The organism is Cellvibrio sp. pealriver, assembly GCF_001183545.1.
Classification (GTDB): Bacteria; Pseudomonadota; Gammaproteobacteria; order Pseudomonadales; family Cellvibrionaceae; genus Cellvibrio.
The window spans coordinates 1,900,205-2,015,547 of the sequence record NZ_KQ236688.1; the positions used below are offsets into that span (position 1 = coordinate 1,900,205).

101 protein-coding genes, 1 pseudogene and 1 riboswitch (2 of these 103 running past the window's edge) are annotated in these 115,343 nt (G+C 47.8%); of the genes and pseudogenes, 43 read left to right on the forward strand and 59 right to left on the reverse strand.

Features of this window, described 5'->3' with window-relative positions; all coding sequences use genetic code 11:
- The 5 genes from wrbA to VC28_RS08240 all read left to right on the forward strand — a co-directional run.
- Nucleotides 1-545 carry the 3' portion of an NAD(P)H:quinone oxidoreductase gene (gene wrbA, locus VC28_RS08220; protein ID WP_049630220.1) on the forward strand. 52 nt of this gene lie to the left of the window's left edge, so only the last 545 of its 597 coding nucleotides appear in the window; its start codon lies beyond the left edge, outside the window; it ends in the stop codon at nucleotides 543-545.
- 20 nt (nucleotides 546-565) lie between these two features.
- On the forward strand, nucleotides 566-1,012 hold the full coding sequence (locus VC28_RS08225; protein WP_049630221.1) for a DUF2069 domain-containing protein: 447 nt from the start codon (nucleotides 566-568) through the stop codon (nucleotides 1,010-1,012).
- A 114-nt stretch (nucleotides 1,013-1,126) separates the two neighbouring features.
- Nucleotides 1,127-3,067 (forward strand): signal peptide peptidase SppA, encoded by a 1,941-nt coding sequence (gene sppA, locus VC28_RS08230; protein ID WP_049630222.1) that lies wholly within the window; start codon nucleotides 1,127-1,129, stop codon nucleotides 3,065-3,067.
- A gap of 27 nt (nucleotides 3,068-3,094) precedes the next feature.
- Entirely contained in the window at nucleotides 3,095-4,207 is a 1,113-nt protein-coding gene (locus VC28_RS08235; protein WP_049630223.1) for a helix-turn-helix transcriptional regulator, read from the forward strand.
- A 57-nt stretch (nucleotides 4,208-4,264) separates the two neighbouring features.
- On the forward strand, nucleotides 4,265-5,707 hold the full coding sequence (locus VC28_RS08240) for an amidohydrolase family protein (RefSeq protein WP_049630224.1): 1,443 nt from the start codon (nucleotides 4,265-4,267) through the stop codon (nucleotides 5,705-5,707).
- Nucleotides 5,708-5,714: 7 nt separating this feature from the next.
- Here VC28_RS08240 and VC28_RS19280 read toward each other — a convergent pair whose 3' ends face one another.
- The 7 genes from VC28_RS19280 to VC28_RS08275 form a co-directional block, all read right to left on the reverse strand.
- The gene (locus tag VC28_RS19280; protein ID WP_082191455.1) at nucleotides 5,715-7,991 is read right to left on the reverse strand and encodes a PQQ-dependent sugar dehydrogenase; all 2,277 of its coding nucleotides are present in this window, start codon (nucleotides 7,989-7,991) and stop codon (nucleotides 5,715-5,717) included.
- A gap of 134 nt (nucleotides 7,992-8,125) precedes the next feature.
- Nucleotides 8,126-8,686 carry a gluconate 2-dehydrogenase subunit 3 family protein gene (locus tag VC28_RS08250; protein WP_049630225.1) on the reverse strand — a complete coding sequence of 187 codons (561 nt, stop codon included), beginning with the start codon at nucleotides 8,684-8,686 and terminating at the stop codon, nucleotides 8,126-8,128.
- Nucleotides 8,683-10,374 carry a GMC oxidoreductase gene (locus VC28_RS08255; RefSeq protein ID WP_049630226.1) on the reverse strand — a complete coding sequence of 564 codons (1,692 nt, stop codon included), beginning with the start codon at nucleotides 10,372-10,374 and terminating at the stop codon, nucleotides 8,683-8,685. The genes VC28_RS08250 and VC28_RS08255 overlap by 4 nt, the downstream gene beginning before the upstream one ends.
- 39 nt (nucleotides 10,375-10,413) lie before the next feature.
- Nucleotides 10,414-11,307 carry a hydroxypyruvate isomerase family protein gene (locus VC28_RS08260; RefSeq protein ID WP_049630227.1) on the reverse strand — a complete coding sequence of 298 codons (894 nt, stop codon included), beginning with the start codon at nucleotides 11,305-11,307 and terminating at the stop codon, nucleotides 10,414-10,416.
- Nucleotides 11,308-11,604: 297 nt separating this feature from the next.
- A complete protein-coding gene (locus VC28_RS08265; protein WP_156184303.1) occupies nucleotides 11,605-13,410 on the reverse strand; it encodes a glycoside hydrolase family 9 protein in 1,806 nt (601 codons plus the stop codon).
- A gap of 60 nt (nucleotides 13,411-13,470) precedes the next feature.
- Entirely contained in the window at nucleotides 13,471-14,184 is a 714-nt protein-coding gene (gene hda, locus VC28_RS08270; protein ID WP_049630228.1) for a DnaA regulatory inactivator Hda, read from the reverse strand.
- Nucleotides 14,185-14,187: 3 nt separating this feature from the next.
- Nucleotides 14,188-15,621: a DUF2066 domain-containing protein gene (locus tag VC28_RS08275; protein WP_231591679.1), complete on the reverse strand. Its 1,434-nt coding sequence runs from the start codon at nucleotides 15,619-15,621 to the stop codon at nucleotides 14,188-14,190.
- Between the two features lie 253 nt (nucleotides 15,622-15,874).
- Between VC28_RS08275 and purM the strand changes: the two genes are divergently transcribed.
- Genes purM through slyD form a run of 4 tightly spaced genes read left to right on the forward strand, consistent with a single transcriptional unit; the run spans nucleotide 15,875 to nucleotide 18,874 of the window.
- Complete coding sequence (gene purM, locus VC28_RS08280; protein ID WP_049630230.1) at nucleotides 15,875-16,930, forward strand: phosphoribosylformylglycinamidine cyclo-ligase; 1,056 nt, start codon at nucleotides 15,875-15,877, stop codon at nucleotides 16,928-16,930.
- 7 nt (nucleotides 16,931-16,937) lie between these two features.
- Nucleotides 16,938-17,609, forward strand: coding sequence for a phosphoribosylglycinamide formyltransferase (gene purN / locus VC28_RS08285; RefSeq protein WP_049630231.1), 672 nt, complete (start codon nucleotides 16,938-16,940; stop codon nucleotides 17,607-17,609).
- Between the two features lie 13 nt (nucleotides 17,610-17,622).
- Nucleotides 17,623-18,339 carry a DUF3108 domain-containing protein gene (locus VC28_RS08290; RefSeq protein WP_049630232.1) on the forward strand — a complete coding sequence of 239 codons (717 nt, stop codon included), beginning with the start codon at nucleotides 17,623-17,625 and terminating at the stop codon, nucleotides 18,337-18,339.
- A 52-nt stretch (nucleotides 18,340-18,391) separates the two neighbouring features.
- A complete protein-coding gene (gene slyD, locus VC28_RS08295; protein ID WP_049632260.1) occupies nucleotides 18,392-18,874 on the forward strand; it encodes a peptidylprolyl isomerase in 483 nt (160 codons plus the stop codon).
- A gap of 161 nt (nucleotides 18,875-19,035) precedes the next feature.
- Here slyD and VC28_RS08300 read toward each other — a convergent pair whose 3' ends face one another.
- From VC28_RS08300 to VC28_RS08310, 3 genes are read right to left on the reverse strand one after another with little or no spacing between them, the layout of a single operon-like run.
- The gene (locus tag VC28_RS08300) at nucleotides 19,036-20,067 is read right to left on the reverse strand and encodes a DUF4340 domain-containing protein (protein WP_049630233.1); all 1,032 of its coding nucleotides are present in this window, start codon (nucleotides 20,065-20,067) and stop codon (nucleotides 19,036-19,038) included.
- Nucleotides 20,068-20,102: 35 nt separating this feature from the next.
- Nucleotides 20,103-22,955 (reverse strand): Gldg family protein, encoded by a 2,853-nt coding sequence (locus VC28_RS08305; RefSeq protein WP_049630234.1) that lies wholly within the window; start codon nucleotides 22,953-22,955, stop codon nucleotides 20,103-20,105.
- Nucleotides 22,945-23,913, reverse strand: a complete 969-nt coding sequence (locus tag VC28_RS08310) for an ABC transporter ATP-binding protein (protein ID WP_049630235.1) — start codon at nucleotides 23,911-23,913, stop codon at nucleotides 22,945-22,947. The genes VC28_RS08305 and VC28_RS08310 overlap by 11 nt, the downstream gene beginning before the upstream one ends.
- Before the next feature lie 492 nt (nucleotides 23,914-24,405).
- Between VC28_RS08310 and VC28_RS08315 the strand changes: the two genes are divergently transcribed.
- Both VC28_RS08315 and dapE read left to right on the forward strand, forming a co-directional pair.
- Nucleotides 24,406-24,876 (forward strand): Hsp20 family protein, encoded by a 471-nt coding sequence (locus tag VC28_RS08315; RefSeq protein WP_049630236.1) that lies wholly within the window; start codon nucleotides 24,406-24,408, stop codon nucleotides 24,874-24,876.
- 240 nt (nucleotides 24,877-25,116) lie between these two features.
- Nucleotides 25,117-26,268, forward strand: a complete 1,152-nt coding sequence (gene dapE / locus VC28_RS08320) for a succinyl-diaminopimelate desuccinylase (RefSeq protein ID WP_049630237.1) — start codon at nucleotides 25,117-25,119, stop codon at nucleotides 26,266-26,268.
- 209 nt (nucleotides 26,269-26,477) lie between these two features.
- Here dapE and VC28_RS08325 read toward each other — a convergent pair whose 3' ends face one another.
- Nucleotides 26,478-28,049: a leucine-rich repeat domain-containing protein gene (locus VC28_RS08325; RefSeq protein WP_156184304.1), complete on the reverse strand. Its 1,572-nt coding sequence runs from the start codon at nucleotides 28,047-28,049 to the stop codon at nucleotides 26,478-26,480.
- 377 nt (nucleotides 28,050-28,426) lie between these two features.
- Between VC28_RS08325 and VC28_RS08340 the strand changes: the two genes are divergently transcribed.
- Nucleotides 28,427-30,151, forward strand: coding sequence for an FAD-binding oxidoreductase (locus VC28_RS08340; protein ID WP_049630241.1), 1,725 nt, complete (start codon nucleotides 28,427-28,429; stop codon nucleotides 30,149-30,151).
- A 159-nt stretch (nucleotides 30,152-30,310) separates the two neighbouring features.
- On the opposite strand, the gene VC28_RS08345 is transcribed toward VC28_RS08340, so the two are convergent.
- The 3 genes from VC28_RS08345 to VC28_RS08360 all read right to left on the reverse strand — a co-directional run bounded on the left by VC28_RS08345 (nucleotide 30,311) and on the right by VC28_RS08360 (nucleotide 33,110).
- Nucleotides 30,311-30,946, reverse strand: coding sequence for a class I SAM-dependent methyltransferase (locus VC28_RS08345; protein ID WP_049630242.1), 636 nt, complete (start codon nucleotides 30,944-30,946; stop codon nucleotides 30,311-30,313).
- Nucleotides 30,947-31,200: 254 nt separating this feature from the next.
- Nucleotides 31,201-32,408, reverse strand: a protein-coding gene (locus tag VC28_RS19540) for an IS3 family transposase (protein WP_156184249.1) whose coding sequence is annotated in 2 segments (ribosomal slippage) — nucleotides 31,201-32,066 and nucleotides 32,066-32,408 — 1,209 coding nt in all. Because the reading frame shifts where the segments join, the coding sequence is not laid out codon by codon here.
- Nucleotides 32,409-32,534: 126 nt separating this feature from the next.
- Nucleotides 32,535-33,110, reverse strand: a complete 576-nt coding sequence (locus VC28_RS08360) for a hypothetical protein (protein ID WP_049630243.1) — start codon at nucleotides 33,108-33,110, stop codon at nucleotides 32,535-32,537.
- 280 nt (nucleotides 33,111-33,390) lie between these two features.
- On the opposite strand from VC28_RS08360, the gene VC28_RS08370 reads away from it, so the two are divergent.
- Nucleotides 33,391-34,113 (forward strand): lipoprotein intramolecular transacylase Lit, encoded by a 723-nt coding sequence (locus VC28_RS08370; RefSeq protein ID WP_049630245.1) that lies wholly within the window; start codon nucleotides 33,391-33,393, stop codon nucleotides 34,111-34,113.
- Here the strand turns inward: VC28_RS08370 and VC28_RS08375 are convergent.
- From VC28_RS08375 to VC28_RS08405, 7 genes are all read right to left on the reverse strand, one after another.
- Nucleotides 34,085-35,365, reverse strand: a complete 1,281-nt coding sequence (locus VC28_RS08375) for an MFS transporter (RefSeq protein WP_049630246.1) — start codon at nucleotides 35,363-35,365, stop codon at nucleotides 34,085-34,087. The genes VC28_RS08370 and VC28_RS08375 overlap by 29 nt on opposite strands.
- A gap of 65 nt (nucleotides 35,366-35,430) precedes the next feature.
- Nucleotides 35,431-36,468: a Gfo/Idh/MocA family oxidoreductase gene (locus VC28_RS08380; RefSeq protein WP_049630247.1), complete on the reverse strand. Its 1,038-nt coding sequence runs from the start codon at nucleotides 36,466-36,468 to the stop codon at nucleotides 35,431-35,433.
- Nucleotides 36,469-36,487: 19 nt separating this feature from the next.
- Nucleotides 36,488-36,994 carry a DUF4442 domain-containing protein gene (locus VC28_RS08385; protein ID WP_049630248.1) on the reverse strand — a complete coding sequence of 169 codons (507 nt, stop codon included), beginning with the start codon at nucleotides 36,992-36,994 and terminating at the stop codon, nucleotides 36,488-36,490.
- Nucleotides 36,995-36,999: 5 nt separating this feature from the next.
- Nucleotides 37,000-37,794 (reverse strand): ABC transporter ATP-binding protein, encoded by a 795-nt coding sequence (locus tag VC28_RS08390; RefSeq protein ID WP_049630249.1) that lies wholly within the window; start codon nucleotides 37,792-37,794, stop codon nucleotides 37,000-37,002.
- Between the two features lie 2 nt (nucleotides 37,795-37,796).
- Nucleotides 37,797-38,798: a FecCD family ABC transporter permease gene (locus VC28_RS08395; RefSeq protein ID WP_049630250.1), complete on the reverse strand. Its 1,002-nt coding sequence runs from the start codon at nucleotides 38,796-38,798 to the stop codon at nucleotides 37,797-37,799.
- Nucleotides 38,799-38,820: 22 nt separating this feature from the next.
- Nucleotides 38,821-39,576, reverse strand: a complete 756-nt coding sequence (locus VC28_RS08400) for an ABC transporter substrate-binding protein (RefSeq protein ID WP_156184305.1) — start codon at nucleotides 39,574-39,576, stop codon at nucleotides 38,821-38,823.
- 115 nt (nucleotides 39,577-39,691) lie between these two features.
- Nucleotides 39,692-40,603 (reverse strand): ROK family protein, encoded by a 912-nt coding sequence (locus VC28_RS08405; RefSeq protein WP_049630252.1) that lies wholly within the window; start codon nucleotides 40,601-40,603, stop codon nucleotides 39,692-39,694.
- A gap of 167 nt (nucleotides 40,604-40,770) precedes the next feature.
- Between VC28_RS08405 and VC28_RS08410 the strand changes: the two genes are divergently transcribed.
- The 3 genes from VC28_RS08410 to VC28_RS08420 all read left to right on the forward strand — a co-directional run bounded on the left by VC28_RS08410 (nucleotide 40,771) and on the right by VC28_RS08420 (nucleotide 42,509).
- A complete protein-coding gene (locus VC28_RS08410; protein WP_049630253.1) occupies nucleotides 40,771-41,154 on the forward strand; it encodes a PilZ domain-containing protein in 384 nt (127 codons plus the stop codon).
- 65 nt (nucleotides 41,155-41,219) lie between these two features.
- Nucleotides 41,220-41,600 (forward strand): PilZ domain-containing protein, encoded by a 381-nt coding sequence (locus tag VC28_RS08415; protein WP_049630254.1) that lies wholly within the window; start codon nucleotides 41,220-41,222, stop codon nucleotides 41,598-41,600.
- A gap of 66 nt (nucleotides 41,601-41,666) precedes the next feature.
- Nucleotides 41,667-42,509, forward strand: coding sequence for a substrate-binding periplasmic protein (locus tag VC28_RS08420; protein WP_049630255.1), 843 nt, complete (start codon nucleotides 41,667-41,669; stop codon nucleotides 42,507-42,509).
- A gap of 40 nt (nucleotides 42,510-42,549) precedes the next feature.
- Here VC28_RS08420 and radA read toward each other — a convergent pair whose 3' ends face one another.
- The 12 genes from radA to nhaD all read right to left on the reverse strand — a co-directional run bounded on the left by radA (nucleotide 42,550) and on the right by nhaD (nucleotide 58,148).
- The gene (radA, locus tag VC28_RS08425; protein ID WP_049630256.1) at nucleotides 42,550-43,920 is read right to left on the reverse strand and encodes a DNA repair protein RadA; all 1,371 of its coding nucleotides are present in this window, start codon (nucleotides 43,918-43,920) and stop codon (nucleotides 42,550-42,552) included.
- Nucleotides 43,920-44,840: a PDC sensor domain-containing protein gene (locus tag VC28_RS08430; RefSeq protein WP_049630257.1), complete on the reverse strand. Its 921-nt coding sequence runs from the start codon at nucleotides 44,838-44,840 to the stop codon at nucleotides 43,920-43,922. Before VC28_RS08430 ends, radA begins: the two co-directional genes overlap by 1 nt.
- 148 nt (nucleotides 44,841-44,988) lie before the next feature.
- Nucleotides 44,989-47,340 carry a hypothetical protein gene (locus VC28_RS08435; RefSeq protein ID WP_049630258.1) on the reverse strand — a complete coding sequence of 784 codons (2,352 nt, stop codon included), beginning with the start codon at nucleotides 47,338-47,340 and terminating at the stop codon, nucleotides 44,989-44,991.
- Between the two features lie 196 nt (nucleotides 47,341-47,536).
- Nucleotides 47,537-49,426 (reverse strand): DNA topoisomerase IV subunit B, encoded by a 1,890-nt coding sequence (parE, locus tag VC28_RS08440; protein ID WP_049630259.1) that lies wholly within the window; start codon nucleotides 49,424-49,426, stop codon nucleotides 47,537-47,539.
- A 65-nt stretch (nucleotides 49,427-49,491) separates the two neighbouring features.
- Nucleotides 49,492-50,073: a YqiA/YcfP family alpha/beta fold hydrolase gene (locus VC28_RS08445; protein WP_049630260.1), complete on the reverse strand. Its 582-nt coding sequence runs from the start codon at nucleotides 50,071-50,073 to the stop codon at nucleotides 49,492-49,494.
- Between the two features lie 6 nt (nucleotides 50,074-50,079).
- The gene (cpdA, locus tag VC28_RS08450; RefSeq protein WP_049630261.1) at nucleotides 50,080-50,862 is read right to left on the reverse strand and encodes a 3',5'-cyclic-AMP phosphodiesterase; all 783 of its coding nucleotides are present in this window, start codon (nucleotides 50,860-50,862) and stop codon (nucleotides 50,080-50,082) included.
- Between the two features lie 206 nt (nucleotides 50,863-51,068).
- Nucleotides 51,069-51,584: a DUF1249 domain-containing protein gene (locus VC28_RS08455; RefSeq protein WP_049630262.1), complete on the reverse strand. Its 516-nt coding sequence runs from the start codon at nucleotides 51,582-51,584 to the stop codon at nucleotides 51,069-51,071.
- A 164-nt stretch (nucleotides 51,585-51,748) separates the two neighbouring features.
- Complete coding sequence (locus tag VC28_RS08460; RefSeq protein ID WP_049630263.1) at nucleotides 51,749-52,372, reverse strand: NUDIX domain-containing protein; 624 nt, start codon at nucleotides 52,370-52,372, stop codon at nucleotides 51,749-51,751.
- 52 nt (nucleotides 52,373-52,424) lie between these two features.
- Complete coding sequence (gene thiC / locus VC28_RS08465; RefSeq protein ID WP_049630264.1) at nucleotides 52,425-54,335, reverse strand: phosphomethylpyrimidine synthase ThiC; 1,911 nt, start codon at nucleotides 54,333-54,335, stop codon at nucleotides 52,425-52,427.
- A 15-nt stretch (nucleotides 54,336-54,350) separates the two neighbouring features.
- Complete coding sequence (gene thiD, locus VC28_RS08470) at nucleotides 54,351-55,190, reverse strand: bifunctional hydroxymethylpyrimidine kinase/phosphomethylpyrimidine kinase (protein ID WP_049630265.1); 840 nt, start codon at nucleotides 55,188-55,190, stop codon at nucleotides 54,351-54,353.
- A gap of 71 nt (nucleotides 55,191-55,261) precedes the next feature.
- A riboswitch (TPP riboswitch) is annotated at nucleotides 55,262-55,358 on the reverse strand.
- Nucleotides 55,359-55,483: 125 nt separating this feature from the next.
- Nucleotides 55,484-56,725, reverse strand: a complete 1,242-nt coding sequence (locus VC28_RS08480) for a cation:proton antiporter (RefSeq protein ID WP_049630267.1) — start codon at nucleotides 56,723-56,725, stop codon at nucleotides 55,484-55,486.
- Between the two features lie 163 nt (nucleotides 56,726-56,888).
- On the reverse strand, nucleotides 56,889-58,148 hold the full coding sequence (nhaD, locus tag VC28_RS08485) for a sodium:proton antiporter NhaD (protein WP_049630268.1): 1,260 nt from the start codon (nucleotides 58,146-58,148) through the stop codon (nucleotides 56,889-56,891).
- A gap of 573 nt (nucleotides 58,149-58,721) precedes the next feature.
- On the opposite strand from nhaD, the gene VC28_RS08490 reads away from it, so the two are divergent.
- The gene (locus VC28_RS08490) at nucleotides 58,722-60,086 is read left to right on the forward strand and encodes a TolC family outer membrane protein (protein ID WP_053094175.1); all 1,365 of its coding nucleotides are present in this window, start codon (nucleotides 58,722-58,724) and stop codon (nucleotides 60,084-60,086) included.
- A 101-nt stretch (nucleotides 60,087-60,187) separates the two neighbouring features.
- On the opposite strand, the gene waaA is transcribed toward VC28_RS08490, so the two are convergent.
- Nucleotides 60,188-61,483, reverse strand: coding sequence for a lipid IV(A) 3-deoxy-D-manno-octulosonic acid transferase (waaA, locus tag VC28_RS08495; RefSeq protein WP_049630269.1), 1,296 nt, complete (start codon nucleotides 61,481-61,483; stop codon nucleotides 60,188-60,190).
- Nucleotides 61,483-62,214: a tetratricopeptide repeat protein gene (locus VC28_RS08500; protein WP_049630270.1), complete on the reverse strand. Its 732-nt coding sequence runs from the start codon at nucleotides 62,212-62,214 to the stop codon at nucleotides 61,483-61,485. Before VC28_RS08500 ends, waaA begins: the two co-directional genes overlap by 1 nt.
- Nucleotides 62,215-62,415: 201 nt before the next feature.
- On the opposite strand from VC28_RS08500, the gene VC28_RS08505 reads away from it, so the two are divergent.
- The 8 genes and pseudogenes from VC28_RS08505 (at nucleotide 62,416) to VC28_RS08535 (ending at nucleotide 70,637) form a co-directional block, all read left to right on the forward strand.
- Nucleotides 62,416-64,230: a protein-disulfide reductase DsbD family protein gene (locus tag VC28_RS08505; protein ID WP_049630271.1), complete on the forward strand. Its 1,815-nt coding sequence runs from the start codon at nucleotides 62,416-62,418 to the stop codon at nucleotides 64,228-64,230.
- Nucleotides 64,231-64,553: 323 nt separating this feature from the next.
- Nucleotides 64,554-64,991: a type II 3-dehydroquinate dehydratase gene (gene aroQ / locus VC28_RS08510; protein WP_049630272.1), complete on the forward strand. Its 438-nt coding sequence runs from the start codon at nucleotides 64,554-64,556 to the stop codon at nucleotides 64,989-64,991.
- A gap of 65 nt (nucleotides 64,992-65,056) precedes the next feature.
- Complete coding sequence (gene accB, locus VC28_RS08515) at nucleotides 65,057-65,524, forward strand: acetyl-CoA carboxylase biotin carboxyl carrier protein (RefSeq protein ID WP_049630273.1); 468 nt, start codon at nucleotides 65,057-65,059, stop codon at nucleotides 65,522-65,524.
- A gap of 59 nt (nucleotides 65,525-65,583) precedes the next feature.
- The gene (gene accC / locus VC28_RS08520; protein ID WP_049630274.1) at nucleotides 65,584-66,924 is read left to right on the forward strand and encodes an acetyl-CoA carboxylase biotin carboxylase subunit; all 1,341 of its coding nucleotides are present in this window, start codon (nucleotides 65,584-65,586) and stop codon (nucleotides 66,922-66,924) included.
- A 96-nt stretch (nucleotides 66,925-67,020) separates the two neighbouring features.
- A complete protein-coding gene (prmA, locus tag VC28_RS08525; protein ID WP_049632262.1) occupies nucleotides 67,021-67,902 on the forward strand; it encodes a 50S ribosomal protein L11 methyltransferase in 882 nt (293 codons plus the stop codon).
- Nucleotides 67,903-68,101: 199 nt separating this feature from the next.
- Nucleotides 68,102-68,200: pseudogene (locus VC28_RS20095) on the forward strand (MJ0042-type zinc finger domain-containing protein); the annotation flags it as partial.
- A 195-nt stretch (nucleotides 68,201-68,395) separates the two neighbouring features.
- Nucleotides 68,396-69,577, forward strand: a complete 1,182-nt coding sequence (locus VC28_RS08530) for a DUF3426 domain-containing protein (protein ID WP_231591882.1) — start codon at nucleotides 68,396-68,398, stop codon at nucleotides 69,575-69,577.
- A gap of 136 nt (nucleotides 69,578-69,713) precedes the next feature.
- Nucleotides 69,714-70,637, forward strand: coding sequence for a type 2 periplasmic-binding domain-containing protein (locus VC28_RS08535; RefSeq protein WP_053094176.1), 924 nt, complete (start codon nucleotides 69,714-69,716; stop codon nucleotides 70,635-70,637).
- On the opposite strand, the gene VC28_RS19720 is transcribed toward VC28_RS08535, so the two are convergent.
- The gene (locus VC28_RS19720; protein WP_156184306.1) at nucleotides 70,627-70,800 is read right to left on the reverse strand and encodes a hypothetical protein; all 174 of its coding nucleotides are present in this window, start codon (nucleotides 70,798-70,800) and stop codon (nucleotides 70,627-70,629) included. The genes VC28_RS08535 and VC28_RS19720 overlap by 11 nt on opposite strands.
- Nucleotides 70,801-70,850: 50 nt before the next feature.
- Between VC28_RS19720 and dusB the strand changes: the two genes are divergently transcribed.
- From dusB to VC28_RS08560, 5 genes are all read left to right on the forward strand, one after another.
- Entirely contained in the window at nucleotides 70,851-71,840 is a 990-nt protein-coding gene (gene dusB / locus VC28_RS08540; protein ID WP_082191459.1) for a tRNA dihydrouridine synthase DusB, read from the forward strand.
- Entirely contained in the window at nucleotides 71,837-72,130 is a 294-nt protein-coding gene (fis, locus tag VC28_RS08545) for a DNA-binding transcriptional regulator Fis (RefSeq protein ID WP_049630277.1), read from the forward strand. Before dusB ends, fis begins: the two co-directional genes overlap by 4 nt.
- Before the next feature lie 158 nt (nucleotides 72,131-72,288).
- A complete protein-coding gene (purH, locus tag VC28_RS08550; protein WP_049630278.1) occupies nucleotides 72,289-73,866 on the forward strand; it encodes a bifunctional phosphoribosylaminoimidazolecarboxamide formyltransferase/IMP cyclohydrolase in 1,578 nt (525 codons plus the stop codon).
- Nucleotides 73,867-73,943: 77 nt separating this feature from the next.
- Nucleotides 73,944-75,230: a phosphoribosylamine--glycine ligase gene (purD, locus tag VC28_RS08555; protein WP_049630279.1), complete on the forward strand. Its 1,287-nt coding sequence runs from the start codon at nucleotides 73,944-73,946 to the stop codon at nucleotides 75,228-75,230.
- 132 nt (nucleotides 75,231-75,362) lie between these two features.
- Nucleotides 75,363-76,307 carry a histone deacetylase family protein gene (locus tag VC28_RS08560; RefSeq protein ID WP_049630280.1) on the forward strand — a complete coding sequence of 315 codons (945 nt, stop codon included), beginning with the start codon at nucleotides 75,363-75,365 and terminating at the stop codon, nucleotides 76,305-76,307.
- A 14-nt stretch (nucleotides 76,308-76,321) separates the two neighbouring features.
- On the opposite strand, the gene VC28_RS08565 is transcribed toward VC28_RS08560, so the two are convergent.
- From VC28_RS08565 to VC28_RS08575, 3 genes are all read right to left on the reverse strand, one after another.
- Nucleotides 76,322-78,814 carry a bifunctional acetate--CoA ligase family protein/GNAT family N-acetyltransferase gene (locus VC28_RS08565; RefSeq protein ID WP_049630281.1) on the reverse strand — a complete coding sequence of 831 codons (2,493 nt, stop codon included), beginning with the start codon at nucleotides 78,812-78,814 and terminating at the stop codon, nucleotides 76,322-76,324.
- A 17-nt stretch (nucleotides 78,815-78,831) separates the two neighbouring features.
- Nucleotides 78,832-80,022, reverse strand: coding sequence for a PilT/PilU family type 4a pilus ATPase (locus VC28_RS08570; RefSeq protein ID WP_049630282.1), 1,191 nt, complete (start codon nucleotides 80,020-80,022; stop codon nucleotides 78,832-78,834).
- Between the two features lie 113 nt (nucleotides 80,023-80,135).
- On the reverse strand, nucleotides 80,136-80,483 hold the full coding sequence (locus VC28_RS08575; protein WP_049630283.1) for a RidA family protein: 348 nt from the start codon (nucleotides 80,481-80,483) through the stop codon (nucleotides 80,136-80,138).
- A 115-nt stretch (nucleotides 80,484-80,598) separates the two neighbouring features.
- Between VC28_RS08575 and VC28_RS08580 the strand changes: the two genes are divergently transcribed.
- The 3 genes from VC28_RS08580 to VC28_RS08590 all read left to right on the forward strand — a co-directional run bounded on the left by VC28_RS08580 (nucleotide 80,599) and on the right by VC28_RS08590 (nucleotide 83,756).
- Entirely contained in the window at nucleotides 80,599-81,618 is a 1,020-nt protein-coding gene (locus tag VC28_RS08580) for a nucleoid-associated protein (RefSeq protein WP_049632264.1), read from the forward strand.
- A gap of 142 nt (nucleotides 81,619-81,760) precedes the next feature.
- The gene (locus VC28_RS08585; protein ID WP_049630284.1) at nucleotides 81,761-82,351 is read left to right on the forward strand and encodes a TetR/AcrR family transcriptional regulator; all 591 of its coding nucleotides are present in this window, start codon (nucleotides 81,761-81,763) and stop codon (nucleotides 82,349-82,351) included.
- Nucleotides 82,352-82,562: 211 nt separating this feature from the next.
- Nucleotides 82,563-83,756 (forward strand): lipid A deacylase LpxR family protein, encoded by a 1,194-nt coding sequence (locus tag VC28_RS08590; protein ID WP_231591680.1) that lies wholly within the window; start codon nucleotides 82,563-82,565, stop codon nucleotides 83,754-83,756.
- Nucleotides 83,757-83,768: 12 nt separating this feature from the next.
- Here the strand turns inward: VC28_RS08590 and VC28_RS08595 are convergent, their stop codons facing one another.
- The 17 genes from VC28_RS08595 to VC28_RS08675 form a co-directional block, all read right to left on the reverse strand.
- Complete coding sequence (locus tag VC28_RS08595; RefSeq protein WP_231591681.1) at nucleotides 83,769-85,067, reverse strand: hypothetical protein; 1,299 nt, start codon at nucleotides 85,065-85,067, stop codon at nucleotides 83,769-83,771.
- 268 nt (nucleotides 85,068-85,335) lie between these two features.
- Nucleotides 85,336-86,085: a tol-pal system protein YbgF gene (ybgF, locus tag VC28_RS08600; RefSeq protein ID WP_049630285.1), complete on the reverse strand. Its 750-nt coding sequence runs from the start codon at nucleotides 86,083-86,085 to the stop codon at nucleotides 85,336-85,338.
- 14 nt (nucleotides 86,086-86,099) lie between these two features.
- Entirely contained in the window at nucleotides 86,100-86,564 is a 465-nt protein-coding gene (gene pal, locus VC28_RS08605) for a peptidoglycan-associated lipoprotein Pal (protein WP_082191460.1), read from the reverse strand.
- 42 nt (nucleotides 86,565-86,606) lie between these two features.
- A complete protein-coding gene (tolB, locus tag VC28_RS08610) occupies nucleotides 86,607-87,887 on the reverse strand; it encodes a Tol-Pal system beta propeller repeat protein TolB (protein ID WP_049630286.1) in 1,281 nt (426 codons plus the stop codon).
- Entirely contained in the window at nucleotides 87,884-88,726 is an 843-nt protein-coding gene (gene tolA / locus VC28_RS08615) for a cell envelope integrity protein TolA (RefSeq protein ID WP_049630287.1), read from the reverse strand. Before tolA ends, tolB begins: the two co-directional genes overlap by 4 nt.
- A gap of 5 nt (nucleotides 88,727-88,731) precedes the next feature.
- Complete coding sequence (gene tolR / locus VC28_RS08620; protein WP_049630288.1) at nucleotides 88,732-89,160, reverse strand: protein TolR; 429 nt, start codon at nucleotides 89,158-89,160, stop codon at nucleotides 88,732-88,734.
- 37 nt (nucleotides 89,161-89,197) lie between these two features.
- Entirely contained in the window at nucleotides 89,198-89,884 is a 687-nt protein-coding gene (tolQ, locus tag VC28_RS08625; protein WP_049630289.1) for a protein TolQ, read from the reverse strand.
- 21 nt (nucleotides 89,885-89,905) lie between these two features.
- Nucleotides 89,906-90,313 carry a tol-pal system-associated acyl-CoA thioesterase gene (ybgC, locus tag VC28_RS08630; protein ID WP_049630290.1) on the reverse strand — a complete coding sequence of 136 codons (408 nt, stop codon included), beginning with the start codon at nucleotides 90,311-90,313 and terminating at the stop codon, nucleotides 89,906-89,908.
- Nucleotides 90,314-90,320: 7 nt separating this feature from the next.
- Nucleotides 90,321-91,346, reverse strand: coding sequence for a Holliday junction branch migration DNA helicase RuvB (ruvB, locus tag VC28_RS08635; RefSeq protein ID WP_049630291.1), 1,026 nt, complete (start codon nucleotides 91,344-91,346; stop codon nucleotides 90,321-90,323).
- Between the two features lie 19 nt (nucleotides 91,347-91,365).
- Nucleotides 91,366-91,980 carry a Holliday junction branch migration protein RuvA gene (gene ruvA / locus VC28_RS08640; RefSeq protein WP_049630292.1) on the reverse strand — a complete coding sequence of 205 codons (615 nt, stop codon included), beginning with the start codon at nucleotides 91,978-91,980 and terminating at the stop codon, nucleotides 91,366-91,368.
- Between the two features lie 32 nt (nucleotides 91,981-92,012).
- Entirely contained in the window at nucleotides 92,013-92,534 is a 522-nt protein-coding gene (gene ruvC / locus VC28_RS08645; protein ID WP_049630293.1) for a crossover junction endodeoxyribonuclease RuvC, read from the reverse strand.
- Nucleotides 92,535-92,626: 92 nt separating this feature from the next.
- Nucleotides 92,627-93,370 carry a YebC/PmpR family DNA-binding transcriptional regulator gene (locus tag VC28_RS08650; protein WP_049630294.1) on the reverse strand — a complete coding sequence of 248 codons (744 nt, stop codon included), beginning with the start codon at nucleotides 93,368-93,370 and terminating at the stop codon, nucleotides 92,627-92,629.
- A 95-nt stretch (nucleotides 93,371-93,465) separates the two neighbouring features.
- On the reverse strand, nucleotides 93,466-95,274 hold the full coding sequence (gene aspS / locus VC28_RS08655) for an aspartate--tRNA ligase (protein ID WP_049630295.1): 1,809 nt from the start codon (nucleotides 95,272-95,274) through the stop codon (nucleotides 93,466-93,468).
- A 47-nt stretch (nucleotides 95,275-95,321) separates the two neighbouring features.
- Nucleotides 95,322-95,582 carry an FmdB family zinc ribbon protein gene (locus tag VC28_RS08660; protein WP_049630296.1) on the reverse strand — a complete coding sequence of 87 codons (261 nt, stop codon included), beginning with the start codon at nucleotides 95,580-95,582 and terminating at the stop codon, nucleotides 95,322-95,324.
- A 141-nt stretch (nucleotides 95,583-95,723) separates the two neighbouring features.
- Nucleotides 95,724-96,416: a monofunctional biosynthetic peptidoglycan transglycosylase gene (gene mtgA, locus VC28_RS08665; protein WP_049630297.1), complete on the reverse strand. Its 693-nt coding sequence runs from the start codon at nucleotides 96,414-96,416 to the stop codon at nucleotides 95,724-95,726.
- Nucleotides 96,417-96,437: 21 nt separating this feature from the next.
- A complete protein-coding gene (locus VC28_RS08670) occupies nucleotides 96,438-96,935 on the reverse strand; it encodes a DUF4124 domain-containing protein (protein WP_049630298.1) in 498 nt (165 codons plus the stop codon).
- An 88-nt stretch (nucleotides 96,936-97,023) separates the two neighbouring features.
- Nucleotides 97,024-97,332 carry a Rieske (2Fe-2S) protein gene (locus VC28_RS08675; RefSeq protein WP_049630299.1) on the reverse strand — a complete coding sequence of 103 codons (309 nt, stop codon included), beginning with the start codon at nucleotides 97,330-97,332 and terminating at the stop codon, nucleotides 97,024-97,026.
- Between the two features lie 277 nt (nucleotides 97,333-97,609).
- Here VC28_RS08675 and VC28_RS08680 point away from each other — a divergent pair, with 277 nt between their 5' ends.
- Together VC28_RS08680 and VC28_RS08685 are read left to right on the forward strand one after the other, a co-directional pair.
- A complete protein-coding gene (locus VC28_RS08680) occupies nucleotides 97,610-98,944 on the forward strand; it encodes a flavohemoglobin expression-modulating QEGLA motif protein (RefSeq protein WP_049630300.1) in 1,335 nt (444 codons plus the stop codon).
- Nucleotides 98,945-98,996: 52 nt separating this feature from the next.
- A complete protein-coding gene (locus tag VC28_RS08685) occupies nucleotides 98,997-99,446 on the forward strand; it encodes a hypothetical protein (RefSeq protein WP_197085499.1) in 450 nt (149 codons plus the stop codon).
- A 2-nt stretch (nucleotides 99,447-99,448) separates the two neighbouring features.
- Here VC28_RS08685 and VC28_RS08690 read toward each other — a convergent pair whose 3' ends face one another.
- Nucleotides 99,449-99,829 (reverse strand): hypothetical protein, encoded by a 381-nt coding sequence (locus tag VC28_RS08690; protein WP_156184307.1) that lies wholly within the window; start codon nucleotides 99,827-99,829, stop codon nucleotides 99,449-99,451.
- Nucleotides 99,830-100,259: 430 nt separating this feature from the next.
- On the opposite strand from VC28_RS08690, the gene VC28_RS08695 reads away from it, so the two are divergent.
- Together VC28_RS08695 and VC28_RS08700 are read left to right on the forward strand one after the other, a co-directional pair.
- A complete protein-coding gene (locus VC28_RS08695) occupies nucleotides 100,260-102,194 on the forward strand; it encodes a di-heme-cytochrome C peroxidase (RefSeq protein WP_049630302.1) in 1,935 nt (644 codons plus the stop codon).
- Between the two features lie 339 nt (nucleotides 102,195-102,533).
- A complete protein-coding gene (locus VC28_RS08700; RefSeq protein WP_049630303.1) occupies nucleotides 102,534-104,810 on the forward strand; it encodes an FG-GAP repeat protein in 2,277 nt (758 codons plus the stop codon).
- A gap of 80 nt (nucleotides 104,811-104,890) precedes the next feature.
- On the opposite strand, the gene tilS is transcribed toward VC28_RS08700, so the two are convergent.
- Nucleotides 104,891-106,174: a tRNA lysidine(34) synthetase TilS gene (gene tilS / locus VC28_RS08705; RefSeq protein WP_049632269.1), complete on the reverse strand. Its 1,284-nt coding sequence runs from the start codon at nucleotides 106,172-106,174 to the stop codon at nucleotides 104,891-104,893.
- A 213-nt stretch (nucleotides 106,175-106,387) separates the two neighbouring features.
- Here tilS and VC28_RS08710 point away from each other — a divergent pair, with 213 nt between their 5' ends.
- Both VC28_RS08710 and greB read left to right on the forward strand, forming a co-directional pair.
- Nucleotides 106,388-108,274, forward strand: coding sequence for a S9 family peptidase (locus VC28_RS08710; protein WP_049630304.1), 1,887 nt, complete (start codon nucleotides 106,388-106,390; stop codon nucleotides 108,272-108,274).
- Nucleotides 108,274-108,786, forward strand: a complete 513-nt coding sequence (gene greB, locus VC28_RS08715; protein ID WP_049630305.1) for a transcription elongation factor GreB — start codon at nucleotides 108,274-108,276, stop codon at nucleotides 108,784-108,786. Before VC28_RS08710 ends, greB begins: the two co-directional genes overlap by 1 nt.
- A gap of 76 nt (nucleotides 108,787-108,862) precedes the next feature.
- On the opposite strand, the gene VC28_RS08720 is transcribed toward greB, so the two are convergent.
- A complete protein-coding gene (locus VC28_RS08720; protein WP_049630306.1) occupies nucleotides 108,863-109,237 on the reverse strand; it encodes a DUF4870 domain-containing protein in 375 nt (124 codons plus the stop codon).
- A gap of 173 nt (nucleotides 109,238-109,410) precedes the next feature.
- Between VC28_RS08720 and metG the strand changes: the two genes are divergently transcribed.
- From metG to rsxC, 4 genes are all read left to right on the forward strand, one after another.
- Nucleotides 109,411-111,438, forward strand: coding sequence for a methionine--tRNA ligase (gene metG / locus VC28_RS08725; RefSeq protein ID WP_049630307.1), 2,028 nt, complete (start codon nucleotides 109,411-109,413; stop codon nucleotides 111,436-111,438).
- A 190-nt stretch (nucleotides 111,439-111,628) separates the two neighbouring features.
- Nucleotides 111,629-112,219: an electron transport complex subunit RsxA gene (rsxA, locus tag VC28_RS08730; protein ID WP_049630308.1), complete on the forward strand. Its 591-nt coding sequence runs from the start codon at nucleotides 111,629-111,631 to the stop codon at nucleotides 112,217-112,219.
- Nucleotides 112,220-112,259: 40 nt separating this feature from the next.
- Nucleotides 112,260-112,946 (forward strand): electron transport complex subunit RsxB, encoded by a 687-nt coding sequence (gene rsxB / locus VC28_RS08735; RefSeq protein ID WP_049630309.1) that lies wholly within the window; start codon nucleotides 112,260-112,262, stop codon nucleotides 112,944-112,946.
- 44 nt (nucleotides 112,947-112,990) lie between these two features.
- Nucleotides 112,991-115,343: the 5' portion of an electron transport complex subunit RsxC gene (gene rsxC / locus VC28_RS08740; RefSeq protein ID WP_049630310.1), read on the forward strand. It continues 41 nt past the right edge of the window; the window shows 2,353 of its 2,394 coding nt (coding positions 1-2,353); its start codon is at nucleotides 112,991-112,993; the stop codon falls past the right edge of the window.

Here is a 115,343-nt window from a genome sequence, read left to right on the forward strand (position 1 = left end):
AAATGGCAAAACAGATTGCCCGCGGTGTTGAGCAAGTCACGGGTATTGAAGCGCGCTTGCGCACAGTTCCGGCGGTGTCCCCGGTTACCGAAGCGACTGAGCCTGCAATCCCCACCAGCGGTGCACTTTATTGCACTGAAGATGATGTAAAACATTGCGCTGGCTTGATTCTTGGCAGCCCTACGCGCTTTGGCAATATGGCTGCACCGATGAAATATTTTCTCGATGGCACCAGTGGCATTTGGTTAAACGGCAATTTAATCAACAAACCAGCGGCAGTATTCACATCTACTTCAACATTGCACGGCGGACAAGAATCCACACTGCTTTCCATGATGCTGCCGTTACTGCATCAGGGTATGGTGATCGCCGGAATTCCCTACAGCGAGCCCGCTGTCAGCAGTACTCGCACAGGAGGCACGCCCTATGGAGCCTCGCATTTAGCCAGCGGCGATACCCCAAGCAAATTGAGCAACGATGAAATTGCGCTTTGCCAGGCATTGGGTAAACGTGTCGCAACCCTTGCCCTGCAACTGCATTCTTAATTGATTCACAAGGTTTTTTTATGACTCACACACCTGAACATGATGATCAACAACTCAACGAAAAATCCAAGAAGGTGATTGTCATTACCGATGAAGACGCAGTACTGCTTCAAAAAAAATTACGCACGGGAAAAGCAATTACACTAGTTAGCTTTGGTGGATTGTTAGTGATTTTTACACTGCTCAATCTTACCAGCGAAAAAAGCAATTTTGTTTTCTGGCTGTTCCAGATGTTTCCGTTGCTGATTTTCATCCCGCTGCTGCGCAAACCTACCCATCGCACGTATAGCTGGCTGTGTTTTGTGTCGCTTATGTATTTTGTCGGGATTATTCCATTGTTGATGGGCAGTTGGAGCATTTCCTATTGGCTGATCACATTATTAGTTTGCAGTTTGTTTATTGGCGCAATGATGACAAGCCGTTGGCTGCAATACTGGAATTACTATTTATCCACCAAACAAGCGTAATTTTTTAGTGCGCTTTTAGTGTGACTGTTTAATAGATTTTTTAATCAGCTTTTTTATCCGTACTTTATTCAGCCGTAATTTTTACTCAGCTGTAATTTTCAAAAGGAAAATAGTGTGTCTGTGAATCACTACGAACCGCCAATCGCTTCCGCACCTACAACACCTGCTGGCACGCCACCGCCAGTGCGCCCCACCCAGGTTACCAACAATAAAAAGCCGGGAGCATTCCGGCGTTTTTTGAGTGGTATGGGTGCAGGGATTACCTGGCTGCGTAACACGCTGTTGAATACCTTGTTTATTATTGTGCTGATCATTTTTATTGTCGCCATCAGCTCAAGTGCACCGCCGCCCTTGCCTGACAGTTTTGCATTGCGTGTAGCACCAACAGGTTTGCTGGTTGACCAACGCAGCTACATCGACCCTGCCAGTATTTTGTTATCTGATGACGATCCAGAAGAAGCCGAAACCCGCGTAAGCGATCTTGTCGAAGCAATCAACAAAGCATCGACTGATAAGCGCGTGACTATGATCGTGCTAGAGCCCGGCCGCTTGCTCGGTGGCGGCATCAGCAAGATGAACGAAATTGGCCAAGCCTTGGAAAATTTCAAACAGGCCGGAAAAAAAATCATTGCAGTTAGCGATCATTATTCACAAGACCAATATTATCTGGCCAGCTTCGCGGACGAAATTTATCTGCACAATATGGGGATGGTTGAAATTACCGGCTACAGCCGTTACATGAATTACTACAAAACCGCGCTAGATAAATTGGGAGTTACGATTCACGCGTTTCGTTCGGGTAAATATAAAGATTATCTGGAACCTTACTTGCGCGACGATATGTCTGCTGAATCGCGCGAGCACAATGCACAATGGATTAATGAACTCTGGTCTGGTTACACTCAAAAGATTGAGAGCCTGCGCCGCTTGCCGCCCGGCAGTATTAACGATTATGTCAATAATGCTGATGCGCATCTGGCACTCACTGCCGGTGATAGCGCCAAACTCGCATTGGAAAAAGCATTGGTGGATAAAGTGGCATCGCGTCAGGAAATGGAACAAGCCCTGATAGACGCTGCAGGCAAAAGCAGCGAAGGCAATTGGTATAACGGCGTAGGCATCAAAAGCTATCTGGCCAACATTCGCAAAATGCCTTCACTGGAACCGAATAAAATTGCCGTTGTTGTTGCATCCGGCGCAATTGTGGATGGCTATCAACCCGATGGCAGCATCGGCAGTGAAAGCATGTTGGAACTGCTGCGCCAGGTGAGAGATGACAAAGCCGTAAAGGCATTGGTTATTCGTATTGATTCTGGCGGCGGTAGTGCATTTGCGTCTGAAATTATCCGCTCGGAAATTATTGCATTGCGTGAAAAAAATATTCCCATTTACATTTCCATGGGAACCGTAGCCGCATCTGGTGGTTACTGGATCGCGACAGCAGGCGATAAAATTTGGGCGCAACCGACCACCATCACCGGGTCAATCGGTGTATTCGGTGCATTCCCGACACTGGAAAAATCGCTGGAAAAAATCGGCGTTTATACCGATGGTGTTGGCACAACCGAATTGGCGGGCACGTTAAGGCTGGATCGCCCACTGACGGAAAAAGCCAGCAAAGTGGTGCAACTGGGTGTCGATAATGTCTACCAGCGTTTTATTACACTTGTCGCTGATGCACGCAATCAGGAAGTTGATGCGATAGATGCAATTGCACAAGGCCATGTCTGGACGGGCAACAAAGCCAAAGAAATTGGATTGGTAGATGAACTCGGTACGCTCAATGATGTCATCGCCGCCATTGCGAAAGAGGCGAACCTCAGCAGCTACTCAGTAGAATTTGCACAGCGGCCGCTTTCACCCAAAGAAGAATTTTTGCGCTCGCTGACAGAAAGCCAAGCCGGCAGCCTGATGCCACAATCTTTTCTGGAAAGTTTTTCATCGCTGCAATTATTGAACACACTGACTCCAGCGTTAAAGCCACTCAGTGACCTGCAAAAAATGAATGACCCGCAAGGTATTTATGTGCAGTGTTTGGATTGCGTAGCGCCTTGATTTTGTTTTCAAGAGATTATCGATTCAATGGATTTGGTTACGTTAGTCAGTTTATTAAATGCCAGTGTACTGTCAGTCGCGATACTGGGGTGCTTGATGTTTATCATCACACCCGCGTATCGCGGTGTGTGCATACTGCTGGGACTGGTAATTCTGGCAACACTCACGAACATACTTGAAGATTTACACATCTCACGTGAGCTGCACTTAATTTCACCCGTTTTCATGCTGGGTTATGGTCCGGCTTTTTATCTTGCGACCAAGCGCTTGATTATCGGGCCTGTAGATTACCGCTCAGCCCTGCATTTCTTACCGATGTTATTGGCACTTCCCTTCACCGATCATCCGCAAACGATTATCGCGCTGGGCACACTCTGGCGTATGGTTTATGCGCTTTTCACATTGCAACTGATTATTGGATTTAACCGGCAGCTGTCCATGCAGCGCTCGGACGCGAACGAAGTATCATTGACCTGGCTCGGCTGGTTAGTTGGGGTATCAACGCTCTTTAGTGCACTGGATCTGCTCAGGCTTAATTTCCAACCTGAGTTAGGCGCACACCTGAATATGATCGGCTATGCAACGAGCCTGTTTATTTTTTTAATGGTTTTATTCTCGTTGATACTTATCCTGAATCACCGCCGTGTAGGATTGGAGACTATCGCCAGTTCCATTGCCCTTCCCTCAACAATCATTACCTCCGCTTCATCCGGGGATGATGCAAAAGAAAGCGCAGAATCAGCTGCAGATTACCAGCCGCTTTTTGCCATTCTTGATAATGAAGTCCGTACACAAAATTGGTATACCCATCCCCGCTTAACCTTGAACCAGCTTTCCGATTTATCGGGTTTATCTACGCGGGATATTTCCAGAAGTATTAATTTAGTCGCGCAGATGTCATTCAATGATTACATCAATCAACATCGTGTTGAACACATTAAACGCAGCTTAGCCGGGCGTGCCAATGATTCTAAAATCAACCTTACCGATCTTGCCCTTGCTGCCGGGTTCAGCTCAAAAGCCACGTTTAATCAGGCGTTCAAAAAAGCCACAGGCATGACACCCAGCGAATATCGCAGTGTGCAACAAACCCAACACGTCCAGAATCAGGATTCTGACCGTTTAATATCAAGACACTAGACGAGTTCAACTGACATTTCTGAAAAAGTGCTTCCACTTAACAACGAGGAAGCACTCATGAAAATATCCATTCTTTTTATCACGCTTTGTCTTTCAGCAATCGCTAGTTACCCCTTACCTGCATATGCAACTAGCGCAGAAAAAAATGCCAATGCGTCGCTGTACATCGACAATATTCATATTGTCGATGTCACTACCGGAAAAGTTTTAAAGAACCGCCAACTGAAAATCCGCAAAGGCAAGATCATTGCTATTAACGCAGCTCAAACGCCCATTACTGACGAAAGCCATGAATATCAGGATGGTAAAGGGCACTACGCCATGCCCGGGTTAATTGATATGCATGCCCATGCTTATGACACTGCCGCATTTGTTATTGCCCTCTCCCACGGAGCCACCCATTTACGGCTTATGAATGGCGTGCAGGAACATTTACTCTGGCGCAACGAATTGGAAAATGGCAGCAGGATTGGCAGCACTATTACCGTCAGCAGCCCGATTATTTCCGGCTTTACAGATGCGCACATGCATTACTCCGCGCAAACACCCGCAGATGCCATAACTGCCGTCACAACAGCCAAACAACTAGGTTACGATCTTATAAAAGCCTACGGCAATTTAACGGCAGAGGTGCTGAGGGCATTATTGCGTGAAGCAAAAAAACAGAGCATTCCAGTTGCCAAACATGGCCCTCACCCTGTAGCACATATGGACTGGAATGAACTGAAGGGATTGCAATCACTGGAGCACGCTGAAGATATTTACCAAGGGCCGCTAAATTACCAGGCCGATCTAAAAGCATTGGATGAAACAATCACTACACTAAAAGCACTCAATACACCGGTTACTCCAACGCTGAATATTTACTGGCAACTCACCCAAATCAGCGATCAAAAACAGGCTTTTATTGATACTTTGCCAGAAGGTTATATTTCCCCTTTGATTGAGTTACAGGAAAAACACAATCAACTAAAACGCTGGATCAATAGCCCGTTAGAGATGGCCTTGCACAATAAAAAAACACTGGCGTTTTTGCAGGAAATTACCCTGCAATTATACAGAGCAAATATCACGCTTCTGGTCGGTTCGGATTCTGGTGTGTTGTTATCGCCACACGGACTTGCCACGCACAAAGAAATGGAATTAATGCATCAGGCAGGCCTACCTATTCTTGCAGTGTTGCGCGCCGCAACAATTAACCCTGCCAAAGCACTGGGAAAAGAATCACAACTGGGAAAAATCGCCGTGGGCTATAACGCCGATTTGATTTTGTCAGAACACAACCCACTGGACTCATTGGCAACACTTAAAAACCCGGCGTGGGTTGTCAAACAAGGCCGGATTTTTTCCAATGCCGAATTAAAAACGTTACGGCAACACGCCATTGACGAACGCAGCCTGTGGCAAGAAATGCGCATACTATTAAATGCAGGCACGGCTGCAAGTGTAGGCACAGGTATGAGTGCAGGTGTAAGCACAGGTATATGTGCCGATAAATAATTGTCCGTTACTGGCAGCCCTCCATGCTGGTAATCCAGGCTTCAATGATTGCCGCACCCTCTTCGTCAACCAAATGCGACCCCAGCGGAGGCATTTGGTTTTGATCACGTACTTTCATGCGCGCCAGTAGCACAGAGCGGGCGGGCTCACCCGGTGCGATAAGTTGTGCATTACTAATCCCCATATCTCCTGCAGCGGGTGGCACATTACAAGTTTGTGTTGCGGATAATGCAACCATAAAACGTAAATCAATATTCACCGGCGTTGGGCCTGATGGGCGGTGGCAATTGCTGCAGTTGCTGTGTAAATAACTTCGTGCACGCTGTGCAATGCTTGCTGTGGTGACTGTTGGTGAGATTAAGGTTTGTGCTTTTTGTTGCGAACTGATGGCATTGGAAAATAATTGGATATGCGAAAGCGTATCCAATTGATTGGCATTAGTACCGGTTGCTGAATACACCATTGAATTGTTCAACTGCAAGGTTTCCAGCCCTAATACAAAATTGGCGGCTTGGGTATGGCAGGTCAGGCATTGGCCTGCACTGGGGTATTGCCAAATAATACCTTCAATATTTTTTTCTTTGGAATCGCTCAGTAAAACCGCATCCGTTTGGTCATCGCGCCATTCATAACTAAATCCTTGCCATCCTAATTCTCCCTGCGCAAATAAGCGGGTTTCAATTAATTTATCGCCCAATTTGAAATGCTTCATTAGCACACTGCCAACCGGAAATAAAAAATCACCATCATTGTTCAGATTAATGCGGGTATTGTTGGGCAAAAATAAATAGCGTTCTTTTTCAGCAGAGTCTGACCAAAAAGGCACTTGCACTGTGTAAGGAATCATTCCCACTGCAGGCAATCGGGGATTGATGGTGTTAACGCAACCGGTTTGCGATAAATTTCTGGCCATACTACCCGGTTGCATAACACCACCGGTCATCTGCATTTTTACGATTTGGGTTCCTGCACCTGATTGGCCAAGCGCATACAATTCTCCTGCATTATCCTGCGCGAACGACACCACACCAGCAGGTGCATTGTCATGCTCATTCACACTCAGACTGCCATCATTATTGCGTGTGATAGATTGGGTAATGTTGCGGCAATAATCCGTGAAGAAATAGTTGCCGTAGGCGGCAGGATACTGTGTGCCGCGATACACATAACCACCAATGACCGAACAAACACCGGTATTGTGGCTGATCGATAACACGGGTTTGATTTTATTTGCCGTTGAACAATTAGGCCGGCCGGCATAACAACCATCGCCCTCCATATCACCCCAGCCATAATTTCCTGCCCGTGTCACAAGATTGATTTCTTCCCAGTCTCCCTGACCTACATCGCCCACCCACAATTCATTTGTTAATGTATCAAAACCAAAACGCCAGGGATTACGCAAACCATAAGCCCAAATTTCCGGAGCACTACCCTCGGCAAAAGGGTTATCCGGAGGAATAGCATAGTTGCGCCCACCATTGGAATTATTCACATCAATGCGCAATATTTTGCCGAGCAAATTATTCAGGCTCTGGCCATGTTGTTGTGGATCACCACCACTGCCTCCATCGCCGGAAGCAATATACAAATAACCATCATGACCAAACGCAATGTGGCCACCATTATGGTTGGCGTAAGGTTGGTTAAAACGCAGCAAAATAATTTCTGATCCGCGCTCGATCATGCCATTTTGCAATACAGTAAAACGTGAAATGCGCGTCTCTTGATTATTGTTGTTATTGCGGCCGATGTAATTGAAATACACATAAGGGTTACTGGCGAATTGCGGATGAAATGCAATTCCCAGCAAACCGGTTTCACCGCCGGAAAAATCCACACGATCTTCAATATTCAACACTTCTGTTAACGCATTCGCCGCTGGATTATTGGCAAAACGCACCACCCTTCCCGACTGACGTGTCGCATACCAATAATTGTCATCACCGGGAATTTGAATAATATTGGTAGCGCTCTGGATATTCGGTAACAAAGGAAATACGGCTTGCCATTGAAGATCGCCCGCCGCACCGGTATTGACTGGCGCAGGAGCGATGCAGGTGGTATTCGATGGGCGCTGCGATAAACCCGATACAACACTCGCTGCAGATGAATTGGTGACCGATGAATTTATTGCGGAAGCTACAGCAGATGAAGCAGCCAAACTGACAGAGGGATTTGCCGATGATGGCGATGCTTTACCGCTTGAACTGCCACCACCGCCACAGGAAATCAGCAATAGTAAATTGGAAATAACCAATAACGCTTTTACGCAATTTTCCATGGCAATCACCTCGTGAAGTAATACCCATAAAAGCCTATAAGCTTACATACTTTCTTTCTGTGGTAGACATCTCATAAAAAAGGCGACCAATTGGCCGCCTCTTTCGTTTCATAATTATCACGCTAGCACCGTGATTAGCGTGTTGCCCAAGCGCGATCACCGGGCTTGTACGCCAGTTCACCATCGAAACGCCCTGGTATGGGTACGTAACGCAAAACTTGGGTACCACCCACTTCTGATGTGAAGAAACCAAACAAGGTTAATTGTTTGATCATCGTAAAATAATGGACGCCGCCCGATGCAACACTTGCGCGCGCTTCGCGATCAAGTGTATTGATAAATGCCTCGCGCTCTGACTGTTCAAGTGCAGCAAAGTTACGCTTGTAGGTGGCACTGCAGGTTTCTTCAAATGTGACCAAGCCTTTATGAAAAACGGCCTGCTCATCCAGCGTGTAACAATCGCTGACATACACACTCATAAACTCGCCAACTTTTGCATCTTTCGCGCCGGGTGTTTCAGTGCGCGGCAAAATGGTTTCGGCAATTTCGTCGAGCAACGCGATATTGTTTGGCGAAAAAACCAGTGATGATTTCGGCTGTGATGCACAACCACTTAACATGGATACTGCAGCTCCACCAATCATGGCGGTACCAGTGCTGGCGGCAATCAGTTTTAATAATTCGCGGCGATTCATTTCAGATTCCCCTTTTTCAATTCTTTTACCGCATGATCTACCGCGCGTGCAGTGAGCGCCATATAGGTCAGCGATGGGTTTACACAGGATGCCGATGTCATACAGGCACCGTCGGTGACAAATACGTTAGGCGCATCCCACACCTGATTGTATTGATTGAGCACCGATGTTTTTGGATCGCGCCCCATACGCGCTGTACCCATTTCATGAATGCCCATACCTGGTGAATAACCCCAATCACCACCGCGCACATTTTTAACACCGGCGGCTTCAAGCATATCCACCGCGTCTTGCATCATATCTTTGCGCATCGCCAATTCGTTTTCACGAATTTCAACGTCCATCGCCAATACCGGCAAGCCCCACTTGTCTTTGGTATTGCGGTCAAGATAAATACGGTTATCGTGGTGCGGCAACATTTCGCCAAACGCGGTCATACCAATCGTCCATGCACCTGGCTCGGCAAGGGCATTTTTAAAATCGGCACCCACCCCCATTTCAGCAACATCGCGATTCCAATCCTGACGGCTCGCTGCACCTTGATAACCAAAGCCACGCACATAATTGCGTTTTTCATCATCAAGATTGCGAAAACGTGGAATATAAAAACCGGCGGGGCGACGGCCGAAATAATATTTATCTTCGTAACCTTCAACCACACCACCCGCACCAACACGGAAGTGGTGATCCATAACGTTATGGCCCAACTCGCCACTGCTGCTACCCAAACCGCCATCCCATATATCGGTAGCTGAATTCATTAAAATCCAGGTCGAGTTAAAACTGGATGCATTCAGGAAAACAACATTTGCGGTAAATTCATAAGTTTGGTTTGTTTCTGCATCAATCACTTCAACACCGCGCGCGCGTTTTTTATCTTTGTCGTACAGAACCTGACTGACAATAGAGAATGGGCGCAAAGTGAGATTACCGGTTTTCATCGCCGCCGGCAGCGTAGACGATTGCGTACTGAAATACGCACCGAATGGGCAACCCAACCAACATTTATTCCGATACTGACAATTCACCCTGCCCTGCTCCGGTTTTGGTTGGGTGATATTCGCAGTGCGGCTGTTGATCATTAATCGCTTGCCGCTGTAGGCTTTTTTAATACGCGCTGCAACATCTTTTTCTACGATATTAAGTTCGATGGGCGGTAAGAATTTTCCATCCGGCAGATGATCCAACCCTTCGAGCGACCCGGAAATACCGGCAAAACTTTCAACGTAATCGTACCAAGGTGCAAGATCCTGATAACGGATTGGCCAATCAACCGCGATGCCTTCTTTTAAGTTCGCTTCAAAATCGCGTTGACTAAAACGGTAACTTTGGCGACCCCACAACAGCGAGCGACCACCAACGTGATAGCCGCGATACCAGTCAAAACGTTTTTTCTCAATGTAGGGACTTTCTTGCTCGTTCGCCCACATGCCATTGGTTTCTTCGTTCAATACAAAATCCCGCTGCAACACCGGGTGATTGCGTTTCATTTCCTGGGTCGGACGACCGCGATGCGGATAATCCCACGTCTCTTTGTGGGCGTTCACATAATCTTTAATGTGCTCGATATTGCGCCCGCGTTCGAGCAGCAAAACCTTCAAACCTTTTTCGGTGAGTTCTTTGGCAGCCCAACCGCCGCTAATGCCGGAGCCAACCACAATGGCATCAAAGTGTTGTGTAGCAGACATAAATGTACCTCTGGGATAAACGTACTTTTTTGTTAGAAATTAAATATCGCAAATGCGGATCGCCGCTTTCAGCGATTCAATTTTTTCGTTGTCCGTTGCGCGCTTGGGCATAAACTCTTGCGCGACATATCCTTTGAAGCCAGTTGCATGAATGGCGCGAACAATCGCGGGGTAATACAGTTCTTGTGAGTCATCAATTTCATTGCGACCAGGAACACCTGCTGTATGGTAATGGCCGAAATATTGATGATTATTTTGAATGGTGCGAATAATGTCGCCTTCGCTGATTTGCATGTGGTAAATGTCGTACAGCAATTTAAAGTTGGGCGAATCCAACCGCTTGCAAAGTTCAATGCCCCATGCAGAGTTATCGGCAAAATAATCCGGGTGATCGACTTTGCTGTTGAATAGTTCCATCTGCAACACCACGCCGCGTTTTTCGGCCTGGGCCAGAATTTTTTTCAAACCTTTTGTCGCGTGTTTTAATCCATCTTCCGGATCGCGACCGCGCGCGTTACCGCTAAAACAAATCAGGTTTTTATAACCCGCATCGCTGACCAGATCGATATGTTTGCGATAACTTTCAATCAACGGCTGGTGAAATTTTGCATCGCCCCAACCGTCTTCCAGATTGAGCTCAGCACCGTTGCACATGGAGGAATCTACACCATGTTGTTTGAGGATATGCCACTCGCCCGGCCCCACCAAATCAATTGCAGAAAAGCCCAACCGTTTTACGACCAAACACAACTCTTCCAATGACAAAAAATTAAATGTCCAACGTGCTACCGAGTGCTGGATGTTGCCTTTTAAGGCAGTGTCAGGTGCAACAGATGAGGTGAGCTCTGCCCCAAGTGCAGACAAGCTGGAAAGCCCCAATGCACTTGCGACTGCGCCACGCATAAGCGCACGGCGGTTAAGGGAATCATTCATGGCGGCTAACTCTATTTTTAGATTGTTTTTAGTAGTGGTTTTTTAGATAGCAAGGCACTGGCCATGCACGGCGCTCTCCAAGCCGATAATGAAGATTAGCCCGCACTTGTCTGGCGAGCCAGATGGTCAACGGATCTTTACGCTTTATGACAATAACCTGCAAAAGGCCGTAAAAGCGCTGTAAAAAACGGAAACAATTGTTTGATATTCACGCTTGATAACAGCGCTTTTTTATAAGTGAAAAGCCAGCATAGGCTGGCTTTTGAAACAGCGACTGAACCAACGATTGAAAATTGCTTAAGGTTTTGGCGTTAACGCTTGAATAGCGGCCGAGACATAAACCAAAGGCGCATTCCAGTTAATGGCAATTTCATTACTCGCGTAGCTGCACCAGTGATCTAAATAAGAAGTCGCCGCGTGTTTGGATGGATAGAGAACGGAGCCGCAATCGCTTTGGTCTTGTTGGCCGGGTTGTGGGCCACCCGCCAGAAAACCGGGAATCGGTTCCGCAATGCCATCGGCTTCGGATGGGCGATGATGCGGATGCAAAGTGGACTTATGGCCAAAGCCGGTGACGAAAGATATATCCATCGCGTTGCGACCAAGCACGTAATCCAGCATCGCCTGCGCCGAATCCAAATACTCGCGTTTGCCATTTAACCGATAGGCTTGCACGAGTACCATCGCTTGCCCCAGAGCAACTGAATTACTGCCCCATTTAAAATCATTTTGCTGAAGGGTGACACCGTAAGCCGAGCCTGCCCACACCGACTGCAAATCGGTTGCTAGCGCATTAATGCGCGCCGCAATTAATTGCTGATCAGCAACTGCCGATAAATTCGCACGGTGGTGTGCTAATGAAATCCAACCCAAGCTGCGTACATCACCCCAGGAAGGCACAGTGCTGGAAATGTCTGCGGGTTTCATCGCGGTGTAATACGTCTCTTTCTTGCTGGTGATATACAACTCGGCGGCAGCCCAGAAAAATTCATCGACAAGTTCACGGTCGCCATATTCTCCAGTCTTGATATCGTCTGGTTGTTTATAGATTACGGACGGATTAGCAACCGCCCACGCCCAGGCAGATTCCGCCGCAGCCAACATTTTTGCTGACATGCCCGGCAATTGTTTTTCATAGGGTGCCAACACACGGCTGGCAGCAGCCATTACCGCTGCAAAATCCAGTGCCGCTGCCGTGGTTTTTTGCACAACAAAGCGCTCACTGGTTGCCTCATGCGGCATCACCACACCATCAAAACGTTTATTGGTGAGCTTGTGATAAACACCGCCGTCATGAGGATCTTGCATGCTCAACATCCACTCCAGATTCCACAGGGTTTCGTTGAGCACATCGGGAATGGCATCACCACTCTCGGGAATATTTAACTGTTGCTGATTAAATATTTCCGGAAAGTGTTCATACGCCGCCAGCAAGGAATAAGTCGCAATGCCGGAGTTAACAATGTATTTGTTGTAATCGCCTGCGTCATACCAACCTTTGGGACTGGATATAACCGTTCCCGCTGGGCGCGCACTGCTTGCTGCCGATGGATGAACCAGCACGTGAGTATCCGGATGCCCCAGCGGACGCGCATAGACACCGGCATGTTCGGGCAATAATGCGGCGCTATTGCGGTTAAAATAAAACGCTTTGATGCTTGCGGCATTTAATGCGCGATAAACATCGTCTGCAATCCGGAACGAAAACGAATCCGCCAGACCATCCACACGCACAACGTATTCGCCCGGTGTTTTCACATTGGAAAAATCCGCGCGTTTTACGCGCTCATCAGATGCATCCCAATAAGTTGCCGCACTCAATGTGCCCGTATAGATTTCTGCATCTGTTGCAACATTGATGATGCGAAATTGGGTAGCGCTCACATCGGGAATCACTGCCCATTTGGCCGACTCCGGCAGAAAACCCAATTGATTAAGCTTGATAGCGGCTACTGAGCTTACTGCAGAAGATGCGGCACTATTTGTTGTTGCAGCAGGATCTTTCGGCGTAGCACAGCCAAACAAAAAACCTGATGCACAAACGAGCGCAAGTGCAGAAGTCAGGCGATGGGAAATAAAACCAAGCATTATGAAAACAGGCATTGAAGCTCTCCAGTGTAGTTGTTATTAATCTGGAGAGTCTGGAGATGAAGTAGCGCGAGATCAAATCGCTAATACTTTCTTTACAAAAGGAATAGTAAGTTTACGTTGTTCAGCGAGCGAGGCATGATCAAGCCTTGCCAATTGCCAAAACAGTTCATTGGTATCGCGCGGCAAGCGCTGGATAATGTACTGCGCTACCTCATCGCCCAATTCAAGACCGCGGGCACGGGCACGCATTTGCAGTGCTTGCTGTTTATCATCGTCGCCCAAGCTGTGCACCTGATAGGTCAGCCCCCATTGCAAACGCGAGCGCAAATCTTCTAACCCCAATGCCAATTCACGCGGGCTATGCTCAGCGGCGACCAATAATCGCTTACCCTGTTCACGCAGCTGGTTGTATAAATTGAAAATCGCGCGCTCCCAATCAGGGCGACCCGCGATAGAGGGCAAGCAATCCAGACACACCAAATCCAACGTATCCAGCCCACTGAACAGTTCATCCGGCGCGTAACCCACCATGTCCCTTAACGGCAAATACTGAACCGATAAACCTTGGGATTGCGCTTCATGACAAGCGGCCTGCAGCAGATGGGTAAGCCCGCATCCGGGTGCACCCCACAAATAGACAAACGCTTCGCCAGAGCCAGTAAGTTGATCACGCAAGCCCTGCACTACCATGGCATTGTGGGTGTGGGCTGGCGCATAAAAATTCTCGAAAGTGGCGTCATCATTCAAATTGACGCCAAGCGATAATTGCTGGGGCAAACTCACCATAGATTACTTCTGCCAAACATAAATCAGAGGGTTTTCAACTGTACCGCCATATAAAGGTGTCGGATTCGCTTCAGTCACTGCAGCTGTATCAGGTGTCGAACTGACCCCGGATTGGGCATCATCTGTACCGGGAAGCTGCTCGTTTGCCAGTGCTTGCTCCAACTCGGCCATCGCTGTGGCATCAATCCCGGCAACATCGGGATTTGTCGTAGCGGGCGCACTTGCTGCACTTGCCAGTGGATCAACAATAGTTTCTGTTTGCAAAGGTGCCAACCGACGCCCCAGCGCCAGAGTGCTCATTAATAGTTTTACATCGCCCTCTGTCGTCAAACGCACCAATAAACCTTCAGCATTGACTTGCAGGACTTCCATGCGCTGCACCATCGCCAACTCATCCAGATACGCCTGCACCTGCTTGAATGCTGCGAAGCTGGTGATATTGCCAATACGCAACATAATCACTTGCGGCCCTTGGTCCGTTGGCATGATGGCGTACTGGTTAGCAAAATAATCGGCTGCGCGATCAATCGCCAAACTGAACAGGCTTTTCACATCGGGCGTTTCATCGGCAAATGTTTGGTTACTGCTGGCGTGCAGCAATTGCCAATCACCCAGCCAAGAGCCAGCAATCGGCTCAGGCAGCACACCATCACCAGGCAAACTGGATGAAACGGAGCTGGCAACAGACGAAGCAGGAGTACTTGATGCAACCAACTCGCCCACTTCCGGCACATCAGCCTGTGGTTGCTGTATTACTGCAGGCGGGATGGGCCCCATGCTATATGGGGTATAACGCCCAACCAAAATAGCATCGGCTTTGTAGCGCAGGGATGCCGCTTTGATTTTCTCAATGTCCAAAGCCCATAAGTCATCCGCACTCAGTGACAGGCTATCCTCAAGGTCCATTTTAGGAAAGCCGAGCGGAAGACCACGGTACTGTGCTTGTGCTTGCATGGCCTGTAAATCCGCTACATCGGGCACCAAACGCAAACCGGTAGGATCTTTGGCAACCAGCCATACCAATACTTTCGGACGAGTTGCAGGCCACAGAGGCAATTGCGATTGACGCAACAACTGCTCGATCGCCTTGGGCTCGTAATTTAATTGAAGGCCAATGGCAGGCACTGTTTTGCCATCTTGTGTGATTTTTTCTGCAACACTGTGGTAACTAAAACCGAATAGATAATTCTGTGCCCCCGGTAGAGCCGCCTTGATCGCCGGATGGTCCAACGCGCTACGCTGGCCGGAAACCCTGACGATAACCTCACCAAATGTCGCACGGGCAGCGGCATTACGCTCACTTTCAGACTGGGATTTAACCAGCGTATTGGCGCGGTAAATATCGACTTTTTGGCCAGCCAGTGCAGCGCCGGCATAAATACCGGACAAACCAAGAAGCAAGCCAGACAACAACAGGCGAACAGGTAGGAAATGCAACAAGGATTACCTCTGAATGCAGCGAATAATGCAGTGGGCTGGCATTGTAACAGGCTTGGATAAAGGCGCATCAAGGTAAAATAAGGAAGCATTCAACAAATTTTTATGAATCCCTCAGCTCTGCCTGCCGCAAACTGAACCCGAAAGAACTTGCAGCGCACGCACGCTTTGGCCTGCAAGCCGACATATAAGCTGATAGAATGGCGGCCTTTTTTTAAACCACTCCACTTGTCAGAGCCGTGAGCCCTTTCTTATGAGCCAAAACCAAACTCCTACCCCATCCCTTAGCTACAAAGACGCTGGTGTTGATATCGAAGCTGGCGACGCGTTGGTTGAACGTATTAAAAGCGTTGCCAAACGTACCCGTCGCCCCGAGGTAATGGCTGGCTTGGGTGGCTTTGCAGCCCTGTGTGAAATCCCGGAAGGCTACCGTCAACCCGTATTGGTATCGGGCACTGATGGCGTGGGCACCAAATTGCGCCTGGCGATGAATTTGCAAAAGCACGACACCATTGGCATCGATCTGGTTGCCATGTGCGTTAACGATCTGGTGGTAACAGGTGCCGAGCCATTGTTCTTCCTCGATTACTACGCCACTGGCAAACTCAATGTGGATGTTGCCGCAGCAGTGGTTGCCGGTATTGGCGATGGCTGTGAGCTGGCAGGATGCTCATTGGTTGGCGGTGAAACAGCCGAAATGCCTGGCATGTATGAAGGCGAAGACTACGACCTGGCTGGCTTCTGCACCGGTGTAGTTGAAAAGTCTGAAATCATCGACGGCAGTAAAGTACAACAAGGCGACGCCTTGATCGCCCTCACCTCCAGCGGCCCACACTCCAACGGCTATTCATTGATCCGCAAAATCATTGAGGTAACCAACGCTGACCTTACCCAGGATTGCGGTGGCAGGCCTCTTGCAGATGCATTGATGGAGCCGACCCGTATTTATGTCAAATCTGTACTCAAATTGATCAAGGAATCCAAGGTCAACGCCATGGCACACATCACCGGTGGCGGCCTGACGGAAAATATTCCTCGCGTATTACCTGATGGTTGTAAAGCGGTTATCGACACCAAAAGCTGGGTATTTCCGCCGGTTTTCCAATGGCTGCAAAAAGGCGGCAATGTGGATATGCGCGAAATGTACCGCACCTTTAACTGCGGCGTAGGCATGGTTATCGCCATTCCTTCTGGCGAAAAAGATAACGCGCTGAGCATCCTACGTGCAGCCGGAGAAAATGCGTTTGTGATTGGCCATATTGCCAAAGCCAATGGCGATGAGCACCAAGTGGAACTGCAAGGTCTCTGATTGAACAATGAGCACTGATGATGTAAAAAAAATGCAGGTTGTTGTCCTTATCTCTGGTAGCGGCAGCAATTTGCAAGCCCTGATAGACGGCGCAGCAAGCGGGGAACTCCCCATTTCAATCGCTGCAGTCATCAGCAATCGCCCCGATGTATTTGGCCTGACCCGAGCCTCCCAAGCTGGCATCCCCACCCTGGTGCTTGATCACAAAAGCTTCGCCAGCCGCGAAGCTTTTGATGCAGAACTCATGCGGCAGATTGATGCCTACAACCCCGGGCTTGTCGTGCTCGCGGGTTTTATGCGAATTCTCACGCCTGAGTTTACCCAGCATTATCTTGGCCGGATGCTCAATATACATCCATCGCTATTGCCCAAGTTTCAAGGCCTCAATACCCACCAGCGTGCACTGGATGCAGGCGAGAAACATCACGGTGTTACTGTCCACTTTGTTACCGCAGAGCTGGATGGAGGCCCTGCTGCAATTCAAGCCGCAGTTCCCGTACTGCCTACCGATGATGCGAGTTTGCTGGCAAAACGCGTACAACGTCAGGAACATGTTATTTATCCACTGGCGGTGAAGTGGTTTGCAGAGGGTAAATTAAGAATGGTGGATAGCAAAGCTGAGTTAAATGGTGAACTTTTGCCAGCATCCGGCTATCGAATTGAGGCAAACGAGCCCTAAAAAAGGAATCCTCATGTCCAGCCTCCGAGCTATCGTATTATTTTGTGTTGGCGTATCAATATCATCCTTCGCAAGTGCAACCACTGCACCGAAAACCTTTGACAACCAGTACAAAGCAAAACTCTACGGTTTCAACATTACCGTAACCAATCGCCTGACCCAAACAGCAGATAACCAATACCATCTGCTATTCAAAGCAGAATCGATGATTGGCAGTATTACCGAACAAAGCAAAATGCAATGGAATCCGGCACAGCACACTGTCAGCCCGCTTCATTACAGTTATGCACGGCGCGGAGTAGGGAAAGACCGCACAGCGGAGCTGTCATTTGATTGGAACAAAAAGAGTGTAACCAATAACGTACAGAAAATTAGCTGGCAGATGGATATTGCGCAAAAAGTACAAGATAAATTGAGCTACCAAATCCAGATGCAACAAGACTTGCTCAATGGCAGCAAAAGTTTCAGTTATCAGATTGCCGATGGCGGACGACTTAAAGAATATAAATTTATTGTTGAAGGCGAAGAAATTCTGGATACACCACTCGGCAAGGTAAACACCATCAAAGTAAAACGCAGCCGCGAAAATGATGAGCGCGTAACTTATGCATGGCTTGCCAAAGATTGGAATTATTTATTGGTGCGCCTGCAGCAAGAAGAAAAAGGGGATGTGTATACCATCTACATCCACAAAGCGACTTTGGATGGCAAAGTCATCGAAAAATTTTAACCGTTCATTTCAGTATCACCCTACCCAATTTACCAAACCAAAAGGCTTCATTATGAACATCTCCGAAAACTGCGTTGCCAGCTTCCATTACACACTGACTGACGGCACTGGCAAAGTGCTGGATTCTTCCGAAGGTCATGAGCCTTTATCGTATTTGCACGGTGCAGGAAATATTATTCCGGGCCTGGAAAGTGCTTTGGAAGGTAAAAAAGTGGGCGACAAACTGAATGTTTCTGTTAATGCAGCAGAAGCTTATGGTGTGCGCGATGACAATCTTGTGCAGGAATTGCCATCCAACATGTTCAGCGGCATCGACAATATTGAAGTAGGCATGGAATTCCACGCTGAAACTGAACACGGTTTGCAAGTTGTGACTGTGACCAAAGTCGAAGGCGACCAAGTCACTATCGATGGCAATCACCCACTGGCAGGCGTTGACCTGACGTTTGATGTGGAAATCACCGAAGTCCGCTCAGCAACTGAAGAAGAGTTGAATCATGGTCACGCACATGGTGCAGGCGGCCATCATCACTAATTTCTGAAAGAAAAAATTTCTTTGGGGCACGACTGCCCTACAAATGAAATTTAATAAAGCGAGCCTCATTCGGGGCTCGCTTTTTTTGTGTTAAAAACCATTTTTTATAAGTAATTCGCAACAAAACCCCATCAAAAGATGGTGGCAACTCTCGCAGTCAGTTATTTTTTCAATACGCTATCAAGCGATGTGATATCTGCAATCGGATCGGAAGTATTGGTCACCACAGAAGCAGGAGCTTCAGGTTTATTATCCACCAACGCTGCTTTGTTAATACTCACAATCCGCTCGTACTCATATTGACTGATTTTAAAATAGCGATTGTTGTCGCTACGCGTCACAAAGAAAGCGCCATCTGCTTTTACAAATTCGAACGTGAATTCTCCCGCAGATGATGCCACCGCAATAGTCGCGCGCTCTCCACCTTCCGGAGCCTGTGCTTCAACTGATTGTATTTGCAAGCTGGCAACAGCGTTGGTCAACTCATTCAGTTTTTCTGCTGCGATTTTCTCTGGAGTAGAACCTGCAGGAACAACAAAACTCCATTGATCACCCTTTTTTTGCAGATGGTAATCTGCCGCTTTAATCATGGTTGGATCTTTAACCGCGAGTAAACTTTTTTGTAGCCACTCTGTTGCATTAGTCGCAAACTCAAATGTAGTTAACTCAACGGCGTAAACGTTATCGTCCCCCTCTTTACGCAGATATACTTTTTTAAAGCCCGGGCTGCCGCCCAATAAAATATCCGCTTTTTTTGTATCCCCTGTGAAGAGTTCAATACGGCGCTGGAATTTTTTGTCAGTCACTTCAAATCGCTCATGACTCGCAGACGTCGTTGTCACGGGCCAGGTAAGTTTAGTGCCTTCCAGTTTTTGCAGAATGTCATCCAACTTTTGTTGGTCAACGGGCAACTGATGTAATTCCGGCAATTGCCAGCCAGATGCTGCTTTTTGTAGCGCAGCACTGCTATTCGCATCGCGGATAACAATACGATCAACTTCACTGATCGCCGTGCCCAGCAATGGCTGAGCATCGACATTGAGTTGTGTATTTTTGTTGTAAGCAAATATTCCCACAATAAGCAGCAATTGGACGAACAGGATTAATGTCAGTCGCTGCTGCCATACTTTTACAGGAGACGAAACAGTCACCGCTGTTGCTTTGTTCACATCAATAGTCACTGATTGGTTCATTTCATAAGCCTCTTGGAAAGACGTATTTACGATGGCTAGCTCGCCAACCATTGTTGGTATTGCTGCTCACGGGCGCGCTTGATGCGGTGTTGTACAAAACCAACAATCAAGAGCGCGAGCAATGCCAGACCGTAATTTAAATACTCCCAGAAAGTTTGTGTGCCGTGCTCCATCGCGGGCAATGTACGGTTGAAATTGCTGCGCGCACGAATACTCATTAACCCCTCATCCTCCAATGCCCAGTCCAATGTGTTCGCAAATAATTGCAAACCATTTAAATACTGGCCGCCATTTGCCATGCTCGCCATTGAAATGACTGGGTCACTGAGAAAATCATTTGAGCTGAATAAAATGATGCGTGCAGAATCGGAAGAATGTTGGATCACGCTACCGACCGTATTGGTAGATGCCTCATTTTTTTCTGCGGAATTTCCATCTGCATTTTCAGCAGTGCTCTCTTGCTTGAGCAGAGGCGATTCCTTACCAGCAAAAAAGGAATCAAAACGCCCTTGGGTAATGACACCCAACAAATGGGATTTTTGCTCGCCTGTTGCAATGTAAGGAGTTACACCATCATTGGTAATCTGCGGCACTATATTCATGTCGCCACTCAACCAGGATTTATCGGAACTGCGCAGCAACTCGGTAACCTTCCGGTCTTTTTGTTTTTCTGCATTCAATACAACAGGTGATGCCCACGCCATAGTGACTTGCGGCAAACTGTTGGTGATGGCATTTTCGGATTGCAAACCTGCCCCGCGTACGTCGATAAAATAAGGGTAATCCAGCATACGCATTTCCTGCACACTAAAACCACCCAGATTACGTGTTACCGGCACAGGGAATGGTACGTTCTGTTTATCCATCACCAATTTTTCATCGATCTCAATACCGTGATGTGCCAACCATGCTTTCATACCGCTCTCTTGTTTTTGCAAAGCTAAACTGCGCTGGCTGAGCGATGCTGCATAAGGCGATGTTGCAGCAATAACGGTTCCGCCTTGCATCAAGAATTGATCAACTGCAAACAATTGTTTTTCATTTAAATTGTTAGGCGCAGCAAGGAACAGCACATCGGCCTCACCATTAACCGAACCATCGGTAAGATCTTCACGCACTACATTCAGCTCGGCACCCAAAAACTCTTCCAGCTGATTAAATTGTGCACCTGAGGTGACCATTGCAACGGTTTTGGTAAATCCGCTTGCAAAACGTTTAACTGCAGATGAAAAATTTCGCTCAAAGCTCGATGCACTCATATCATCCAGCGGGATCTGTACCGCTTGATCGCCCTGCGCGAGCGTCATATAAAAATAGAAACGCTCGTTGCTGAACAAATTGGTTGCCATTGGTTTAAAGCCATAATCCTGCGCAATTTGCTCAGCGACTTTACCACCATCGGCAGTGGGATCGATCACATTGACTTTTAAACGGTTTGCCGATTTCTCTTGCTGTATTTTTGCTTCGTTTTCTACCGCACGCTTAAATGCCTGTAATTGTTGCGGCAGTGCATCATCGGCAGAAACATAAACGTTAAACACCAGATCACCCTTCACTGTGTCAAATAAATTGCCACCAGATTGATAGCTGTGCAGTACTTTTTTAATCGCACGTGTCAGGTCATGCTCCGGGTTGCGCAACTTCACATCCAGATCTGATTCATTACTTGCTTTCACTTCAATCAGATCACGGAAACCCAGCACTTGATATTCGTTGCCATACTGTACCAACACGTTGAAATACGAATTCACCACCGATGCCTGATAGCGGTCTGATACCTGGAAAGGTACAGGCTGGATCGCATATTTCTGGTTGGCTTCCTGCTCCAGTTCGGGATTCATCACCGGGTCAATAAACTCCACACGCACCTTGCCCTGACTTTCAATTTCATATTCTTTGATCAAATCGCGGATTTGCGGCACTAAAGGTGCAAGCAGTGGATGAGTTTTATTGCTGAAATAACCGCGGATCAACAATGGCTCTTGCAACTGTTTTAAATAATGTTGCGTTGCTGAAGAAATTGAATATTGATTGCCCTGGGTAGCATCGACACGTAGTTGATTAATTTGCCCTAACCAAAAATTGGCTCCCAAGGCATTAATCAACAACAAGCCGGTCAATGTGCGCCACCCTTGGTGATATTGTTTATTTCCAGTTGCAGCCCAACGCTCGCGTTCCAAAGAAAAGGTATTCAGCGCAAGAAAAACCAGAATGAGGCTGATGTAATAATAAAGATCACGAAGATCAATTACGCCGCGAGTGATTGATTCAAAGCGGGAGCCAGTCCCCATTAAACGCAACCACTCGCTGGCGGTAGTACCGAAAAAATCGGTAATGATTTTGCTACCCAATAAATAAAAAACTCCACAGAGCGCAACAGCACAAATCAAACTGACAATTTGGTTGTCGCTACGCGATGAAACAAAAAGCCCCATACTCAAATAAGCTGCGCCCAACAATAAAGTGGCAAGATACCCTGCAACCACAGGCCCCCAATCCAGATCACCAATGATGGCCACGGTGATAGGTAATGGGAGGGTAATCACCAGCGCAATCACTAAAAGTGCAACGCAACCTAAAAATTTTCCCACCACAAAATGCCACAGAGGAACAGGTTGTGTGAGTACATATTCCAAAGTACCGCTGCGGCGTTCTTCACTCCACATCCGCATGGTGAGCGTACTGGCAAGAAAAATCAGCAACAGTGGCATCCACTCAAACAACGGACGGACATCGGCAATATTGCGCGCAAAAAATGCCTCGCCCCAAAAGAATGTAAAAAGCGTTACGCCTGCAAATACCGCCAAAAATAAATAGGCAATTGGCGATGAAAAAAATAACGAAATTTCTTTATTGGCGATTCGCAACACCGTTTGCTTAGGCTGCATGGTTAATTACCTCCTTTTTTTGCTCTTGTGGGAGATGAAGATTCACATCGCGGAACAAGCTTTCAAGGTCGCGTGTTTCACTGTGCAACTGATACAAGGCCGCACCAGCGTTTATTAACGCGCGCGCAATAGCCGCACAAATATCTTTTATGGAGGCAGCATCGCCGATAGTGATACGCGCGCGCGTTTCATCATCACTGCTGGTTAATACTTCAATTGTTTTTACACCGGTGACGATGTCCAGTGTCTTTTTCAGTTCATCTGCTTTCATGCTGGATGCCAGCAGCAGAGAGCGACTAACTCTTAAGTCTGCCAACTTTTCATCCAACACCAGTTTGCCCGCGCGCATCATCAATACGCGATCGCACAACGCATCCACTTCTTGCATGATGTGGGTTGACAGAATAACCGTCGCCTCTTTGGCGATGCTGCGGATGAGTTCGCGCATTTGCAGGGTTTGCTGGGGATCGAGACCGTTTGTTGGTTCATCAAGAATTAGCAACGCAGGTTTACCTAATAGCGCTTGGGCAACACCAACGCGCTGTTTGTAACCGCGCGACAAGGTGGCGATAGGCGCAAGCAGTTTTGCAGCAATATCTGTCGCCTTAATAACGCGTTTTATTTCCTGTTGCTTTTCAATATCGCGCAAGCCTTTCAGCTCGGCTGCGTAATCCAGATATTCAGCTACCGACATCTCCGGATACACCGGCAAACTTTCCGGCAAATAGCCTATTTTTCTTTGCAGGCTTTTTACATGATCGGAAAGTCGCTTTCCCTCGAAATAAATATGGCCGTCGCTTGGTTCAAGATAACCACTGAGCATTTTCATGACTGTCGTTTTACCTGCACCGTTATGACCAAGCAAGCCTACTATCTCTCCTTTGGCGATAGAAAAATCCACAGCTTCTGCCGCGATAAAATCGCCGTAGGCTCGCTTGAGTTTTGACACTGTCAGCATAAAAGCCTCCGCATAAATGGACGAAAAAGATAAATCAAATGGATGCAATATAAATGGGCACAACAACACGCCTCACGTTGCCCATGGCAAATGAAGAAACGGAAGCGTATTGATAAGAAAAAGAATCAGTTTGGCGGTGGCCGCCAATTTACGAGGCAAACAACAAGGCAAGTAATAAGACAGATGTAGAGTCGCTGAGTGATCGCGTTATACATTGTTTTTTTCCTCAGTAACGGGGTTATTCCCAGAAAACAATCGTAAAGACGAAGACGCGCGTTAGATAAGGCTTGTACCTGAAAGTTCAAGACAGGCCTTCATAAAAAAATATAAAAATTTTTTATAAAGACTCATTTTTGAAATAAATTTTAATTATTGACAACACCCTTGAATTCGCCGATCAATACCCCGATTTTATTTCCGTGATCGGTGTCATCCCTGAGCCATCACCCATTAATTGTTTTTATTTTTTATCGCTTCTACGGAGGATATTTTATGAATGCAATTGATCTTTCCCCTCTCTATCGCAGCACCATCGGTTTCGACCGTCTGGGTGCACTGTTAGATACTGCTCTGCGCGCTGACCAAAGTGCGGCCGGGTATCCTCCTTACAACATTGAGCTCACAGGCGAGAACCGCTATGGCATTACCCTCGCGGTAGCAGGCTTTGAGCAACATGAGCTGGATATCCAAACCGAGCGCGGTGTATTGACTGTGCGCGGCAAAAAAGCCGAGGTCAATAAAGAAGAGCACAAGTATCTCTATCAGGGCATAGCCACCCGCAGCTTCGAGCGCAAGTTCAGCTTGGCCGATCATGTCGAGGTGACCGGTGCCCAGCTTAATAATGGTCTGCTGACCATCAGCTTGGTGAAGGAGGTTCCCGAGGCAATGAAACCCAAAACCATTGCCATCAATAGCAGCGGGAATTTGATCCAACACAATGCTGATACCAGCAAAGCCGCTTAAGTTATACAGCGGGGGCAATCTGTTGCTCCCGCTGTTTTACAGTAAAACAAACCTTTCTCACTGGCGAAAAAGCACGCGCCGAATCAATCACACCGCCCACATGCCTGCCCCTGAACTATTTCTATAGGCAGTTACCGATGCTTTGCTAGCGGAGGATAATTTTTATTGCAGCCCGACCTCTGGCGAGGAGAGAAATCGCGTAAAATTCTCGGCGACTCTTTTTGATAGCTGGATGACACCATGACTTCTGCGTTAACCCCTACCCTGCAATTTGCCACTGATTTAATCCGCTGCCGCTCTGTCACTCCTGAAGATGACGGCTGTCAGGAAATGATGATCAAACGCCTTGAGGCAATCGGTTTTAAAACCTCGCGTTTACGTTTTGGCGAAGTAGATAACTTCTGGGCGATTCGCTCCGGTATAGAGGGCGATGTAGGCCCGATCCTCGCGTTTGCAGGTCACACCGACGTAGTGCCTACTGGCCCGGAGGCTAACTGGAATAACCCGCCGTTTGAACCGCGTATTATTGATGGCATGTTGCACGGGCGCGGCGCGGCCGATATGAAAGGCTCACTCGCGAGCATGGTTGTCGCCTGCGAAAATTTTATTGCCAAGCATCCGAACCACAAAGGCCGTATCGCGTTTTTGATCACCAGTGATGAAGAAGGTCCTTCCGTTAATGGCACGGTAAAAGTGGTGGAATGGCTGGAAGCGAATAACACCAAAATGGCCTGGTGTATTGTGGGTGAACCATCCAGCACCAAGGTGGTGGGCGATGTCATTAAAAATGGCCGCCGTGGTTCGCTTGGCGCGATTTTGAAAGTAAAAGGCATTCAAGGTCACGTGGCTTATCCACACCTGGCCGATAACCCTATCCACAAGCTGGCTCCTGCACTGGCAGAGCTCGCCGCAGAACATTGGGATAACGGTAATGAATTTTTCCCGGCAACCAGCTTTCAAGTGTCCAACATCAATGGCGGCACTGGCGCAACCAATGTGATTCCCGGCGAAGTGGAAGTGGTTTTTAATTTCCGTTTTTCTACCGAACTTACCGAACAAATCCTGCGTGAGCGCACCGAAGCGATTTTGAATAAACACAATCTCACCTACGATCTGCAATGGATTTTAAGCGGCCAACCCTTTTTAACCCCACGCGGAGATTTGGTTAATGCGGTTGTGGATGCGATTAAATCCGAAACCGGCATTGATACTGAATTATCGACCTCGGGCGGCACCTCCGACGGACGCTTTATTGCCCCTACCGGTGCGCAAGTTGTTGAGCTTGGCCCTATCAATGCGACCATCCACAAAGTTAATGAATGTATCAGCGCCGATGATTTAAACAAGCTGACAGCGATTTATGAACGCACGTTAGAAAATTTGTTAACGTAAAACCAAGCGTACCTTTAAGTAAAAAGCCCTGCGAGCGCGGAAATGCTATTCAATTAAGTGTTATCGACAACCAAGAGCGTCATTCCCGCTTGCGGGAATCCATAGGTTTAAAGGTCAAAAACTGGACTCCCGCAAGCGGGAGTGACGATAGCTACATTAAGTGAACAACATTGTTGTATTTGCAGGGCTTTTTGTTTGCATCGAAAATATCAAAACGACAAATATTCATACCCTTGTTTGTCATACAGGTCGAACAAGTAGCTTCGTGTCGCGGCATCAAGCGGGTTTCTACTGAAATCCAACTCAGCTTCTTTATTTAATTTTTCAACACCGCTTACACTCGTTAATTGGTTATCGGTCAACAACACCCATTTAATTTTCGTGTTTTTGGATAGATCGATACTGCCTATTTGGTTATAGGTCCCCCAAAGCACTTCCAGATCCGGCAGCTTGCTGGTATCCAATGCGGTGATGCGATTATCCAGCACATTTACATCTACCAGTTTGGTATTCGCAGACAGCGACAGATTACTCAACTGGTTTTTATATACCAATAACTTGCGCAATTCCGGCAACATGCTGATATCCACAGCGGTTAATTTATTTTCCATTATTTCCAGTTGCGCCAGTGCAGTATTTTTCGATACATCAATATTGCTTAACCCAAGCCCCGCAAGATTCAGAAATGCCAATTTGGGCAGCATGGAAACATCAACGGCAGTCAGTGATGTCCAACCAACATTCAGCGATGTCAGCTCGGTGTTAACAACCCAATCCAATGCGGTGATTGGATTGCGCGATACATCCAAAGTATGTAATTGCAACAGCGGGCTGATCACCAAGCCAGTGATGTTATTGTTCTCCACATTCACTGATTGCAAACGGGTATTGGCCGTTAAATCGATTTGCGCTAGCTGATTATCATGCACATCGAGCCTCACTAAATTCACCAGAGGCGATACATTTAATTGTGTAAGCCGGTTCTCGCTCACATTTAATGTGGTGAGTTTGGTGTTTTGACTGACATCCACCGCATCCAGGTAATTATCCGAAAGATTCAGCTCCGTTAACTGTTGGAAAAAAGCGAAACTCCACGAACCCGATAAGCGTGTTGAGGTGAGCGATAATTTTTGCAGATTGGGAAATAACGTCAGTTCCTCATACGAGGAGACAGGATCAAACAAATTACCACATACCAATTCGGTAATACTTTGCGCCGTGATCACCGAGTTACTTTTATCTTCCATTTCTGTGATGCAACGAATCAAGCCGCGATCTTGTAATTGCAGTTGATCGGCCAACGAGCCAACGCGCACAAAACTGACATTCAACGTGCAGGATTCGGCAATGGGCCCGACAATGACTTGATTGCCTTCAATGCGATGATCGCAACCATAAGCTCCCGCGACACGGTACCCCGCCTCCGGCGTTGCCATCAGCGCAGTTGTCGCATTCGCATCCACATCAATAAATCCGTTGGGAACTATGCTCCCACCTTTATTCGATAAGGCATTAACAAACAGCTCGTCTGCACGGGAAGATACCGCGCTGGATACTGATGATGCGCTTTGGTTACTGCCCACAAGCGAGGAGCTTGCCAGTGATGAGTTGCTCTGGCTCTGCACTGAGCTTGCGGGAAGCTCGCTGGCCGCACTGCCGGATGACACGCTGGACACCGCACTGCTGCTGTTCGTGTTGCTCTTGTTACCACTGCTGCCGCCACAAGCGACCATTGCGCTTGCTAATAGCACTACTGCGAAAGATTGAATCGAGATTTTCATTTCACCACCCGTTTTACAACGCCTACTGAGCCATCCGAGGTTATTAACACAGCGCACCAGTTTACCACCCATATCATCGCTGACTCATTCAGATTAACCCTGCCCCTAATACCTGTCTGTAGATTTTTGTGAACAACAAAAACGTGTGGCGCACGCAAAAGCCAGCGCCAAAATCACGGCGAAAATAATCTAAATATCACTTTTTCAAGCATAACAATTTGAAAATAAACACTATTTTAAAGTTGTCATGGTTCTTGCTGAAACCTGCCTGACTGTGCAAAAACGTCGATTTTTTGAACATCTCTGACTGTACAGCTACAAGCCCCACTTTGCCCATCAAGCAACATTTGTCATTCAGCATATGAAGGAAGATGAACATGACTAGCTCTTTTTTTAGTGAAGTATTGCGTATCCCCGGCGCGAAAGTCTTGAGCCGCGAAGAAGCGGCTTTTCAATATGGTGCCGATACCGGCGCGAGCGAGCGCCTGCCAGCCGGTGCGATTATCGTCAAAGAAGTCGATGCCATTCCGGAAATATTGGCACTCGCGAACGAATTTAAAATTCCCCTCTGGCCCATTAGTGGTGGGCGCAATTTTGGTTACGGCACTTCGCTTCCGGTAGACACACGCAGCTTTATTGTGGATTTGTCGCAGCTGCGCCGCGTGTATATCGATGTGCAATCTTCTACCGCGTTAATTGAGCCGGGTGTGACGCAAGCTGATTTGCATGCAGCGATTAAAAAAAGCGGAGCCGACTTATTAGTGCCAACTACCGGTGTTGGCCCTAACGGCAATATTCTGGGCAATGCGCTGGACGGTGGTTACGGTTTAACACCGATTACCGATCACTTTGATGCCATCAGTGAGCTGGAAGGTTACTGGGGCAACGGCACTGAATTCCGTCACACTTATCAGGATCTAAATTGCCCTGAAATGGCGAAGCGTTGGAATGCAGGCACCGGTTATTCATGGGCAGGTTTATTGCGTCAAGGCAACTTTGGCATAGTGACGCGCGCGCGCGTTCAATTGGCGCGCACACCGGAAGCCACACGTATTCTGGTGTTTGAATGGAAATCGCAAGAGGCTTTTATTGCCAGCCAAACAGAATTGAATAAATTGACAGAAGATATTCCCGGCATCGGCGGCATTATTATGATGAACGATTGCCGAATTCTTTCGACACAAGTCGATACTCCTTTGGCATCGCCACTCAAAGGTGAGGCGCGCGCCCACTATTTGCAGCAACTTGCCAAAGAGCGAAAAATTTCTGCATGGACCGGGCTGGGAACACTTTATGGTTCGCGTGCCGCCGTTGCCGGATCGGTAAAAGATATCCGTCGCCGTTTAAAGAATTGCCGCGTGTGGAGTTTTTCTCCAGCACAAATCAAACAACTGCAAAAAGTACAGGCCTATCTGCCTAAATGGGGTTTTGCCGCACTGCGCCGCCATTTTGGTGCGCTGGTCAATACCTTGGGTACGGTTGAGGGCTACCCCATAGTCGCGTTTTTAAAAATCGCTTACGCACTTGACCCTACCGCAAAAAAACTGGATGTACATTCGCACCCGGCAAAAGATGGTGCCGGTATTTTGTGGTACGCACCGCTTGTTCCGTTTACTGCGGATGAAGTAGAACGCTATCGCACAGTGATGAGCAAATGTTTGACTGACAATGGATTTGATCCGCTGCTGGCAGTGACATCGCGCTCATCGCGCACCTTGTCAGGCACTATTCCGCTGTTGTTTGACCGCAAAAATGCTGAGGATGTCGCGCGCGCAAAACAGTGTTATCGCGCATTGGTAAAAACCGGTTTGGAAAACGGTTGGCCACCCTACCGTTTGGGAATTGATTACATGGACATGATTGCTTGCCCCGCCGACTCGCCCAGCGCGCAAGTGCAACAATTATTGAAAAATGCGTTGGATGAAAATGCGGTGATTGCATCTGGCCGTTACGAGCATGTAAAACCCATCGCACCTTTTATTCCAGAAGCGATACCCGAAACCATTCCAGAGGCCGCGACACTCGCAAGTCAGGAAACGAATCTGGATTACACAAAAATGTTTGGTGCCCGTTTGATCCAAACCGAAACCAGCGAGGCTTAACCTGTAGTAACAACGGACAATTTGAACACGACTCGCCCGTAATTGATTGGCCGCAGAATAACGAACCGGAAGGAATCCATTATGAACAGAATAATCGCTATCGCATCAGGGACGATGCACTACTTATTCATTAACCGATTACCAATAATTCACTATGAATTAATCAGCGAGCTTATCCAAATTCACTATTAATAAACTACCGGTAAAACGTTTGGGCTCCAGGCAATACCAGGTCAGCATTTCGCTATCCCAACGTTCACATTTATCCACCAAATCCAAAAAAGGTTGGCGGCCGGGGTCGGCCAACACCAGTTTTTTAACACCGGCATTCGCAGCTCGCTTTAACAGTGAAAACCATTCACTCGTCAGCTCAGGCCAAAAACAAATATCGCCGCCCACAATGACATCGAATTTGCTTAAGTCGGCCTTTTTCATAGAGTCCATCGCGCCCTGGCGAGTTTTGACCGCTACATTATTTAAATCGGCCTGCAACTGCAAAAAACCAAATACCTGATCATCAATATCCAACCCTGTTACCTTGTGCCCTTGGGTCGCAAGGTAGATTGACGTAGGCCCCCAGCCGCAACCGACATCGAGCACACGACTTTTTTTCTTGAGTGGATTGTGAGTGAAATAATCCATCAATAGATAACTGGAATCCCAATGGCGATCGCCGTGGGCACTGGGCGCAGTGTCTTTTTTTACACGTTTGATCGCGGGACTTTTTTCTTTGTACAACCAGATACCATAAGCAGGAAAGGTATTTTTTGCAGGAGGGATAAATAACTCGGGCACAGTAAATCCTCGCTCGTTCCAGTTGATAGTAAAATCACGTGAAGTTGAAACACAGTTATCGACTGATTCTATGACAGAAATAAGACACTAATGTGACAAGGCATCACATACATAAGAAGCGGATAGAAAAACAAGAAACAGATAAAAACACAACACCACAATTATTGCACCGATAAAATGCACAAGCGGCTGTTGAATGTAGCAGAAAATGGACGTGGTTTTGATGTCCAGTCCTGAAATAAGTTGACACTGATTTATCCAAACGCCCGATGCACCTCATCGGGCGTTTTGTATTCTAGGGATAGATGCGGACGACGTTCGTTGTAGATCCGAATCGACTCGGCCACCATCACTTTTGCTTCTGCAAGATCCCTGGGTTTCCTTATCAAAAACTCACTTTTCAAAATACCATTCACACGCTCTGCCAGCGCATTTTGATAGCAGTCGTAACCATCCGTCATCGAACAATGAACACCGTATTGATAATGCAATTTCTGGTATTGCGCTGAACAATACTGAATACCCCGATCTGAATGGTGGATGAGCTCATCACCACTGCGTCGCTGCTGTAGTGCTTGTTTATACGCACCGATTACTGACTCAGCCTTCAGATTGTCATGGACGCAATGCCCCACAATCTTGCGCGAATAGGCATCGGTCACCAAACTCAAATAGGCCTCGCCCTGATGCACGGGTAAATAGGTAATGTCAGCCACCCAAACATGTTCTGGTCGTTGCGGAATCACTTGATGTTCACCAGGCTTCAGAAGATTGGGATGTTTGCGAAAGCGATGATGGCTGTGCGTTGTTTTGTGATAAGCCCGCTTGGTGGGAACCAGCAGGCGATGTTCGCGCAGCAAAGCAAACAGTCGATCTCGCCCCACAACCAATGCGGATTGTTGTAACAAGCGCTGTAGTTTGCGCGTTCCGATGCAGGGTTGTAATGCACGTTCACGCTGCACCGCATCAAGGAGTATCTGCGTGTGCACTTCTCGTTGTCGCACCCGCTTACATTGTTGATACCAGGCTTGCCGACTGATGCCGAGTAGCTGGCAACCACGGACAACGGATAAACCCGCTAACGTTTTCGTTTGGATGATGTTCCGTGCGGCTTTTTTACCACGCTGACTCCATAGTCGCGCTTGAGTACATCAACCACCGCTTCGAAAAAATCCGCTTTTTGTTGGGTTAGAGCGAGCTGCTGTTCCAGTTCTTTGATGCGCTGTTCTGGCGTTTGAGGGCGAGGATTATCGGACATGAGGAGGCCTTTTGCTGGTAAACCTAATGACCAATCCAGTTGACCATGCTTGCGCAGCCAACACAAGACTGTAGATCTGCCTTGTATACCGTAGCGAGACTGGGCTTGTTTATAAGTCATCTCTCCTTTTTCGATTTGATCGACAAGAGCCAATTTAAAGGCGAGAGAGTAATCACGCTGGGTGCGTTTAATAACGGGATTCATAACACTTTCCTCAGTAGAGAGTAGAAAAGTGTCAACTTTATTCAGGACGAGTCATGATAATAAAAAAAGCCGCAAATTGCTTTGCGGCTTTTTTTATTTTTTTGCATCCTTACTGACAATGAAACATCACGAAACACGACGACGAGCAAAGAAAATCGACAACAAACCAATCACCAACAATATTCCGATATTAGACTCAGGTAGCATGATGTTTGGCGTTCCTGATCCGAACAAAAACATATTCGATAAACCGCCACCCTTGCCGCCAACACGCTCATATGTAAAGGAACCGGATGTTTGGCCGGGCGTGATCACCCAGGCAAATGCATCGGGGTTACCACCACCATGACCGACATGCATGGTAATAACGGCTCGGCTATAGACATTCCAAAATGAGCTATCAATTGCCCAAGTACCGGTAACATCTGTGCCCCAGGAATCTGTAGCTACCGAGAATAAATCATCGCTGCCTTCCGCAGTTAACTCACCTTCTTTTATCCAAGCGTAATTCGTTCCAAACAGTGCATTAAGATCATCTGAATCATTCAGATTAATCTCAACATCTGTTTTACACTCAAGCGCATCCCCCAAGGTAGCAACGCGCTGATCATCCGGTTCACACGTAATAAGCCCTGCATGGGCAGCAGAAGCACACACCGACATCAAAAGACCAACAAAGCTGATTTTCCATAGTGTAGACATAGCAGTTCTCCACATCGAATGTGACACATGTCCCCAGTTATGATGCAAAGCCAATACCGTCGTCAAAATCATCACACAATACAATTGGTTAGATAACGACCAGCACATGTAACAGCGTTTTGCTCATCGAAAATGTCAAAATTTTCGACTTTTTGACGCCATAAAAACGTCAGAATATTGCCGCAGAAGACGCCAGCATGACTCACCAGCAGGTGCGCGCACACCATAAGCATGGTAATTTGCAGGCCAATTTTTCCTTGTATTTGTGCTGTCATCGACTATGAAATCTGTATTTTGCTTTGTCTTCTGGCCCATTTTTTTTACCGCGCAGCTCATTGGATTGGCGCTGGTAAGCTGGCATCTTCTTGCCCAGCTGCATTTTGCGTATCCGCTTGGCTACCAATTGTTAAAGCTGGATAAACACATCGCTGAATTTGCTCCGCTCAATCGCCACAAAGACGATTTTGAACTGACATCACCGCAAGAGCATTGGCGTTTGTTCAGCGAAATTAGTGATGCTGTACAAGACAGCGGGCGCGGTTTGCAAAATATCAGTTACACATTGAAAGATGGCCGCACCACGAGCTTGATGCACGAAGCCGAAATTATTCATCTGCAGGATGTCGCTAACCTGATTGATGTCTTTTATGCGGTGGGAATTACCAGCTTGTGTGTGTGGTTGGTGTTGATCGCACTGGCGCGCTGGCAAGCATACTCACTGCCTTCGCCTAAAAAAATCCTGCTGGGATTTTTAGCGGGCATAAGTGCAGTGGCGATTGTTGTGATCGCTATTGGCCCTACTGCCGTTTTTTATTGGTTGCATGTGCAGGTTTTTCCCGATGGTCACCAGTGGTTTTTTTATTATCAGGATTCACTGATGACCACACTGATGAAAGCACCGGATATTTTTGCGTTTATTGCGCTATTGTTATTGGCGCTGATGATTGCGCTTTGGTGTGCGGCGCTTTATGGCATTAGGGTTTTGTTGAAGCGCGCAAAGTAAAAAATGCCCAGGCCAACAACGCACTGATCACCACCGCAAAAAACGGCAACTGCCACAAGAGCGCATTGCGCAACGATGCGCCTTCTGGCGTATCGGGAAAGCTGGCAAGCAATACAGAAAAGCCCAAACTAAATAAGCCATAACCTAAATTAAATACCAAACCTTTCACCGATAATACCGTCGCACGGCGCGATGAATCTGCCGCGTTGTGCAAGGTTCGGCTCAGGGTAAAACCCAAATAGCCCATCAACATCATCAAAAACAAAGTGGGGATTAATCCATAAACCGGCCACATGGGCACTAACAAAACTAACCCCAATAATGTTGCCGCACTGATAATCACTAAGTTTGTCATCAGACTAAAACGCGTATTCAAATAATTCGCCATGGTCGGTACAAACCAACCCAACACACCCACAGCCGCACCGAGCAAACCAAACGTCCACTCGGGCAATTCAATCAAGCGATAATAACTACTGGTAATAGTGGCAAAATTTCGCACGATGGAATCCAGCGCAACGCCCACCAATATCACCACCAATGCAACGGGATGTGTTATCACCCAGCGCACGGTATCCAACGTAAGCCGAAACGCTTGCGTTAACGTCGAACCACTCGCGCTGTGCACTGGCTCCACCATCCGCAAGGTAATCAATAAACAAGCCACAGCTTGCAGCAACACTAACAGCACCGGCAAACGCTGCGCGATATTTTCTGATACATGCAGGCTTTCAGGTAAAAGGACATTAACGCTATCCGGATCGTACAGCAGGCCACCAATAATCATCGCCACCACAAAACCCAGCGAACGCCAACGCATTGCACTGGCTAACAATTTATCCCAGGCACTTGCGCGATTCTCAGGCGGCAGCGAATCGTAAGCCAAGGCTTCATCGGCACCACTTGCGCAGGCCTCCGATAACCCGGAGCAGATCCGGTTAATCACGCAGAGCACAAACAATAATGTTCCACCATCGCGCGGTGCCATCAATAAACACAGCATCTCCACAATCATGAGTACCGATGCCGCAATCAACAACGTTCGCCGCCCAATCGTATCGGCCAATGCTCCAGAAGGCACTTCAAACAAAAAAATTGTCAGCGCCCAAATTAAATTGAGCAACACAAACTGATCGAGCGTTAACCCCAAATCGATAAATAAAACTGCAAGTACCGGATAATAAGCACGCGCAGTAAAAAATACCGAGAAAATGACAAATCGGTTGGCATTAAGCGAGAGGTTTTGTTGCATCGGGTACCTTTTTAATTGAGCACCTAGTCTTGCGCTTTTATCAGTGTTGTATTTTCTGATGCAACTTACAATCGAATGAGTGTTTGTTGCTTAGCGCTTTCTTCTGCGGCCAACAACACTTCCACACCAAGCAAGGATTGCTGCGGCAAAAATGCCAAGGGCGCGGTTCCGCTAATTGCATCCACAATATTGTGATAATAGTGTTCGTAATAGCCGCGCTGGCCGGGAATTATTGTGCGCTGCGCTTCGCTGTTATTGTGGACATGCAGGATGCCATAATTATCATCGCCCGGTTGCGCCCAGCCTTCCATGCCGGGAATGATGCCGCGCATCATTTGGCTTTCCTGTACATCTTGCCCGAATTTCAGGTAGGAGCCTTTATCACCGTGGATAGAAACCGTTGCACTTTTTTCACTGACGTAGGTGCTGGAACGTAAAATGACACGCAGGTCATCGTAGTAAAAAATTGTGTTGAAATAATCCGTTGAGCCTTCTGCACGGCGCAGACTGCGCATATCGGCATACACCGCGTTGGGTTTGCCGAACAAGCACAGCATGGAATCTACCATATGGATTCCCAAATCAAACCAGGTGCCAGAGCCAGGTAAATTATCTTCCTTCCATTTTTTATGGGTGATGTTAGTGCGGTAGCGATCGTAATGCCACTCCACTTCTACAATGCGCCCAAGACTACCTGATTCGATAATAGTTTTTGCATCCAGATGATCGCTTTCCAAACGTTTGTTTTGGAACACCGACAAAATACGATGCTGTTGCTGAGCTAATGCGATTAGCTCATTACCTTCCGCTAAACTCAACGTAAACGGCTTTTCTACCACAACATGTTTACCCGCAAGCAATGCTGCTTTTGTCATCGGGTAATGATGTTCGTTGGGCGTATTGACCACTACCAAATGAATATCGGGGTCAGCAATTAATTCGCCAAAGGATTTAACGATGTTTGCGTTTGGATAATCGGCCAGCGCAGTGGGTTCATTGCGCTGTAGAATGCTGTGCAACTTCAAACGAGGTTCAGCAGTAATCAGCGGAGCGTGGAAAACCTTGCCAGACATACCATAAGAACAGAGTGCAACATTTAACATGATTTTGGTTTTTCTCTCACTAATTGCTATTGATGTCGTTCAGATCCGGCTCCACTTCATCCAGATCATCTTTATTGCGTGCACGCGGTTTTAATTTGATATAGACGCGGCGCTTCACCCGCGCAACGATGTTATCGTGATCATCTTTTATATCCACGACAAACTCCGGCACATATTTTTCACCGTTGGCCGTTTTTGTTCGTATGTCATTAAGGATTTCATCGGTCAATAAAAAATGCGCATGGACATTGGTCTTTCCGGGGGAGAGATAATCTATTTCTGCGTGTTTATCCCACACAAAATAATCGCGCCCGAGGTTGTGCATAATCATCAGCATATACCAAGGGTCTGTCATGGACATCAAACTGCCGCCGTACTGTACGCCAACATAATTGCGGTTATACCAGCGCAACTTTAAGGTTACTCGCGCTTCTTTATAATCAGCCGCAAGATACGTTGCTTTAATGCCCGCAAATAATAATGGCGGCCACATGTTGGCCAGAAATTTAAATACACCTGCTTTCATATTCGTTACCCCACTCTGTTGCGTGGAATGATGATGACGCCATCATCGCGGCAATCGACATAGGCACTGATGCCATAGACTTGCTGTAAATTTTCATTGGTCAGCACCTGTATCGGCTGGCCATCGGCAATAATTTTTCCATGATGGATTAACACCAGGCGCGAACAAAACCGTGCGGCCAAACTTAAATCATGCAGCGCCGCCAACACCAATCCGCCTTGCTGCGCGTGCTCTGCCAACAACTCCATCATATGCAACTGATGGTAGGGGTCGAGCGCGGCAATAGGTTCATCGGCCAAAATCATTTCCGGTTCACCGGCAAATACACGCGCAAGTAATGCACGCTGTAATTCACCACCGGAAAGTGTAGTCACAATACGGTGACGCAGTTGGGTTAAATCAGTGATTTGCAAAGCGCGCTCGATTGCTTGCGCATCGCGCGGTGATTTTCCGCTCATAGGTTTGTGCCAAGACGCACGCCCGAGCCCGACAAGATGCTCCACTTGCAGTGGCCATGCTGGCGTTTCCTGTTGCGGCAAATACGCAAGCAGTTGCGCGCGCACGCGATTGGGTAATTGTTGTATGGCGACGTCAGTGTAAGTCTTGTTGCTCATACTGACACGTCCGGCATCAGCATCACTTAATCCCGCCAGCACACGCAACAGCGAACTTTTACCGGCACCGTTGGGACCAATCAGCCCGACGAATTCGCCGGGCGATAATTGCATGTTTACGTGATCGATAATGGCTGTGTTATCGCGGATAACCGATACACCTTGGGCATTGAGTGTTGTGGTCATTATCAGGCCCACCGTGAACGGGTTTTTAAAATCAATAATAAAAAGAATGGCGCTCCAACTAATGATGTCACAACGCCAAGTTTTAATTCGCGCGCACTGTCAAACTGGCGCACCAGAATATCGGCAAGCACTAATAACAACGCACCGCCAAGTGCGCTGGCAAACATCAAACGCCCGGGGCGATAACCCACAAATGGGCGCAACAAATGCGGAATCACCAGACCGATAAATCCAATCGCGCCACTCACCGCAACACAAGCGCCTACACCAATGGAAATAGCGACTAATAAAATCCAGCGCTCGCGTTGATTGTTAAAGCCTAACGAGCGCGCACTGTCTTCACCCAAACTCAGCGCATCCAGAAAGCGGCTGCGGCTTAACATCATTATCCAGCTAATAACTGCTAACGGCAGCGCGATGCTGACATGATCAAAATGGCGGTTGGCGAGCGAGCCTAACATCCAAAATACAATTTCCTGCATCGCATACAAACTGGGTGCAAAATTTAATGCAACGGCAATTAATGAAACCATAATGGCACTCATGGCAGTGCCCGCCAAAATCAAAGCCAACATACTGCTGTGCAAACCGGCGAGCACGTACACCATAAACAAGGTGAATAATGCACCCAGAATGGCAGCACTGGGCAACCAGTACCAAGCCGATGCAGCGATACCAAAATACAAGGTGCAAATTGCCCCAAAAGCTGCGCCGCTACTCACACCCAACACGCCCGGATCAGCCAGCGGGTTGCGCAACAAGCCTTGCATAGCAGCACCGCTCATACCGAGCGTTGCACCAATAACGATGGCAAGAATCAAACGCGGCAAACGTATTTGCCCTACCACGTTGGCAGCAAGGCTTTGCTCGCCGTTAAAAAAATCCTGCAAGCCCTGGATGACATCAATATCAGCAAGGCCGGTGTTGAGCGCAATTACCGATGCGAGGGCAATTGCCAGCACCAGTAAGCAGGTTAGTGTTGTAAATGAGATTCGGGACTGCAAGGGCTAATACCTGTTAAGTAAATTATTTCGCGAGAGAATTTTTGAGCTGGGTTGCAACATCGCCAATCACAGTAGCCGCACAACCCGATAGACCTGCAGGCAAGGTGACGATTTTAAAATCGGCATTCCGCAATGCGGGGTGCGCAAGATATTCCCGCGCAAGTGAATAGGCATCATCACTGCCCTCTTCCACAATTAAAATGTGCGGTTTGGCACTGAGCAATAACTCCAAGTCGAGCTGATTAAAACCAAACATACCGCGCTCAGCCGCCAAATTGCGCAAACCGGCCAACTGCATAAATTCATGCTCCAAGGTGCCATCGCCAATAACAACACCATTGGCGGAATACCAAAAAGCAGTCAGTGGTGTTTTGCCGGTGTTTGCCCGTTGTAGTTCAGCAATTTGTGTATTGATTTTTTTTACCATCTGCTCCGCTTTTTCACGCTCGCCCACCATATCAGCCAATTGCAAAATCTGGTCGTTAATATCTTTCAATGTGCGCGGTAATGGTAATCGCTCGACGCGTTTCCCGAGTTTTTGTAGCAGTTCAATGGGGCTGCGCTGATCAAACTCACCCGCAAAAATAACATCGGGTTTGAGCGGGACAATTTCTTCCGCCAAGCCATGATTAAGCGGGACACCTTTTACCTGCCCCGCAATAGGCGACCACATAGGATTGGCAGTGAGGTAACTGATCGATACCAAACGTTGACGGTCAACCAACTCCCACAACAACTGGTCAATGCAAATATTCAATGAAGCAATGCGCTGGGGCACAGGCTCGGCCTGCACGCGGGCTGCACTCCATAAAAACAAACAGGATGCGCTCCATAAAAATAAAAAAGCCAACGCCTTTGCGATGGCTTTTTTATTCCACGATTGGCAACACAGGTTACACAAGTGGATTCAACCAGGCGGCACCGCGCACACCGCTAGAGTCGCCGTGAACCGCTTGCACAATCGGCGTATCGCATTCGCGGCCAAAGACATAGTGCGGCAGCAACTTGGGCACTTCGGTGTACAGCGCTTGAATGTTCGATGCACCGCCACCCAACACAATTACATCCGGATCAATTGCGTTGATAATCGCCGCAAGGCCGCGTGCGACCTGATCGTAATAATTGGCCAGCACTTCCCGGGCGACAACATCGCCCTGCTCCGCGCGCTCTACAATCTCGTGACCCTTGAGTTTTTCATCGGTTGCCAATTGATACGAAAGGCACAAACCGGTGCCGGATAAAAACGTCTCCTGACACCCGGCCTTACCGCAATAACAGGGGCGCGCATTCAGCTCCGCCTCCGATGTCCAGGGCAATGGGTTATGCCCCCACTCGCCTGCAACACCATTGGGGCCAACCACCGGTTTGCCTTGATAGGCGATTCCTGCACCGCAGCCGGTGCCGAGAATGCCAGCAAACACCAGATCGTATCCGCGCCCTGCACCGTCGGTAGCCTCGGACACTGCAAGGCAATTTGCATCGTTAGTGACTTTGACATCGCGCATTAAAAATGCCGAAAGGTCTTTCTGGAAAGGCTTACCGTTGAGCCAGATGGAATTGGCATTTTTCACCCAGCCGGTTTTGCGTGAGATCGTACCTGGAATACCAATCCCGACCGGCAACATGGTCTCGCCTGCAGCAGCCTCTGCCTGGGCGACCAAATGGGCGATATCGCGCAGGGTCGCATCATAGTCATCGCGCACCGTGGGGATACGGGTACGGAACAGCTCCTGACTGGAGCCGTTGAGTAGTATCACCTCTGTTTTAGTCCCGCCCAAATCAATACCAATACGAAAATCTGCCATAAGAATCAGCCTGTTATCACGTTGGACGGGATTATAGGTGGCGCTTGTCAGGCGAGGCAAATAGCGACAGGCGCTTTATCCAATAATGGCGAAATGGCTGCCAGCGGCTACACTCTTTGCATAACTCACTACGATTATTGCCACAGAGACAACACAAAGAACAGATTATGAGCGAGACCGAGAAAAGAACCGTCAACGAACGCCGCAAATTTAGCCGCATCCTGTTTGATGCCCATGTTGAGCTGGCACAGGGTGAATTTCATTGGCGGGCAACCCTGCTGGATATTTCCCTGAAAGGCCTGCTGATACAACAAACCCTACCCAGCGCCGTGATCAAAGCCGATCCGATCCTGGTAAAAATTCTGCTATCAGATAACACCTCTATCGCCATGTCTGTGGTGGTCGCCCACCAACATCACAACCAGACTGGACTGATGTGCACGTCTATTGATATCGACAGCGTGAGCCATTTACGCCGCCTGATTGAATTAAATTTGGGAGATGCAATGGAAGCAGAAAGGGAGCTGTCTGAACTTATTAGTGCCTATTAATGAGTGGCCAATAAATTACCCACAACAGGCAACCCTTAAATTCCATTGCGGAGCCCATAAAAACAATGAATGACTTTGATTCTGACCAGACTAATAACGAATACAACGAAGAAGACAAACGCAGGCATCCGCGCTTTCCTTTGCGCGCCTATGCCGATTTACGCTACTCCACCAAAAAATGGGAAGCGCATGTGCTCGATCTTTCCGAGTCTGGTGCCCGCCTGGCAATTTTAGGTGAGCATTTGCTGCAAAAAGGTGATCCGCTGCGAGTACATATACAACTCGAAGAATTAAATTTAGTCACCTCGCCTAAAAAATTACTCAATCTGCATGGCCGCTTGATTCATGTGCGCGAACATTTATTAGGTTTTGAATTCCAACCGGACACTCCCGTCGATAAAACACTGCTCCATGAATTATTAAGCCTGATCGAAAATGGCCATTAGCACTGATCAATAGGTTGTGATTGGCCAGCGATTTACGCACAGCCAGCAATCTGGATGCATTTGACGATGTGGATATGCCCTGAAGCTATGCGCTACGCAGCACTCTGCTTTTTTCTTTCTCTCGCGAGCATTTCTGCTTGTTCGTGGGCGGGCGACCTGCATATCGTTTTACCCCAAAAAAACTCGCTGGAGCCTGAAGTCACCGGACGTTTTTATGTACAAGCCTTGCAACTGGCTTTGCATAAAACAGCCGCTCCAGATGAGCGAATTCAGATCACACATTACGAGAAAGAAGTCGCACGTGAACGCGCGCGGCTGCTTGTCCAAAAAGGCACATTAGATGTTGTCTGGAGTAGCAGCTCACCAAAACGTGAAGCAGAATTTGCTACCGTTAAATTTAACTTGCTGCGCGGCATCAATGAATATCGCCTGCTAGTGATCCGCGCTGATGAACAGATTCGCTTTGATAGCATCAAAACGCTGTCTGATTTGCAGCAATTTAAAATCGGTACGGGCACTCATTGGAGCGATACGGAGATTTATCGTTTTAACGGTTTGCCGCTCGTAAAATCCTACTCTTATGAACCTATGTTCCGCATGTTAAAACTCAAACGGTTTGATTACATGGCGCGCAGCCTTCAGGAAGTGCAGGATGACACGGAGCGATATGAAAAACTGGGGCTTGCGATAGAAAAAAATTTGGCGATTCATTACTCGCAGCCCATTTATTTTTTTCTTAATAAAAATAATGCTGAACTTGCAGAGCGAATCAAACAAGGATTGGAAATAGCGCAACAGGATGGCAGCCTTGATGCGTTATTTTTTGATATTCCCAATTTCCGGCAGGCGTGGGAGATGATGCAGGCACTCGACCGCAACGTGATTGAATTGCAAATACCGAATAATTAAAAACCGCGATCAATACTTGCCATTAAAAGCGCCCATATGATTAGAGCGCATTTAACGCCTCTTGCAGATTTTTAACCGCAACAACATCAATGCCCACATTTTTATCCCGCGGGGCGTTGGCAAAAGGCACAATTGCGCGCTTGAACCCATGCTTGGCCGCCTCACGTAAGCGTTCATGCCCACTGGGTACCGGACGTATCTCACCCGACAAGCCCACCTCGCCAAACACAATTAAATCCTGCGGCAAAACACGGTCGCGAAAGCTGGATACAATGGCCAGTAACACCGCCAAATCCGCGCTGGTTTCCATCACCTTTACACCACCGACGACGTTCACAAATACATCCTGGTCGCCCACCATAATCCCGCCATGGCGATGCAATACTGCAAGCAACATTGCCAAACGGTTTTGATCCATTCCCACCGCAACACGGCGCGGATTGCCAAGATGACTGTCGTCGACCAATGCCTGGATTTCGATGAGCAATGGTCGTGTTCCTTCCCACATCACCATCACAACCGATCCGGACGAGGCATCCTCGGCGCGCTGCAAAAAAATGGCAGACGGGTTGCTGACTTCGCGCATGCCCTGCTCGGTCATGGCAAACACGCCCAACTCATTCACGGCACCAAAACGGTTTTTGTGGCCACGCAAAGTGCGATAGCGTGAATCGTTATCGCCTTCCAGCAAAATCGAACAATCAATCATGTGCTCCAACACTTTGGGGCCGGCAAGTGAACCATCTTTGGTGACATGGCCCACCAGAATTAATACCGTGCCGGTTTGTTTGGCAAAACGGGTGAGGTACGCGGCGCTTTCACGCACTTGCGAAACAGAACCGGGCGCAGAGGTAATGTCTTCCATGTGCATGACTTGAATAGAGTCAATCACCATCACTTTTGGTGCAATTTGTTGCGCTGTTGCGCAGATCGCCTCAACACTGGTTTCACTCAACATTTGCAGTTGGTCTGTGGGTAAGCCCAAGCGCTGTGCACGCATCGCTACTTGCTGCAGCGATTCTTCACCGGTGATATAAAACGCGCGCATACTACGCGCCAAATTGCACAATGTTTGTAGCAGTAAAGTGGATTTACCAGCACCCGGATTACCACCAATTAAAACAACAGAACCCGGAACGAATCCACCGCCAAGCACACGATCAAACTCACCTGCCCCACTACTAAAACGCGGAACATCATTTAATGAAATTTCAGCGAGTGTCTGGATTTTATTGCCGCTTGCACCACCGGCGTAACCTTCAAATTTGGCTGCGCGGTTCGAAGGCGTTGGGCCTAAACGCACTTCACTCAAACTGTTCCAGGCACCACACTCGGTGCACTGGCCCTGCCATTTTTTAAAATCAGCACCGCACTCGTTGCAGACAAATGCACTTTTATTTTTTGTGCTCATTAACGTTTTTCACTCGTCAATTTCAAATAAGCGCCCAAGCCAACCAGAAGTGCAACCGCGGCGAACAACATAAACACCGCTGAGTTCAAATGGGTTGCATCGCCCAATAAAGATTTAAACATCAATAATAACGACTCAATGGATACTGCAATCACAATCGCCGACATAAACCGTGCAATAGTGCGACGTGTTGAACCTGTGTGATGAATGTCTTTGTGCAACAGCACTTCTTCTTCCAGAATCGTTTTGCCCAGATCAAAAATCGCCAAACCCAAGGTCACCAGAATGACCGACTGGAATGCCTGTGTTGCAGTGTTAGTATGTTCGTGGATCATTTCATACAACGACTGGCCTGCTGAAAATAACAACAGCATGGATACCGCCACCAACATAATGCCAATCAAACCATAAACAACCTGGAACAACGGATGCACAACCCTGCGCAAACTATCGCCGTTCAAAAAGGTGATCAATTTTTCCAAATTAAAATTAATCACCAGATAACGCGTGGCATTTGCAGGATCAATAAAGCGCTGTACAGCAGAAATCGCTAACTGATGCGTCGCACTGGAAAGATAAGGCTGGGTAACCGTCACAGCAGCAACATTGTCTCGCGCGCGCGAATAATAAACGCGGTTGCTGCGGTCAGAACCAAAACCCGGCTCACGACGTTTGGGATCTGGTACTGTGGGTGATGCGGCCGACTCTGTCGTTTGTATTCCATTTTCATCAAGACAATACAACAGCTCCACAAACGGATACGATTTGTGCAAACGTTTCACAACTTCATTCAATTGGTCGTGACCCGTATCCAATTTATTAGGCGATAACGAGGTCACAATGGATTCCAACAAACGCTCGATTTGCGCTTGGTACTCATCGTATTTTTTGAGCAGATATAAATAGTTACGTGGGGTCATATTACAAACTCATCAACGCAGCAGAGCTGCAAAACGGGCGGCAGTTTACCTTAATTTATTAGCAGTTATTGCGCCATTACCGCGGAAATTACCCTGCAGAAAAAATAAAACCCCGGCAAGCCGGGGTTTTATTTTTGCCAGAAGATTATCAATTAGCAGGCAGTTCAATATTGCCCGGTGCACCACCACCAACGGATACATTTCCATTATTAAGCACAAAAGTCACAACCTGTGTCTGCAATTCTGCCGTCACTTGAGGTGCTCCACCTTCAGGACGTAACAGCGATGCATGTCCACCGGCAGTATGTTTGACATAACCACGACCTAGTTGCGTTGTGCCCAATCCAAGTTGGGTAGCGCCCAGTAGCGATGCCATTGCCGATGTACCCGTCAAAGGCGCTACCGCTGCACCGTTAGGGATCACGATATCGTTATTGATTTGCTGTACCAAAGCAGGAACACCCAGCGCTGCCAGTGTTTGCATGTAGTTCACAGGATCACCGGCATCCATCGCACTTTGGGCTGCATAAAGGAAGCGCTCATAATTGCTAGTACCCACATTAACGCCACTGGCTCCCAAGCCACCATTGATAACCGGCGCGAAAGTTGCCGAGTTCACCAAAATTTGTGCAACCTGGGTACCCGCCGCACTGGTCACAATACCGCGCACAGGATTAAGGTTGGAGGGCAGGCCGACTTGTGCGTCGTTAGCAATCGCCATCTGGTTAACCGTGGTGAACACGCTCCCCAAAATACCGCCCAGAGATACACCCACCACATACACACGGTTCACATCCAACCCTGTACTGACTGATTTGCGGATCTCGGTATTGATGCCACCAAGGCTGGCGTTAAGGTTCAACAGATCCATTACCGCCTGACGGTTGTTATCGCGTGTATTGGTCAGATAGCCAAGATTAATGAATTGGGCACCTGAGCCATCGGTAGAACCCGGTGTTTCAAAGTTCATCGGCGCAGGCGCTCCACCAGAACCCGCTACATTAAAGTGACGCTCATGCGGAGCATTGGCACCATAGAGCGCCGCAAAAGGAATGGATTTGCTTTTCTCGACGTTGAGCACATTCACAAACGCACTATTGGCAGGAACACCATGCACCGGCAGATCGATCGCGACCGTTGCCACGCAGCGAGCAGCGAGCGTATGCCCAAGCGCTACGACAGAGGTGCGGTCACTGGTTATACCGTGCACATAAATAACCGTTGGATAACCCGTCGCGGCATAAATCTGACCGCAATTGGCCGCACCCGCATAGCCAGGCACCCAATTATCCTGCGGCAGGGTGACTTGCAAAGGCACGGATTCATCACTGGTTTTTGCTGCAAACGGATAGCGATAAGTCACGTTGTAGCTGCCATCTACATCCCTTGGAACCGTTACCCCCAAAGCACCTGCCAAAGTGAGGTCTGGCTTCCAACTGCGTTTGAGGTATTCACCAAAGCCCAAACCGGTCGCTGCTGTTTGGTAATAAGGCAACTTGATATAACCGGTGTAGAGTTTCCCCACATTCGCCGCAAGTGCGCTGCTGAAGTTATTGAAATCGATCCCCGTCAGACCAGAGATACCCACATCACGCGCTTTCGGTGTCGGCAGTAGATTGAGCGAATCCAATTGCATCGCGTTAGCAACGGCTGTACTGGGCGCAGCACCAGCGGCAATTTGCATACCTGCAATCACCGCACGCGGTGAAGCCATCGCCACCAAACCGGTTGTCGGATCGGTTGTTGTAAAGGTGTAGGTCAATATCAATTTTTCTTTCGCTGCTGCGGCAGACAACTGGCCGCCACTAACCGCAGAGAGAAAACCGCTTGCCAGAGTTTCCCAACCAATAATTGCATTGCGCACAGGAACCAGTCCGCCCAGAGTCTCGTAACTTGGGTCGCGCAAGGCGTTATAAGTCCAGGAGCGGGTTAGCGCAGCGCCGCCGGAATCTTTCAGATCATTGGTGAGAATGACCAAATACTTGGTTTTGGGCTTGAGCGGTTTGGTCGGGCGAATACGGATAACGTTATTCGTGCCGCCATCTTGCGATGCCACCACGGCATCAAAACTCGCCAAGCCAGTAACACCCACAATATTGGCGGGATTCAGCGCATCTTTACCGCCAGTATTCAATTCCACCAGGAAAACAGTTTTGGAAGCCATCACCGAATCAGGGTTAACACTCGCACTCAGCAAAATGTCGAAAAATGCCGATGTGGAAAATCCATCCAACTGGTTCATTGTGGCGCGGACAGGGTCGCTTGGAGCCCCTAAATCTGCCGTACCGTCCGATTCAGCGGCTTTGGCAAAAATCAGGTCAGTATTAAATGGGATATCCGAGGTTACAGGGTCAAATCGCGGATGGGTTCCGGGTTTAAAAACACTGGCCGCTGGCGGCTCGGGTGCTTTTTCAGTCCCGCTACCACCGCCACAGCCATGCAGTGTTAACAGAGACCCAATAAGAGCAGATAGCAGGAGCTGATTCATCTTATTTTTCATGGCGACTTCCTGAGCAGATGTTATGGAATTATGAAGAAAGTGTAGCCAAGTTTTGCCAAGGAGCGAATTTGTTAACAAGGATCTGTAACAGATCACAGTCGCCATCAAAAGAATGCGCACACCCATAACGAAAAAGGCAAACCGCGGTGGGTTTGCCTTTTGTAGGGGTGTAACTGAAATACGAACCGTCAAAAAATCAGGCAATAATTTCCGCCAGATTGCCTTTTTCTTCCAGCCAGTTTTTGCGGTCACTGGCACGCTTTTTAGCCAGCATCATATCCATCACCTGCATAGTGCCGTCTTCTTCGTCCATGGTGAGCTGCACCAAGCGGCGGGTATCGCGCGCCATAGTCGTCTCGCGCAATTGCAAGGGGTTCATTTCACCCAACCCTTTGAAGCGCTGAACATTAGGCTTACCTTTTTTGTTTTCCGCGGCGATGCGATTCAGCACGCCGTTTTTCTCACCTTCATCCAGTGCGTAATAGACCTCTTTGCCGATATCGATACGATACAACGGTGGCATAGCAACATACACAAAGCCATGGCGCACCAATACCGGAAAGTGTTTTACAAAAAGCGCGCAGAGCAAAGTGGCAATATGCAAGCCATCCGAGTCTGCATCGGCGAGGATACAAATTTTGTGATAGCGCAATTCACTCAGATCTTCACTGCCCGGATCCATCCCAATCGCTACAGAAATATCGTGCACTTCCTGGCTTGCCAGAATTTCTTCTGACACCACTTCCCATGTATTCAGGATTTTTCCACGCAGCGGCATAATCGCCTGGAATTCACGGTCACGCGCTTGCTTGGCTGAACCACCCGCTGAATCCCCTTCCACTAAAAATAATTCACTGCGTGCGGGATCACCGCTGGAACAGTCAGCTAACTTCCCCGGCAACGCAGGACCTTGAGTCACACGTTTACGCTCAATTTTTTTACTGGCGCGCACACGCTTTTGCGCGTTGCTGATACAAAATTCAGCAAGCTTATCGCCGTCTTCTGTGTGCTGGTTTAGCCAGAGTGCAAATGCATCTTTGGTAATCCCCGAGACAAACGCAGCCGCTTCGCGCGACGTTAAACGCTCTTTTGTTTGCCCCGAAAATTGCGGGTCAGCATGTTTATAGGAAAGCACGAAACAACACGCATTCCACAAATCTTCCGGCGCGAGTTTTATTCCACGCGGCAACAAATTGCGGAACTCACAATAATCGCGCAGTGCATCCAGCAAGCCAGTACGCAAACCATTGACATGAGTACCACCCTGCGCAGTGGGGATCAGGTTTACGTAACTTTCCTGAATTAATTCGCCGCCTTCTGGCAACCATTGCACTGCCCAGCTCACCGCTTCTGTTTGGCCACTGAAATCGCCGACGAAAGGTTGCTCGGGCAAGGTGAGCCATTCTTTGGTCGCACCAGCAAGATAATCTTTTAAACCATCTTCGTAATACCAAACATCTTTTTCACCCGATTGCTCATCCATAAATGTGACCGTGAGACCCGGGCACAGTACGGCTTTTGCGCGCAATACATGGCGTAAACGGCTCACGGAAAATTTATTCGAGTCAAAATAAATGGGATTCGGCAAAAAGTGAACGCTGGTTCCCGTTTGGCGTTTTGGACAGGTATCAATAATTTCCAAATCAGTTGCTTTATCGCCGTTGGAAAAACCCATGCGATACACGTTGCCATCACGCTTAACAGTCACAACTAATTTTTCTGACAATGCGTTAACAACAGACACGCCTACGCCGTGCAAACCACCAGAGAATTGGTAATTTTTGTTGGAAAACTTTCCGCCCGCATGAAGCGTACACAAAATAACTTCTACACCCGGCTTGCCCTGCTCAGGGTGGATGTCTACCGGCATACCGCGACCATCATCAATCACCGTAATCGATTGGTCTTTGTGCAGAATAACCTCAATGGATTTCGCATGACCTGCAAGCGCTTCATCTACTGAGTTGTCGATGATTTCCTGTGCGAGGTGATTGGGACGTGTAGTTTCGGTATACATGCCCGGACGTTTTTTTACGGGGTCTAACCCCGTGAGTACTTCAATATCTTCTGCGGAATAATTAGCCATTTTTTAATTGATATCTGTGAATGGATGTCTGTAAATGTAAGAACTGTAAATTCAAAAGCGGTGAATTAAACATATGTTTGCTGAAAAAATGTAATGCAATCGTCAAGATAACGCTCAAACCCCTGGAATGCGTGATCGCCACCTTCTTCTATCGTTTGCTTGCAGCCGGCATATTTTTGCACTGCCTGACGATAATCCAGAGTTTCATCGCCCGTCTGTAATAACAGCCAATAATTGGCTGGGCGCGTGATGGGTATGTCGGCTGCAATAATTTCAGTGATATGCCCAGCATGTAAACGGTAGCTATCATCCGTGCGATAACTTTTCAGGTCAACCTCTAAATAGGCGGGCATAAAATCTTGCGGCCGCACGGCTGGGTTAATCAGCACGGCTTTCAAGTTATATTTTTCTGCTAACCAGGTTGCCCAAAACCCACCCAACGAACTGCCCATTACATAAACAGGTTGCGGCAAAAGGCTTTTCACCAGTTGCTCTAATTGATATTGGGTTTGCGCTGGGTAAGGCGGCAGCTGGGGACAATAAAACGCAATGTCAGGATGAACGGATGACAGCCACCGCGCTGTCTGCTGTGCTTTAAAAGAGAGAGGAGAGCTAAGAAACCCGTGGATGTACAGCAGTGTGGCCATGAACGATCAATAGCCCGCGGATTTATAGTCAATCACGTATTGTTTGTCGGTAACGCGCACTACACCTGTCGCATAAGTACCATCATCGTTTAACTCAAACCAACGATAGCCCGGCATTTGGGTATCCACCGTAAAATCATCACACAAAGGTTTGAACTGAACGCATGTAGAGGGTGTTGCATAAAGTGCAAGATGGTTGCGTCGCGCACTGAATTCCTGATGGACGTGCCCCCAAATCACCATTTTGACTTGCGGGTAAGTTTCAACCAAATTGAATAATGCATCGGCATTGCGAACGACGTATTGGTCAATCCAGACACTACCGACCGGTACTGGTTGGTGATGCAACGCAACAATTACGTGTTTGTCCGATTGGTTTTGCAGGACATGCTCTAGAAAATCCAATTCGCTTGCGCCAAGCTGGCCGTAAACCTGCCCCGGCACACTTGAATCCAGCAACACTAACAACCAATTCCCCAAATCGACCAAGCGCCCCTGAATGCCCAGCGTATCCTGATTGGAAGACATGATATCGGCTGAATCGTGATTACCCGCAAGCCAACTCAATGGCTGAGGAAAAAAACGGCGGATAGTGTGAGCGAAGCGGCGGTAGCAATCGACATGGCCTTCGCTGGCCACATCACCTGTGCATACTAAATGATCAAAGCCAGACTCTACCTTTTGGATAAGCTGAAGCACATCCTCTAGGCTCTGGTCGGTATTTAACCCCAGAAGGGTTTCGCTATGTTGCGAACCCAAATGGCAATCGGTTATCTGAATCAGACGCACTGTCGGCTCTCGTCCCTCGATAGTCGGGTTCTGTGGTTGATTTATAGAGTGATTTCACTCTTACGACGTTGACTTGGATGTCAAACTGGATAAGTTTCAATCGCAACGATATACGCTAATCATGCTTTATGCCACCCTGTGACTGTGGAAAAATGCGCAATAGTCGTAAATTTTGTGAAGAAATCGGGCCTTAACCCGGAGGAGTTTTATTCAAAACAAATGTGGGGATCCATGCTGTGGCCATGTTCAAGGCACACTTTTAACCATTCACCAAGAAAACGATTGAGTTGATATTTTTCATCGCTGTGATACATCGCTTGATTGGGGTATTCATAGCGCGGACGCAAACGCTTGTGCCCCTCCCACGCCAACACCTCGGCAAGTTTTGCATCGTGATACATCCGCAGGGTCAACCTCGGCATAGCTAACCAGCCTGAGCTAAATCCAACCGCTTCACGACTGAGTTCCAAGGTAGTTGTGTAAGGCGAACGTTCAATAATGCGCAATACATGCAGCCAATGCTGCTCACCGCGCGCCACGATAAAACGGAACTCATGTGACGACTGCTGCTGAACCCCAGCCGAATGACTCAACGCCAATAATTTGGTCAAGCGTAAATAGTTGGCCTCGCACTCCGCCATCTGTAGCGGTAAATCCACCTTGTAACGCTCTTTGTAAGTAACGTATTCAGGTTGAGCTTTGGCGGTGCGCAATGTGAACATAAAAGCCTTGGGTTTTCCCAAAAAGGATTATAAAAATTCCCTACAAAAACCGTGCGGTAACGGATAGATAGAGAAAAGAAACACAAGTCTGTGCGTTAAAGCAAGATCGCACCCGTAATGGAAGTGTTAGCCAGAGTTCTAGTTAAGTCAATGGCTGAAAAAAATTATTCGCAAGCCGCTTGATTTTGTAATCGAGACCGATTTAATTGCAGCCACTGCAAACAAATTAATGCCGCAGCATTATTAAATGCTCCGTCCAGCAAGACCGCAAAAACATCTTCGGCAGAAAATACATGCACGCGAATATCTTCGCCTTCTTCCGGCAACCCGTACACACCACCTGCGTGCTGTAGATCGCAAAGGCCGCAATAAAGATGTAACTTTTCATTGCACCCACCGGGGCTTGATAAATAATTACAAATATATTCCAACGCATAAGGTTCAACGTTCGCCTCTTCCATAAGCTCGCGCCGTGCAACTTCTTCCGGCGACTCACCTGGCTCAAGCATGCCGGCAACGACTTCGTAACACCATGGGCCACTTGGCTCATCCAAAGCGCCAACACGAAATTGTTCCACCATACCAATCAGGTCGCGCACAGGATCGTAAAGCACAACCGCTACCGCTTCACCTCGTACAAATAATTCACGCCCGATTTCCTGCCCCCAACCGCCATCAAACAATTTATGCCTGAGAAATACTTTTTCAACCCGAAAGAAACGTTTGTACATTTCTTCCCGACGAATTATCTCAACATCAGCTCGTGTGAATTGGGGTTTTTCGATCATGATAATGCCTGTTAAAAGTCTCCCCTTTTGCAGGGGAGACGGGATAGAAAAATTATACTTTGTGATACAACTCTGCGCCCTGCTCCATAAACTCTTTGGATTTTTGCTGCATTTCTGCTTCAACATCAATCATGCGAATCAGCTGATCCTCATTAATGCCTTCTACATTAACACCTTGTTGCGCAGCATAATCGCGTACTTCCTGGGTAATTTTCATCGAGCAAAATTTTGGGCCGCACATAGAACAGAAATGAGCAACCTTGGCAGAATCTTTCGGTAAGGTTTCATCGTGATAAGCACGCGCGGTATCCGGGTCCAAGCCCAAATTAAATTGATCTTCCCAGCGAAACTCAAAACGCGCTTTGGATAATGCATTATCGCGCAACTGTGCGCCGGGGTGGCCTTTTGCCAAATCTGCTGCGTGCGCTGCAATTTTGTAAGTGATGATTCCCTCTTTCACATCGTCTTTGTTTGGCAGCCCCAAATGTTCTTTTGGAGTGACATAACACAGCATGGCACATCCATACCAACCAATCATGGCGGCACCAATACCAGAAGTGATATGGTCATAACCAGGCGCAATATCCGTAGTCAATGGCCCGAGCGTATAGAAAGGTGCTTCATCACACACTTCCAATTGTTTTTCCATATTTTCTTTGATCATGTGCATGGGCACATGACCTGGACCTTCAATCATGCACTGTACGTCATGTTTCCAGGCAATTTTGGTCAATTCACCCAGAGTTTCCAATTCGCCAAATTGCGCCTCGTCGTTTGCATCGGCAATTGAACCGGGGCGCAAACCATCACCCAATGAAAAGCTCACATCGTAAGCCTTCATGATTTCGCAAATTTCTTCAAAGTGATTGTAGAGGAAATTTTCTTTGTGATGCGCAAGGCACCACTTCGCCATAATAGAACCACCGCGCGATACAATACCGGTTACTCGCTTGGCAGTGAGCGGAACATAACGCAGCAATACACCGGCGTGAATCGTAAAATAATCTACGCCTTGTTCTGCTTGCTCGATCAATGTATCGCGAAAAATTTCCCATGTGAGATTTTCCGCAACGCCATTTACTTTTTCCAATGCTTGATAAATCGGCACAGTACCAATCGGCACATGAGAATTGCGGATAATCCACTCGCGCGTTTCATGGATATTTTTACCCGTAGACAAATCCATGACGGTATCTGCACCCCAGCGCGCACCCCAGGTGAGTTTTTCCACCTCCTCTTCGATCGACGAACCCAAAGCTGAATTGCCGATATTGCCATTAATTTTCACTAAAAAGTTGCGCCCGATAATCATCGGCTCCACTTCCGGGTGATTGATGTTCGCCGGAATGATCGCGCGTCCGCGTGCCACTTCACTGCGCACAAATTCGGGGGTGATTTCATCCGGGATACTTGCACCAAAGCTCATACCCGGGTGTTGCTCCTTGAGCACACCTAATTCACGCGCTTGAGCAAGCGCCATATTTTCACGAATGGCGATGTATTCCATTTCAGGAGTGATAATGCCTTTCTTGGCGTAATGCATTTGCGATACATTCATACCCGGTTTTGCGCGGCGCGGCTGGCGAGTCAAATTGAAACGCAGATGATCCAGGCTGTTGTCACTCAAACGCTGCTTGGTAAATTCGGAATGACTGTCTTGCAAAATTTCAGTATCGTTGCGCTCTTCAATCCACGCGGTACGCACATCACCCAACCCCGTGCGCAAATCGATAGTGACATCAGGATCTGTATAAGGGCCCGACGTATCATATACACGTACAGGTGGATTTTTTTCGCCACCAAAATCGGTGGGCGTATCAGCAAGGGTAATCTCACGCATGGGCACACGAATATCCGGACGTGAACCTTGCACATAAATTTTTCTTGAGCCGGTAAATGGCTGCACCGATGCTTTATCAACTTCCGCAGTTTGGCTAAGAATTTTTTCGACGCTGGTATTCATAGTAAAGCCCCTTGCCTAATAAAAAGAATAAAAATGATGCACAGGGCCAGAACCCTGCCCTATGTGTAATTTTTCTGAATGCAGTAATGCATTGTGTAAATAATGTTTTGCTTCTTTTACTGCATCATGAAGCGATAATGTTTTTGCTAATCCTGCAGCAATTGCCGATGCCAAAGTACAGCCCGTACCGTGGGTATTTTTTGTAGTTAGGCGCGGCATTGAAAATGCGCTCACACCCGCAGCCGTTATCAATAAATCGGTCGCCTGCTCACTGTTGGTATGCCCGCCTTTCATCAATACTGCGCGTGCGCCCAAGGCGATAATTTTTTCGCCTTGTAATTGCATTTGTTCAAGACTGGTCGCAACCGGTTCATTTAGTAATACCGCCGCTTCATGCAAATTTGGCGTGACAACACTCGCCAATGGAATCAGTTTTTCAATCAACGTATTGATCGCATCTTCTGCCAATAAACGGTCACCGCTGGTGGCGACCATCACGGGATCCAGAACAAATGGAATATGGGGGTAAGCACTCAGTGACTCCGCCACTGCAGCAATAATATCAGCCGTAGCCAGCATGCCACTTTTGATCGCGCCAACCGATAAATCACTGAGCACTGATTGGATTTGTTGCTGGACAAATACCGGAGGCACAGGAAATACACCCTGCACCCCCAAGGTATTTTGGGCAGTAAGGGAGGCAATCACACTTGCGCCAAATACCCCTAGCGCCGAAAACGTTTTTAAATCGGCTTGAATGCCTGCACCACCGCCACTGTCACTACCAGCGATGGTCAGTGCGATAGGGGTCTGTTTACCAGAGGTCTGGCCGGAAGTTTGAACAGGAGAACTCATTGGATTTCCGTTATTCATTAATCGGTAATGGCACGGAAAGGAGAGAAAAAACCACGCATGAAGACATGCTAAAACAGGAGGCTCTCGTTCCCTACGCCGGTACTAACCGGATCAGGTCGGCGGGTATATCTCAGCCAGTACATCGCACCAGCACCCCGACAAGAAAGTGGGCAGTCTATTCAAGTTGGAAGATCGAGTAAAGAAACCTTTTGGATTAAGGCCAACCTTATACAAGACATAAAAAAACGCCCACTGGCTCACCGGTGGGCGTTTTTGATTGATCCGTTTTGCGCTTATTCAGATTTTTCTGGCGACTTCAACAGACCCAACTTCCCTGCCAATAGAGCTGTTGTAGGTGCCTGAATCAGAATAGTCCCCAAGATAAAAATGAACGTAATTGCACCGACAACATCAATGCCGGGTACTTTCATACCCGCCAGAATCCCCACCAAAGCAGCGGGAATAACACCGGTTTCACGCGTCCAACTCATAAAAACCAACTCCTTCCAGGTCCACTTGGCACGGCGATCCGGGCCTGCGCACAAGAATACAGTGACGGGGCGGGCGATAAAGATAAAGATAAATAGCAGTGCAAGGCCAACGCCCAGGTATTCTTTCAGTAAATGGAAGTCCACTTGTGAGCCAAGCAGGATAAAAATAAACATACGCATCAACAATGCGGTATTACCCACATAATCTTCCAGATATTCGTGCTCATGGTGATCCAATGGCAAATTGAAAGATTCTTTATTGCCAATCATCACCCCACACGTAAACACCGCCATAAAACCAGAAGCGCCGATTTCATCTGCAAGCAGGAACACGGTAATCACCGCCAGAATAATCACAAAAGGCGTCACTTCACGGAAAATCCCAAAACTGTTGTGTGCCATCAGGAAAGCTGCGCTATAGCCAATAATCGCACCTAACACCAAACCCATACCCGCTTCATAAGCCAACTCACCGAGCGAGTGCGTCAAGCTGAAGCCCTCACCTGTGCCCATAACATAAGAAACGACTGCGAAAGTCGCTATCGCGCCCATCGCATCATTCAGCGCAGATTCGCTCATCACGGTTTGGGAAACACGGTCTTTAATAGGAACTTGTTTGAAGATCGGCACCAAGGTCGCCGGGTCGGTTGATGCGGTAAGCGCAGCCAACACCAATGCAATCGCGATGGGAATTCCCATCCACACACTGGCCACTGTCATGATGGCACCGGTGATCAACACCCCGACAGATGCAATGACCAATAACGTAATCCAAATTTCTTTCAATACCGCGAAGCGCAAAGTCGCCCCGCCTTCAAACAGCAAATAACAGGCACCAATGGTCAGGATAAGCTGGTTCATGGTGGAATCAGCCGGGACATGCAAAACGCCACCGATGGTGGGACCAAGGCCAATCCCGATAAGAAGAAACAGAACGATATCGGGTACTTTGATTTTTTTAGCAATCACTCCACCTAACAAACCGGTGAAAATAATAATTCCGACATACATAAGGTCGAGCTTGGCTATCTCTAATGCAGACATGACGACTCCAGGTTAATCGTTAAAAAACGTAAATAAAGAATGCGCGCATGCTGACAGCAAACCAATCCGACATTTATAAATTGTGTGTAAATTCCCGTCTTCATAAACACAAAAACCGGGTAAAAACCCGGTTTTTGTAAAGCCCAAACAGCGTAATAACCCGCTAGCTGGGGAAAACCAGATTGGCCAGTGTTAAGGCCACTGCATAACCACAGGTATAGGCAATCAATACCAGAGGGGTATAGCGCAAGAAGGCACCGAAAGTGAGGCCTTTCACTTTACTCATGGCAATAATCCCCGCTGCAGAACCAATTGCCAACAGCGAGCCGCCCACACCGACACCGTAAGTCAAAGCCAGCCATTCTGCCGTTGGCAAAACAGGTTCGGACTTCAGCAATGCTGCCGTCAGCGGTACGTTATCGATCAATGCAGAGAAAAGCCCCATCAAATAGTTTGCGTATTGCGGCGCAATTTGCGCATAGAAATTGGTCAACAAATCCAATGTACCGATTTCTTTCAACATGCCCACCAGCAACAAAATACCGAGGAAGAACAACAAGGTTTCGTATTCGATCTGACGGACATACTCAAGAATTTTGGTTTCTTCCGGATCCAGATTCATGAAGTGGCCGATAAAGAACATGATCGATAAACCCACCAAAAAGGTCAGCACTGGAGGGACGTGGAAGAAAAAGTTGAACAGCATGGTGCACACGATCGTACTAAAGAAAGTACCTACAATTGCCCAATCCATACCTGTGAAAGTGCGAGGATCTTTTTCTGTCGTTACCTGACCAGACACGCCGGGGAACATCAATGCAGCCAAGACCATTACACCCACGATAGCCGGAACCCACAGCAGTAGAAGTTGTGGCATAGTCACATGACCTGACAAGAAGATCATCAGCGTGGTTACATCGCCGGTGATCAGCGCCACACCGCCGGAGTTCACAGCGAACACCACCAAAACGGCCAGCTTGATACGGGTTTTCTGCTCAACATCAAAAGCGTGCACCAACCCAAGCGTTACCAAGGTCGCGGTGACGTTATCGCAAATCATCGATAGCGTCATCGCAAACAAAGCCACCATAATCATCAAGCTGCGGGTGCTCATTTGCGCCGGGCACAAACGCTGGACAACTGACTGAACAATTCCCTTGGCATTCAGATAAGCAACGAATGTCATAGTTGCCATCAAGAACAACCACAGTGTCGCGATCTCCAACAGATTGTGATTTAACTTATCCAGCATCACGTCTTGTTGTTCATGCCCACCGGAAAACATAAACATGACCAGCCACGAAAGGCTGCCAAAAAACAGCGTGGTTTTCGCTTTATTGATATGGATAACTTCTTCAAAGACCACGCCCAGCAGCGCAAGCACCGCAAAGATGATCAGGACAACTTCCAGGGACATCGACATATAAGACCTTTTATATAAAGTTAAAGAAATCCTGCGGGAAGGAGCACCTGCGACTAAGCGCCAGCGATAAAAAACCCGCCTTGAATTGGGCGCGCATGATAGAAGTTGCACTTTGATGAAGCAATCAAACAAATGCAGAATAGCCTAAAAAAGCAACAGTTTTTGCAAATCTACCAATATCAGGACTTACTCCCGACAAATCTCAGCGGACAAGAGCCCATAAGTGCGCAGTGACTAAAAGACGCTGTTACAGTCACTGACATTTTTTTGTTGGATGAATCTATAAGATAGGCAATCGCGTCTAAAGCAATGTGGGCAGACGTTAAGCGGATGTATATATGAATATAGAAAGGTAAAAAATGCGGCTGAGCTTACATTTGTAACTTCACGCAAACCCAGGTGCGTTTTACCCTTTTTAACCAGTGAACCTCCGCGCACTTCTCGACCCCATTGCAGCAAGCGGCTACACTCCACGCACACTGCTTACTTAGTAAGGCCCTCGCGGCCAAATATCAGGCATTCATGTGCCTGATATTGAACTGGAATTCTCAACTCTGGACTTTGGAAAACCTTATGAAAAAGACCAAGCTTTACTTGCTCATCAGCCTTTTTTCACTGGCACCGTTAACTGCCAGCGCCAATAGCCTGTTGGACGTTTATGAACTCGCCCTGCAAAACGATGCTCAACTCAAAGCAGATAAAGCAGCCTATGAAGCAGGCCTGCAAAACAAAACTATTGGCCGCGCTGGTTTGCTCCCCCAAATTAACGCCAAAGCGCAATACAGTAATAGCGACGAAGACTCGGTAAATCGCCTTAACAACACCACTTCACCTACCGATCTGGATTCCAAAGGCTGGGATGTCACACTGAATCAACCGCTGTTTGATATGTCTGCATGGTACGTGTACAAGCAAGGTGCCAAATTAAGCGAGCAAGCAGAAGCGCAATTCGGTGCTGACCAACAAAGCCTGATTGTCCGCACCGCAGAAGCCTACTTCAACGTGCTGCGTTCGATTGAAACATTGGAAGCCACCATTGCAGAAGAAAAAGCATTGGCAAAACAGCTCGAACAAACCAAGCAACGCTTCGAAGTGGGTTTGACAGCAATCACCGAAGTTCATGAAGCGCAAGCTGCTTTTGACAGTGCAAGAGCCTCAACACTGGAAGCACGCGGAAACCTCGGTATCAGTTACGAGGCTCTTGAAGTATTGACCGGCAAACCTGAAGACAATGTTGCTCCTTTGTCTGCCAAGTTTCCGGTTGTCACACCAACGCCAGCCAACCGTGCAGAGTGGGTAGAGTTTTCACTGAAAAACAACTACAACCTCAAAGCATCCAAGCTGCAAGCCGAAGCATCATTGCAAAATGCCAAAGCTAACCGCTCAAACCATTTGCCAACTCTCGGGGCGACCTTGGGTTATTCAGACTACGATGCGGATGGGATTAGCAACGGCAACCCGTTAGATAACTCAACTGACGGCACCAGCCTTAATGTGCGCCTTGATATCCCTATTTATAGCGGTGGCGCAACCACCGGCCGCAGCCGTCAGGCCTACGCACAATATAATCAGGCTCATGAGCTGTACAACAGCACCCAGCGCAATGTCATCCAAAACACCCGCGCCCTGCATTTATCGGTAGAAACTGATGTTGCCGCAGTGCAGGCACGCAAGCAGGCGATTGTTTCAAACCAATCCGCATTGGAAGCAACCCAATCAGGTTATGAAGTGGGCACACGCAACCTGGTTGAAGTGTTACTCGCGCAGCGCAACCTTTATCAAGCGCGCCGCGATTACTCCAATGCACTTTATGACTACGTAATCGACACCATTAAATTGCGTGAAGTTGCCGGTATGTTGACACCTGCTGATGTGCAGGAAATCGACAAGTGGTTGCTCGACGATTCTTTAGTAAGCCGTAGCCAATACGAAAACTAAATGTCGCCCAATACCGATAGATAAAAAACCGATAGATAAAAAAATGCCGGGCAAATAACCCGGCATTTTTGTTTTAGAGCTACAGCAAACTACAACACAAGCTACTGCAAATAACGTTCAATGACCGCGAGCGTTTTATCCAGCGCACCGCGATTTTCCTGCGCGACCCGCAATGCATTTTCGCCGCGACATTTTCTCAGCGCAGCATCCTCTATCAAAACGCTCAAGGCTTGTACCAATTGATTTGCATTACTTGTCATCTGTAATGCATCCGCTTGCACCATCAACCGTGAGACCTCTGCAAAATTAAAGACATGCTCACCGCTTAGTAGAGGTAATCCCCATGCTGCTGGCTCGATAAAATTGTGCCCGCCGTTAGGAACCAAACTGCCTCCCACAAATGCAATATCGCTCGCTCCAAACAGCAGGAGTAACTCACCCATGGTATCGCCCAACAAAATGTCCATCTCTGCTGTAAATACGCCACTGCTGCGACGAACTGTGTTAAAACCGCGACTAGTGCAAAGTTGACCCACTCGCGTAAACCGCTCGGGATGTCGCGGAACCAAAATCAATAACGGAGAAACAAGTAATGTGTTTTCACTTGGTCGGGCTTTGTGTTCACGTAGTTGGGCAAAGGCATCAAGGATAATTTCATCTTCACCTTGATGAGTACTGGCAGCAATCCAAATCAATCGCTGGCCGTTATTTGAAAGCGATGACTTCAACAATTGCGCCTGGCTTTTTAATTCATCGCTCAAGGTTAAATCGAATTTAATATTACCTGTCACCACCACATTGGATTGCGGCAACCCCAAGTCAATAAATCGTTGTGCATCGGCGTGGTTTTGAATCAATGCAGTGGAAATATGTTGCAACATGGGAGCGGTCAATCCAGAGAAACGCGCATAACCACGTGCCGACTTTGCAGACAATCGTCCATTGATCAACAGTGCCGGAATATTGCGCTTGGCGCATGCCGCCAAGGTATTTGGCCACAATTCAGTTTCCATCACCAAATACACCGATGGGTTAATGCGATGCAGAAAGCGCGCAATAACATCAGGTAAGTCATAAGGCGCATACACGTGAAAAACAGAATCACCCAAGGTAGCACGCACCCGCTCGGAGCCGGTGGGTGTTGTTGTGGTAATCACCAATTGAATTGCAGGATTGGATTGCAAGCGGCGGATCAACGGCAAGGCTGCTAAAAATTCACCCACCGATACGGTGTGTAACCAAATTATTTTTTTCGGTGAGGCCTGTGCCGGGAAAAATGCAAAACGCTCAGACCAACGACGGACATAGGCCGGCGCAGAAACCGAGCGCCACAACAAGCGCAATAAAATGACAGGAAGCAGGCAATAAAAAATGAGCGTGTATAAAAAACGCATCATCAGTGAGCAGCCGGGGTAAGTTGTACGCGCGCCGGGCTACCCAGCTTTATATCGCCACGTACGCGATACCCTGGAACTGCATCGCGCATTTTTTGATAGATCCAGCGCCCTTCTACATCAGTTCGGGCAATAATAATTGCCAAACTGTTGGTGGCTTTTAGTTTATTGGCGATTTCAGCGAGCTTGGCAAGTATGCGCGGATCATCCTTGCCTAACAAACTGGCATCCAATAAAAACTCATTGGCACCACCACGGTAAGGCTCTACCGGCGGAGCCGCCTTGATTTGCTCAGTCAGCGCGCTGGATACTTCTTTAATCAATAAATTTGTCGGATCAACAATACGCGCGTTATTCAGCATAGTAGTCGCTTGCGAATAATTTCCACGCGCTGCAGCCTGACGTGCCAAATCTACATAGCGCATGACAATACCCTGCAAACCACCTTTCGCCCGCTGATTGTTCGGATCCAATTTGAGCGCTGCACGGAAATAATCAAATGCGTTGTCATTTTTCGGTGTCAGCAGCTGATCTTGCGATAGCGTGTATTCACCGTTGAGGATCAACATCTTCACAACCTGCTGCTCTTTGGTAATCACCTGAGGCTTCTGCACCACCGGAGCGGGAGCAGGTGCCGGTGCTTTTTTCTGATTCATCCAAAATGGTGTTTGGCAGCCGCTCAAGCTAAACGCCATCACCATCAATAATCCAAGGCGACCAACAACCGTCAACATAGTGGCAACTCTCTTCTCTTAAATAAGCAACAAGGTATATTCAGGAACTGATTGTGTTTGACAGTAAACACTGCAGGTAAAAAAAGATAAATTCACAGATCAAGGGAATGATAGGCATTGCCCAGTGTCCATAGGCCGCGTATGTTACTGTAACTCAGTCGCGCCGACATCCCGGCCTTATCAATTAGACCCAGAAAAATCATGATACTTTCACACCTTTTTTCACGCCTTTTTTTGCTGCTTCCTGCCGGCTTGCTAGCTCTCAGCCTTTCCATCAATGCCGCAGATGATCCATTCGCACCCAAAAACCAGAGCTTTAACCAATCCCCGACGACATTAAGTAATCAGTTGGTTGCTCAGGATGAGTTTTTGCCTGTCGGCCAAGCGTTCATTCCGACGTTTACCATCGAAAACAACAGGTTTTTGCTGCACTGGTCGATTGCAGAAGCTTATTACTTGTACGAAGAGCGCTTCAAATTCAAAGCCGATCAAGGCATTGAATTAACACCACGCTATACACCCGGAAAAATGAAGTACGACGAGCTCTTTGAACGCGAAACCATGGTGCATTATCACGCGGTGACTGCCAGCTTTGATCTGAATAACATCACCGCCCCTTTTACTTTGAATATCGAATATCAGGGCTGTGCCGATGCCGGTCTTTGCTATCCCCCACAGAAAAAAACACTCGCAGTAGATCCCACTAATGCACTGGTAGTGGAGCAAACAGCCACATCTCCAGCAACCGGGTCGCCAGCCGCCGCGCCTCCAACCACAACACCGTCTGCAAACATGCCTGAGCCAGAAGCCGGGTCTGGCTGGATTGTGCAAGCCATGATTCTGGCGCTGCTGGGAGGGATTATCCTGAATTTAATGCCCTGCGTATTTCCAGTGCTGTCTATTAAAGTGATGAGCCTGGCTGCAGCCGACCGCAAGCGACTGGCGATCCATGGCTGGGCTTATACAGCAGGTATTGTGCTCTGCTTTGTAGGATTTGCGATTGCGTTATTACTTGCCCGCAAAGGAGGTGAAGCTATCGGCTGGGGCTTCCAGCTGCAGTCGCCGGAATTGATCGCCGCGCTCGCCTATTTGTTTTTTGTGATGGGACTGAGCATGTCAGGAGTCATTAATATCGGCACCAGCCTAATGGGTGCCGGACAAAACTTGACCCAAAAATCAGGCCTTGGCGGCTCCTTCTTTACCGGGGTTCTCGCGGCTGTTGTCGCAAGCCCCTGCACTGCACCGTTTATGGGGGCCGCTCTTGGTTTTGCACTTACCCAACCTGCGATCTTATGCATCGCTGTCTTTGCGGCACTGGGTTTCGGTATGGCTCTACCCTTGCTGCTACTGTGCTATTTACCTGCATTAGCCACCCGACTCCCGAAACCCGGGGTATGGATGGACAATCTCAAGCAATTTTTGGCCTTTCCGCTGTACTTGAGTGCCATCTGGTTATTGTGGGTTTTTGGCCGCCAGACAAGCGTCGGTGGCATGGCCGCACTCTGTGTAGGAGCAGTCGCAATCGCTTTCGGTTGCTGGTTACTGGCACGCTCCACCACTGGAATTTGGCAATGGATCCGCCGTTTGGGTATCGCAACCAGCTGGATATTGGCAGTAGCCCTTGTTTGGCAGGGCTCAAATGGCAATCAAGACACACTTGCAACTGATCGCTGGCAAACTTATTCGCCCGAATTGGTCGCCCAAGCGCGTGCGGACGGCCGCCCGGTATTTATCAATCTGACTGCAGATTGGTGCCTTACCTGCTTGGCCAATGAACGTATCGCACTGCACACCGATGCCACCGAGCAACTATTTGATGTACTCAACGTGGCAACATTTAAAGGCGATTGGACGAATACTGACCCGAAAATCACTGAACTTTTGCAGGAATATGGCCGCAGTGGTGTTCCTTTGTACCTGTGGTTTCCCGCTGGCAGCAACGAAAGGGCTGTTGTTTTACCCCAATTACTAACACCGGAAATTCTTGCAAATGCAATGCAAGGTGAAAAAAACTAGCATTTCGACGATTTTTACAGAAGATGATTCATTTTTGATGCTTTTTATGTCAAGTTCCCCCATCTTGCTGCCAACATGAGGGCAAGATGTCGGGATAATCGAACAAAACAGCTATTTCCGCGTTTATTTTTACAACCCTAACGACTAACTTCTGCAATCTTGCAGGCATTTTCTGTCATATTAATAAAATTTCGCCGTTATCGTGGACAGACCTACATTTTTGCGGCAAACTCCCCACACTTTCAGATCCCCGGCAAGCTGAACCAGGCATTTCCCCGCCAGTCACAGCATAAAACCAGAAAATCACCGCAGGATTAGTGTTAATGGCAACCATTTTGGTACTTCATGGCCCCAACCTGAATCTTCTTGGGTTGCGCGAACCAGGCATCTATGGCGCTACCACCCTCGAAGACATCAACCGCAATTTGGCTCAAACCGCGCAAGCAGCGGGCCACCATTTGCAAACCCTGCAAAGCAACGCTGAATACGAACTAATTGACCGTATCCATGATGCGCGCAAAGAAGGGGTCGATTTCATTATCATCAACCCTGCTGCTTTTACACACACCAGTGTCGCACTGCGCGATGCGCTGTTGGGCGTGGACATTCCTTTTATCGAAGTGCATTTATCGAACGTCCACAAACGTGAAGCGTTTCGCCACCATTCTTATTTTTCAGATGTTGCCCAAGGCGTCATCTGCGGTTTTGGTGCCACCAGTTATGATCTGGCATTACAAGCTGCGTTCAAATTAGTTAAGTAGTTTTCATTCATGTGGCCCATGCGGCCATCACCAACCACAACATACCTTGTTGCAGAGAGGACTTTATGGATATTCGCAAAATTAAAAAACTGATCGAACTGTTGGAAGAATCCAACATCGGCGAATTGGAAATCAAAGAAGGCGAAGAATCTGTTCGTATCGCACGCAATAGCGGCACCACCCAATATTTCAGTGCTCCAGCACCTGCTTTTGCCGCCCCCGCTGCACCAGCCGCTGCCGCTCCAGCAGCTGCACCCGCCGCCCCAACTGCCGCGCCCGCTGCTGCACCTGCAGTATCTGGCCACATTGTTAAATCACCTATGGTTGGCACCTTCTACCGCTCACCAAGCCCAGGCTCACCTTCATTCATCGAAGTGGGCAAACATGTGAAGGTTGGCGATGTTATTTGTATCATCGAAGCCATGAAAATGATGAACCAGATCGAAGCCGACAAAGCCGGTGTTATCGAAGCCATTCTGGTTGAAGATGGTAATCCTGTTGAGTTCGATCAGCCTTTAGTGACCATTGCTTAATTAACTGTTGTGGTTGTCGCTAGCGACAATCCAATCACTAATCGCTGAGGAACAGAGTTATGTTCGATAAAATTTTGATCGCCAACCGTGGCGAAATCGCGTTGCGTGTATTGCGCGCCTGTAAGGAGCTGGGCATCAAGACTGTTGCCGTGCACTCACAGATTGACCGCGATTTAAAACACGTACGCCTGGCGGATGAGTCCGTTTGTATCGGCCCCAACCCGTCGCCAAAAAGCTACCTGAATGTACCGGCCATTATCGCCGCTATGGAAATTACCGATGCCGAAGCCGTTCACCCGGGTTACGGTTTTCTTGCTGAAAACGCCGACTTTGCCGAGCGCGTGCAAAAAAGCGGCTTTACCTTTATTGGTCCCGATCCCGATGTCATCCGTATGATGGGCGACAAGGTAGAAGCGATCAAGGCAATGAAAAAAGCAGGCGTTCCTACCGTTCCCGGCTCAGATGGCCCACTGCCGGATGATCCCGAAGAATGCCTGAAAATCGCCAAGCGCATCGGCTATCCCATTATCATCAAAGCCGCTGCAGGCGGTGGTGGCCGCGGCATGCGCGTAGTACACACCGAAGCTGCACTTATCAGCTCCATTCATGTAACCCAGGGCGAAGCCAAAGCAGCATTTGGTGATGGCACGGTATACATGGAAAAATTCCTGCAAAACCCACGTCACGTAGAAGTACAAATCTTGTCTGACGGTCAGGGCAATGCAATCCATTTGGGTGACCGCGACTGCTCCTTGCAACGCCGCCACCAAAAAGTATTGGAAGAAGCGCCAGCCCCCGGGATTCCTCAGGAAGTTCGCGAGCAAACCTATGCCGCCTGTGTAAAAGCGTGTATCGATATCAAATACAAAGGCGCGGGCACTTTTGAGTTTTTGTACGAAGATGGCCGCTTCTATTTCATCGAGATGAACACCCGTATCCAGGTTGAGCATCCAGTGTCTGAAATGGTGACTGGTATCGACCTGATCAAAGAGCAAATCCGCGTCTGTTCCGGCTTGCCCTTATCGATCAAGCAATCCGATGTCATTATTCGCGGCCATTCATTTGAATGCCGTATCAATGCCGAAGACCCAAAAACCTTTATGCCTTGCCCTGGTTTGGTAAAAGGCTTCCATGCTCCCGGTGGATTGGGTGTGCGCGTGGATTCACATTTGTACAACGGCTACACAGTGCCACCAAATTACGATTCAATGATCGCCAAAATTATCACCTACGGTGATACTCGCGAGATCGCTTTGAACCGTATGCGCAACGCGCTGGATGAAACCATTGTGGATGGCATCCGCACCAATATCCCTCTGCAACAGATGTTGGTACGCGACACCGAATTCCGTAAAGGTGGCGTGAACATCCACTATCTGGAAAAGAAACTGGCCGAATAAAATGTGCCAGTGGATCGAAAGGGCGCGATTTATCGCGCCCTTTTTGCTTTAATCACCTTCAAATTCAACACTTCTTTTATCAACAGCAGAATTCCTATGCCTTGGCTGCAATTGAAAATCATCACTTCACGCCGTTACGTCAGCTCACTTGAAGACTCCCTGCTCGCCTGCGGTGCTGCCTCGGTAACCCTGCAAGACAATGCCGACCAACCCATCCTTGAACCGGGATTAGGGGAAACGCCGCTATGGGATAGCGTAAAAATGACCGGGTTGTTTGATGCAGAAATCGACACTGCACACACTATCGCACTCGCCGAACGCCGTTTTGGCAACCCACTGCCTGAACATTCCTGGGAGCAATTGGAAGACAAGGATTGGGAGCGGGAATGGATGAGCAACTACCATGCTATCCGCTGTGGAGAACGCCTGTGGATTTGCCCAAGCTGGCAAACACCGCCTGAACCAGACAAAGTGAACCTGATGCTTGACCCCGGCCTTGCCTTTGGCACCGGTACTCACCCCACCACTTTCTTATGCATGCAGTGGATCGACCAGCAAGACTTCACCGGCAAAACGGTTATCGACTACGGGTGTGGTTCTGGAATCCTTGGCATAGCAACGCTTTTGTTAGGTGCAAAACAAGTGATCGGTGTCGATATAGACCCACAGGCGCTGCTCGCCACCACCGAGAATGCCAAGCGCAACAATTTGCCCGCCGATGCCATGCCCGTGTATCTGCCACCGGATTGCCCAAACACTCAAGTGGATGTGATGTTGGCTAACATCCTCGCGGGCCCCTTGGCTGAACTTGCACCGGCGCTTAGCGCCATGACCAAAACCGGTGGAAAGCTGTGCTTGTCAGGCATACTTTCAGTTCAGGCCAACACCGTCATGGCAGCTTATGAAGCCTGGTTTGTATTCGACCCGGTTGCCGAACATGAAGAATGGGTCAGATTAACGGCGACAAAAGTAAAGTAAGAAGGTGAGCCAGTTGGCATTGCGGATTCGGAGCATGAATCCTCATTGTCGCTGGAATTTACCCTGAGCTTTCCGCTGGGTAAACTGCAATATATTGAGCCGCAAACCGTAAACTGTATATTACTGATAAAAAGGCATCCGGGCTTTTCAACCCTCAGGTGTTAAGAGCAAATCAACTATGACGTCGCCCAGTAACCCAATGATCACCCGCTGCCCAAAATGCGGAACTGCATTTCGCATCACCCCGAGCCAACTGCAATCCGCAAAAGGCGCGGTTCGCTGTGGCTCTTGTTTGCATGTATTCAAGGCTCAGGAATATTTGGTAACTGCCCCGGCTGCAAAAACGGCAACCAAACCGCCTGTTAGTCCATCCTCCAAAACAAGCCCTGATACGAAACCGATCCCAAAACCAATAGCTCAACCATTAAAACACCAGGCAACCATAGTTGCGCCACCTGCGCCCTCCCGAACAGAAACCACGTCACAACCCGTGATGCGGATACTTGATAAATCTTCTCTGGATCAAACCGATGACATTCTTATCAGCGACGATATGGATGACATGAAATCCGACACCAAAAGCTATGAATTCGATGGCTTTATGGATATAGATATGGCACCCAAGCCAGAAGTGTCCCTTTTCGAGCGCAAGCTGCGCGACAAAGACCCTGAAGAGGATACCAAAAGCACTGCCGACGAATCCTGGGCGGAAATGCTGATTGAAGATGAGGAAGATGACACACCCCAATTAGCTGTCATCAAACCTAAAACTGAAGAGCAGCTTGCCGATGATGAACTAGCCAGCAGCATAGCCATTCAGAATGAACGCCCAACAGGCGCCCCCTCGGCAACCAATCCCCGAACCAACCCTGGCTTGGTATTTAGCCTAGTAGACGAACCCGAAGAGATACCACAAAACAAGCAGTCTGATGACGACTTAGTCTTAAGCGATGAGCTGGCAAATATACCCAATCATCAAGGGTTTAGCGCGAGCGCCAGTAACGTATCAGACATGCCTGACCCAAGACTATTTGCAGAACCGGACGAAACCCCATCACCAAAAGAGGAGGAAGCCTCAAAGCGTCAGGTAAAAACCCAGCCTAAGATTCGCGCATACGACAACTCACGCTCGGCATTATTAATGAACATCATGCCGGCACCTATTGAGTTCACCGCTAAACGCATGCGTCGTTGGTACCAAAGCAAACTATGGCCGACACTCAGCTGTCTTGCATTGATCGCATTGATAGTACAGGTTGGCTGGTTTAAGTTTGATTACTTCAGTCGGGTCGAGCCCTATCGCACGGGTTACGTATTTTTGTGTCCGTATATTGGGTGTCAGGTACCTACTCTGGTCGATACCAGTCGGATCATCACCTCCAACCTTTCCGTACGAACCAATAAAGAGGTTGCCGATGCCCTGGAGGTGGATGTATTGATCATTAATAACGCTCCGTTTGAACAACCCTTCCCCGATCTGGAGCTTGTATTCACTGACATCAATGAAAACAATGTAGCAGCGCGGCGCTTTAAACCCGAGGAGTATCTGGGGGGAGAAATGGCAGGACAACAGCTGATGCCGCAAAACCAAAAAGTCTATATCAGTCTAGACTTGGTAGATCCCGGCGCTGAAGCAGTGAATTACTACATTCAAATTATCGGCAACCAGCAATAAAGAATAGGTATTCCAAAACAACCCGGCTGGCCTGCAACCCCATGGAATAGAGAATATGGAATTCGGTTTTATCGGTCATGCTTACTCTCCTTTAACATGCACTCTTTTAACATGCACTCTTTTGAGGTGCTTTCTTTTGAAGCGCTGCGCCCTTACCAGCCAGCGCTGCATTGCCACGAGCATTCTGTGTTTGATTCCGCTCGGTACTAGCGCAAATACCCAATCCCAAGAGCTCTCCTCTACCCTCACAACGCCGCTTATCATCACCCATAAACTCCCGGAACTCGGTAGTAAAGAACGGGTATTGCACGAAGTTGAAATACTGAAACTGGCTTTGGATAAAACCACCCGGGAATTCGGCCCTTATGAGCTGCGCGGCATTCCTCCAATGAACCGCGCCCGCACACTAGTCATGCTCAGCCATGACAACTACCCCAACCTGGTTTTACAAATGAGCTACGAAGATGAGCTGGCTGAGCAAGAAAAACTGATCTACATTCCCTTTCCACTGGATCGGGGTGCACTCAGCTACCGGATTTGCTTTATGCGCGACGAGCTAAAACAACAAACCAAAAACCTCACGCGTATCCATCAGCTCAAACCCTATGATTTTGGTGTCGGTATTGGCTGGAGTGACACCAAAGTATTGCGCCACAACAACCTTACCGTTGTCGAAAGCAGCAATGTCGTTAACCTGTTTCGCATGACCAAAGCGGGCAGGGTCGATTTCTTTTGTCGCGGCCCGATGGAATATTACTTTGAAGCGCAACACCAAAGCAGCCTTGGCCTTAGCAGCGATGCCCACATGGCACTCTATTATCCTCTACCCAAGTTTTTCTTTGCCCACAAAAATAGTCAGGCCGCACTTAACCGTATCCAAAAAGGATTGGATATCGCCTTCAAAGACGGCTCTTTTGATGACCTGTGGCGCAAGCGCCATATGCAGCCCCTGCAACAGGCGAGATTAAAAGAACGCAATATCATCAAAATGGAAAACCCATCCATCAAGCACTTGGCGCGAGACTACGAAACCTATCTTTACGATCCCGTTAACCAATAAATCCTCCTGCCCTGCCCCAAGTAATTATTTTTTGCAACACAATCAGACTAAAAAACGTTTTTTTATCGCTCAAAAAAACACCATTTTTTGTATTTTTTACATTCCCAACACCTGCCCAAACGGGTATTATGGCGACCCTTTTAAGCAGGGCTGCAGCACACATTTTGTGCACTTTTTTAGCCGGTCATTGCCACAACCACGACACCCAATCACGTGTTTACTATTGGCTCCTATTGCATCGACAGTCAGGTCATACTCGCGCCCATGGCAGGCGTTACTGATCGACCATTTCGGCAATTATGTCGATCTTTAGGTGCCGGATTGGTGATATCGGAAATGCTCACCGCTGACTCCACCCTGTGGAGCAGCCGCAAAAGTAGTTTGCGGATGGATCACTCGGGTGAAGTTGAGCCGATTGCAGTGCAAATTGCCGGCGGCGACCCGGACATGATGGCCGAGGCAGCGCGACTGAATGCTGCCAACGGTGCCCAGATTATTGATATCAATATGGGCTGTCCTGCTAAAAAAGTCTGTAAAAAAGCCGCAGGCTCGGCACTGTTAAAAGACGAGCAATTGGTAACAGAGATACTGCAGGCAGTAGTGAAATCGGTGGACATTCCAGTCACCCTGAAATTTCGCACTGGCTGGAGTCATGAAGAACGCAATGCTGTGCGTATTGCACGCATCGCTGAAGATGCAGGCATACAAGCCCTTGCACTTCACGGTCGCACCCGCGCTGACGCTTTTCTAGGTGAAGCCGAGTACGACACCATCGCCAGTGTAGTGAATGCTGTGAAAATTCCGGTATTTGCCAATGGCGATATAGATTCACCGCAAAAAGCCAAGGCTGTGTTGGATCACACAGGTGCCGCCGCGGTGATGATTGGGCGCGCCGCGCAAGGTCGCCCCTGGATCTTCCGGGAAATTGCGCATTACCTGCGTACCGGTGAGCAATTACCCGAACCATCCCTGACAGAAATCAGGGATATTTTATGTACCCATCTGTGTGAGCTATACCGTTTTTATGGTGAGTTTATGGGGCCGCGTATCGCACGCAAGCACGCGAGTTGGTATTTGCAGACAGTCCCAGGCAGCGAAGTATTTCGCAAAACCTTTAACGCTATAGATAATGCAGAAGAACAACAAACCAGCATTCAAAATTTCTTTGAACAGCTGCTTACGAAAGAGGAAAAAGCCGCATGAACACCGCAACTTTCTTTGCTGATGCAACCCCAGCACAAGCTGCTCCACAACAACCAACCCAAGCTCAATCGCTGCGCGGCTGCGTAGAGCAAGCAGTAGAAAACTACTTCAAACATCTTGATGGCCAAGACGTGAGCAACGTGTATGAAATGGTTCTTGCAGAAGTAGAAGCTCCGATGCTTGAAATCGTATTGAAGTACACCCGTCACAACCAAACACGCGCTGCACAAGTATTGGGGTTGAACCGTGGTACTCTGCGTAAAAAATTGAAGCAATACGGCCTGTTGTAATTTTTTACAGCGCCGCATGGCACACAAAAAAGGGGTGGTAATTCGTTTCCACCCCTTTTGCTTTTTAGCGACTCTTATTTTTGTATACCCGTTTTTCGCTTTAACCTTCACATCTACAACTTTCACATCTACAACTTTTACACCTACAGGAAATGTGTATGTCTACTTCTGATCTTGTTGCCGTAAAACGCGCCCTTATCAGCGTCTCGGATAAAACTGGCATTGTTGAATTTGCCCAAGCCCTGCACGCTCAAGGCGTAGAAATTTTATCAACCGGTGGTACCTTCAAATTACTCACCGACAACAAGATCCCTGCAATTGAAGTCTCCGATTACACCGGCTTCCCGGAAATGATGGATGGCCGTGTAAAAACCCTTCACCCAAAAGTACACGGCGGTATTTTGGGCCGTCGCGGCATCGATGAAGGTGTAATGACGCAACATGGTATCAACGCGATTGATATGGTCGTTGTGAATTTGTATCCGTTTGAAAAAACCGTTGCCAATAAAGACTGCTCTTTGGAAGATGCAGTAGAAAATATTGATATTGGCGGCCCGACTATGGTGCGCGCTGCAGCGAAGAATCACGCGCACGTAAACATCGTGGTAAACGCATCTGACTATGCAAACATCCTCGCAGAACTCAAAGCCAATAACGGCTGCACGTCACTGAAAACCCGTTTTGATTTGGCGATTAAAGCCTATGAACACACCGCTGCTTACGACGGTGCTATTGCCAATTATTTTGGCCGCTTGGTAGAAGGCGGCAGCGCCGATTTCCCACGCACCTTTAATACCCAATTTATTAAAGCGCAAGAAATGCGTTACGGCGAAAACCCACACCAAAAAGCGGCGTTCTACGTTGAGAAAAACGCACAGGAAGCGAGTGTTGCTACAGCGAAACAATTGCAAGGCAAAGAGTTGTCATTCAATAACGTAGCGGATACCGATGCGGCATTGGAAACCGTTAAATCTTTTGATGAACCTGCCTGCGTTATTGTTAAACACGCCAACCCGTGTGGTGTCGGTGTTGCAGCAAACATTCTTGAAGCTTACGAACTTGCTTACGCAACTGATACTGAATCAGCGTTCGGTGGCATTATTGCTTTTAACCGCGAGTTGGATGCAAAGACTGCCGAGGCGATTGTGTCCCGTCAATTTGTTGAAGTCATTATTGCACCACGTATTTCAGCGGAAGCGCTGGAAATAACCAAAGCAAAACAAAATGTACGTGTATTAGCCTGTGGCGAATGGGGTGCCGAGCGAATTGGCGGATTGGATTACAAAAGAGTGAATGGCGGCCTTTTGGTACAAGATCGCGATATGGGTGTTATCACCGCTGCCGATCTCAAAATCGTGACCAAACGCGCTCCCACTGAAGCAGAAATTCGCGATTTATTATTCGCTTGGAAAGTGGCCAAGTTTGTTAAATCCAACGCAATTATTTATGCAAAAGACAACCGCACCATTGGTGTAGGTGCAGGCCAAATGAGCCGTGTTAACTCTGCACGTATCGCTGCGATTAAAGCTGAGCATGCTGGCCTGCAAGTCGCTGGATCAGTCATGGCATCTGATGCATTCTTCCCATTCCGCGACGGTATTGATAATGCCGCTAAAGTAGGTATCGCAGCCGTGATTCAACCGGGCGGTTCAATGCGTGATGAAGAAGTTATCGCTGCCGCTGATGAGCAGGGTATGGCAATGGTGTTTACCGGTATGCGTCACTTCCGACATTAATAAAACGTGTCATTAATTTTTTGCCAACTCCCGCTTGCGGGAGTTTTTCATTCGCGAATTAAATTATTGGATTAATTATGAATGTATTAATTATTGGCAGCGGCGGGCGCGAACACGCACTTGCGTGGAAAGCAGCGCAAAGCTCACAAATAGAAAAAGTATTTGTTGCGCCGGGCAATGCCGGCACAGCGCTGGAAGCAAAATTGGAAAATGTTGCAATCGATGTTTTGAATTTTGAAGCGCTCGCTAATTTTGCTGAACAAAATAATGTGGGTTTGACAATTGTCGGCCCGGAAGTGCCTTTAGTCGCTGGCGTTGTTGATTATTTCCAGGCGCGTAATTTATTGTGTTTTGGCCCAAGCAAAGGCGCTGCACAATTGGAAGGTTCAAAGGCATTCACCAAAGATTTTCTTGCGCGCCATAAAATCCCAACCGCGGATTATCAAAATTTTATTGAAGTTGAACCTGCCCTCGCCTATTTGCGCGAAAAAGGCGCTCCGATTGTTATCAAAGCCGATGGCCTCGCTGCCGGTAAAGGTGTAATTGTCGCTGAGACATTGCAGCAAGCAGAAGATGCCGTGCGCGATATGTTATCTGGTAATGCATTTGGTGATGCAGGTTGCCGCGTGGTGATTGAAGAGTTTTTAGCGGGTGAAGAAGCCAGTTTTATTGTGATGGTTGACGGCAAAAATGTATTGCCCATGGCCACCAGCCAGGATCACAAACGTGTTGGCGATGGCGACACCGGCCCCAACACCGGCGGCATGGGTGCTTACTCACCTGCTCCTGTTGTTACGCAAGCAGTACATGACCGCGTAATGAAAGACATTATTTACCCAACGGTAAATGGCATGGCGGCAGAAGGTAATACGTACGTTGGATTTTTGTATGCAGGCTTGATGATCGATGCATCCGGCGCACCCAAAGTGATTGAATACAACTGCCGTTTTGGCGACCCCGAAACACAACCAATTATGTTACGCCTGCAATCTGACCTGGTTGAATTGTGCTTGGCGGCACTGAAAGGTGATTTGGATAAAACAACTGCCAGCTGGGATTCGCGCGCTTCTGTTGGCGTGGTGCTTGCGGCAGGTGGCTATCCAGACAGCTACAACAAAGGCGATGTTATTTCCGGATTGCCGAGCGTAGAAATTGAGGGCGAGAAAGTTTTCCATGCTGGCACAGCGCAAAATAATGGCAACACTGTGACCAATGGCGGCCGGGTTCTCTGCGCGACTGCATTGGGCGATAGCGTTTCAGATGCTCAACAACGCGCATACAAACTGGCTGCACAAATCAGCTGGAAAGATATGTTCTATCGTAAAGATATTGCATACCGTGCCATTGCCCGTGAGAAGAATTGATTCGGCGCATTCGGTTGCAGTTAAAAAAACCCGCAGTTATGCGGGTTTTTATTGTGCACAAGCTAATAGACCAATTCACAGAGTATCACCGAACCGTTTATAGTGGCTTTCACAGCAAAGGATAATTAACGCATGCTCGCCACCTTAGTCAGTCATCCCGCTTGTCATGACCATCACATGCCTGATGGGCATCCGGAATGTCCTGCGCGTATTGATGCTATCGCAAATCAATTATTAGCCAGTGGTATTGACGCATTGCTTTACCAACGCGATGCTATTGAAGTTACCGATGCGCAATTGCAACGTGTTCATACAACTGAATACATCCAACGAATTTCTGCTGCAACACCAAAAACCGGCATCACTTTTTATGCAGATGATGTGTACCTTTCCCCTAAAACATTAATAGCAGCGCGATATGCAGCTGGTGCCGCAGTCATGGGTGTAGATATGATCATGCGCGGTGAAACAGATGCAGTTTTTTGCAATGTCCGTCCACCTGGCCACCATGCAGAGCATAATCGGGCAATGGGTTTTTGCATTTTCAATAATGTTGCCGTGGCCGCCGCACACGCAATTCATGAATATGGATTGGAACGAGTAGCCATAGTGGATTTTGATGTGCACCACGGCAACGGAACCCAGGATATTTTTTTAAATGAGCCGCGGGTGTTATTTTGCTCCAGTTTCCAATATCCCTTTTATCCTCACACTAATATTGAGGATGTGCCACGACATATTATCAACACCCCACTCCCTGCCACTTGTCGCAGCCAAGAGTTTCGCGATGCAGTCAGTGCACAATGGTTCCCTGCGCTGGAAAACTTTAAACCACAAATGATTTTAATTTCTGCGGGCTTTGATGCTTATATCGATGACGACATGTCATCTATCAGTCTGTTCGAGCAGGATTATTTTTGGATTACGCAGCAGCTTCGCCAACTAATGGATAAAAGCAAAACAAATCCGCAACACGATCAGTGCAAGGGAATTGTTTCAACACTGGAAGGTGGTTATGATCTTCTGGGTTTAGGCCGCTGTGCACTTGCCCACATAAAAGCGCTGGCAAAATTATGACTGGATGTTGTTTTTTATAAATTGCTTTTATTGGCTTCTTGAAAATTGAGTGACATGTCAATCAAGCCATCTTCCCGATTAAACTTTACTGAAAAACCCAATTTTCGTGCGAGGTTAGCCATGCCGGAATTTTCCAGCATGGTGCACCCTATCAACGTTTGCGTTCCTTGGGCGCGACAATAATCAATCATTTTTTGCAACAAACGACTCCCCAAGCCAATACCTTTTAATTCACTGCGCACTGCCATCGCAAATTCTGCTTGGGTATTATCGGGGTCAATTTGTACCCGTACCACACCCAGAATTTTTTCCTGTTGCTCATCGTCGCTATCCACAGCAATAAAAGCCATTTCGCGCGCATAATCTATTTGAGCCAAACGCGCCATTTGCTCATGAGAAAATTGTGGCAGTTCTGCAAAATAGCGTTTGTACCTGTCTTCTTTGCTTTGCGAATTATCAAATGCCTGCAAATTTAATTCATCTTCCGGGCGGATAGGTCGCAGTAATATCTTGCGTTGATCGCGCAATATGAACGATTCTTCCAACTCTTTTGGATAGGGGCGAATTGCCAGCGGGCAGCTATTTTTTTCAGCAGAAATATCAATGCTCACGTCCAATACATGAATATCTTCACCAGCGGCAAGCACAGGGTTAATTAACAAATTACGCACAGCAGGATGATCAATCACGATTTGGCTAATTTGTGTCAAGAACAAACACAATGAAGGCATATCTAATGGCACATATAATTCCCGCTCGCGAATTTTTCCTTCAGCGAGCGCTTGTATTACCATGTAGCGAGCCAATGCCATATTTAATGGAGGCAAAGCAACTACCGCATTGCGACGCACACTCCAATGACTAGCCGCCTCACCCAATAAAATAACAGGACCAAATACCGGATCTATTTGTACTTGCACGCGCAATGGATAGGCACCTTTACGCTGCGAGCGAGGCATATCAATCGATTCATTTTGCGTTTTAATGCCGTAACCTTTTAGTAAATCCAAAGCCTCAACAGTAGTCAGTTGATTACGATTTTCATCAAGCGCTTTTGCAATAATGGTTTGTGCTGTGTGCGGTTGATAGGGAACCTTGTCACTGATCGACTCTGGCGTTTCCGACAATAGCTTTTGGTTGCGCCGATATTGCACCATGTGCATGAAAGCGCCCACAGCTCCCTCCGGGGTACGGAAAGAAGCAATATTGGCATCTGCAAAACGCAAACGCGCATTTTGTGCCGCATCCTCGCCCATCCAATTAGCGAATAGATTAGGCTTTCTTCCGCCGTAGTTTTTGTAAGTATTAATGATTACATCTGCATACACTTCACCGGGTGTTAATGCCGATGGTGCCTGCATGATCAAAATATTTTCAATACTGTTACTCTGCAATAAAACCTGAATCACCTTTTGGTAAGTATCGGGCGATGCATCGCCTAATAAATTAATCGGGTTAGTAGCGCGGCCACCGCTATGAATTAATGGTTGCAGCTGTTCAACCACAGATTCATCCAATGTCGCCAACCGTCCGCCACGCTGCAAAAGTGCGTCAACAGCCATCGCACTTGGACCGTTTCCATTTGCAATAATGACTAACTGTTCACTGTAAATGGGTTTGCCATTAGCAAGCGTTTCCACCGCTGCCAGAAGCTCACGCAAATCACCCACGCGCAACATACCTGCACGCCGAAATGCCGCATCGTATACTGCATCGTTACCTATTTGTTCGGGTGGCAATCGCGATGTAAGCGCACTGCTCTCCAAATAAATTCCTGCTTTGATCACCAAAATCGGTTTATTAAATGAGGCCGCACGTGCAGCAGACATAAATGCACGCCCATCATGAATTCCATCTATGTACAACAATATCGCTGATGTTTGCGAATCACGCCCGAGATAATCAAGAATTTCATCAAAGTCGATATCAATCCCTTCACCGAGTGAAATAAATTGTGAAAAACCAATACGGCGGCGACGCGCCCAATCCAGTAAGGTGACGCATACCGCAGAGGATTGCGATACCACTGCAATTTTTCCCGGCAAGGCATTTATGTGCGCATAACTCGCATTTAACCCCAATGCAGGAATGATGATACCGAGCGAGTCCGGCCCAAGAATTCGCACGCTCCACTCTTTGGCAATCGCCAGCATTTGCTCCTGCAGATTAGTGCCTTGTGCGGTAAATAAATTGTCCAAACCTGCGGCAATCACAATCGCATTGCGCGTTCCCTTACGCCCCAATTGCAAAATAATTGCTGGCACCCGCGTTGCGCGCGTACAAATAATGGCGAGGTCAGGCACTATCGGCAACTCATCAATTGAGCGATAAGCCAATACCCCATTCACCGATTTATAGTGTGGGGTAACAGGCATGATGGGGCCATCAAATTGCCCTTGCAATAAATTGCGCATCACCGCATTACCAGGGCGATTGGGCTGATTAGACGCACCGATCACAGCAATAGATTGCGGTTTTAAGAGTTGCTCAACACTTTTTACGCTCATAAACTTTGCTGCTGCCCTTATGGATTTTCTTCGTCATCATCAATTTTTTGCAAACTCAATTCACCAAAACTGGTCGCGGGCGCTTTGGATGTTTGCTGAGGTGAAGATTCAACAGCGGCTTCACTTTTTGGAATTGCAACACCATCAGTCGCTAACTTGATGCGCAAACGTAAATTATTGGGCGAATCCGCATTAGCAATAGCATCATCAAAGCTCACCTTGCCCGCCATAAACAATTTAAAAATCGCCCCATCAAATATTTGCATACCGAGATTTTCAGATTTTTCCATGATCTCTTTAATTTCGGTAAAACGCCCTTTTAATACCAACTCCTGAATTGTTTTAGTCCCCAGTAACACTTCTACCGCAGCGCAGCGTTTTCCATCCACAGTAGGCAGTAATCGCTGCGACACAAATGCACGCAAATTTTGCGACAACCCCATTAACAATTGCGGGCGACGTTCTTCCGGAAATAAATTAACAATCCGCTCTAGCGCTTGGTTGGCATTGTTAGCGTGTAACGTAGAGATCGCCAAGTGCCCTGTCTCTGCAAATTCCAGGGCATGTTCCATGGTTTCACGATCGCGAATTTCACCAATCAAAATAACATCAGGCGCTTGGCGCAGAGTATTTTTTAATGCCGCTTTATAGCTGCGAGTGTCAACGCCTACTTCGCGTTGATTAATCACACTGCGCTTGTGTTTGTGAACAAATTCCACCGGATCTTCAATGGTAATTATGTGGCCGCCGCTCGATGAATTGCGATGATCAATCAACGCTGCAAGTGATGTCGATTTACCTGAACCCGTACCGCCCACAAATAGAACCAAGCCGCGCTTGGTCATAATCACATCTTTTAAAACGTCGGGCAGACCCAGTGCATCAAATTGCGGGATATCGGTTTTGATATTGCGTGCCACTATCGCCACTTCATTGCGCTGCTTAAAAATATTGATGCGAAAGCGGCCTACGCCGTGAATGGAAATCGCCAGGTTCATTTCCAATTCGTGCGCAAATACTGCGCGCTGCTCATCGTCCATAATGGCATTGGCGATAGCTTCTATTTCACCCGGTTTAAATGCTTCTGTTGCAAGCGGCTTTAATACACCCTGAAATTTTGCACAGGGCGGCGCACCTGTGCTCAGGTATAAATCCGAGCCATCTTTTTTGGCGAGAATATTGAGGTACTGATCAATTGGGGTTGCCATGAATTACTCCTCTTTATGCAAGATCTAACGCACTGCTTAAACAATATCGCCGGGCGCGACAAACAATAGGAAGAGTATAGGCAAGATCGACCAAAGTATTGTGCTAAGTCGTGTTAATCAACCGCTGCGACAAAAGCAATCTCAACCAGCATATTGGGGTCGAGCAATTCCACTTTGACGCAGGCACGTGAAGGCGCGCAATGCTCTGGCAGCCAATCTGCCCACGCACTGTTGAGCGCAGCAACATTCTCTTTTTGCGTGATATAAATGGTCGCAGATAACAAACGGGACTTGTCGCTACCTATAGCGGCTAGAGTTACGTCTGCCTGCTGCAGAATCTGCGCAATTTGTTCATCCATTGCACAATCAGTGTTATTGGGAACCTCTACAAAATGCGCAATACCGCGATATACAGTGGCATCTGACCAGCGCGGTGTTGGATTTAATCGTTGAATTGTCATGTAGATCGCTCCAAAGAGTGTTTGCAAATTGAATGTGGCACCTATAATAGCCGCCTTTGAGCAGCAACCCAATTTCGTATTCGCCCCGTTTATTCATCCTAAAAGTGATTTTTCCATGGCCATAACTTCCATCATTGCACACCGTATTTATCGCCACGCCCCCGGGAGCGCCTTTGAGTTGCAGCTGCGCAGTGAAGCATTTGCGCAAAGCGGTAAATTGGAAGAGCTGGCCTATGAATTAAAGAGCCAGTTTATTCGCAAAGGCGGTAAAAGTTACGGGCGCTTTTCTGATGAGCTGGGCGAATATCCTCTCCCCTCCTGGTTGCGTGATTGCCGCTCAGAGCGCTTGGGATTTTTAAGCTTCACCCATAACGCCATGCAACAGTTTCAGCAAGCGCTGGAAAAAGCCGAATCACTGCTGGATGCTTATGTGTTTTTTATAGAAGAAAAGCTGGAGGTTGGAGATACACTGAGCGTGTATTTGGTTGAACATCAAAGTGGCCTGTATCTGGATGGTAAGCTGGCAATCGACGACTCGCTCTTTTTGGACACCAGCGGTTTTACGCTAGCTGCGAAAATCCAGCTGGATGACTGGAGCAACAGCGATTCATCTACCTATCTCACACTGATACGCGCACGCGGCGATAAAGACATCGCCGATGCCTTTACTCATTTTATTGCCTTCACTGACAAATACGATATCAAACAAGAAACCGCAGAATTTCTCAAAATCGTAGATAACTTCAGCCAAACATTAGACGAAACCAGCGCAAAGATCACCCGCTCAAAAGTCGCTGATTACTGTTTGGAACAAAACAAAGCTGGCAAAACAGTCACTATCGCCGATCTATCCCATACATTGGCAAGCGAAGTTAAAAGCTACGAGCCAGAGCGGTTTGTCCGTTATGTAGAAAGCACAAAACCGGAACTAAAGCCTGAATTTATCCCTCATGCAGGGCAAGTGCGCAGTTATGTGCGCATCAGCGGCCGTAATGACTCTTTAAGCATGAGCTTCGCCTCAGAGTGCTTGGGGCGAGAAATCGAGTATGATGCGGCCAATGATATTTTGACGATCAAAAACCTGCCTTCATCATTGAAAGCACGCTTGATAAAACATTTAAAAGAAGCGCAGTAACCTTCGAGCTTCAGCTAAACGCGATAATAACAAGGCATAAATTGGTCATTTCAATCGTATTAAAACCAAAACAGCTAAGCCTATAACGACATAAACTAATCTAACACTTGATTTTACAGACGACTGGTCATATATTTAACCCATGAGTAAACGTGAACTGAAAAAAGATCATCTCCTTGATGAAGGGCTCAAAGTAATGGCTACACGCGGTTACAACGGCACCAGCATTCAGGATATTGTCAATGCCGCCAACGTGCCCAAAGGCTCGTTCTACACCTACTTCAAAAGCAAAGAAGATTTTGCGATTGAAGCGCTGGAGAAAGTAACCGAAGAGCGCATGGTTCAGAATCGCCATTTACTTAGTGACCGCAGTATTTGCCCTAAAGAACGCCTAACCCGTTTTTTTGTGGAGAATATCGGCGGCTGTGAAGAAAACCTCAATGGTGGCTGTTTTTTGGGGAATATGTGCCAGGAAATGGCCGAATCCAGTGAGGCAATTCGTATTAAGGTGCGGCAGATGCTGCGCAATAGTACGCAAGCTATTGAAGATGTTTTGGAGGAAGCCAGGCTGCAAAATGGCCTGAAGAGCAATCTTCCGTCACCGGTATTGGCAGAGTTTTTATTCAATGCATGGGAAGGCACATTAATGCGCATGAAAGCATCCAAATGCCGTGAGCCGCTCAATGCTTTCTTGACAGTACTACCCGAACTTTTCAATAAACCAAATACGTAATACCCACACCATCAAAAATACTTTATTGGTATTTTTGCCTTATAAAAATAAGATGACCAGTCACTTTTTAATGCAAAAGGATAACTAATTATCCCTTTTACGGGCACTTATTCGCCTGAATTTTGCATCAAATAAAAGATGACCGGTCATTTATTTTATATGGATAAACACAGATATGACCACAGGCAGAAGCAAATCCAGGAGTTACCACATGACTCAGCCACAAATAATGCAACTCCCGAAGAAAAAGATGCTGCCTTCAATCGATGCAGTACAAGCCATCTATAAATTAGTTTTGGCTCTGATTATCGGACTACTACTGAGCAACAACACATCAGCTAAAACAAAGGATTACCTTGCACAGCAGGACCCCGAATGGCTGCAGCTGGCGGCATCCATAGAAAATGAAAAACAACCAAATGTGTATTGGCATGAACATCGCAGAACTGCTACGAGAAGCTGGGCCATTGCTTTTGATAATGACATTTTGGTGCCTGGTCATCGCGATCAGGATTACACTTATGGTCTCAATTTCACGCAAACCGGTGAAAGCGTGCGCCATGCAGCGATCTCACTTAATAAGCCTCTGCTTTTGATAGATAACTGGCTTGGGTTTCAGCACGGATCTATCAGTACTCAAGAAACTTACAGTCGCGAAATAGGTCTTTTTGGATTCACTCCAGAGGATATAACACTAGAGAAACCTAACTCTGATGATCGACCTTACGCAAGCTTGATTTATCTATCCAGCTCCCGTGAACAAGTCGATCTGGTCGAAAATTTAGCGTGGAAGAGCACACTGACTCTAGGCTTTTTAGGAACAGGCCTGGTCGGAGAATTACAGAACGTTGCCCACCAAGGTACAGCAGGCAAAGAAGCAAAAGGCTGGGACAACCAAATAAGCGAAGGCGGAGAGTTAACTGGTCGGTACTTAATTGCACGGCAGCAATATTTTGACAACGATTCAGACACGCTTGAAATCAAAAGCACCTGGCAGGCATCTATCGGATATCTGACAGAAACAAGCTGGAGCTTGAGTATGCGCGCAGGGCAAATTCACAGCCCTTGGTCATCATTCAATCCGGAACTTGCAAGCTATGGAGAAAAATCATCTTATTCCAGTAATGCAAAATCCGTAAGTGAGCGTTATTTTTGGGCAGGCGTCGCACTAAAAGCTCGCGCTTACAACGCTTTTCTCCAAGGGCAATTCCGCGATAGCCTTGTAAGTTATGAGCATCACGAACTTCGCCCTGTATTAATCGAAGCCTGGCTCGGCTATACATTTGCCTTTAAGCAAGGCTATCGAATCAGTTATGTATTACGCGGACATAGCTCTGAAATTGAAAGAGGAGCCGGCGATCGCAACCTACTGTGGGGAGGCATAATTATTGCCCGGAACATTTAAATAAATTCGCCATTATTTTAATAATGGCGAATTCAGTGCATCCGCTTTTGTACCAATAAGTTTTTCCGTAATATTCTGCAAATCCGCCAGTGAGACTTTGCGAATTTTCATCAACTCTCTGGTTACATCATCTATAGAATATTGTTTCTTTGAACGCTTACGAATTTCTTTATCCAATTCATCAAGCAGCACTACCGCTCGAGCTGTTACAGCACCAGTAGACTTACTTTTTCGTAAGTATTTAACTTCAGCACCCCACTTTTCCAGCCCTTTAATAATTTTAGTTCTGCGAGCTTTCGTGATCCCATTAGCTCGATACAGTAGCTCAAAAGAATAAAACTCAGCCAAACCTTCTGCGATCCAATCATCGTTTGCTATCTCTGTTTCCTTACCACTAATCCGTGTAACCATGTGGGTGAGCTCATGCAGTAAGGGGCTAGTTCCATTTTCACTAACCAAGGGGCGATCAGTATGTAAAAACAAAGAGTTTGATGCTGATAATCCACCCCGCCACATTGGATCGCCCGCTCCAACTACCAGTAATTTGGATGGTGTTTTTTCGAAAGCATCGTACAGCTCGGGCCAAACAAAATTGAAAAATGTCAGCGCATCCATACGTCGCATGCCTTCGCCAACCGGAGCACTGATCGCAATCCCCGTTTTTTTGATTGTTGCTCGCCGAGTACCAATTTTTCCAGCAATCATCCAGCCTGTAGGCCTATCAAACAAGCGCTCAGGATTGTCGATTATAAATTTATTATCTTTTTTTCTAACCCAGCCAGTTTCAACGTTATTCCAGGTTTTCGGCAAAATAAACTCTAATTCTGCAATTGCTCGTGCACCTGGAACCTCCGTTGTCTCTACTGGAGGAATCAAATCGTCCCCGCGAAATAATGCCCAGTCCTCAGTCATCCGGGCATCATACTTTCCAACAGAACGTTCGTGAGTCAGTTTTACAAAGTAACTCAGAGTTGCATTGCCTGACGGCAATTCCCAATACACCTGTGCATCTTTAACTGTTAGCTTTCCATTAGCACGAATATTTGAGTAAACACCAGCTTTGTTATTGAAACGAAGCTTTTGCAGAAGCCCTTTATTATCTATACGAATAACAACGCTTGCGCCCTCTTTCTCAGGCAAAAACGTAACCAAGTAATCTACCTTGTAACTTAATGCAGATTCTTTTTCAGCGGCGACTACAAAACCGCAAAAAAAAGCAAATAAACCGATGACAAGTCTCATACTAAGTTTTTTTTGTAAAAGCCTCATATCGTAAACCTCAAAAAATAAATCGTTAACCAGGTAGAGCATAGAGCTTACTTCACACTATATGAATGCAGTGTGAGAATCAAAATTTTATTGTTAGTTACGACGAAAACCTTTGCCAAAGGAGACTTTAGCAAAAGCTGAAAAATGGTCGTATATTGAGGGAGGATTAGCAGTAAGCAGTAAGCAGTAAGCAGTAAGCAGTAAGCAGTAAAAAAATGCTCTAAAAACAAGTGATGAAATTGAATTGAAAAACGGGAACCGTTAATGCAGTTCCCATTCAGCAAGAAACAAAAAATATTTCTGGGTGGGATTAAAAATTATCGGAAATAAACTTTTGCGCCAAACGTGCAGCATCTGAGTTACCCGCTGCCACCTCGTTTAACAATGATCTCGCTTTGGCTTTGTCACCCATCAAAAAGTACACTTTTCCAAGATCCAACTGTGCATCCGGTACTTTCGCAGCGCTAGGGAAATTAGCGATAAGCTCAGTGAACCAAGATTTTGCCTGTGGATAATCCTTTTTCAACATAGCAATTTTACCCAGCCAATAGTGACTATTGCTGGCAAAATCACCGTTAGGAAAACGCTCGAGATGCAGATTGAAAGCGGTTACTGCTCCGTCAAAATCTTTTTGATTTAGTAGATCGTAAGCAGCCTTGTATGTATCGCTCTCGCTTAAAGATGCAGATAGCGGCGACTCGGCTTTTGGAGCATCAGTAGATACTGGACTTATTGATGAAGGGGAAACACCAGAACGGTTGTCAGATGCACTATGTGATCCACCAGACAGGCGTCTATCAAGATCTATATAGTTATCTAACTGCAATTGTTTTAATTGTTTTAATTCGTAAGACTGCTCCTCAAGAAGACCACGTAAAGTAGCAACTTCTTCTTGTAAAGCTCGAATTTGGGAATACACATCAGATTCAGCAGAGACAGGCAATTCAGATTGAGCCACCCCAGAGCGAGTGCTCTGAGGTGAAGACTCAACAACCCGTACTTGCGCCTGTAACACTGGAGCCGCAACAATAAGTGTGGCGGCAAACAGATTTTTCAGCATACGGGTTCAGACTCTTAGTACTTAACTTCTACGCGACGGTTTTGAGACCAAGAAGCTTCATCGCTACCGGTAGCAGCTGGTTGCTCTTCACCGAAGCTAACAACTTCCAAAGATGAACCGTTAACGCCTTGAGTTACCAGGAAATCGCGAACAGCATTAGCACGCTTTTCACCCAGAGCCATGTTGTACTCGCGTGAACCGCGCTCGTCAGCGTGACCTTCTAAACGCACAGCAACTGAAGCGCCTTTCAGTTTGTCAGCATGTGCCAACAGCACAGCACGGCTTTCAGCGGTCAAAGCGTATTGATCGAAATCAAAGTAAACAACGCTTGACAGAGTTGCTTCTGAACTAGATGTATCGGTAACAGCGCTACCGGTAGTTGTAGTTTCAGTGCCTTTGTTATCGCTGCTTGAACAGCCAACCAAAAAAGACATAACAACAGCCAGAGTAAGACCTTGTTTTAGTGCCTTGGTGATCATGTGTGTGTAACTCCAATGAAGTTTTGATCTGTTTTACGGGATTTAGTTAAAGAATGGCGACCATGCGGGTTCCCGCACATCACCTTGTTTTGGAGGCTGGAGGATTTTGACACGCGCATCGAGGGACACGGCTGCCAACACTCCTTTACCACCAGAACGAGTCGCATACATCAGCATAGCGCCATTGGGCGCTATAGTAGGCGATTCGTCCAAATTTGTCTCGGACAAAATGCGTAAATTACCAGATTTTATATCTTGTGCCGCAATATGATGGGTAGTTCCGGGGCGTTTATTCAACATAACCAGACTTTTACCATCCGGCGAAACCCGGGCACGGGCATTATAATCGCCATCAAACGTTACGCGTTCTTGCTGCATGGAAGATAAGTGCACCTGATAAATTTGCGGCTTACCGCCTCTATCTGAGGTAAAAAACAGTGATGCGCCGTCCGCTGACCAAGTTGGCTCATGGTCAATAGCAAAATGATTAGTCACACGAGTCAATTGACGAGTCAGTACATTCATCACATAAATTTCAGGATTGCCATCCTTCGATAGCGCCATCGCCAGTTTTTGTCCGTCCGGAGACCACGCCGGTGCACCATTCAAACCACGGAAATTAGTCATCTGCTGACGTCTGCCAGTGGCAATATCCTGAATGTAGATTGCAGGTTTGTTATCAGATTCGAATGACACATAAGCTACGCGCTGCCCATTTGGAGACCATACAGGCGACAACAATGGATAACGGGATTCAAGCAACATACGGGGGCGAAAGCCATCGATATCCGAGAGCATCAAGCGGTATTTTTGTGGGCGTTTAAATGCCTCAACATAAATCAATTTAGTTGAAAAAATGCCTCGAACACCTGTGATTGTTTCATATACCTTATCACTGATGTGGTGTGCCATATCACGCAATTGCGTCGCTGAACCATCAACGGTGAGTTTGGCAAAGACACGCTTTTGTTGAACCACATCAAAGAGCTCATAGCTCGCATAATAACGGCCAGCCTGTTGGGTGATGGATCCAATCACCAAATACTCAGAACCCAATGCTTTCCAGTCACGATAATGAACTTCCGCCTCGGAGCGAGGAAAAGACAACATACGCTCAGGTGCAGTTGCTTCAAACTGGCCAGAAAACTCCAAGTCATTACCGATGATTTTTGCCAAATCCTCAGGTAGTGCTCCGCCTGTCCATGCAAAAGGTACCACCGCAATTTTTGTGGGATTGTCTACACCTTTAGTCACCTTCAGGTTTAATTGTGCCTGGGCAATCCCAGTGACAAAAATTAGACATAATAATAAATATCGATTCACGACCTTAAATCCTCTGGGCTAAATGTAAACCTGAACACACGAAAATATTTTTCAAATATATCTGGTGGAATCTGCATCGCTTCAGTAAATCTGTCTACGCGTCTCACCGCCTGTTCAGCAGAGCGATCAAACGCTGGATCACCGCTACTTTTGATAATTCGCAACCCCGTCACTACACCGGTCGGAAGCATGTTCACCTCCAACGTCACCTCCATTCCCCGTCTCGCTGATGGGGGACGACTCCAGTTTTGTTGAACCCTTTCTATGAGCATTTCCTCATAACTTTTGGTATTCACGTCATCATTCGATTCACTAATGTGCTTCTCTTCCTTTTGCAAGGCGGCTTGTATGCGGCGTTGCTCTTCTTGAGCTTCCTGCTCTCGTTTGGTTTTTTTGGCGGCTTCAGCTTTTTGCTTGGCCTGTTCCTCAGCTTTACGCTTTTTTTCTGCCGCCTCTTTCTCTGCTTTGGCTTTAGCTATTTTTGCCTGTTCTTCTTTGATTTTTTGCTGTTTTTGCTTTTCTGCTTCGGCAGCTTTTGCTTCCTGCTCTTTTTTCTTCTGAACTAAAGCTTCAGCTTCCTTGCGGCGCTGCTCTTCCTGCTTCTTATTGTTCTTTAAATCCTCGTAAGCTTTGGAGTCCAACACCTGTTCTTTCGTTTGTTGCGGCTGGGCTTTAGCCTTTGGCTTCATATCAACCAGTGTTGCCGTAACATAATGTGGTTTATAAGGTTCCTCTTCTTTTTTGAAGAAATCCCAGTTGCCTAAAAATAACACCAACAGCAAAACGTGAAAAAACACGCTAAGAAATAAAGGAAGTGATAGCGATTGTTCAAACTTCATATAGGTTAGCGCGCTGGCTCCGTTATCAAGCCTACCGAAGGTGCTCCAGCCTGTTTAAGCTCTCCCATAAGAGTAACAACAACCCCGTAATCGACTTTTTTATCACCTTGTACGAAGACTGGAGTGTTAGGTTTTTCTTTCAGAACTTTACTCACTATTGACTTGATCTCAGCGAGAGGACGCGGAGCCTCAGCATCCCCCCCAAGATCAATATAATAAGTGCCGTCGGCTTTAACTGATACCGTAATAGGTTCGTCTTCTTTGCTTTCAACAGGCTCAGAGGCAGCTTGCGGTAATTCCACTTTGATCCCTTGGGTCATCATGGGTGCAGCAATCATAAACACGATCAAAAGAACCAACATCACATCGATTAATGGCACAACATTAATCTCAGCTTTCAGTTTCTTTTTAATTGGAGGACCAAATCCAGACATAGCTATTAACCTGTTTTTTCAGTGACTATAAACAGCGTTATTTGCTGTGGACCTGACGATGTAAAATCGCTGAAAACTCCTCTGCAAACGTCTGATAGTTTGCCAGCAAGCTTTCTGCACGCGCTGAAAACTTGTTATATGCAAGCACTGCTGGAATAGCTGCAAAAAGCCCCATTGCAGTTGCGATCAAGGCCTCGGCAATACCAGGTGCTACTGTCGCGAGGCTTGGCTGACCCGCATTAGCAATATTCAGGAATGACACCATGATGCCCCACACAGTTCCGAAAAGACCGATGTAGGGACTTACTGATGCAACACTCGCAAGAAACGGTAAATTCTCTTCCAACTTTTCTTGTTCGCGCGCTAGGGCAACACGCATGGCCCGCTGGGAACCTTCCATTACCGCATCCGAGTCTGCACCTGCTGTTTGACGCAAGCGCGTAAACTCTTTGAAACCCGCACGAAAAATACTTTCAATTCCCTCCACCATTTCGTTGCGGCCATTGCCTTGACGATATAACTGGTTTAGGTCAATTCCCGACCAAAATTGCTTTTCAAAGTAATTAAACGCACCTGCTGCTTTTCGTTGATAGCGCTCACGTTGAAAGATCATGGCCCACGAAATGACTGAGGCCAATACGAGGATCAGCATCACTAATTGCACTAGAAAGCTGGCATTAAGAATGAGATGAGAAATTGACAGACTGTTATCTGTGGCAGGCATAAGCTTGATTAACTCTCAGTTTTAAAGACGACATAATTGATTCAATTGCTGATACATACTGGCGGGAAGTGCGTTAGGTTTCATAGATTCTGCATCGACACAGGCGATGCGAATTACCCCCTCACACATCAACTCTTCGCCACGCAGTACCCGCTGCTGAAATTCGATATAGGTTCGCGCCAGTTTATGAATTTGCGCAGTTACATTGAGCAAATCATCCAAGCGCGCTGGGCGACGGTAATTAATCTGTGCCGAATGAACGACCAACAATAAACCACCATCCAAAATTGCGGGCTTATCATAGCCGAAACTGCGCAAAAATTCTGTACGACCACGCTCCATGAACTTGAGATAATTTACATAGTAAACAATCCCCCCTGCATCCGTGTCCTCGATATAAACCCTCACCGGGGTACTAAACGCATTCATACCACTATTATTCCGTAGGATCTTGTAACCGTTTGGGGACGGGCATACCGAAATATAAATACGCATTGTTGGTCAAAATACGGCCACGCGGAGTGCGCGCCATAAAACCTTGCTGTATCAAATAGGGCTCGATTACATCTTCAATCGTTCCGCGATCTTCACTGATGGCTGCTGCCAAGCTTTCTACCCCTACCGGCCCACCATCAAAATTGTGCAGCATGGCCATTAACAAGCGGCGATCCATATGATCAAAACCACGCTCGTCCACATTCAGCATATTCAATGCAGCATCTGCCATGGTCGCAGTGACTGTGCCATCACCTTTGATTTCGGCATAGTCACGTACACGACGCAACAAGCGATTAGCAATTCGCGGGGTTCCGCGAGAACGTTTGGCAACCTCGCCTGCGCCTTCATAATCCATTTTCACGCCCAACAAGGCCGCTGAACGCGCAACTATATGGGTAAGATCGGCGACATTATAAAACTCCAAACGCTGAACAATACCAAAACGGTCACGCAGAGGTGATGTCAACAAGCCTGCACGGGTTGTTGCACCAACAAGGGTAAATTGCGGTAAATCCAGTTTTATCGAACGTGCAGCTGGCCCTTCACCGATCATGATATCTAGCTGGAAATCTTCCATTGCAGGATACAAAATTTCTTCCACGACCGGGCTAAGACGATGGATCTCATCGATAAATAAAACATCGCCGGGCTCAAGATTCGTGAGCAGCGCAGCCAAATCTCCCGCTTTTTCCAACACAGGACCGGATGTGCTCTTAAGCGAAACATTCATTTCATTGGCAATAATATTGGCCAATGTGGTTTTGCCTAACCCAGGGGGGCCAAACACTAATGTGTGATCAAGTGCTTCACCACGCTTTTTAGCGGCACCGATAAAAATCTCCATCTGTTCGCATACGGCTGGCTGGCCAACATAATCAGCAAGGTATTTAGGGCGCACAGTACGATCAAGATGATCTTCGCGCTCTTTAGCAGTAGGAGCAATCAATCGATCCGTTTCTATCATCAAGTAAACCCTTTAAAAACTAACCGGCAATGCTACGAAGAGCGATGCGAATCAGCTCTTCGCTTTTCGCATCGGGTTTTTGTTTATTAGCCAGCGATACCATTTTTGCTGCCTCTACCGGTTTGTAGCCTAACGCAATGAGGGCACTTTCTGCTTCTGCGAACACGTCGTTATCAGTTGCGATGCCTTGGATTTCACTGTGCGCCAACATATCACCTTGCGGCATATCCCAATTTTTCAGGCGATCGCGCAATTCAATTACCAATCGCTCGGCAGTTTTTTTACCTATGCCCGGGACTTTGGTCAGGGCGTTGATATTATCGTCCCGCACGCAGCGGGCAATATCGTCAGCTTCCATACCCGATAAGATTGCAATCGCAAGCTTGGGGCCAACACCATTCACTTTGATCAAGGTACGGAATAATGAGCGATCGCGCTGTTCAGCAAACCCGAATAGTTGATGCAAATTTTCCGTAATCGATAGATGGGTATGCAGTACAACTTCATGCCCTAAAGCAGGCAGACGATAAAAAGTGGTCATGGGTGCCTGTACTTCATAACCAACCCCGTTCACATCCAACAATAAATAAGGAGGTTGCTTTTCTACCAACAACCCACGCAAACGTCCAATCATAACCAGCCTCTTTGTTGTTTAGGTTACGGAAATTACACTATACGGCCGCGGCGAAAACTCGAAGAACCCGCCATCCTGATTAAATGGTCGCGCGTGTTGGCATGGCAAAGAGCGACCGCCAGCGCGTCAGCGGCATCCTCTTGCGGCGATGCAGGCAAGCGCAACAAGGTTTTTACCATGTGCTGAACCTGCAATTTATCCGCTGCACCATTCCCCACCACCGATTGCTTCACCTTGCGCGCCTCATATTCCGACACAGGCACATTTTGCGCTGTTGCAGCCACTATTGCTGCGCCTCGCGCCTGACCAAGTTTTAGTGCAGATGCCGCATTCTTAGCCATGAATACTTGCTCAATTGCCATTTCTTGCGGGCAATATTGCTCGATAATTTGGGTTAATGAATCAAAAATGACTTTTAAACGAGCGGGCAATTCATCTGAATCTTTCATCCGGATTACGCCGCTGGTGACATACTCCGATTTGCTACCGATGACATTGATAATGCCAAAACCAGTTTTGCGGGAACCGGGATCAATACCGAGGATAAGCGCCATAGCTTGTATCTTTATACAGTAGTTATGGCGCAGTGTAGAGCTATGTGAGGCTGGAGGCAAGTTATAGGGAAGCACTGAACAGAGGAAACGAGCTACCCCAATTGCTCCATTATTTCTTCCGAAATGTCAGCATTGGTGTAGACGTTTTGCACATCGTCCAAGTCTTCAAGCGCATCAATTAATGCGAGGATTTTTTCGGCGGCGTCTTTATCGAGGCTCACGGTAAGCGATGGGATTTGGGTGATTTCGGATTCGGACTCTTTCAATCCGGCGCTAGCCAGCGCATCTTTAACGCGAAAAAAATCTTCGAAGGCGGTCATCACATCGGCCGAACCATCATCATTGATAACCACATCATCTGCGCCCGCTTCCAACGCCGCTTCCATCAAGGCATCTTCATTAATACCCGGCGCAAAACTGATTTGGCCTTTGCGGGCGAACAGATAAGAGACCGAACCACTGGTGCCGAGGTTACCGCCCTTCTTATCAAATGCATGGCGTACATCACCCGCGGTGCGATTGCGGTTGTCGGTCATACATTCAACAATAAAGGCAACCCCGTTTACGCCGTAGCCTTCATAGGTTAATTCTTCGTAGGCTTCAGAATCAGTGGTACCAGCGCCACGAGCAATCGCGCGCTCTACCACATCTTTTTTAAGATTATTTAAATAGGCTTTTTCCACCGCCGCGCGCAAACGCGGGTTATCGGCTGGATTTGGGCCGCCTTTCGCGGCGACTGTCAGTTCGCGGATAATTTTGGTGAAAATTTTAGTCCGCTTGGCGTCTTGACGCGCTTTGCGGTGTTTCATGTTAGCCCATTTGGAATGTCCGGCCATTGATAGCTCCCATTCAGATGCTTTGTAACAATAAAAAGACAAAAGTCAGAAACAAAAAAGGTGGGCAATTGCCCACCCTTTTCAACACCTAAGCATTACATACCGTATTCGGGCGACTCTTCTGTCACTTCAACAGCTTTCTTTTGATTGCGCAGACGAATATGCAGTTCACGCAATTGCATTTCATCTACAGTACCGGGCGCATCAGTCATTACGCAAGCTGCGCTTTGGGTTTTCGGGAAGGCGATTACGTCGCGGATAGAGCTCGCGCCTACCATCAACATAATCAAGCGATCCAGACCAAACGCCAAACCACCGTGTGGTGGTGCACCGTAGCTCAGTGCATCCAACAGGAAGCCGAATTTTTCGCGTTGCTCTTCAGGGCTGATACCGAGAATTTGGAATACCGCTTGTTGCATTTCGGGTGAGTGAATACGCACAGAGCCACCACCCAATTCAGTACCGTTCAATACCAAATCGTAAGCGCGTGACAAAGCATCGCCCGGGCTCGCAATCAATTGCTCCGGTGTACAGCTTGGCGACGTGAATGGATGGTGGATTGAAGTCCAGCCGCCTTTGTCGTCATCTTCAAACATTGGGAAATCAACAACCCACAATGGTGCCCACTCACAGGTATACAGGTTCAAATCTGCACCCAGCTTGCAGCGCAGTGCACCCAGTGCTTCGGTGACAATTTTGTGTTTGTCAGCGCCGAAGAAAATCAAATCGCCGTTTTCTGCACCAACGCGTTCAAGGATTGCAGCACGCACGGGTACTGGCAGGTTTTTAACAATCGGTGATTGCAAACCTTCTTCCAAATCTGACTTGTCGTTTACTTTGATGTAAGCCAAGCCTTTTGCACCGTAGATGCCAACAAACTTGGTGTAATCATCAATTTGTTTACGGGTCAGTTTCTCGTTGCCGCCGGGCACTTTCAATGCGGTAACGCGTGATTTTGGATCATTCGCTGGACCAGCAAATACTTTGAAATCAACTTCTGCCACCAGATCTTTGATATCCACCAATTGCAGTGGGATACGCATGTCAGGCTTGTCTGAACCGTATTTGGCAATCGCTTCAGAGAATGGCATGTGTTTGATTTCAGCGAATTCAATGTTCAACAAATCTTTGAACAATTCACGGAACATACCTTCTGTCACTTCCATAATTTGCTCTTGGCTCATAAAGGAAGTTTCGATATCGATTTGGGTAAATTCAGGCTGACGATCTGCACGCAGGTCTTCGTCGCGGAAACATTTTGCGATTTGGTAGTAACGGTCGTAACCGGCAACCATCAACAATTGCTTAAACAATTGCGGGGATTGCGGCAGCGCAAAGAACTTACCATCGTGGGTACGTGAAGGCACCAGATAATCGCGCGCACCTTCTGGTGTTGCGCGGGTCAGGATCGGGGTTTCTACATCAAGGAAGCCGTTGCGATCCAGATAATTGCGGATTGCGCTGGTTACTTTGCTGCGAAAGCGCAGATTTTTCTGCATTTCAGCGCGGCGCAGATCAAGGAAGCGATACTTCAAACGGGTTTCTTCGCCCACATTGGTGTAGCCATCCAGCGGGAAAGGAATGGTTTTGGCTTCGTTGAGAATGGTCAGAGCAGTACCGTAAACTTCAATCTCACCTGTCGGCATATTCGGGTTAACGGTTGCTGCTGCGCGCGCGCGAACCTTGCCGGTCACTTGCAACACATACTCTCCACGTACCTTGTCAGCCAGCGCAAAGTTTTCTTTGCCATCCGGGTCAAATACCACTTGCACCACACCTTCGCGGTCGCGCAGGTCGATAAAGATCACACCACCGTGATCACGACGGCCGTCTACCCATCCGCAGAGGGTGACTTCCTGGTTTATATGAGAGGCATTTAAAGCGCCACAATATTGGCTGCGCATAGGTTTTTCCCGTTATTTATCGACAGTAAATGGATTAGCTCGGCGACTCAGCTAGACGAAGTCGCATTGGAGCTTGATGCAGATGAAGCACCGGAACTGCCTTCACCTGCGAGATTCTTTTTCTTGCCCGACTTGAAATCGGTCTCATACCAGCCGCCTCCCGCCAAGCGGAAACCGGCCGCGGAGATTTGCTTTTTCAAACTCGCCTTGCCGCAAGCAGGGCAATCTACCAAAGGAGCATCGCTCAGCTTTTGCAGCGCTTCCAATTCATGATTGCAGGATTCACATTGGTATTCGTAGATAGGCACGTCTATCACCTCAGTTCAAAAAGTCATCAACTACAGGATACCGAGACCCCAAAAGGGTCGCGATTGTAACGTAAAAGGCTGGCGGCGAGAACCGCAGCCTGCGGGCAAAGATAGGGCTGCAAACATGAATTTCAAGCGAACTCAGGGAATCTGCGAGCGATGCATACGCGCCTGCACACGGGAAGCGTGGCGCACCACCCACGCGGGCATGGTTTTTTCGTACTTGCGCGGATTAGGTAACATCACCGCCATACGCGCTGCGGCTGAAGGCCCTATCTGGGCGGCCGACACCTGATAATAATGGCGCGCTGCAGCCTCGACGCCAAATACGCCGTTGCCCCACTCCACCACATTCAAATAAACCTCAAGAATACGACGCTTATCCCACACCAGCTCGATCATGAGTGCGATCACCGCCTCTTCTGCTTTACGCAGATAGGAGCGGGATGGCGATAAGAACAAATTTTTAGCAAGCTGCTGGGTAATCGATGAACCACCTGCAACCGATTTGCCGCGACGCTCATTTTTTTTCAGGGCATATTCAATTCCCCGGAAATCAAATCCGTGATGATCCATAAAACGATCATCCTCCGACGCAACTACCGCACGCTTTAAATGAGTGGAGATTTTCGGGTAATCCACCCATTCATGTTTTAATTTCGCGTTGGGATTTTTTTCACGCAACTCTTCAAGGCGAATATCCATGAAACTGGTTTCAGCAGGGTTAACCCATTTCCACAGCAATACGTGCGCAAAAATCCATAGCTGATACGCAAGAAGTATCAGCAACAACCACTTGATTATGGATGCGCTCGCACGCCATAAAATTTTCATCAAAACCCCGTGGTAAACACTCTATTGCGCCTGTTCTTGCTGCTGAATACGCTGCTGCATTGCTTCAGCGGCGGCGCGCGCTTTATCTAGCGCAGAATTAACCATAGGCTGTTGATTAATTGCTTGTGGATTTACCGCATCAGCCCCTTTATCGGATTGAGTTTCCACCGGAGCTGATATCGCATTTTGTATTTTGACTTCTACTTGCTCGGCATTGGCATTTTGTGGCTTATCCCCAAAATGAACTTGTCCGTCTGCATCAGTCCATTTATAAACGGTTGTCGGTGCAGCTTGTTCCTGCCCGCCATATTGGCTGGAAATATCATTAACTGCTTGTTTGGCATCGTTAGTGAATTGCTCAGTTGAAAAAGATGCTCGCAAATCAGCAAACCAATTATCCCCCAGCTGTTCATGCATATCGCGCAGCGGCATTTGGCCTGTTTTTAAATACACGAGGTAATTGCCAATACCGACTATTAATACAAGCACCACCACTGATTTAAACAATAAACGCAACATAGATTGTCCTTTTTGATTCCTGATTAATTATTTTTTGCTCATTCGATTCATTCGTACTTCATCGTTTATTGAGATTAACCTATGAAGGTTAACGCACATCAATACCAATCTTGTTACCTTCATAAACTAATGGAATAAATTGCAATGCCTGAGTGCATGCAGGGTTAGGCGAACGACCGGATGCCAGGTCAAACTCAATGCCATGCATCGGGCAACGCAGGCAATTATTACTGAACGTGGCATAAGTCATCGATGCACCCGCATGAGGACAGCGATTAACAATCAACTGCGTTTTGCCATTTTCTTGCAGCAGCAACAAATCTTGCCCCGCCACACGCACCGCTTTGCGGTATCCATCATGAAGTTGATGAAGCATTTCCAAAGCAACAAACGGCATGATTATTCCTCTGTAACAGGGCTGGGCGCGCCTATTTTGGCGATTCTTGCCGCGGGACACCATATATTCCGGAAGTCTCTTAGGTGGTGTCGCCTTACCAGGCCATTTCATCTGATAAATTCTAGTCACAAACAGCGGGCAACCGGATAGAATGCCCCCCCTATTGACCTCAATTGCCCCCTATTGAAAGGCAAGCGCCCTGGCAAGCAAGAATCCTTGGCACTGTTTATGCGTCAATATTGCGACCTTACTTGCACCTAGCAGCGGCAGCCTTGTTATGACCGACCCACTCTATCTGGAGCGTTTAAAGCAGTTATCGACACGTTTGGTATCCCTGCAAAAACCGATTCGCATCCTCGATGCCATTAAATGGCCGGCAAGTATCGAGCAACAATTCCGTGCACAACAAGGAAAAGAATTACCCGCACTCGGCAATGATTTTTACCAGCGCCAAAAATTGGCCTTTGAGCCGGATACCGTAAGCCAACTATTAAAAGAATTAAAAGCCGATGTGCGTAGGCAATTGGGGCGCGATGACGCACTAGGGAAAATCCTGCAAGCAACCATCGACCAATACCAAATTGTGATTGAGTTATTGCGCGCGCGCGGCACCGACCGGTTTGGACAGTTCAGTCGCCAGCTGTATGGTTCCGCCAGCGATAATTTACGCGGCGACCGGAAAACGCTGCGTCAAATGGGTGAGCGTCTTTGCCAGATTTTTTCACTGCCCGCTGTTGAACATTTAAACCGCCCTTACACCAATCACATTAACGCCGAAGATGCCGTCACTATGCTGCGCGCACGTATGACAGATTATTTTGGCGAAGGTGAAGTGCGTGTACAAATCAGCGACGATATTGTGTCTGACGCGTCTGCAGGTGGTGACTGTATCAAAATCAATCGTCGCGCTGTTTTTTCAGAGTTGGACATACAAGTTCTGGAAGTTCATGAGGGATGGGTGCACATAGGAACAACACTTAACGGCCGCGAGCAACCTTGGGCAACCTGGTTGAGTGTAGGGTCACCGAGAATTACCGCTATTCAAGAAGGTATGGCGGTATTACTGGAAACACTGACTTTCAGTTCTTTTCCGCAACGGGCACGGCGCATCAGTGACCGTGTGGTAGCTGTGGATCTGGCCGAACAAGGCGCTGATTTCTGTGAGGTTTACCGTCATTTTTTGGATCGGGGCATCAGCGAACATGACAGTTATCGGGTGACACAACGTGTCTTTCGCGGCGGCACATTAACTGGCGGATCGGTGTTTACAAAAGATATTTCCTACGTAAAAGGGTTTGTTGAAAATGTGAATTTTATCCGCAGTGCAATCCAATCAGGGATACCGGAAATTATCCCTATGCTCTTTGTTGGCAAAGTAACCTTGGATGATCTGCCGCTATTGTACGAACGTTATCAAGAAGGGGTGATTGCCGGGCCGAAATATTTACCCTCCATGTTTAAAAACTTGAATGGTCTTTATGTCTGGTTTGGTTTTTCCAGCGGTATTTCAGCCATGAATATCGCACGAGTCCAGCAACACTTCAGCAAACTGTTTGAAAAGCTACCAAGTGTTACACCTACCCAAATCGTTACAGATGCCGAATTGGATTAGATATATACTGCGGAGCAGTAGTGGTTATTAAGACTGAGTTAAAAAGTAAATTATGACGTATTACAAAGTTGTACTCTCAGGCGAAAATATTTTTTTTGAAAATTACAGCGATACACCTGAACCAGTGATTGGTTTTATCAGCTGTAAATTCATCAACGCCGATAACGAGGAATTGGCAGTGGCAACTGCCAAGCGGGATTTACTGGTGCATTGGAACCAGAGCTTTAATCTGGATCGCAAGCTGGGCATGCCCAAATTGACTGTTGAACATATCGCCGAGATACGCGGTTGGTTTAAACCCAAAAGCATCCACGATTATTATTGGTTTACCGATAACCATCACAAACAATTACAGCTGGAAAAATTCACTCAGCCGCCGCGCAAATGGTTCTGGCGTAACGAGAAGAAAGCACATCATCCGGAAATTAATGCAGTGCAATTGGAAGAACAGCATAACAATACGATTAACACTGATAGCGACAACAGCATAAACGATAAATAAGTTTATGCTGTTGCAGCAACTGCAGCAGGCTCCAATAACTCGAATAGCGCAGCGCGCAAACCCGGGGAGTTAATTTCTTCGCTGCGGGCTGACAGAGGGGAGTTTCCTACCCACTCAAACCGCCACCGGTATAAATGCGTAGTGTCGGCAGATTCACGAACTTCAATTAATTCGAAGCGACGCGCATCAAGTCCGAATTTTTCACGCAATTGAAACGCAAAAGGCTCAGCGTTTTTTCCGACAAAACTGGATGCTTGCTGGGTAGGTGCGACAACAAACACGTAATCGCGCCCTTGATATTGGAAGTGACAAACACCTAGATGAACACTTTGTCCAAGGCGATTGTTTAATGGCGTATCCACAAACACAGAATTCATCAACATAAAAGGTTCCGCTGCGTTTTTATTATGGAGTTGCTGTGACAAACACATCACTCACTGGTTGATTATTCGCCACCCGGTTCCGTGAAAAGTCCCTCTGCTGCGGCGAGGCGGCAGTCTACGCACAATTTATGACAGTTCAAGCAAAAGCTACTGAGCAAACACCATCGGCTAGATTCGGGAACAATTTGTTACTTTCTTGCCACCACTCGGTAAACAGCAGTGACAGGTTCTGCTGTTTTTACAAACGATGCTGGTGAAAGCACATTCTGTTAAAGTTCACAGCTAAGGCTATGGGCTTTCTGAATAGTTCCTTAAATAGTTCCTTAATTTTCACTGCTTAACCAAAATAATATTTTTTGACCATTTTTTAATCGAGTTAACAGGCAAATTGCGCCTGTTGTTAGTCATTTAGCTGCAGCAAGGATTCATCATGACTGTCAATCGCCCAGGTTTTTTGCCTGCTTCGTTACTTATTGCAACAACACTTATTATCACCGCACTGTCTGGCTGTACTTATGTATCGCAAGGTGTACTTGTCGATAGCGACCGCCATGCACAGATTGAATCACAAGATAGTTATGGCGATAGCGCTTCGCGCGTTGTGTATCCGGAACAAAACTGGAGCGGAGCAGATAGCCTTTGGTTTTATAATGTCTCCCAAGGTTCCAACCTGATCCCTTACGATATTTTTCTGCATCTGGAAGTTGCTGACAGCGAGTTATTATTCCGCAGCGATGCCAACATGAATCGCCTGCGTTATTTGCCGCAAAAGCCCAGCGTTTCGAATCCTGATGGATTACCTGTGGGCTGGGTTAAAGATGATCATGCAAATGAAAAATACGTGGGCTTTACTTGCGCCGCTTGCCATACCAGCCAAGTGAATTATCGCGGTGTTGCGATCCGTATTGACGGTGGTGGCACACTCGCTGACATGGAACTCATGCTGAAAGAGTTGGCGTTAGCACTGCAAACCAGCCTTGATCAACCGGACAAGTTCGAGCGTTTAGCCAAACAGGTTTTGCAGGGGAAATATCCCGACCAAAAAGAAACTTTCCGCAGCAAACTCGCCAATACCGCCGCACAAATCGCCTCCTACAACCGCATCAATGAACCACGTCACGGTGACCAGTCTGTCGCTTACGGCTATGGACGACTGGATGCGTTTGGCCGCATCTACAACCGTATTCTTGCGCATCTCACTCCACAGAGCGCCAACAACTACAACCCGGCCAATGCGCCGGTGAGTTATCCCTATTTGTGGGACACACCACAGCATGATTTTGTGCAGTGGAATGGCGTTGGTGATAATGAATTGGCTGGCCCATTAGGCCGCAATACGGGCGAAGCCTTGGGCGTATTTGCACAGTTTGATTTGAAGAAACAACAAGGCGATGTCGGCTATCGCTCCTCGGTTGTCGTACGAAACCTGACGCGTATGGAGCGCCATCTGGAGAGCCTCTGGTCCCCTAGCTGGGAAGAACTTGCCAAACAGAATGTATTACCTGCAATTGATCAATCACTCGCTCGTGAAGGTGCTCAGGTGTTTGTGGAGTACCAGTGCCACACCTGCCATGAAGCTATCGACCGCACTGATTCCAAACGCCGTATCACCGCACAATTTGCCAGTTTGCAGACGATCGGAACCGACCCGTATATGGCGATGAATGCGCTCAATTACGCGGGCAAGATGGGGTATTTTGAAGGCGACAGAATCAACAAGCTCAAACCCAACTCACCGCGTTACCAACAGACGGGTTCTGTTTTACCGGCATTGAGCAGTGCGGTAGAAGGCGTATTAATAGAACCCGATCACGACAAACTCTTTCTCCGCCGTTGGGCAGAAAAGCTATATGACCTGATAGGCTCCATTTCAGATAACCCGATCAAAAAGACAACACGGCATCTGGATTTTGAACCTGTGAATAAAAATAATCCTGCTACGCTCGCCGCCTACAAAGCACGGCCACTCAATGGAATATGGGCGACTGCGCCTTACTTGCACAACGGTTCCGTTCCCAGCCTCTATGAGCTCTTTATGCCCAGTTGTAGCGATGATGAAATTGCCAGCGGCAAAACCTGCCGCCCCAACCGTTTCACTTTGGGTGCACGCGAGTTGGATGCAGTAAAGGTGGGGATTATCCAGCGTGACCCCGCGCAGTATCCGGGCCTATTCGTATTCGATACCCACCTGCCCAGCAATTCCAATAAAGGACATGAGTATGCGGCAGGCGTCACTCCTGTCTCCGTGTTGGATGCCAATAATCGCCCAGTGAAAGATGCGCAGGGCAAACCCCAAATGCGCCTGCTGCAACCCATCTCCGACCATCAACGATTGGCATTGGTGGAGTATCTGAAAACACTTTAATCCGAAAACACTTTAAATAGCGGCAAAGACTGCGCCCGGCCCGATCGGGCGCGCACTCAACCTCACTTAACATCATTATTTAAAATCCAAGCCCAGAGTCAGTATCACAATTGCTCACAGTTTCATGACGAGCTTTTGAATAAATTATCTTGTGCTTGGAAATTCACGACATCTAGCACTGAACCAATCTATGGATTTGGGGGTCTTTAGGCTGCCCATTGGAGTGAAGGGTAAACTGCCATGGATACCCAAGACCCTAATATTGCTGGCATTTGATTGACACCAAGCGCCGCGACACACAGAATCACCGACCAGTTTTAAACCTCAGGAATTTGCTGAATGAATATCGACCGTTTTTCGCCGCTGCTAAAGCGCACCACCCTGCTTCTTTCCTTACTGGCAGGCTCATTTATTCTGGCTGGCTGCGGCGGTGGCAGCGATAAAAAATCCTCAGCAAGCTCATCATCGGTTGGCTTGTCTTCGGCGCGTAGCAGCTACACCGCGGCATCTATACCGGCTAATGGCTCAGGTGAATGGCCAAGCGTGAAGGTAGAAGCCCAAAAAGCTAAAGTCCTGACCTTCCAATGGAATGCCGTTGCCGGTGCAACCTATTACAAATTGTTCAAACACGATGCGGCAACCGGTGGGGTTGTGCAGATTGGTGGCAACCTGACCAGCACGCAGGCAACGGATGACATAGGTGTACATGTCCATGATTGGGTCAACAATTACTACTATGTAGAAGCTTGTAATGCGCAAGGTTGCGAGAAATCGAACCTGACATTTACCGCCACTGAAATGATCAAAGCGATCGGCTATTTGAAAGCATCCAACACCGAAGCGAACGATTTCTTCGGTTGGAGCATCGCCCTTTCCGCCGATGGAACCACCCTTGCGGTAGGCGCGCCAGCTGAAGACAGCAAGGCGACTGGCGTAAACGGTAACCAAGCCAGCAACGACAGCAGCAACTCGGGTGCGGTTTATATCTTCATCAAAGAGAATGGTGTGTGGGTACAACAGGCTTACCTGAAGGCATCCAACACTGAACAACCCAATATCAACCCTTATCGCATGCTGATCAATGACCGTTTCGGCTACAAAGTCGCTCTGTCAGATGACGGTAATACCCTGGCAGTATCTGCATTGTTGGAAGATAGCCCATCGATTGGCATTAACTGTAACCAGAACAACTACGAAACAACCCGCTACGGCACTTCTTCTGATCCATCGGATGATTTGATCACCGCAAACGATTACGACATGGGTGCAGTGTATGTATTCACTCGCTCCAATCAAAACTGGACTCAGGAAGCTTACGTAAAATCCAGTTTGATACAGGAAGGCGCGCGTTTTGGTGAGAGCCTTGCCCTCTCTGGGGATGGAAAGACATTGGCGGTAGGTACCACTCTGGATGAAAGACCCTCCAGCGGCATCATTCACTATGTGGGATCTTCAAACCCTGCCTGTTTTGAATTTTATCCATCCAGTGCCTCATCAACGAGCAGTACCAGTTCCTCCAGCAGTAGCACCAGTTCGTCCAGCAGCAGCTCCAAAAACTCCTCCAGTTCTTATAACGGTGGGACAAACTCTGGCTCTGTCCATGTATTCATCCGCCTCGAAGATGGATGGCTGCAACAGGCGTACATCAAAAACTCCAATGCCCAGGCTGGTGATATGTTTGCTGCCAGCATCGCGCTCTCTACTGACGGCAACACCATGGCCGTAGGCGCGACAGGCGAAGACAGCAACGCAACCGGCGTTAACGGAACCCAGTCTAACGATACCTGCTATTACCTCGCCGATTCAGGTTATGTAATCGAGCCAGAGTGTAAAGAAGCAGGCAAATACGCTGTACGTGGCCTCATTAAAAATGGTGCCGCATATGTGTTCAAACGTAGTGATAATGTGTGGGCACAAGAAGCCTATTTAAAACCCAGCACAACCTTTATCAACACCGCATTCGGAAGCAGTATTGATTTGTCAGGCGATGGAAATATCCTGGTAGTCGGTACGCCAGGCGATGCAAGCAAGGCAACTGGTATCAACGGCGATACCGTTCAAACAATTGAATACGCCAATACCGGTGCCACTTATGTGTTTACACGCTCAGGCAGCAATTGGATTCAGGAAGCATTTATCAAGCCTTCCACCCTGACTCTGCATGAGGGTGTTTCCTTGGCAAATGACCGCAGCATTGAAGTACTTGGCGGCGGCCAATTTGGGGGCGATGTCAGTATCTCCAAAGACGGCACCACCCTCGCCGTAGGCTCCTTCCGCGAATCCAGCAATGCCAAAGGTATCAACGGTGACCAAGGTGATAACAGCGCCCTGCGTGCCGGTGCGGTATTTGTATTCAAACGCAACAACAGTGTCTGGACACAGCAAAGCTATGTGAAAGCAAGCAATACCGATAGTGATGACCGCTTTGGCTTGAATGTAGACGTGTCTGCAGATGGTAAAACCATGGCTGTCGGTGCGCATCGCGAAGCTGGTCGTGGTTACTCATCTGCCGCGTCAACCTCTAGCAACTCAAGCAGCACATCGAGCTTGCCTGATGGTGCCTTGGATCAAAACGACAACAGTGCAGAAGCGGCCGGAGCGGTTTACCTGTTCTAATGCCAACTAGAAGTTAGTGCAATAAAAAACGGGAGGCCAACAACCTCCCGTTTTTTATTGTGACTCATTTGTGTTTTTTATCACCGCCATCGCAATTGCACTCCCGGCTTTTCTGCATCTGCAACATAACCTTCACAAATCCATAAATCGCCAACAGCAACCAAATTATCACCGCTATAAACCAGAGGGATTTGATCGCGCAACCAGGGCTCCAATGCATATTCCTGCAATAGCTTTTTTAATGTTTGTGAGTGCGCCCGGCCCTGAGGTTTGCAACGCTCGCCGCCGGTACGATAGCGAATGTGTATATCCGGCAAATCTGCACGCAAATAAAGTCCGTTTGCTTCTTTTACTGCCGATGGCGGGAGCAATTGAAACGTCACTACAGGCAGCGCGGCAGGCAACAAAAACAAACGATCTTGATAAGGGCACAATGCATGTTGGCTCCAGGTGATTTTTACACTGGCATCTTCACGCGATAAAAAAAGCTGGTTTTCAAGTTGCTGCCAATGCGCGCTTTCGGGAACTTCGCATTGCTGGCTACGCAACCAATAACGCAGCAAATGTTGTCGGCGAGCAACTGAAAGTGTTTTTAACCAGGCAAGATCAACACTCTGCCCCACTCGCTCTGTGCGTGGATTTGCTTGCAGCAGATCCTGTTGCGCAAACTCGTCTAACAGAGATTCCTGTTGCGCGCATAAGTCAGCTGTCTGTTGCCACTTGCGCATAAATGCAGGCCATCGCGTATGCAACAACGGCATAATCTGATTGCGCAAAAAATTGCGGTCATAGCGATCATCCTGATTACTTTCATCTTCAACCCAGGTCAATTGCTGTGCGTGCGCATAAGCTTCCAGATCGTCACGCGAAAAATGCAGTAGAGGACGAATTAATTTCCCGCCGTTATCTAAGCATCGCTCACTGGCAATTGCAGCCAACCCACGCGGCCCCGTGCCGCGCATCAATCGCAACAACAGTGTTTCCGCCTGATCATTACTGTGATGCGCGGTTAATAAATATTCGCCTTGTTGTACATACTGCGAAAACACGTGGTAACGCGCTTCACGTGCGGCGTCTTCAATGCCTTTACCGCCATTTTTAACCTGCACTTTTTCAGCAATGAGGGGCAAACCCAAGTGTTTACAAAATTGCTCACACTGATGCTGCCAATCGTCTGCATTGGGCGAAATCTGGTGATTGATGTGCAATGCATGTAAGGATACAGGCAACTGCAATTGTGCAAGCGCGTGCAGCAGCACCGTCGAATCCAATCCACCACTGAACCCTATCCACCACACCTGCTTCGGGGATGAGGTAAAAGACGGTAGATATTGACGTAATTGTTCGGGGGTAAAATCCGGCATAATTTGACATTGCATTGTGGGATTAAATGCGTAGATTAATGCGGATTTATAAACAAACAAAGTGGATCGTCTCGCGGAACGTAAAACCATCAGGTATGTAGCCTCAAGACACGCCGTAAATACATCCTTGTAGGCTCGATTCGGCATCCATGCCTCATACGGTCTTGAATCTACATACCTGATAGTTTTACTCCACCTCAAAACGAATTTTTTATGAATACAAATCAATACGGCCACTGGCCTTCTCCCATCACACCTGAATTGCTCACCGCACAGGGAATTCGCATCAGCGATCCGCAAGCAGTAGGCAATCGATTGTATTGGTTGGAAACACGCCCGCAAGAAAAGGGCCGCAACGCGCTGGTGTGTGAAAGCGAAGGCACGCGCATGGATATTTTTGCTGCACCGCTGAGTGTGCGCACCAGGGCTCAGGAATATGGAGGGGCTTCTTACCTTGCCACCGAAACCGATATTTTTTATGTGCAAGACAGCGATCAACGTCTTTATCAATACGATATAAACACAAAGCAATCGCGCCCCATCACGCCTGAAGGTGCCTTTCGCTACGCCGATTTTTGCCTTGATCACAAGCGGCAAAAATTATTGGCCGTGCGTGAAGATTACACAGAAAGCTCGCATCATCCACGCGCAGAAATTGTTGCCATACATTTGCAATCTCTGGCGATTAACACAATCGCCCAAGGAGCAGATTTTTATTCCAATCCACGGGTGTCACCGGATGGAAACACACTGAGTTATTTACGTTGGTTCCACCCACAAATGCCCTGGGATGGAACTGAGTGCGTTCTGGCACAACTTGATGCACAGGGCAGTATTGTGCAAGAACACATTATTGCAGGAAGCAAAACCGAATCCATTTTCCAACCACAATGGTCGCCAACCGGTGAATTATTTTTTGTATCGGACCGCACTGACTGGTGGAATATTTATCGTTGGAATGGAACCAGTGCAGAATCCATTTATTCGTTAACCGCTGAATTTGCCACACCGCAATGGGTGTTTGGCATGAGTACTTATGGCTTTTTAAATAGCGATGAGATTTTTTGCTGCTACAACCAAATGGGCTGCTGGCATTTAGCGATTATTAACATTCTCACCAAAGAATTCACAAAAATTGATTCCGAATTTCGCGATATAGCGGCAATTCACTGCTGCGATAACAAGGCTTACTTTCTTGCATCCAGTGCAACACAAGGCTCACAGCTTTACTGCTATAACAGCAACACTATTTCTGCGATTAGCAAAAATGAAACAGCAATAGCGGCTGAATATATCGCCCATGCACAAGCAATAGAATTCCCCACGCGCGACAACGAAACAGCGCAAGCATTTTTCTATGCGCCAACCAATCCGCAAGTCACAGTGGATCACACTTTACCGCCGCCATTACTGGTGATCTGCCACGGCGGCCCAACAGGCGCAACAGAAACCGGCTTGAATTTAAAAATCCAATTTTGGACCAGCCGCGGCTTTGCGGTACTGGATGTCAATTATCGCGGCAGCACTGGCTATGGCCGCCAGTATCGCGATCGCTTAAAACGTAATTGGGGTATTACCGATATCATTGATGTCTGTAGCGGTGTGGATTATTTAATTGCGCAGAAGAAAATCGATAAAAATAAAGTCGCTATTCGCGGCTCCAGTGCTGGAGGCTATACCGTGCTTGCAGCACTGACCTTTAGCGATACGTTTAAAGCAGGTGCAAGCCTCTATGGTATTGGCGATCTTGAAGCCCTTGCAAAAGACACACATAAATTTGAAGCCCATTATCTGGATTCATTGGTTGGGATTTATCCGCAAGAACAACCTGTTTATCGTGAACGCTCACCTATTCATCACATTGAAAAACTGAATTGCCCGGTGATTTTTTTACAAGGCTTACAAGATAAAGTGGTTCCGCCATCACAAGCAGAAGCGATGGTAAACGCATTACAATCCAAAGGAATTTATACTGAATATATTACCTTTCCTGAGGAAGCTCATGGCTTTCGCCAAGCACAGACGATTCAACAGGCACTGGCAGCTGAGCTCACTTTTTATTTAAACGTATTTGATCAAACTATTTCCGGAGAAAAGTAATGGGACGCTGGCGACCACCATCCCCCAAAGGTTCTACTTACATCACTGCTGCGGGATTCAAACGCATGAAAGATGAAGTCACACAGTTATGGAAAATAGAGCGCCCGCAAGTCACACAAGTCGTACACGAAGCCGCGAAAAACGGTGACCGCAGTGAAAATGGCGATTACATTTATGGTAAGCGCCGCCTGCGTGAAATTGATTCGCGCGTGCGCTTTTTATCCAAACGCATGGAAGTGCTAACCGTCGTTGATAGGCTGCCGGATGACCGCAGCAAAGTTTTTTTTGGCGCTTGGGTAACACTGGAAGATGAAGACGGAAATGAAAAAACCTACCAGATTGTCGGGCCCGATGAATTTGATGTAACAAAACAAAAACTCAGCATGGATTCACCGCTCGCCAAAGCCATGCTTGGTAAACGACTGGATGATGAAATTGTGTTAAAAAAACCAGAGGGAGAGGAACTGTTTTACATTACAGCGATTGATTACAAGCCGTATGATCAGGACTAAAACCTGAATTGATAAAAACGCGCGCATAATAAAAAAGGGCAGCAGCGCTGCCCTTTTCTGGAATATCTGCAACGCATTATTTAATCAAACGCAACGCATAGGGAACACGGAATGTTTTACCGCTGGTCGCAGCAATCACTCCCATGATGCAAAACACAAGATGACAAATCCCCACCGCAGCCATTACCAATATGCCCACTAAAATAATCGTCAGGATCATTCCCGCCACATAGCCAATCAAAGCAGTAATCGACCAATTGAGGGCTTCCTTACTTTGATCAAGCACATACGCATCATCTTTTTTCAGCAAATACATCAGTAAGCCGGGAATAAATCCAAAAAAGAATGTGCCCAACCATAACAGGAGCACCAGATTTTTAGCGTCTTGCGATGCTGTGATGGCAACTTCAGTGCCGGGGGTTTCAATTTTTGGTGCTTCGTTGTTTTCCATAGCCTTATCCTTTATTGAGGTTGAACATAGACCCGCTATTAATAGCAGCAGGCTACCGAATAAACAACCAATCACACCGAGCGACTGAAAGCTACAGCGAAAAATGCTATAGTTCGACACCTTTTTTCGCGGCTCCGGCCACAGCCCAACTGAAATTGACAGGTTTTACTTCGATGACCCAATCACGCAAGATTCTCGTTACCAGCGCCCTGCCTTATGCCAACGGCTCGATCCACCTCGGCCATTTGGTGGAGTATATCCAGACCGACATTTGGGTGCGTTTCCAGAAAATGCGCGGTGTTGATTGCACCTATGTGTGCGCAGACGATGCCCACGGCACAGCAATCATGCTCAAAGCCGAGCAACTCGGTCATTCTGCGGAGCAACAAATCGCCAACGTAAAAGCGGAGCACGAGGCAGATTTTGCCGCGTTCAATATTGGTTTTGATAATTATCACTCCACCCATTCCGAGGAAAATCGCGAGCTGTCCAACTTGATTTACAGCCGCCTGAAAGCCAATGGCCATATCGCCACCCGCGCGATTACCCAAGCTTATGACCCGGAAAAACAACTGTTCCTCGCTGACCGCTACATCAAAGGCACCTGCCCAAAATGTAAAACCGAAGACCAATACGGCGATAACTGCGAGAAGTGTGGTGCGACCTATTCACCGATGGATTTGATTAACCCCAAATCAGCGATCTCTGGCGCAACACCGGTTGCCAAAGATTCCGAACACTTTTTCTTCACCTTGCCTGCGTTCAGCGATTTCCTGAAAAGCTGGACCCGCGCCGGCCACTTGCAGGATGAAGTGGCGAACAAAATGGCCGAGTGGCTGGATGCGGGTTTGCAAGAATGGGATATATCCCGCGATGCGCCCTACTTCGGTTTTGAAATTCCCGGCGAGCCCGGCAAATATTTTTATGTCTGGTTGGATGCCCCTATCGGGTATATCGCCAGCTTGAAAAATCTTTTGGACAAACAGGGCAAGGACTGGCAGGAATACTGGAAGCCGGATTCCACCGCCGAGGTGTATCACTTTATCGGCAAAGACATTGTGAATTTCCATGCGCTTTTCTGGCCAGCGATGTTGCACTCGGCCAATTTGCGCACTCCCACCAAAATTTGTGTACACGGATTCCTGACCGTGAACGGTACTAAGATGAGCAAGTCGCGCGGCACGTTTATTAATGCGCGCACTTATCTCGACCATTTGAATCCAGAATATTTGCGTTACTACTTTGCTGCAAAACTCACCAGCAACGTGGACGATATTGATTTAAATCTGGAAGATTTTATCCAGCGCGTGAATTCAGATCTGGTGGGCAAAGTGGTTAACATTGCCAGCCGCACGGCAAAATTCATTCACAATGCTGGCGGTGTTTTAGCAAATGAAATTGCCGATAAAACACTGTGGCAACAATTTGTCGATGCCGGTGAAACTATCGCCAATTACTACGAATCCCGCGATTACAGCAAAGCCATGCGTGAAATTATGGCGCTGGCTGATGCGGCTAACGAATACATCGCGACACAAGAACCCTGGAAACTGGCTAAGCAAGCGGGAGCCGAAGCGCAGACACAAGCAGTCTGCACCCTCGGGATTAACATGTTCCGCGCGTTGCTCACGTATTTGAAGCCCGTGTTACCCGCATTAACCAAAGATGCAGAACAATTCCTCGGGGAAACCTTGAGCTGGAATGCACCGGTAAGTTTCCGCTCCGGTGAGAAAATTAACGAGTTCAAACCGCTGCTGACACGTGTAGAAAAAGACAAGGTCGATGCGATGATTGAAGCAGGCAAAGAAGCATTGGCCGCCGCTGCTCCAACCAAAACAGCGCCTGCGCAAACATCGGCAGCAGAACCTATCGCAGCAGAAATCGAGTTTGATGATTTCGCCAAAGTAGATTTACGCATCGCACTGATTGCCAATGCCGAACATGTTGAAGGTTCCGATAAATTATTGCGTCTGACATTGGATATTGGTGGTGAAACACGCAATGTGTTCTCAGGCATCAAGAGCGCTTACAAACCGGAAGAGTTGGTCGGAAAACTGACGGTGGTGGTTGCCAACCTCAAGCCGCGCAAAATGAAATTTGGCATGAGTGAAGGCATGGTGCTGGCCGCAGGCCCCGGCGGCAATGAATTGTATTTGCTGGAACCGCACAGCGGAGCCAAACCAGGGCAGCGAGTGATGTAAGCATCTGCCTATGACCTTTTTGTTAATGGAGGTCATGGGCAGCGTAAATCGGGGGAATCGAATAAGGATATAGATAAAGCCCATAAGGCTTTATGTCATTTTTTATTGAGAATCCCCTTCTGCTTACCGATAATACGCACCCAACTTTACCCCCCTTTATCCAGCAGTTTTCCTTTATCGGACAATCACCATGAGTTTCAGCGAATTAGCCATTATTCTGCTCAGCACCGTGTTGGTGAATAACTTTGTGCTGGCACAATTCCTCGGCCTTTGTCCGTTTATGGGTGTATCCAACAAGTTGGAGAGCGCCATTGGTATGGCGGGCGCGACGACTTTTGTAATGACGCTCGCCTCAATCTGCACCTATCTGGTTGATACCTGGGTACTTGCACCATTGGAGCTGCAATATTTGCGCACCATCGCGTTTATTCTGGTGATCGCGGCGGTAGTCCAATTCGTCAAAATGTTTATGGAGAAAACTAGCCCACTGTTGTACCGCGTACTGGGTGTGTTCCTGCCGTTGATCACCGTAAATTGTGCGGTACTGGGCGTTGCCCTGCTAAACACCCAAAAAGCGCACAGCTTTTTTGAATCGACCATGTATGGCTTCGGCGGCGCACTGGGTTTTGCCATGGTATTGATTTTATTTTCGGCGATGCGCGAACGCCTTGCGGTTGCCGATGTGCCTGTGCCTTTTAAAGGTGCTGCAATAGGCATGATTACCGCGGGGCTGATGGCTCTTGCATTCATGGGCTTCGGCGGGCTGGTCAGCCTGCAATAACCTGGCATATGTGCCCACAAAAAGAGAGCCTGGCAGTCACATGATCGAATTTATTTTCCAGAATCCTATCCTCAGCGCGTTAATAGCACTGGGTGGCTTATCGGCGATGTTTGGCGCCGTGCTGGGCTTCGCGGCCGTCAAATTCAAAGTTGAAGGCGACCCGATTGTTGAACAGATCGATGCGTTGTTACCGCAAACCCAATGTGGTCAATGCGGCCACCCCGGCTGCCGCCCTTACGCTCAAGCCATCGCCAATGGCGAAGCCATCAACAAATGCCCTCCCGGTGGCCAGGCCACCATCAATGCCCTTGCTGATTTGCTGGATGTAGAAGCACCTTCACTCGATGCCGAGCACGGTGAGCATCTGGATGTAAAACGTGTTGCGTTTATCCGTGAAGACGAATGCATCGGCTGCACCAAGTGTATTCAGGCGTGCCCGATGGATGCGATTCTCGGTGCGGCCAAACATATGCATACCGTCATCGCCGATGAATGTACCGGCTGTGATCTGTGCGTTGAGCCCTGCCCGGTAGACTGTATCGACATGATTCCCGTACAAACTGATCTGACAACCTGGAAGTGGGAATTACCCGCCACCAATCAGACACCGGTGTTCCACGTAGTAGCCCAGGAAGTCAATTTGATCGCCTCTGACCGTGGACGTGGAGTTGCACTTGCCAACGGGAGCTCCAATGGCGAAACCGATGATGGCGAAAAAGCAGCCTGATACGCCTTGATGACTACCGTATCGACGACGAGAAACTCGCATAAATGACAAGCTTGATCAAAGTCTGGGAACTTCCCGGCGGTATCCACCCCCCCGAGCATAAAGAGCAATCCCTGCAACTGCCGCTGGGGCAATTGCCTATTCCACCGGTCTTGGTTATTCCGCTGAATCAACACATCGGCACCCCTGCGCAACCTGTAGTGCAAGTGGGCGATCGGGTACTTGCCGGACAATTGATTGGTGCAGCAGATGGCACCTTCAGTGCCAATACCCACGCATCGACATCCGGCACCGTCATCGCCATTGAAAGCCGTGCAATTGCCCACCCCTCAGGCATGAGCAGCGAATCAGTCGTAATCCAACCCGATGGCCTTGATGAGTGGGTTGAACTGACCGAATGCGATAACTACCTGCAACTGGATCGTTTGCAATTGCTCGATAAAATCCGCGCCGCAGGTGTAGCGGGTTTGGGTGGCGCGGGCTTTCCGACAGCGGTCAAACTCGCCCCCAAATCCACACAGGTCATCGATACCCTGATCCTCAATGGCGCGGAGTGCGAGCCTTATATCACCGCGGACGATATGCTCATGCAAGTCCGCGCGAATGAGCTGGTGTCTGGCACCCTGCTGCTCAGCCATATCCTCCATCACCCTAAAAACCTGTTGATCGGGATTGAAGACAACAAGCCCAAAGCAATTGCGGCGGTAAAAGCGGCAGTAGCTGGTGCGCTTGCCCAGCATCCGGAAGCGACCAATATCCAGGTTGTGGTATTCCCCACCAAATACCCTTCCGGCGGCGCCAAGCAACTGATCCAGATTTTGACCGGGCGCGAGATTCCCAGCGGCCATCACTCGGCTGACATAGGCGTTATCTGTGTCAACGTAGGCACTGCTGTCGCCGCCTGGCGCGCTGTGCGCTTTGGTGAACCTTTGGTGTCACGCATCACCACCGTGGTGGGCGAAGCACTGGACACCCAACGCAATATCGATGCCTTAATCGGCACCCCCATTAGCTACTTGCTGGAACAACACGGCTTTGATGCCAACCGCGCCTCGCGTGTAATCATGGGCGGGCCGATGATGGGCTTTACCCTGCTCGATCTGGATGCACCGGTGATCAAAACCACTAACTGTATCCTCGCGCCCAGCAAGCAGGAATTGCCCGCACCCGAGCCAGCGCAGGCGTGTATCCGCTGTGGTATTTGTGCAGAAGCCTGCCCGGTCAACTTATTGCCACAACAGTTGTTCTGGTACGCACAGGCGGAAGATTTTGATCGGTTGGAATCGCATAACTTATTTGACTGTATCGAATGTGGTGCCTGTTCTTACGTCTGCCCGAGCACTATCCCGCTGGTGCAGTACTATCGCGCTGCCAAAGGCAGTATCCGTCTTCATGAGATAGAAAAAGAAAAGTCCGACCGCTCACGCCAACGCTTTGAGTTCCGTCAGGCACGTATCGCCAAAGAAGAGGCTGAAAAAGAAGCCAAGCGCCTGGCGCGCCAAAAGGCAGCCGAAGAAGCCAAGAAAAAGCTGGCGGAAAAAGCGGCAGAGACTGCAACATCGGCTCCTCAATCTGCTCCTTCGGGGGATGTTATCAGCGCGGCAGTTGCCAAAGCCGGTGCTGTTCAAATGTCACCAGAAGAACAAAAAGCCAAGCTGGAACGCATGCTTGCCGCCGCGCAAAACGCCTTGGAATTTGCCCAAAAGCCCTTGGTATCCAAAGATGCCAGCAAGCCGATAACCGAAGACCAATTGGTTAAACAACAGGCGCGCATCAAACAAGCAGAGCTGAAAGTAGCCGAGGCCGAGAAAAAGCTGGCGGATTTTAATACGGGAGTAAGCCCACAGGTAGAACAGGTGGGTGGCGACGCACCAAGCGCATCGCCCGCTGTACCTGCATCGCCCGCCGCCGATGATCCTGTCGCAGCCGCTATCGCGCGCGCGCAAGCCAAACTGACCATGTCACCGGAAGAGAAAGCGCGTGCGAACCTTGAATCGCTGCGCGCCCGACTGGCCAAAGCGGAAGAAAAAACCGCAGCGGCAAAAGCAGAAGGTAGTGCTAACGCCGATGCACTGCAGCAAGGGCTGGATAAGCTCCAGCAAAAAGTCGCTGAAGCCTTGGCGGAACTGACCGCATTAGGCTTGAAAGATGAACCACCTGCTGCGCCCGTAAATCCAGCCACGCCAGCGCCCGAACCCGCAGCGACGGCCGAACAAAATGCGGCGCAAGCAGCGATTGAAAAAGCCAAAGTAAAAGCAGCAGCCATGGCCAGCATGAGCGATGAAGAAAAACGCGCTGAGCAAGTCCAGTCATTACAAGGGCGGTTGCAAAAAGCCCGTGAACGTCTGGCCAAAGCCGAAGCAGAAAATGATCCCAACATAGAAGCCTTCCGCGCAG

What these genes read in the sequence shown, in the direction of transcription:
- VC28_RS08460 (WP_049630263.1), bottom strand. Translation starts at nt 52,372, where the DNA reads ATGATCGAAAAACCCCAATTCACACGAGCTGATGTTGAGATAATTCGT.
- VC28_RS08420 (WP_049630255.1), top strand. Translation starts at nt 41,667, where the DNA reads ATGTGGATATGCCCTGAAGCTATGCGCTACGCAGCACTCTGCTTTTTT.
- VC28_RS08435 (WP_049630258.1), bottom strand. Translation starts at nt 47,340, where the DNA reads ATGAAAAATAAGATGAATCAGCTCCTGCTATCTGCTCTTATTGGGTCT.
- tilS (WP_049632269.1), bottom strand. Translation starts at nt 106,174, where the DNA reads ATGCCGGATTTTACCCCCGAACAATTACGTCAATATCTACCGTCTTTT.
- VC28_RS08240 (WP_049630224.1), top strand. Translation starts at nt 4,265, where the DNA reads ATGAAAATATCCATTCTTTTTATCACGCTTTGTCTTTCAGCAATCGCT.
- VC28_RS08700 (WP_049630303.1), top strand. Translation starts at nt 102,534, where the DNA reads ATGAATATCGACCGTTTTTCGCCGCTGCTAAAGCGCACCACCCTGCTT.
- VC28_RS08305 (WP_049630234.1), bottom strand. Translation starts at nt 22,955, where the DNA reads ATGCAGCCTAAGCAAACGGTGTTGCGAATCGCCAATAAAGAAATTTCG.
- VC28_RS08505 (WP_049630271.1), top strand. Translation starts at nt 62,416, where the DNA reads ATGATACTTTCACACCTTTTTTCACGCCTTTTTTTGCTGCTTCCTGCC.
- tolR (WP_049630288.1), bottom strand. Translation starts at nt 89,160, where the DNA reads ATGTCTGGATTTGGTCCTCCAATTAAAAAGAAACTGAAAGCTGAGATT.
- VC28_RS08490 (WP_053094175.1), top strand. Translation starts at nt 58,722, where the DNA reads ATGAAAAAGACCAAGCTTTACTTGCTCATCAGCCTTTTTTCACTGGCA.
- rsxA (WP_049630308.1), top strand. Translation starts at nt 111,629, where the DNA reads ATGAGTTTCAGCGAATTAGCCATTATTCTGCTCAGCACCGTGTTGGTG.
- VC28_RS08370 (WP_049630245.1), top strand. Translation starts at nt 33,391, where the DNA reads ATGAAATCTGTATTTTGCTTTGTCTTCTGGCCCATTTTTTTTACCGCG.
- ybgC (WP_049630290.1), bottom strand. Translation starts at nt 90,313, where the DNA reads ATGAATGCGTTTAGTACCCCGGTGAGGGTTTATATCGAGGACACGGAT.
- VC28_RS08385 (WP_049630248.1), bottom strand. Translation starts at nt 36,994, where the DNA reads ATGAAAGCAGGTGTATTTAAATTTCTGGCCAACATGTGGCCGCCATTA.
- VC28_RS08250 (WP_049630225.1), bottom strand. Translation starts at nt 8,686, where the DNA reads ATGAATCGCCGCGAATTATTAAAACTGATTGCCGCCAGCACTGGTACC.
- mtgA (WP_049630297.1), bottom strand. Translation starts at nt 96,416, where the DNA reads ATGAAAATTTTATGGCGTGCGAGCGCATCCATAATCAAGTGGTTGTTG.
- VC28_RS19720 (WP_156184306.1), bottom strand. Translation starts at nt 70,800, where the DNA reads ATGTGTGCTGCAGCCCTGCTTAAAAGGGTCGCCATAATACCCGTTTGG.
- VC28_RS08405 (WP_049630252.1), bottom strand. Translation starts at nt 40,603, where the DNA reads ATGGCAGATTTTCGTATTGGTATTGATTTGGGCGGGACTAAAACAGAG.
- thiC (WP_049630264.1), bottom strand. Translation starts at nt 54,335, where the DNA reads ATGAATACCAGCGTCGAAAAAATTCTTAGCCAAACTGCGGAAGTTGAT.
- ybgF (WP_049630285.1), bottom strand. Translation starts at nt 86,085, where the DNA reads ATGCTGAAAAATCTGTTTGCCGCCACACTTATTGTTGCGGCTCCAGTG.
- VC28_RS08560 (WP_049630280.1), top strand. Translation starts at nt 75,363, where the DNA reads ATGCTCGCCACCTTAGTCAGTCATCCCGCTTGTCATGACCATCACATG.
- VC28_RS08225 (WP_049630221.1), top strand. Translation starts at nt 566, where the DNA reads ATGACTCACACACCTGAACATGATGATCAACAACTCAACGAAAAATCC.
- VC28_RS08255 (WP_049630226.1), bottom strand. Translation starts at nt 10,374, where the DNA reads ATGTCTGCTACACAACACTTTGATGCCATTGTGGTTGGCTCCGGCATT.
- VC28_RS08455 (WP_049630262.1), bottom strand. Translation starts at nt 51,584, where the DNA reads ATGTTCACATTGCGCACCGCCAAAGCTCAACCTGAATACGTTACTTAC.
- VC28_RS08375 (WP_049630246.1), bottom strand. Translation starts at nt 35,365, where the DNA reads ATGCAACAAAACCTCTCGCTTAATGCCAACCGATTTGTCATTTTCTCG.
- aroQ (WP_049630272.1), top strand. Translation starts at nt 64,554, where the DNA reads ATGGCAACCATTTTGGTACTTCATGGCCCCAACCTGAATCTTCTTGGG.
- greB (WP_049630305.1), top strand. Translation starts at nt 108,274, where the DNA reads ATGGGACGCTGGCGACCACCATCCCCCAAAGGTTCTACTTACATCACT.
- VC28_RS08650 (WP_049630294.1), bottom strand. Translation starts at nt 93,370, where the DNA reads ATGGCCGGACATTCCAAATGGGCTAACATGAAACACCGCAAAGCGCGT.
- VC28_RS08685 (WP_197085499.1), top strand. Translation starts at nt 98,997, where the DNA reads ATGACGTATTACAAAGTTGTACTCTCAGGCGAAAATATTTTTTTTGAA.
- VC28_RS08695 (WP_049630302.1), top strand. Translation starts at nt 100,260, where the DNA reads ATGACTGTCAATCGCCCAGGTTTTTTGCCTGCTTCGTTACTTATTGCA.
- VC28_RS08310 (WP_049630235.1), bottom strand. Translation starts at nt 23,913, where the DNA reads ATGCTGACAGTGTCAAAACTCAAGCGAGCCTACGGCGATTTTATCGCG.
- VC28_RS08430 (WP_049630257.1), bottom strand. Translation starts at nt 44,840, where the DNA reads ATGACCCCACGTAACTATTTATATCTGCTCAAAAAATACGATGAGTAC.
- VC28_RS08300 (WP_049630233.1), bottom strand. Translation starts at nt 20,067, where the DNA reads ATGAACCAATCAGTGACTATTGATGTGAACAAAGCAACAGCGGTGACT.
- tolQ (WP_049630289.1), bottom strand. Translation starts at nt 89,884, where the DNA reads ATGCCTGCCACAGATAACAGTCTGTCAATTTCTCATCTCATTCTTAAT.
- slyD (WP_049632260.1), top strand. Translation starts at nt 18,392, where the DNA reads ATGAACATCTCCGAAAACTGCGTTGCCAGCTTCCATTACACACTGACT.
- radA (WP_049630256.1), bottom strand. Translation starts at nt 43,920, where the DNA reads ATGAGCACAAAAAATAAAAGTGCATTTGTCTGCAACGAGTGCGGTGCT.
- VC28_RS08380 (WP_049630247.1), bottom strand. Translation starts at nt 36,468, where the DNA reads ATGTTAAATGTTGCACTCTGTTCTTATGGTATGTCTGGCAAGGTTTTC.
- VC28_RS08325 (WP_156184304.1), bottom strand. Translation starts at nt 28,049, where the DNA reads ATGAAAATCTCGATTCAATCTTTCGCAGTAGTGCTATTAGCAAGCGCA.
- VC28_RS08675 (WP_049630299.1), bottom strand. Translation starts at nt 97,332, where the DNA reads ATGCCGTTTGTTGCTTTGGAAATGCTTCATCAACTTCATGATGGATAC.
- VC28_RS08360 (WP_049630243.1), bottom strand. Translation starts at nt 33,110, where the DNA reads ATGTCTACACTATGGAAAATCAGCTTTGTTGGTCTTTTGATGTCGGTG.
- VC28_RS08565 (WP_049630281.1), bottom strand. Translation starts at nt 78,814, where the DNA reads ATGAGCGTAAAAAGTGTTGAGCAACTCTTAAAACCGCAATCTATTGCT.
- purH (WP_049630278.1), top strand. Translation starts at nt 72,289, where the DNA reads ATGTCTACTTCTGATCTTGTTGCCGTAAAACGCGCCCTTATCAGCGTC.
- ruvA (WP_049630292.1), bottom strand. Translation starts at nt 91,980, where the DNA reads ATGATTGGACGTTTGCGTGGGTTGTTGGTAGAAAAGCAACCTCCTTAT.
- ruvB (WP_049630291.1), bottom strand. Translation starts at nt 91,346, where the DNA reads ATGATAGAAACGGATCGATTGATTGCTCCTACTGCTAAAGAGCGCGAA.
- VC28_RS08670 (WP_049630298.1), bottom strand. Translation starts at nt 96,935, where the DNA reads ATGTTGCGTTTATTGTTTAAATCAGTGGTGGTGCTTGTATTAATAGTC.
- thiD (WP_049630265.1), bottom strand. Translation starts at nt 55,190, where the DNA reads ATGAGTTCTCCTGTTCAAACTTCCGGCCAGACCTCTGGTAAACAGACC.
- accC (WP_049630274.1), top strand. Translation starts at nt 65,584, where the DNA reads ATGTTCGATAAAATTTTGATCGCCAACCGTGGCGAAATCGCGTTGCGT.
- VC28_RS08595 (WP_231591681.1), bottom strand. Translation starts at nt 85,067, where the DNA reads ATGCTCTACCTGGTTAACGATTTATTTTTTGAGGTTTACGATATGAGG.
- purD (WP_049630279.1), top strand. Translation starts at nt 73,944, where the DNA reads ATGAATGTATTAATTATTGGCAGCGGCGGGCGCGAACACGCACTTGCG.
- VC28_RS08260 (WP_049630227.1), bottom strand. Translation starts at nt 11,307, where the DNA reads ATGAATGATTCCCTTAACCGCCGTGCGCTTATGCGTGGCGCAGTCGCA.
- rsxB (WP_049630309.1), top strand. Translation starts at nt 112,260, where the DNA reads ATGATCGAATTTATTTTCCAGAATCCTATCCTCAGCGCGTTAATAGCA.
- VC28_RS08290 (WP_049630232.1), top strand. Translation starts at nt 17,623, where the DNA reads ATGTCCAGCCTCCGAGCTATCGTATTATTTTGTGTTGGCGTATCAATA.
- ruvC (WP_049630293.1), bottom strand. Translation starts at nt 92,534, where the DNA reads ATGGCGCTTATCCTCGGTATTGATCCCGGTTCCCGCAAAACTGGTTTT.
- metG (WP_049630307.1), top strand. Translation starts at nt 109,411, where the DNA reads ATGACCCAATCACGCAAGATTCTCGTTACCAGCGCCCTGCCTTATGCC.
- VC28_RS08480 (WP_049630267.1), bottom strand. Translation starts at nt 56,725, where the DNA reads ATGTCTGCATTAGAGATAGCCAAGCTCGACCTTATGTATGTCGGAATT.
- VC28_RS08265 (WP_156184303.1), bottom strand. Translation starts at nt 13,410, where the DNA reads ATGCCTGTTTTCATAATGCTTGGTTTTATTTCCCATCGCCTGACTTCT.
- VC28_RS08590 (WP_231591680.1), top strand. Translation starts at nt 82,563, where the DNA reads ATGACTCAGCCACAAATAATGCAACTCCCGAAGAAAAAGATGCTGCCT.
- VC28_RS08415 (WP_049630254.1), top strand. Translation starts at nt 41,220, where the DNA reads ATGAATGACTTTGATTCTGACCAGACTAATAACGAATACAACGAAGAA.
- VC28_RS08690 (WP_156184307.1), bottom strand. Translation starts at nt 99,829, where the DNA reads ATGTTGATGAATTCTGTGTTTGTGGATACGCCATTAAACAATCGCCTT.
- VC28_RS08340 (WP_049630241.1), top strand. Translation starts at nt 28,427, where the DNA reads ATGACTAGCTCTTTTTTTAGTGAAGTATTGCGTATCCCCGGCGCGAAA.
- VC28_RS08500 (WP_049630270.1), bottom strand. Translation starts at nt 62,214, where the DNA reads ATGTTGACGGTTGTTGGTCGCCTTGGATTATTGATGGTGATGGCGTTT.
- VC28_RS08315 (WP_049630236.1), top strand. Translation starts at nt 24,406, where the DNA reads ATGAATGCAATTGATCTTTCCCCTCTCTATCGCAGCACCATCGGTTTC.
- VC28_RS08585 (WP_049630284.1), top strand. Translation starts at nt 81,761, where the DNA reads ATGAGTAAACGTGAACTGAAAAAAGATCATCTCCTTGATGAAGGGCTC.
- purM (WP_049630230.1), top strand. Translation starts at nt 15,875, where the DNA reads ATGAGCCAAAACCAAACTCCTACCCCATCCCTTAGCTACAAAGACGCT.
- parE (WP_049630259.1), bottom strand. Translation starts at nt 49,426, where the DNA reads ATGGCTAATTATTCCGCAGAAGATATTGAAGTACTCACGGGGTTAGAC.
- VC28_RS08710 (WP_049630304.1), top strand. Translation starts at nt 106,388, where the DNA reads ATGAATACAAATCAATACGGCCACTGGCCTTCTCCCATCACACCTGAA.
- dapE (WP_049630237.1), top strand. Translation starts at nt 25,117, where the DNA reads ATGACTTCTGCGTTAACCCCTACCCTGCAATTTGCCACTGATTTAATC.
- purN (WP_049630231.1), top strand. Translation starts at nt 16,938, where the DNA reads ATGAGCACTGATGATGTAAAAAAAATGCAGGTTGTTGTCCTTATCTCT.
- hda (WP_049630228.1), bottom strand. Translation starts at nt 14,184, where the DNA reads ATGGTGAGTTTGCCCCAGCAATTATCGCTTGGCGTCAATTTGAATGAT.
- VC28_RS08575 (WP_049630283.1), bottom strand. Translation starts at nt 80,483, where the DNA reads ATGACAATTCAACGATTAAATCCAACACCGCGCTGGTCAGATGCCACT.
- VC28_RS08570 (WP_049630282.1), bottom strand. Translation starts at nt 80,022, where the DNA reads ATGGCAACCCCAATTGATCAGTACCTCAATATTCTCGCCAAAAAAGAT.
- VC28_RS08445 (WP_049630260.1), bottom strand. Translation starts at nt 50,073, where the DNA reads ATGGCCACACTGCTGTACATCCACGGGTTTCTTAGCTCTCCTCTCTCT.
- prmA (WP_049632262.1), top strand. Translation starts at nt 67,021, where the DNA reads ATGCCTTGGCTGCAATTGAAAATCATCACTTCACGCCGTTACGTCAGC.
- VC28_RS08390 (WP_049630249.1), bottom strand. Translation starts at nt 37,794, where the DNA reads ATGACCACAACACTCAATGCCCAAGGTGTATCGGTTATCCGCGATAAC.
- VC28_RS08530 (WP_231591882.1), top strand. Translation starts at nt 68,396, where the DNA reads ATGCGGATACTTGATAAATCTTCTCTGGATCAAACCGATGACATTCTT.
- VC28_RS08720 (WP_049630306.1), bottom strand. Translation starts at nt 109,237, where the DNA reads ATGGAAAACAACGAAGCACCAAAAATTGAAACCCCCGGCACTGAAGTT.
- VC28_RS08235 (WP_049630223.1), top strand. Translation starts at nt 3,095, where the DNA reads ATGGATTTGGTTACGTTAGTCAGTTTATTAAATGCCAGTGTACTGTCA.
- VC28_RS19280 (WP_082191455.1), bottom strand. Translation starts at nt 7,991, where the DNA reads ATGGAAAATTGCGTAAAAGCGTTATTGGTTATTTCCAATTTACTATTG.
- accB (WP_049630273.1), top strand. Translation starts at nt 65,057, where the DNA reads ATGGATATTCGCAAAATTAAAAAACTGATCGAACTGTTGGAAGAATCC.
- waaA (WP_049630269.1), bottom strand. Translation starts at nt 61,483, where the DNA reads ATGATGCGTTTTTTATACACGCTCATTTTTTATTGCCTGCTTCCTGTC.
- aspS (WP_049630295.1), bottom strand. Translation starts at nt 95,274, where the DNA reads ATGCGCAGCCAATATTGTGGCGCTTTAAATGCCTCTCATATAAACCAG.
- pal (WP_082191460.1), bottom strand. Translation starts at nt 86,564, where the DNA reads ATGATCACCAAGGCACTAAAACAAGGTCTTACTCTGGCTGTTGTTATG.
- fis (WP_049630277.1), top strand. Translation starts at nt 71,837, where the DNA reads ATGAACACCGCAACTTTCTTTGCTGATGCAACCCCAGCACAAGCTGCT.
- VC28_RS08410 (WP_049630253.1), top strand. Translation starts at nt 40,771, where the DNA reads ATGAGCGAGACCGAGAAAAGAACCGTCAACGAACGCCGCAAATTTAGC.
- VC28_RS08680 (WP_049630300.1), top strand. Translation starts at nt 97,610, where the DNA reads ATGACCGACCCACTCTATCTGGAGCGTTTAAAGCAGTTATCGACACGT.
- tolA (WP_049630287.1), bottom strand. Translation starts at nt 88,726, where the DNA reads ATGAAGTTTGAACAATCGCTATCACTTCCTTTATTTCTTAGCGTGTTT.
- nhaD (WP_049630268.1), bottom strand. Translation starts at nt 58,148, where the DNA reads ATGTCGATGTCCCTGGAAGTTGTCCTGATCATCTTTGCGGTGCTTGCG.
- VC28_RS08580 (WP_049632264.1), top strand. Translation starts at nt 80,599, where the DNA reads ATGGCCATAACTTCCATCATTGCACACCGTATTTATCGCCACGCCCCC.